This window comes from Bradyrhizobium sp. 160 (genome assembly GCF_023073735.1).
Lineage (GTDB): Bacteria > Pseudomonadota > Alphaproteobacteria > Rhizobiales > Xanthobacteraceae > Bradyrhizobium.
This window is the reverse complement of the sequence record NZ_JADPKD010000008.1, coordinates 55,712-168,424: the sequence shown is the minus strand read 5'-3', so window position 1 is coordinate 168,424 and position 112,713 is coordinate 55,712. Positions and strand designations below refer to the sequence as shown.

Sequence of the window (112,713 nt, the reverse complement as noted above, 5' to 3'; positions counted from 1 at the left end):
TGATACTAACGCGATCCAGGCCGAGTTCAGTCTCAATTTGCAGGCAAAAGCTCACCGCGACCGCTTTGCTGCAGCAAACAAGCGCCAAATAAAAAAGGCCCGCAGAGCGCGGGCCTTGGGTGAAAACGGGATGGACCTATTTCTGGTCCTCGTTGCTGGTCCCGGTGCCTGGACTGCCGATCGGCAACCCATTGGTCGCATGACCGACACCCATGTTCCGCTCGGCTTGTGCTGCTGACGGCGTCTTACTATTTGCGGTTGGGGCCTGAACGTTGGGGTTGACCGGGCCGGTATTGGTGTTGACGTTGGCCCCCGTGGTGGTGCCATGCGTCCCCATCCCTGAGGGAGCCGATGGCCCGGAGTTGGCGCTGTTGGGTGACGTGCCTACCCCTGCACCTGAGCTGGCCCCCGATCCGGCGCTGGCGCCACCGGCGCCGCCCGCCGCACCACCGCCCGCTTGGGCAAAGGCAGCCGTCGAAAGTGCAACGCAAGCGATCGGTACGAAGATGGATCTGCGGATCATGGATCGTCTCCCTGGTTTGACTGACAATCCAGGTCAGCAGGAGTTGTTCCTCTCCCGTCGCAGCGACGAAGACGCTCAATTATTGCTGCGGTTCGCGCTGCGAAAGCTCTTGATCTCCGACACGCTGCCGTCGCGGTAGGTCAGCTCAACCGAGACGGACTGCGTTGCCGGGGCGAGCTTCATGTAGAGCGGCATGCCGGCGCTGATCGCGCTGGGATCGCGCATGTCGCAAGGAGGCATCTTCAGCACCTGGTTCGGCACGGCGGTGTCGATACCGATGCGCACCTCGCGAATGGCGCAGCGGTAGGACACGAGATGCGTGTAGTAGACCAGCAGTCCATTGAACTCGCGGAATGACAGCCAGCTTGTCGCGGTCATGTCGAGGATCTTGCGCTGGTCGCGGATCAGCGCGGCCTCGGGATCGAATCTGATCGGGAACGGCCCCTGCATCTCGCCGGACTGATCGACATAGCGGACCTCGATGGTGCCGGCTTGCGCATCCGGCGGCAATTCGACCGACGGGTTCGGCATCCGCTTGCGCGTGCGCGGATCGAGCGTGTCGATGAAGCCGGTTTCGCGGAAATCGCCCTTGCCGGCCATGCGCCAGGAGACGCCGAGCGTCGGATCGGCGAAGGAGAACACCACGCTCCAGCCGCCATTGTGCCGCGAGAAGCTCGCGATCGGCGCGTTGGTGGTCTCCTCCTTCGGCAGGTGCGGCGCCGATACCGGCGGCAGCGCGGCGAGCTTCTGCGGCGGCGGATCGTCCGCGCGCGCGGCGGCATCCTTGGCGAGGCCGCTAAGGAAGACGTCGTCGACCATCTGATCGAAATAGACCGGCACCTGCTTGTGCTTCACGGTATCGGCCATCTCACTGACGGCACGGCGGGTGCGCTGCGCCACCTGCACGAGGTTCTCGCCGGGCTTGAGCAGCTCCCTGGCGAAGGTGCGCGTGAACACTGAATTGGGGTTGGCGTCGTCGTTGGAGAGGCGATCGAGCGCGGTCTGGCGGGGACCTGCCGAAAACACCGAAAACACGCCTTCCGGCAGTTGCATCATCGGCGCGAGCCCGCCGCCACCGGCGACGGCGCGGGTTCCTTTGCGCTCGAACGGATTGTTGCGGCAGGCGTCGAACACCAAGATGGAGGTCCGCGCCCTCTTGTTCTGAAGGCGCTCGACGATGCGGTCGGCCAGGATGGAGGCGTCGCGCACGAGTTCTTCCTGCCCTTGCGTTGCCGCCGGAACGTCGGTCGGCAGCAAATAGTTCTGGCCCGCGATCTCGAAACCGTGGCCGGCATAGAAGAAGAACGCGGTATCGCCGGGCTCGATCGCCTTGTCAAAGGCGAGCAACGTCTCGGAGAATTGCTGCCGGTTCTGATTCTCGGCGACCATCACCGAGAAGCCGAGTTGCTTCAGCGTATCGCCCATGGTGCGTGCGTCGTTGACGGCCTTGAGCAGCTTCGGCACGTTCCTGTAGTCGTTGTTGCCAATGACGAGCGCGACGCGCTTCTCGGCATGCGCGGGAAGCGCGAATCCGCTGAGGCCCGCCGCGAGGCCGAGTGCCGCCAGAATTCTGAAGAGCCGACGCGTCATTGAAATATTCCCGTTGCAGGACGGCCCTCCGCCGGCCTTCCTCGAAAGATCGTCCATGGGAAGCCAAGCCGTTGATGGGATAGTCGGTCCAGCCATCTCGAGGGTTCAAGGGCCTCGGCCCCAATTCCATCATCGGTCCTATGGCAGATCCCGCTGGAATCTGCTCTTCCTTTGCAGTGTTCCTGGGTAATCCCATTGGAAGCGAGGGGCTATCGTGTATCGCTGGTGCACTGACGAGGTCGAGCCGCATGACCGCTTCGACTATTGGCGCGAGGTGCGCGCCAAGGGTCTGTTCGGCGTCACCGCCGAGCTCGAGCGCGAACGCCGCGCCGATTTCTTAGGCGAATTCTCGCTGCGCCAGCTTGGCGGCGCCAGCCTCGTCGAGCTGAAGGCGTCCGCCTACACGGTCGAGCGTAGCGCATCCGACATCGCCTCCGCACCGGGCGACGCCATCTGCGTCTACCAGCAGCTCGGCAGCGGCGGCTGGTTCGGCGGCATGCGCGGCAGCGACTTTGCGTCGCAAACGGCAGCTTTGCCACCAGCCATACCGACCTGCCTTATCGTACCGCGCCGCTCGGCGCAGGCGGCTTCCATTTGCGGATCCTGAAGATCCCGGTGAGCAACATTCCGGCGCAGGACAAACGCATGCGCGAGCTTGCACCGCGAACGTTTGACGATCCCACCCTGGCGCTCCTGCTCGGCACCTGCTTTGCCGATCTCGACGATGTCGCCGGCAATGACGGCTGCTTCGACGCCGCCCCCCTGATGCAGGCCTCCCTTGTTCAGGCTCTGGCCCACTTGGCGCTGATCGAGCGCGGCATCGTGCGGCCCGGCAGCCGCCGCGGGCAGGCCGCGCTGCGGACCGCCCGTCTGTCGCAGGCCCGGCGCCTGATCGCGCGTCACCTGCAAGACCCCAATCTCGCGCCGACGATGGTGGCCGACTGGCTCGGCATTTCCGTGCGACACCTGCACATGCTGTTCGCGACGGCGGAGAAGAGCTTCTCGCAGACGATGACCGAAGAGCGGCTGAAAGAGAGCCGCCGCCTGATCCGCGAGGCTCCGGAGCGGCTGATTGCCGACATCGCGGCCGCCTGCGGCTTCGAGAGCTTGGCGACCTACTACCGAGTCTTTAACGCTGCCTATGGCATGGCCCCAGGCGACTTCCGGACCCAGGTTCGGGCGGGGCATTAGCCGCCGTTTGCCGGCTCTGGTCGGTCCGCCGCTTGGCCGGAAAACCGCAGCCGCGCCCGCTATTTGGGCAAAAACCTCAGGTTTTTTAGGGTCTTCCCGCGCCCGCTCCATTGACTTTGGCGGATTCCTGCCTATGTTCCGGGGCGACGCGGCTCAAATCGAAGATCGATTCTCGAGCCTGGCGCTTTGTTCGCGTGAGTCAGCACCCCCAGCTTCTTTGAGAGCGCGCCGTTTCGGGGTGGAACGCGACAGCCTTTTTACCCTCGATTCCGAACGGCGGTTTCGACCAGAGGCTCAATGTCCTTCACCAATCTCGGACTATCCGAAAAAGTCCTCGCCGCAGTGGCGGCCACCGGTTACACCACCCCCACTCCCATCCAGGAACAGGCGATCCCCCACGTCCTCGCACGCAAGGACGTGCTCGGCATCGCCCAGACCGGCACCGGCAAGACCGCGGCCTTCGTGCTGCCGATGCTCACCATCCTCGAAAAGGGTCGAGCCCGGGCGCGCATGCCGCGCACGCTGATCCTCGAGCCGACCCGCGAACTGGCGGCGCAAGTGAAGGAAAACTTCGACCGTTACGGCGCGGGCCAGAAACTCAACGTCGCGCTTCTGATCGGCGGCGTCTCGTTCGGCGACCAGGATGCCAAGCTGACGCGCGGCGTCGACGTGCTGATCGCAACGCCGGGCCGCCTGCTCGACCATACCGAGCGCGGTGGCCTCCTGCTCACCGGCGTCGAGCTGCTCGTCATCGACGAGGCCGACCGCATGCTGGACATGGGCTTCATCCCCGACATCGAGCGCATCTGCAAGCTCGTCCCGTTTACGCGGCAGACCCTGTTCTTCACCGCGACCATGCCGCCGGAGATCCGGCGCATCACCGAGGCCTTCCTGCATAATCCGCAGAAGGTCGAGGTCTCCAAACCCGCCACGACGGCCGTGACGGTCACGCAGGCCCAGGTGCCCGCCGGGCGCGAGGCGCACGAGAAGCGCGAGCTGCTCCGCCGCCTGCTGCGCGAGGCCAAGGATCTCAAGAACGCGATCATCTTCTGCAATCGCAAGCGCGAGGTCGCCGTCGTTCACAAATCGCTTCAGAAGCACGGCTTCAGCGTCGGCGCCCTGCACGGCGACATGGACCAATCGGCCCGCACGGCCGCGCTCGAACAGTTCCGCAAGGGTGAGTTGCCGCTCTTGGTCGCCTCCGACGTCGCCGCTCGCGGCCTTGACATTCCCGAGGTCAGCCATGTCTTCAATTTCGACGTCCCCCACCACGCTGACGACTACGTCCATCGCATCGGCCGTACCGGCCGCGCCGGCCGCACCGGCACGGCGATTTCGATCGTGACACCGCTCGACCAGAAGTCGATGGCGGCGATCGAGAAGCTGATCGGCCAGAGCATTCCGCGCGCCGAGGGCGACTTCGAGGTGCACGGGAGCACGACCGAACACAGCGAGCGCCCGCGCGAGTCTCGTGGACGGGACCGCGAGCGCTCCCGTGGCGGGCGGGGCAAGCCGCGTCGCGGCCACGAGCCGCGTGGCGACGCGCCGCAGCCCTCCGAGGGAAGGCCTTCGGTCGATGCAAGCCCCGCGGCCGAAGCCCGGCCCGCTCGCGAGCCAAGGCCTGCACGCCAAGCGCGGCCTCCCCGCGAAGCACGGCCGTCATCTGAGCCGCGTCACGGCGCGCGCCAGCAGGCCAATCCGTCGCATGTGCCCTCGATCGGCCGTCCCGAACCGCGCCGGCAGCGGGAGGCCGACGCCGAGCCGGGCGATCACTCGCATCTGCCGGCATTTCTGCTGCGGCCGGTTCGCTCCCCCGCCGGAGCCTGAAGCACGACGCGCGCTTTTGGTTTCGGTTGAGGAAAAACGCCCACACCTTTTTCGGATGCATTGGCGAACGTATATTTACGGGGCGTTCACGATCGTCCGTTAGCCTACGAACATAATTTAAGCATTGCTGCGGTCGAGAGCGCACCGACCGCTGCGGGGTATGTTCCGTGGTCAAGGTTCTCGACGAACACGAACGCACGATGGCGTTCGCCGAAGTGGCGCTCGGCCAGATTCGATCGCTTCGGCAGACGGCAATTCCGCGCAATTACGAGATCTGGTACGTCTACGCCACCGGCTACAACGCACCGCTCAATAAGATCATCAACGAGACGCTGGCGCGCAACGGCAAGCTGACCGAAGCCGATCTCGAGCAGATCTACGAGACCTATCTATCCCATATCAAGACCACCGACCGCATCGATAAGGTGGGCGCGCGCGTCATCGGCGAGATTGACGACGTGATGAAGGTTCTCGGCGATGCGCTCGGAATGAGCGGCGCCTACGACGCCAGCCTGTCGGGTGCGACCGAGAAACTGTCGTCGGCCAAGGGCCGCGACCAGATCAAGGCGATCGTCGAGACGCTGCTGCGTTCGACCAGCGAGATGCGCGAGGCCAACAAGGCGCTGGAAGGCCGCTGACGCTGTCGAGGAACGAGATCAGCAATCTCCAGCAGAGCTTGGAGGCGATCCGCGCCGAGAGCCTCACCGATCCGCTCACCGGCCTCGGCAACCGCAAATATTTCGATCGCATGATCGGCATGGCGGTGCAGAGCGCGCTCGCCTCCGGGGAGCCGCTGTCGCTGCTGCTGTTCGATATCGATCATTTCAAGTCGTTCAACGATTCCTATGGCCACCTCACCGGCGACCAGGTGCTGCGCCTTGTCGGCTTGTCGCTGAAGCAGACCATCAAGGGCCAGGACATCACCGCGCGCTATGGCGGCGAAGAATTCGCGGTCGTGCTGCCCAACACGGCGCTGCGCCAGGCGCTCACGGTGGCCGATCACATCCGCCGCGCGGTGATGGCGAAGGAACTGAAGAAGAAATCGACCGGCGAGATTCTCGGCCGCGTCACGATCTCCGTGGGCGTCTCCATGCTGAGGGAGGGCGACGACACCGAGGCCCTGATCGAGCGTGCAGATGCCTGCCTCTACGCCGCCAAGCGCAACGGCCGCAATCGCGTGATCTGCGAGGCCGATCCGGAATACGCGCAGGAGACGCACAGCCGGGTGGCGTAGGTCTAACGCCTCTGTCATTCCGGAGCGCATCTCTTGGACGCGCCCCCCCGAGAGTTACGCGTTCCGCTTGGCACGCTTGCGCATCGCAACCTTCTTGAGCGATCTTTTCGACGAAGTTTTCTGGCCGGGCTTTCCGGCGGGCGCCTTGGCAGCTTTGCTGACCTTCTTTGCGTTCGGCCGCTTCTTGACCTTGGCGCGCTGGGCGGCAGCCAGCGCTGCCCTCGCCCATTCTGCCAGCTCCTCGGAATCGTCGAACAAGCGCGCGGGCAACTGCCAGTAGGAGTTCACTGTGACTGTCTTGGCGCGGGTCGAGTATTGGAACGGCTTTGAGCCTTCCGCCTCGAAATTCGGGATCGTCATCTCGTCCGCGCGGAAGAACAGCCCGGCGCGCAAGGACAGCGCGAAGTTGATGCCATCGGCGGAGATGCCGTAGCCGGAAAACATTTTGCGGATCGTGACCGGGCCGAAATCGGCGAACAGGTCGATCAGGAATTCGCGGTCCATGCCCAAGCTGCCTCCCCAATGTGGTCAACCACAGGATCGCGTTTGGCGAAGGCTGGCAACTGCCAGCGCGCGCGACAACCACTTCCTCTGGGCATGGGTCCCGGGCTTGGCCGGGAGGACAATAGCGAAAGTCGGGCTTATCCGTCGATCTTCGCCGGCCGCAGCTCGACCGACTCGCCGCAGCCGCAGGCGGAGACCTGGTTGGGGTTGTTGAAGACGAACTGGGCCTGCATTTTGTCGGCCTTGTAGTCCATCTCGGTGCCGAGCAGGAACAGCACGGCCTTGGGGTCGACCAGTATCTTGACGCCCTTGTCCTCGACGACCTCGTCAGTCGGCCGGATCTCGTGGGCGTATTCGACCGTGTAGGACTGGCCGGCGCAGCCGCCGTTCTTCACGCCGACGCGTAGGCCGACGATGTCGGAGTCCGCGCGCTGGGTCAGCTCCGTGATCCGCTGCGCCGCGGCATCCGTCAGCCGCATCACCTGCGGGCGCGGCCGCCGGGGCTTTGGTGTCGAAGCTGGTGTCGAGCCTGACGAGATCTGGGTCATGTTAGCTATGTGGTCCGTTGCGAAGCGAATTCAATGCGAGCTGAGACCGTCACCACATATTGAGCACGAGGCGCGCCTCGTCGCTCATGCGCTCGGGCGACCACGGCGGGTCCCAGACGACCTTGACGTCGACCACGCCGACGCCGGGAACGCTGGCGACCGCGTTCTCGACCATGGTCGGCAGCTCGCCGGCAGCCGGGCAGTTCGGTGTCGTCAGCGTCATCTGCACGTCGACCGAACGGTCGTCCTTGATCTCGACCTTGTAGATCAGGCCGAGCTCGTAAATGTCGGCCGGGATTTCCGGATCAAATACGGTCTTGAGGCCCGCGATGATCTCGGTGGTCAGACGCTCGGTCTCCTCCGGCGGCAGCGCCGAATGGGTCTCCATCGGATTGGCTTTGATTTCGGCCGTGTCACTCATGCGAACAAATCCCGCGCCTTCAGAAGCGCTTGTGCCAGATGATCGACTTCTTCCCGCGTATTATACATGCCGAACGACGCCCGGCAGGTGGCGGTGACGTTGAACCGCTCTAAAAGCGGCATCACGCAAAGGGTGCCGGCGCGCACTGCGATGCCCTGACGGTCGATCACGGTGGCGACGTCGTGGGCATGCGCGCCCTTGAGCTCGAAGGAGATCACCGGCCCCTTGCCGCGCGCAGTACCGATCAGCCGCAGCGAGTTGATCTCGCGGAGCCGGTCCTGGGCGTAGGTGACGAGATTGCGCTCGTGCGCGGCAATGCGCTCCTTGCCGATCGAATTGACGTAATCGATGGCGGCACCGAGGCCGATCGCTTCGACGATGGGCGGGGTGCCAGCTTCGAACTTGTGCGGCGGGTCGCCATAGGTGACCCAGTCCTTCGCAACCTCGCGGATCATCTCGCCGCCACCGTTGAACGGACGCATCGCTACAAGGTGCTCATGCTTGGCATAGAGCGCCCCGATACCGGTCGGGCCATAAATCTTGTGGCCGGTGAACGCGTAGAAATCGCAGTCGAGATCCTGCACGTCGACGGGCAGATGCACCGCGCCCTGCGCACCGTCGACCAGCACGGCAATGCCCCGATCGTGGGCCAGTCGCACGACCTCTTTTATCGGAACGAAGGTTCCGAGGGCGTTCGACATCTGGGTGATGGCGACGAGCTTAGTCTTCGGCGTCAGCAGCTTCTCGAACTCGTCGATCAGGAAATTGCCTTCGTCATCGACGGGCGCCCATTTGATGACCGCGCCATGGCGCTCCCTGAGGAAATGCCAGGGCACGATGTTGGAATGGTGCTCCATGATCGAGAGGACGATTTCGTCGCCCTGCTTGATGTTCGGCTCGCCCCAGGACGACGCCACGAGGTTGATGGCCTCGGTGACGTTGCGGGTGAAGATGATTTCTTCTGTGCGGCGGGCATTGACGAATTGCGCGACTTTTGCCCGCGCGCCCTCATAGGCCTCCGTCGCCGCATTGGCGAGGTAATGCAGGCCGCGATGCACGTTGGCGTATTCGCTCGTATAAGCCTGCGTCATGCGGTCGAGCACGGCGCCGGGCTTCTGCGCCGAGGCGGCGTTGTCGAGATAGACCAGCGGCTTGCCGTAGATCTGCATGGCGAGCGCGGGAAAATCCTGGCGCACGCGCGCAACGTCGTAGGCGCCGTTCTTGACCGCCGGATGCGTGCTCATGACCGGCGCTCCAGCCAGCGCTCGGCAATGCCGATCACGTGCTCGCGCAAGCCGTCGTCGGCGATCTGCTCGATCGCCTCGCCCACGAAGGCCTGGATCAGCAGCGCCTGGGCCTGCTTCTCCGGCAGGCCGCGCGCCTTCAGATAGAACAAGAGGCTGTCGTCCAGCGCGCCGGCAGTGGCGCCGTGGCCGCAGGAGACGTCATCGGCAAAGATTTCCAGTTCGGGCTTGTTGTCGGCTTCCGCCTCGTCCGAGAGCAGCAGCGCGCGGGTCATCATCTTGCCGTCGGTCTTCTGCGCATCGGGACGAACGATGATGCGTCCCTGGAATACCGAATGAGCGCGATCGTCGATCACGGCGCGAAAAGTCTCGCGGCTGACGCAGTTCGGCACGGCGTGGTCGACGACCAGTGTGGTGTCACCATGCTCGGTCTTCTTCAAAAGATTGACGCCGTTGACGGAGAGCTCGCTACCCTCGCCCGCCAGCGTGATGAAGCCCTGCAAGCGGCTGACCGCCGCGCCGCTGGTCATGTTGAAGAAGTTCAACTTCACATTGGCGCCCACCGTCACGAATTGCGAGGTGACGTTCACCGCGTCAGGCGCATCGTCCATCAGGCGAATGTGTGCAACATCGGCGTCGTCGCCAACCGTCACCAGCACGGCATCGTTGACCTGGTAGGCCTTGCTACCTGCCGCAACGAAGCTTTCGACGATGGTGGCGCGAGCGCCCTTCCCGATCGCAACCTGCGAACGGGTGAAGCTCGAGGCGGAAGCCGCGGTTGCGATGTGGATGATCTGGATCGGCGCGGACAGCCGCGCACCGTCAGCGATCGACAGCACGACGCCGTCGGTTGCCAAGGCGGCGTTCAGCGCGATGACGGCATCGGTGGACGCCGTGTTGAGGATACCGACATCGGTCTCCAGCATCTCCCGCAGGGTCTTGAGGCTCGTCTCGGAGCCGAGCGCCTTCACGTCGGACAGATCGGCCGCGAACACGCCGTCAACCAGCACCAGCTTGCGGGCGCCCGCGATGGCATGCGCCTTCACCGCGTCGGCGGCGCGCTTCAGCGCGGCCGCGTCGGGGCTGGCCGCCAGCGGCAGCACCTCGCCGACCAGCGCGCGCAGATCCGTGTATTTCCATTCCTCGAGCCGGCGGTGCGGCAAGCCGAGCCGCTCATAGCTCTCGAAGGCTTCGCGACGCGCCGCGATCACAGCAGGCGGACCCGGCAAGCGGCCTTCGACGCTGGCGAAGAGATCGCTCACCGCGCGGCCCTTTCCGGTCTTTGCCACAGCAACGTTCATTGCAAAATTCCTTACGCGGCGTCCTCGAACTGGGCATAGCCGGACGCTTCCAGCTCCAGTGCCAGCTCCTTGCCGCCGCTCTTCACGACGCGGCCCTTCGACATCACGTGCACGACGTCGGGCACGATGTAGTTCAGCAGCCGCTGATAGTGGGTGATGACGACCATGGCACGCTTCGGCGAGCGCAGCGCGTTGACGCCGTCGGCCGCGATGCGCAGCGCGTCGATGTCGAGGCCGGAATCCATCTCGTCGAGGATGCACAGGCTGGGCTCGAACAGCGCCATCTGGAGCACCTCGTTGCGCTTCTTCTCGCCGCCGGAGAAGCCGACATTGACGCCGCGCTTAAGCATGTCCTGCGGGATGTTCAGCGCCTTCGAGACCTCGCGGACCTTCTTCAAAAAGTCCGGCACCATCAGTTCGCTCTCGCCGCGAGCCTTGCGCTGGGCATTGAGTGCGGTACGGAGGAAATTCATGGTGGTAACACCGGGAATTTCGACCGGATACTGGAACGCCAGGAACACGCCTTTGGCGGCGCGCTCGTCGGGATCCATCTCCAGGAGATCCTCGCCCCTGAACAGGATCTGGCCGTCGGTGACCTCATAGCCGGGCTTGCCGGCGATGACATGGGAGAGCGTCGACTTGCCGGAGCCGTTCGGCCCCATGATCGCGTGCACCTCGCCCTCGTTCACGGTCAGCGTCAGCCCGTGCAGGATCTCACGCTCCTCGACACGAACCTTCAGGTCTTTCACTTCAAGCAAAGGCATTGTTGGTGTCCAGTCTATTCAAATGAGGCATGGAGCGCCTAAGCGCACCGCGAGGGTCGGTGTTAACCGACCGACCCTTCAAGCGAGATCGAGATCAGCTTCTGCGCTTCCACCGCGAACTCCATCGGCAGTTGCTGAAGCACATCCTTGACGAAGCCGTTGACCACGAGGCCAACCGCCTCTTCCTGCGAGAGACCGCGCTGGATGCAGTAGAACAGCACGTCCTCGGAGATCTTCGACGTCGTCGCCTCGTGCTCGAACGTCGCCGAGGAGTTTTTCGCCTCGATATACGGCACGGTGTGCGCGCCGCATTTGTCGCCGATCAGCAGGGAATCGCAGGCGGTAAAGTTGCGCGCGCCGGTGGCTTTGCGGTGCGCGGTGACGAGCCCACGATAGGTGTTCTGCGATTTGCCGGCGGCGATGCCCTTGGAGATGATGCGGCTCGACGTGTTCTTGCCGAGGTGGATCATCTTGGTGCCCGAATCGACCTGCTGGAAGCCGTTCGAGATCGCGATCGAGTAGAACTCGCCCCGCGAATTGTCGCCGCGCAGGATGCAGCTCGGATATTTCCAGGTGATCGCCGACCCCGTTTCGACCTGGGTCCAGGAGATCTTTGAATTGGCACCGCGACAGTCGCCACGCTTGGTGACGAAATTGTAGATGCCGCCCTTGCCTTCCGAATTGCCCGGATACCAGTTCTGCACCGTCGAGTATTTGATCTCGGCGTCGTCGAGCGCGACGAGCTCGACCACGGCCGCGTGCAGCTGGTTCTCGTCGCGCTGCGGCGCAGTGCAGCCCTCGAGATAGGAGACGTAGGAGCCCTTGTCCGCGATGATCAGCGTGCGCTCGAACTGACCCGTGTTGCGCTCGTTGATGCGGAAATAGGTCGACAGCTCCATCGGGCAGCGCACGCCGGGCGGCACGTAGACGAACGAGCCGTCCGAGAACACCGCCGAGTTCAGCGTCGCGTAGAAATTGTCCGAGGTCGGCACCACGGTGCCGAGATACTTCTGCACCAGCTCGGGATGCTCGCGGATCGCCTCCGAGATCGGCATGAAGATCACGCCGGCCTTCTTCAGCTCCGCCTTGAACGTGGTCGCAACCGACACCGAATCGAAGACCGCGTCGACCGCGATCTTGCGGCGGGCCGGATCTTCCTCGCCCGCCTTCGGCTCGACGCCTTCGAGCATGGCGACTTCCCGCAGGGGAATGCCGAGCTTTTCGTAGGTCTTCAGGATCTCCGGATCGATCTCGTCGAGCGAGCTGACCGTCTTCTTCGGCTTCGGCGCCGCGTAGTAATAGAGGTCCTGGAAGTCGATCTTGGGATAGTCGACCCGCGCCCAGCTCGGCTCGGTCATGGTCAGCCAGCGCCGATAGGCTTCCAGCCGCCACTGGAGCATCCAGGCGGGCTCATTCTTTTTCTGCGAGATGAACTCTACGGTCTCTTCCGATAGCCCTTTTGGGGCTTTCTCGGAGTCGATCAGGGTCTCAAACCCATAACGATATTGGTCGACGTCGATACGCTTCACGCGCTCGACCGTCTCTTGTACGGCTGGCATTCCATCCTCCGCTCGCGGTTTCAAGGACCGCGGTGGATCAAACTCGGACGAGTATTACGTTTATTACGATGTTCTTTGGCGGAAAGCACGCGCCTAGAATCGTTCAAGCTGTGTTTCGTCGCCTAGCTCTTAAGTAGGTTATTACCGAGCTTTCGCCAAGCCTCCAACGCCCTATTGATCTCTTCCAGTTCCGTGGACCAGCCAAGACTGAGGCGCACCGCTCCTTGGGCCACGATGGGATCGTACCCCATGGCCGAGAGCACATGGGAAGGCTGGACCCTTCCCGATGAGCAGGCCGAACCGGACGACACGGCGACGCCTGCAAGGTCGAAGCCGATCACAGCAGTCTCGGCCTTCAGCCCTGGCGCGGTGAAAAGTACGGTATTTGGCAACCGCTCCACATCGTCGGCGAAGATTGTCGCCCCGGCCGCGCGAAGCCCATTTTCCAAATGATCTCTGAGGCTTGCTATTCGCTTCAGATCCTCCGGCAGAGTCTGAAGCGCCCGTTTGACCGCCGCGCCAAAGCCGGCGATCCCCGCGACATTCTCGGTGCCCGCCCGGCGGTTGAGCTCCTGCCCGCCCCCCCGCAGGACCGGCGCCAGACCGGCGAGCCCTTCCGCCATGACCAGCGCGCCAACGCCCTTAGGGCCACCGACCTTGTGCGCAGAGAAGGTTGCAAGGTCTGCACCCACAGCCTTGATATCGAACCGAATTTTACCAAGCGCCTGGATCCCATCGACATGCAGGAGACCGCCGGCCTCATGAACGATCCGCGCAGCCTCAGCGACAGGCTGAAGAGCGCCGGTCTCGTTGTTCGCGGCCATGATGGAGACCAGCGTCGGCGGGCCAGCGTCGAGCCGGGCCCGCAGATCGTCGAGATCGACGACACCGGAGCGCGTTACCCGAAGCTGTCGGGTCCTATCGGCCGGGAACCGGCCGCCCGCAAGCACCGAGGCATGCTCGACCGCGGAGACCAGCAGTCGCTCAACGGGTCCGCCCGCCGGCGCCCGCAGGCCGGGCGACAGCGCCAGCGCATTGGCCTCGGTTCCAGCGGATGTGAAGACGACGTTGCGCGGCTGGGCGCCGATCGCCAAGGCCAGCGCGGCACGCGCCTCCTCGATCAGCCGTCGTGCCTCCCGCCCCTCGGCATGAACCGAGGATGGATTGCCGATCAGATCGTATGCAGCCAGCATCGCTGTCCGAGCCTCAGCGCGGAGCGGCGTCGTCGCGTTCCAATCGAGATAGACGCGGGTCGGCATTAAGTAATATATTACCTCACATCGCAGACGGCGTTTGCGCGATCTCGACATGGGCCGCGGGCACGCCCTTGGCAACCAATGATTTCGAATGTGCGGCCACAGTTGACGCGACCATGACGCGCTAACGTCTTGAACCCGTTGGCTGATGTTCAAGATGCTTGCTTTTTGACCCTCAGCCTATGTTAGAACGCGCACCGTCAAGTCACCGCGCGCCGTCAGCGCATCACCGCTACGCGCGCCTCCTCGCCCTTCATTCGCGCTTTCGTCGGCATCTGCCGGTGAGGCCACAATCGGTTGATTGCCGAGGTCGTCTCCAGGAAATCAATCAAGAGATCATCGATGCCCGAAGTCATATTTACCGGCCCCGCTGGCCGTCTCGAAGGCCGCTACCACCCGGCCAAGCAGAAGAACGCGCCGATCGCGATGATCCTGCATCCGCATCCGCAGTTCCACGGCACGATGAACCATCAGATCGTGTACCAGTGCTACTACGCTTTCGCGCATCGCGGCTTCTCCGTGCTGCGCTTCAATTTCCGCGGCGTCGGCCGCAGTCAGGGCTCGTTCGACCATGGCACCGGCGAATTGTCGGATGCGGCGGCAGCGCTCGATTGGGCGCAGACCATCAATCCCGAGGCGCGCGCCTGCTGGGTCGCGGGCTTCTCCTTCGGCGCCTGGATCGGCATGCAGTTGCTGATGCGCCGCCCGGAGGTCGAAGGCTTCATCTCGATCGCGCCGCCGGCCAACCTCTACGACTTCTCATTCCTTGCGCCCTGCCCGTCCTCGGGCCTGATCGTGCACGGCGAAAAGGATGCCGTAGTGCCTCCTAAGGATGTCAACACCCTGGTCGAGAAGCTGAAGACGCAGAAGGGCATCGTGATCGACCAGCAGGTCATTCCCGGCGCCAATCACTTCTTCGATGCCAAGCTCGAGCCGCTGATGGAAACCATCACCGCCTATCTCGACATGCGCCTCGCCAACGTGCGCTGAGGCCTTCCGGCGTAGACGTGTTCGTGGCATGGCTGCGGACCGTCAACGCTGGGGATTTCGAGCGATGAAGGCGTATCTGGTTCTTGATCTATCAGTGAACGACCACGCCGGCTTCAAGACTTACGTCGCTGAAATCCCGGCATTTATTGCCAAGCTTTCAGGGCGGTACATCGTGCGCGGCGTCGAGCCGACCACGATCGAAGGCGACTGGGCGCCCGAGCGCCTCGTCATCATCGAATTTGCTGAGCGCGAGAAGGCGAAAGCGTTCCTCGACGATCCCGACATTCAGGATCTCTTCAGGGTGCGGCACGCAACGACGACAAGCAGGCTGCTGCTTGCCGACGGTTGCACCTGATCACTATGGGCTGACTACGCCAGCTTGAGGGCAACGATCCCCGTCAGCACGAGTGCGATGCCCGCAAGCTTCACCGCGCTCAAGGTCTCGCCGAACAGCACGACGCCCATCAGGAACGTGCCGGCCGCGCCAATGCCGGTCCACACCGAATAGGCAACGCCGACCTCGAGCACCTTCAAGGCACGCCCGAGCAGGAAGACGAAGGCGACGAGCAGCACGAGCGAGGCGATGCTCCAGCCAGCGCGCGTATATCCTTCCGCATATTTCATCGCGATCGCCCAGCCGACATCAAGCGCGCCGGCGATCACGAGCATGAGCCAGGCCGTGGACTGCGACATCGGCGTAGCCTCAGGCCGCGAGCTTCAAGAGATGCGCGTCGTGGCGCACCAGGAAGGCCCGCAGCAATTGCGGATAATCCGCGCCGACCGCAGAGCGCACGCTCGGACGCTTCGCGAGCTCGGCCCGCCACGCGCGGACCTTGGGCAGATCGTTGAAGATTCCGAGCTCAATCAATTCATCGAACACGTCGAAATAGCGGAAGATCGGGGCAAACACTGCATCCACGAGGCTGAACGCGTCGCCCGCGAAATACGGCCCTGCAACAAGCGCGGCTTCCACGCGCGCGAATTTGGCCGCGAGCGCCTGGCGCTTGCTCTCGAATGTCGCCGGATCGGTCGTCGTCTCCAGCCCCCAGAGGTCGCCGAGGATCGCTGAGCCGAACTCCATCCAAGCGCGATGCTCGGCACGTTTCAGCGCATCCGCCGGATGCAGCTTCGCACCGCGTTGCGTGTCTTCGATGTACTCGCAGATCACGTTGCTCTCAAACAACGCAACCTCGCCCTTGTCTGTCGCAACCATCAGCACCGGCACCTTGCCGAGCGGCGACAATTTCAAGAACCAGTCCGGCTTGTCAGCGAGATCGATATCGATCCGCTCGAACGGCACGCCCTTCTCCTTGAGCGCGATCACGGCGCGCTGCACATAGGGGCACAGCTTATGGCTGATCAGTTTGAGCGGAGCGGTCATAATGGCGATCCCGACAGTTAGATGCAACTGCATCTAGATAGATGCACTTGCATGCACATGTCAAGATCAATGCACCTGCGTCAACTCCCTGTGATCTTCAAGGCTGTGCAATCACCCCACCCGTCATCGGCATCGGCACGCCCGTCGTTGCCGGATAGGATAACGGCAGGCCCTTGAGGCCGCGCGCGGCAAGGAAACCGAAGGCCTGCGCCTCGATGGCGTCGGCGGCCCAGCCGAGCGTCTCCGCGGCCTCGACCGTGGCCGAGCCCACCCGCTCGCGGAGCATCCGCAGCATGGTGAGGTTGCGGGCCCCGCCGCCGCAGACAATCCAGCTGCGCGGCCGTCGCGGCAGCAGCGGGATGATGCGGGCGATCGCCGCCGCAGTGAACGCGGTCAGCGTCGCGGCGCCGTCGGCCGGTGGCATGTCGCCGAGCTTCAGCGCGGCAAAGTCGTTGCGGTCGAGCGACTTTGGCGGCGGCGCTGCGAAGAACGGCAGCGCCAGTGCCCGCGCGATCCAGGCCTCATCAGCCTTGCCAAGCGCGGCGAACTTTCCCTCCGCGTCGAACGCCTGGTTCATGGTGCGGTACATGAAGTCGTCGAGCAGCGCATTGCCGGGGCCAGTGTCGCAGGCGATCAGCGTGTCGCTGCCGTCGATATAGGTGATGTTGGAGACGCCGCCGATATTGATCACCGCGATCGGGCCCTCGCGCTCCAGCGAATGGGCGAGCGCCCGATGATAGACCGGCACGAACGGCGCGCCCTGCCCGCCGGCCTCGACGTCGGCGGCGCGGAAATCATACATGACCGGGATGTGAATCGCCTTGGCCAGCGCCGGCCCGTCGCCGATCTGCACCGTCAGCCGCTTTTCGGGCCGGTGCAGCACGGTCTGGCCGTGGAAGCCGACGATGTCGATGTCCTCCGGCCTCATCCGGTTCTGCGCGACGAAAGCGGCGACCGCCTCGGCATGGGCCTGCGTCACTGCGCGCTCAGCCTCGGTCAGGATCCCAGGCCGGGCATCACGTTGCCGTAGGTGCACGGCCTCGGAGAGCGCTTGGCGCAGCAGGTTGCGCTCGGCCGGACCGTAGGGCCGGTAGCCGGTCGGTCCGAACGCCTTGACCTGCTTTCCGTCGGTTTCGATCAGCGCGACATCCACCCCGTCCAGCGAGGTGCCGCTCATCAGACCGAGTGCCGTCAACATCATGGACCAGCGTCCTCAAAGGCCCGCCCCGGCATGCCGATCTTGTGCCAGAGGGACACATCTTATAATGCCACTGCGCCAAGTGGCGGGTGCCAATCGAGTTCCCACGCAAGACTCTTAAATTGCTCCCAAAACAGTAAACCAAGAATTGTCAGGCACGCCGACAAATGACTGCATTCAAATCGGATTTCCTCAATACCCTGCAGGAACGTGGGTTCATCCACCAGTGCTCCGATTTCGAGGGGCTGGACGCGCTCGCCGCCAGGGGCGAGGCGACCGCCTATGTCGGCTACGATTGCACCGCCCCCTCGCTGCATATCGGCAACTATCTGACCATGATGATGCTGCACTGGCTGCAGCAATCCGGCAACAAGCCGATCACGCTGATGGGCGGCGGCACCACCATGGTCGGCGACCCCTCCGGCAAGGACGAGACGCGCGCGATGCGCACGGTCGCCGAGATCGAGGCCAACAAGGCCTCGATCCGCGGCGTGTTCGCCAGGGTGCTGCGTTATGGCGAGGGCAAGAGCGACGCTGTCATGCTCGACAACGCCGAGTGGTTGACCAAGCTGAACTGGATCGAGATGCTGCGCGACGTCGGCCGGCATTTCTCGGTCAACCGCATGCTGACCATGGACTCCGTGCGCCTGCGCCTCGAGCGCGAGCAGGAGATGAGCTTCATCGAGTTCAACTACATGGTCTGCCAGGCCTACGACTTCGTCGAGCTCGCCAAACGCACCGGTTGCCGCCTCCAGATGGGCGGCTCGGACCAGTGGGGCAACATCATCATGGGCGTCGATCTCGGCCGCCGCATGGGCACGCACCAGTTGTTCGCGCTGACGACGCCGCTGCTGACGACCGCGTCCGGCGCCAAGATGGGCAAGACCGCGCAGGGAGCGGTCTGGCTCAACGCCGACCAGTTCTCGCCGTATGATTTCTGGCAGTACTGGCGCAACACCGAGGATGCCGACGTCGGCAAATTCCTGAAACTGTTCACGACGCTGCCGATGAGCGAGATCAAGAAGCTCGAGGCGCTCGGCGGCGCGGAGATCAACGAGGCCAAGAAGGTGCTCGCCACCGAGGCGACCGCGCTGCTGCACGGCCGCGATGCCGCGAACGAGGCGGCAGAGACCGCGCGCCGCACCTTTGAGGAAGGTGCGCTCGCCGAAAGCCTGCCGACGGTGGAAATTCCGCGTGGCGAGCTCGACGATGGTCTCGGCGTGCTCAACGCCTTCGTTCGGGCGGGCTTGGTTGCCTCAAACGGCGAAGCGCGCCGCCAGATCAAAGGGGGCGGACTGCGCATCAACGACGCCCCCGTCACCGACGAGAAGATGGCACTCTCGGTGGCCAACCTGACGCCGGAAGGCGTGATCAAGCTGTCGTTCGGCAAGAAGAAGCACGTCCTCATCAAGCCTGCATAGGCGTATGAGCTTTTCGCTGCTTGTCAGGGCGCGGCGAAGCGCGCTCCTTGAGCGGCAATGGACCAGAACACGCCCAGGCAGGCCGGGGACCGCGCAGCGGCTGCGCCGAGGGGTGCCGTGCGGACCGCGCTCGTCGTGCTCGCGCTGTGTTTCGCGCTGGCTGTCCTTGGCCGCGGCCTCAGCGAGAGCTTCACCGTCTTCCTCAAGCCCATCTCCGAAAGCTTTGGCTGGGATCGCGCGCAGGTCGTCTCGATCTATTCGCTGACCTGGCTCGTCAGCGGACTGACCGCGCCTCTGGTCGGGCGGCTGTTCGACCATTCCGGTCCCCGCGCCGTCTACGCGCTCGGACTGTTCCTGCTCGGCTCGGCCTTCCTGATTGCGGGCCATGCGAAAGCGCTCTGGCAGTTCCAGCTCTCGATCGGACTGTGTGTCGGGATCGGGGTCGCCTTCATCGGCAATGTGCCGAATTCGATTCTGCTCGGCCGCTGGTTCGGGCCGCGGCTGCCGACCGCGATGGCCGTGGTCTATTCGGCAATGGGCGGCGGCGTGCTGGCGCTGCTGCCGGCCTCGCAGCTCCTGATCGATCACATCGGCTGGCGCGAGACCTATCAGCTGTTCGGCTTCGCTGCGCTGGGCCTGCTGGTGCCGCTCATGCTGCTGCCGTGGCCGCTGTTCGCTGCCGGCTCGCCGCAGGTCACCAAGAAGACCGATCCGGATTTCGTTGACAACGGCTGGACGCTTGTTGGCGCCATGCGCCATCACGCCTTCTGGGCGCTGTTCTCGACCTTCTTCTTCACCGCGGTCGGCATGTACGCGATCGCGGCGCAGATCGTGGCTTATCTGATCGATGCCGGCTTCCCGCCACTCCAGGCCGCGACTGCCTGGGGCTTCTCCGGCGTCGTGCTGGTGTTCGGGATGTTGGGGGTCTCCGCGCTCGACGGGCTGATCGGGCGCCGGCCGTCGGTGCTGCTGAGCTACGCGATCTCGATGCTCGGCATCTTCCTGCTCTGGCTCCTGCAGTATTATCCGAACATCATCCTGCTCACCGGTTTCGTCGTCTGCTTCGGCAGCATGATGGGCTCGCGCGGGCCGCTGATCACCGCAACTGCGATGAAAATCTTCCAGGGAAAACGGGTGGGCACCATCTATGGCACCATCTCGATCGGCAGTGGCCTCGGCTCGGCATTCGGCTCCTGGAGCGGCGGCCTGATCCATGACGCGACCCACGGCTACAACGCGCTGCTCGCCTTCGCACTTGCGAGTGTGGTGCTCGGGATGATTCCGTTCCTAGTCGTGCCTGCCTTGCGACGGTAGGTTTCCCAGGGGTAACTTGAGTTCGTTTGCGTCACCGGAAAATTACGGATGGGCACGACGCCAACACCAGAAAAAATGCGGATCGCGCGCGACTGAGAGCGGAGCCTGCGGTGTTTTGTCCGACATGACGAAAATGTCAGCGCGGAATTGATCCTGATGGCTTGCGAGGCGGAATCGAATACGGTCCAAGTCGCGCATTGGATGGAGGGCACAAACCAATGAACTTTCCCTATCTCACTCGCTTTCAACCGGTTCTCCTGAGCCTGTTTCGCTTCATCACCGGCCTCTTGCTGTTCCAGTACGGCGTTGCGAAGATCTTCAAGTTTCCGGTGCTTCCTTACTTCGCCAACATCCCGCCGCTGATCTGGACGGCAGGCGCGATCGAGCTGGTGCTCGGTGCGCTCCTGATGCTCGGCCTGTTCACCCGCCTCTCGGCTTTCATTCTCTCGGGTGAGATGGCCTTCGCCTACTTCATGGGCCACATGTTCAAGGGCGAAACGCCGGTGTTCCTGCCGCTGCTCAACGGCGGCACCGCCGCGATCCTGTTCTGCTTCGCCTGCCTCTACCTCTCGGCAGCCGGCGGCGGCTCGGTCAGCGTCGATGCGGCGATGGGCAAGGAAAGCGATTCGACCGGCGGCGCCTACGCCCGGCGCTGACGCGCTCGCGGATTCGAAGGAAAGACAGGGTACCGGCGCATTTGCCGGTGCCGGCTCAACGCGCGCCCAGCACGTTCCAGATGAGAACGAGAGCCGCCACGAGCAGCACGGACATGATGATGCGGTGAACGAATCGACTCATCGCTGTCCCGACAAGCCTCGGCCACAACCAAAATCCAGCATCAATTCTTCCCGCGATTAGATGCGCCATGCGCAGGCGCGGCACGTTTGCGCATGGCGACTGCGAACGCCGCATGCATGGCAGCGCGTTGCCCGCGTCCGTTCATGATTGGTAAGAACTTCATGCTACCGACGCGAGCAATAACAACCATTCCGTAGAGACCGTGATGCAACTGCTCAGTCATCTGAAGATCCGCACCAAGCTTGCCAGCATGGTCTGCCTCGCGGCGCTCACGGTCACGGCCATCATCGGGGTATCGGCCGTGCTGAGCAAGAGCCGCATGATGGAGGACCGTGTCCAGCAGATGCGGACGGCGGTGGAGCTCCTCCATAATTACGCGCAATCGCTCCAGGACGAGGTGACAGCCGGCAAGCTCACGCAAGCCGAGGCCAAGAGCTTGTTCCACCAACGCGGCCGCCGCATGAGCTTCAACGGCGGCCAGGGCTACCCGGTGGTCTACAATCAGGACACCTCTCTGGTCGTGAACGGCGCCAATCAGCAGCTCGAAGGCAAGATCACTGGCGCCAAGGATTCCAACGGCGTGTTGATTGCCGACGCCATCATCAGGGCCGGCACCGACACCGCGCAGGGTGGCGTGACCTCCTATCTCTATCCCCGCCCCGGCCAGACCGAGCCGGTCCGCAAGACCGTGTTCGCGCGCAGATTCGCGCCCTGGAACGTGACCATCAGCTACGGACTCTACGTCGACGACATCGACGCCGACGTGCGCGCGCTGACGCTGGAGCTCGCCGCCATCGGCATCGGCCTGATGCTGCTGATGGCGATGCTGTCCTGGCTGATCGCCCGCGACGTGCTCGCCGCGCTGGACCGCCAGAAGACCCGCATGCAGCAGATTTCGGAAGGCACTATCGACAAGGCGGTCGAAGAGACCGGCCGCGGCGACGAGATCGGCCGCATGGCCGAGACGCTCGAAGTGCTCCGGCAAACCGCGCTGACCGCACGTAACCTGGAGGCCGAGCAGGTCGCCACCAAGGCCCGTAGCGAGCAGGAGAAACGCGATGCCTTGATCGCGCTTGCCGACCGCTTCGATGCGTCCGTCGGCCAGCTGGTCGGGCTGATGGCTTCGGGCTCCGGCGAACTCGAGGCGACCGCCAAGTCGATGTCCTCCACCGCCGAAGGCACCAACCGCCGCGCCGCTGTGGTCGGCTCGGCCGCCACCGAGGCCAGCCAGCGCGTCCAGACCGTCGCGGCCGCCGCCGAAGAGCTCTCCACTTCCATCACCGAGATCAGCCGTCAGGTCGCGCAGTCCGCCGAAGTCACCGGACGCGCGGTGGACAGTGCGCGCCGCACCGACACGATCGTGCGCGCGCTGTCCGATGGTGCCCAGCAGATCGAGCACGTCGCCGAGCTGATCTCCAGCATCGCGGCACAGACCAATTTGCTCGCGCTTAACGCCACTATCGAGGCTGCACGCGCAGGCGAAGCCGGTCGTGGCTTTGCCGTGGTCGCCTCCGAGGTAAAGTCGCTCGCGAGCCAGACCGCGGAAGCCACCCGCGAGATCGGCGACAAGATCGCCCAGATCCAGGGCGCGACCAAAGAAGCGGTGGACGCAATCGGCGGCATCACCGCCACCATCGAGGAGGTCAGTCGCATTGCGACCTCGATCGGCGCGGCCATCGAGGAGCAAGGTGCCGCCACCGCCGAGATCGCCCGCAGCGTGTCGCAGACCGCAGAAGCGACCCAGGAGGTCACGACCAATATCAGCGCCGTTAGCACGGCTGCGAACGAGACCGGCAACGCTGCCGGCATGGTGCTCGCGGCCGCCTCGAGCCTCTCCAAGCAGGCCGAACAGCTCTCCGGCGAGGTCGGGACGTTCCTGGCTGGCGTGCGCGCGGCGTAAGTTTCCGACCCCCACATGCGTCATGCCCGGGACAGGCGCGGGCGTGGCGGACTCTTGAGTCCCGCTTCTATCGCCGCGCCAGGCTGCAACCGCTCGACAGCTGCCGCGTCGATCCGGTCGACCCGTCGTTCGATTGCGACTGGAATTCCTCGAATGGCGAGTTCTGCTTGCCGGTGTTGAACTCGAAGATCTTGCGGAACAGGCCCGGCGCCATCGCCGAGATCGGATTGACGCGCATCACGGGCGCGGCCGGGGTGCCGACGACCTCGTAAGTCACGCCGATCAGCCCCTCGTTGTTGCCGCCGCCGAGGAAGATGCCGAACAACGGGATCTGGCCGAAGATGTTGTTGACGCCATACATCGGCACGAAGGTGCCGCTCATGCACACCTGGTTGCCGGGATAGTCGATCGAGCCCTCGATGGTGGCGCCGATCATCGGTCCCTTGACGACGCCGTCACGGATCGTGAGCGCGCCATTCTGACGGGTGAACTCGGCGCGGAGCGCGCTGAAGGAGACGCCGTTGCCGGTGCCGTTGGGCGCGCCGGCAGCAACGCGCTCGAGCTGCGCCTCGCCCTTCACGGTGAAGTCGCGCACGTTGATGAGACCCTCGCGCGAGGTGTTCGGCTCGGATGTCGGCGGCTCCATCGCCACCACCATCTGGCCGCCGACCGCCTTGGTATAGGTGTCGGTGAAGCGCAGCAGCGCGCCGGCATCGTTGGTCTGGAGATAGATCACTTCACGGCTGCCCTGCGCGCGGCCACCGCGCAAATCGGCCGCCACCGGCGTATCACGGCCGATCTTGCCACTCAACGTCAAGGCTTTGACGGCGCCGTTGCGTTTCGACATCTTGGCATCGACGCTGCGCATCGCCTCGCCGTTGAAACCGGCGACGGCGCCGAGCTTCACGTCGATGTCGAAATCGATGTTCTTCAGCTTGTTCTTGGCATCGTCTTTGGAATTGCCTGAGATCGCCGACTTCAGGAAACCGCGGCCGTCGAACACGTCGCCGCGCATGGTGCCGCGCACCACGCCGTCCTGGCTGCGCTCCACCTTCAACGAGGCCTTGTCGCCGTCGGAGGGCGAATAGGTCGGGAAGTTCGCGTTCATCAGGTCGCCATTCGCATCGATCTCGAGCGAGCCCTTGATCGAGGCGCCGCCGCCCTCGATGACGATGTCCTCGAAACGCGTCGATTGCGCCGTCGGCACCACTTTGAAGCTGGCCTTGCCGGACTTGCCCGGCAGCTTGACCCAGCCGGGCAGGATGTTGTCGAGCTTGACTGAGGTCAGGTCGGCCTCGACGGCGAGCTTCGTCGTCTGATCCGCGCCGCTCGCGATCTTGCCCGACAGCTTGATCGGCAACGATCCACTCACGGCAGGGCTGAGATCGAACCCCAGGCGCGCGCGGCTGGCATCGTCCAGCGTCGCCTGCAATCTGACGTCCGCATCGCCCTCGGCCGGCTTGCGATAGTCGAGCGAGGCGGCCTGCCCGTTGATCTTGACGTCGCCCTTGACCTGATAGCCCTGGTTGCTCGCGATGATCTTGAGGTTGTTGGCCTCCAGCTTCTGGTTCATCACCAGCTTGTCGGCGGCAAAGCCGTTGAGCTCGGCTGTCACGGCATAGGTCGTGTCGGCCCTGGTCAGCTCGCCCTTGACCGGCATGCCGAGCTGGATGTTCGCCGAGAACGTCCCCTTGCTGGTATTGGGATCGACGACGGTCGAAGACAGATCGCTCAGGCGATCATTGGAGAGCATTTCGGCCGCCGCGGGCACCGGTCCGTCGACGCGAAATCTCGTGCGCGACGGCGACGGCTTGGGCGCCATATCCGGCACCTCGAACGTGAAGTCGGAGATCGTGATCTTGCGGCCGGCGGGCGTGTCGGCAATGCCCTGCCCGATGTTCACGGTCGCAGTGCGGCCGGTCACGCGCGCCTTCAGATCGGCATCGTGCACCACCGGCATGCCGTCCACCGGACGCACCGCGACACCGCTTGCCACGATGTTGACCGACAGGCCGTCGTCGGGGATGGGAGGCCCCTTGCGCGGAAGGTTCTTCACCGGCGAGTTGACGCCGATCTCGATCCGCTGGAGCGTGCCGCGCTCGATCCGCTCGATCACCCATTCACGCAGCTCGGGAACGATCAATGTGGGCCACATCCGCTTCAGCGCGGAGGCCGACATCGGCGTTCCCGCAAAGCCGAGCGTCAGCCGCGGCTCGCCCGAATAGTCGATGGCACCGGTGCCGGCGACACCGATCTCGCCATTGCTGATATCGGCCTGCGTCAGCAAGAGGCGCTTGTGGTCAGTGTCGAAACGGAAACCGATCGCAATACGGTTGAAGACGAGCGGCGGCTCGTTGTCGATGCCACCAAGCAGGATCGAGCCGCCACTGAAGCCGAGCTGCCAGTCATTGGTGGCGCCGTTCGGTGGCTCGAGATGGCCCAGCAGGGTCAGGCGGTTGGCGCCGGAGAGAATTTTGAACGGAGCGACCAGCACCCGCCGGTTCGCGTCCCACTCGACGTTGATCTCGGCCGAGTCGATCGTCATCGGATAATCGGGCGTGTCGGTGTCGATGATGTTGCCCGCGCCGACCGCGATCTTGCCACGGAAGTAGGTCGGCACGCCGTCGCGGCCGAGTTCGCCCTTCAGCTCGCCCGTCAGCGGCAGGTCCGCGGTATAGGTGAGATCCTTGACCCGCAGCGCCAACAGGATGTTGGAGGTCGAGACCTTGTCGGCGCGGATGTCGACCGAGCGCACGCCGTTCTCGGCCGGCCCGATCGTGGCGCGCAGCATCCACGGGCGCGCGCCCTCCTCGCCGAGGCTGAGCGCGACGCCGCCACTGCTCGGCCGGCGCAGGCTGAGCGTGATGTTCTCGAACGACCATTTGCTGCCGCGCTGCTGGTCGTCGACAATCAGATTGCCGTTCTTCAGACCGATCTCGTTGAGGTTCTGGCCGTCGAGGCCGGTCATGCTCAGACTGTCGAGCCAATCGAGGCCCTGAAGAATTCCGCTCTGTGCGGTCGCCTGGGGAGCAGCCTGGGATGTGTCCGGGCTCGCAGGCGCTGTGGCGAATGGCGGCGGCGGGACGCCGTTGCGTGGGAATGTCGGCGGCAAGCCTGCCTCTTTCTTGGAGGCCACGCCGGTTGCCAGCGGCTTTGCGGTGTCGCCGGCCGAGACCGTGACGGTGCCGTCAGGTGCGATGCGGATCGCGAGCTCGGCATCGACGAGATTGAGGCTTTCTGCGCGCAGGTGCCCCATGAGGAGACCCGCACCCGACAGCTTGACCTCGGCTTTCGGCGCACTGGCGACGATGGCGTGATCGCGGTCGCGGACGACGATGTCACGGATGCGGACTGCGATCCGGACCCGCCCCGCCCGCTCGATCTGGGTGCCGCCCACCTCTACGGTGTTGCCGTGGCCGATATTGTCCTCGATGGCGGCTGCCAGCCATGGCGTTGCAATGTCGAGATTGATGGGCCCGGCGCCGAGCCGCCACCACAGCGTGCCGAAACAGCCGACGAAAATGACGACGAGGACGCCAACGACGACGGCCAGCCGCTTCAGCCAGCGGCCGCTGCCCAGCCGGCGACGTAAAGATCCAAACCCGTCACCGAGGCGATGGAAACCCGAATTGGAACGCGATAGCAGCCGGCGCGCGCGATGGCCCGCCGCCTCCTCCTGATCCGGATCCCAATCGGCGTCGTCCCATTCCTGCGGCTGTGATTGACCGCCGCGCCGATCGAAGTCCCGCGTGTAATCCTGGGGCGACTTATTCCTTGCCATTGCCTCTCGATACAGGCGTCCATCGTCGGATTGAGCGCCGCCGGGACCGCAGCCGCCGACGGGGAGCGAAGGCCCCTGCGCCGGCATTGCCGCCGTACTTCGAATATTCCTGCTGTTCGTCATTTCGCCCCGGCAGCGCGTTCAACGAGCAGTGGGGTGGTGCGTGGAATTCCTTGTAACCATACTCCGGCGTCGTCAGACTTGCCCAGCCGAGGGCGCGATTCCGGCACACCGGACGAGAGCTGCAATACCGCTTTGGTTGACCTGTCGAAAGCGACGAAAGGAAGGCGTATGTCCAAGAAATCCCAAAAGAAATCGTCCAAAACGCCCTCCGGCAGTCCGACGGCTAAAAAGAAGACCCTGAAAACGCGGGCAGCGACTCAAACAAGGTCCGCGAAAACACAGCGGACGCCGGCGAGCAAATCAACCAAGACCATAGCAAAAGCAGGATCACATAAGGCCGCCTCGAAACAGTTAAATTCCTCCAAGTCGCCCGCGGCGGCGAAGGTCGCCTTGACCGAGGGCCAGAAGGCTCCCGCCTTCCGTCTGCCCCGCGACGGCGGCGATGTGGTCACGCTGGCGGACTATGCCGGGCAAAGCTCGTGCTGTTCTTCTACCCTCGCGCCGACACGCCCGGTTGTACCAGGGAGGCGATCGACTTCACCCGGCTGGCGGACGCCTTCACGGCTGGCGGCACGGCCGTGCTCGGCATCTCCGCGGATCCGTTAAAGGCCCAGGAAAAGTTCCGCGACAAGCACAAGCTCGCCATTCCGCTCATCTCGGACGAGACGCACGAGATGCTGGAGGCCTACGGCGCCTGGGGCGAAAAGTCCATGTATGGCAAAAGCTTCCTCGGAATTCTTCGCACCACGGTGCTGGTCGGCCGCCATGGCAAAGTGGCCCGGATCTGGCGCAATGTCCGGGTCGACGGCCATGCCGATGAGGTCCTGGAAGCGGCAAGAAGTCTTTAATCAGTCCTTTGAATTCGAATGTTCCCGTTTCCGGAAAATTAACCATGACCGGCCCAGATTGCTGCGGCAATCAGGGCCGTACGGACTCATCCGACCGGCGCGGGAGTGCCGATGTCGAAAAGTTCTGCCCAATACTCGCAGTACCCCCAACATCATGCCCACGACCACGGACGGGCCTTCCATCGCCATCCAGCCGCCCCAGCGGCGGCGGTTGCGGTCCCCCTTCCCGCGACCGACGACGCCTACACCATTGTCCATGCCGGCAAGCAAGTCCGCTTCGGACCCGTGGTGTTCTGGATCGTGGTCGGTACGGTCGTGCTGCTCGGACTGTGGTCGGCCGCCACCGCCACCTACTTCGCCTTCCGCGACGACGTCCTGACCCGGCTGATCGCCCGCCAAGCCGAGATGCAGTACGCCTATGAAGACCGTATCGCCGAGCTGCGGGCCAAGGTCGACCGCACCACCAGCCGGCAGCTGCTCGACCAGGAGCAGTTCGACCAAAAGCTCGACCAGATCATGAAGCGCCAGACGGCGCTGGAATCCCGGGCTACGGCGCTCGGCGCCATGCCCGACGTGACCGGGTCGATCCCGCGCTCGACACCGCAGCGTGGCGACGCCGGCCAGAACGCAACCCAGGGCACGCCGAAGCCGTCGCCGATCAGCGACACCGTAATCTTTGTGGCGCCGCCGGATCGCGAAGCGCGGCTCGAGTCGCGCGCGCCGACTGTCGCGGCGCCGCCGACCAGCCAATTCGCCAAGAACCAGGGCTTCGACAACGTCCTGGTCCGGCTCACGGCTTCGCTTGATCAGGTCGAGCGTCGCCAGATGGCGGCGCTTAACGCCGTCGAGGAAGGCATGGATTCACGCATGCGCCGGATGCGCGGCGTCGTCAGCGATCTCGGCCTCAGCCTCGCCAATCTCGAAGCCGCCGTACCGCGCACCGCAATGGGCGGGCCTTTCGTACCCGTCAAATTGACGCCCAACGCCGGGCCGTTCGAGAAGCAGCTTTATCGCATCAACACCACGCGCGCCGAGTTGGACCGGCTCAATCGCACGCTGGCGCTGGTGCCCTATCGCAAGCCCGTCATCGGCGAGGTCGAGTTCACCTCCGGCTTCGGCGTGCGCAGCGATCCTTTCCTCGGCCGGCCCGCAATGCATACCGGGCTCGACTTCCGCGCCGCCACCGGCGATCCCGTTCGCGTCACCGCCAACGGCAAGGTAGTTTCCGCCGGCTGGTCCGGCGGCTATGGCCGCATGGTCGAGGTCGATCACGGAAACGGGCTTTCGACCCGCTATGGCCATCTCTCCGAGATCAACGTCAGGATCGGCGAGGTCGTCAAGATCGGCCAGGTGATTGGTCTCGTCGGTTCGACCGGCCGTTCCACGGGTCCGCATTTGCACTATGAGACCCGCATCGAGGGCGAGGCGGTCGATCCGCAGAAATTTTTGCGCGCCGGCGTGCGGCTCAGCGCGGGCTAACGCAGATACACGGCGGATTACTGGCTGCGCTCGTGGCCGACCTCACCTGTGATGACGTCACCGAACAGCTCCCAAGCCTGCCCGTTGAAGCGCATCAGCTGCATCTGCTCGATTGGGAAATAATCGTCAGGCGAGGTGTTGACCATGATGCCCGGCAGCATCAGGTCAGTGTGGAAGTCCTTCAGGTTCGCAGCCTGCTTCATCACGTTCTCGCGGGTGAGATGGTCGCCGCACTGCTTCAAGACCTGGACCATCGCTTCGGCCTGGACGTAGCCATAGACATTGTTGGCGTTAGTCTTGTCGCCGTCAGGGTAATACTTGTCCATGAACGCGCGCCATTTCACCACAGCCGGATCCTTGTCCCAGGTCGGATCGGTCGGGTCTTTCAGATAGACCGTCGAGATGATGTCCTTGGAATAGTCCAGCCCGGCCGGCTTGAGCACCGAGGCAACCGAGGTCGCAGTGTTGGCCAGGAAGAACTTTGGCTTCCAGCCGAGCTCGCCCACCTTCCGGATCGCCTGCGCCGATCCTTTTGGCGCGGCCCATGAGAAGAAAATGTCCGCACCGGAATCGTGAAGAGCAACGATCTGCGAGTCGATCGAGGGATCGCTGACTTCATAGGATTTGTCCGCGATGATCATACTGGCCTTGTCGCCAAGCCCGTCCTTCAGTCCCTTGAACTGGTCCTTGCCGGCATCGTCGTTCTGCCAGAACACCGCGATCTTGCTGTCGGGGAAATGATCGCGGATGTACTTTGCATAGATCCGCCCCTCGCTCTGATAGTTGGGCTGGAAGCCCATGGTCCAAGGGAAATTTTTGGGATCGCCGAACTTGGTGCCACCGGAGGCCACGAAGAGCTGCGGCACTTTCTTGGCGTTCATGTATTTCATGATCGCGGAGTTCGAGGGCGTGCCGAGCGACTGGAAGATCAAGAGAACCTCGTCGCTCTCGACGAGCTTGCGCGCCTGTTCGATCGCTTTCGGGGGCGAATAGGCGTCATCATAGCTGATGAAGTTGATCTTTCGCCCGTTGATGCCGCCTTGATCGTTGATCATCCTGAAAAAGGCGGCCTCCGTCTTGCCGATCACGCCATAGGAAGACGCCGGCCCGCTATAGGGCATGATGTTGCCGATCTTGATTTCGGTGTCGCTGGCGCCGGGGTCGTATTTCTTCTGCGCGAAGGCCGGTGTCGTGGCGAGCACTCCGGCAGCAAGCATGGCGAGGGCAGCAAGGTTGGTGCGACGACCCGGCATCGTTCTCTCCCCTGTATTTTTGTAGTCTTGTTATGCAGGGAGTGTCGCAAGGCGCCCTGCCGCTGGCAAGCGCCGGGATTTTCCGCGAGATGAAACGATGGAGCGGGAACTTACGCGCCGCGACGCAGCAGGCCGGGCACGCGTCCGTCGATCACGAGCAATGCGCTGCCGATGACGATGGCGCCGGCGATCTCGCGCATGGAGATCGCCTCACCAAGCACCAGCCATCCCAGAAAGATCGCGGTGACGGGAATGAGCAGCGTCACCAGCATGACATTGCTCGCGCCCGAGCGTCGCGCGATCTGAAAGAACACGATGTAGGCGAGCGCCGTTGAAAGCGCGGCAAGGCCAAGCACGGCGAGGCAGGTCGTCGGGCTCGGTAGCGGTAGCTGCCATGGCCTCTCCACCGCGCCGGCGACGACCGTCATCATCACGGTGGATGCCATCAGTTGAAATGTCGCCGCTCCAAGCGGGTGCGTGTCCTTCAGCAACCGTCGCGCCGCGAGCGCCGCAAGACCATAGCTGAAGGCGCCGGCGAGGCAGAGCAGGATACCGAGCCCCTGCCCCGGCCTCGTCTCGAAACCCCATCCGCGCAGGATGATCACGCCGGCAAGCCCCAGCGCCACCCCGGCGATACGACGCATCTGCAAGGCCTCCTCACCGGCCGCCGCCATCACCACCACAGTGAACAGCGGCGTGGTCGCGTTCAGGATCGACGCCAGCCCGCTCGGAATGAAAGTCTGGCCGATCACAATGAGCGAGAACGGAATCACGTTGTTGAGCAGCTCGATCGCGACGAACGGCCTCCATCCCATCGTGCCCGAGGGGAAGCCGATCCCCTGCATACGGAGCAACGGTAGGAGAATGGCGGCGCCAAGCGCGACGCGCAGGAACACCAGCGTCAGCGGCGGCAATTCCCGTAAGCCCGCGCTGTTGAAGAAGAACGAGCCACCCCAGAGCACCGAGAGCATGGCGAGCAGCGACCAGTCGCGCGCATCGATGCGGTTGTCGTTCCGGGGCATGGCGTCTCAGCTTGGCGGCCCAGCCCATCCCCTAGAACGGTGCGGTGGACAGTGCCACCCGATTTCCGATGAAGCATCGGTTTACAAAACCGGCGCTTGGAATGAATGGAGCGGCCAAGGCGGCCCCATATTGGTGCACTTGGCTAGGAGGATGTCTTCGGCCGCGACACCAGCTCGATCATCCTGCCTTCATCATCGTCGGGCATCGTCGCTTTCGCCTGCGCGTAAGCCTCCACGGCGGCGCGCGCGACCAGCGGCTTGCTGGCCAGCAGGCTCTCCGCCAAGTTGACGGCATAGGCGGCATCCTTGTGCCGCAGCGCCGATGTGAAGGTCGCACCGCTGAAGTCGCGGGCAACCATGCGCTTGGAGTGGCGCTGCACCTGCGGGCTTGCCGCGACGCCCGACAGAATCGACTCCAGCACCAGATTCATGTCGAGCCCGGCCTGCTCGGCGATCGCAAGGCCCTCGGCGAGGCCGGCGATCTGGATCGCGCCCATCAGATTGTTGATGAGCTTGTAGACCGTGCCGGTGCCGACCGCACCGAAATGGCGGATGGTCGTGCCGATTGGGTCGAGATAAGGCCGCGCGCGAGCGAGATCGGCCGGATCGGCGCCAGCCAAGAGCGTCAACTTCCCGGCTGCGGCCGCATCGGGCAATCCGGTCACGGGGCAGTCGATGTAGATGAGACCGCGCGCATTCAGCTCGCGGCCCATCTCGCGGGCATGGTCATAGGAGACGGTCGAGCATTCGATCGCGATGGTGCCTGCCTTCGCGGTCTTGGCAGCGCCCTTGGGCCCAAGCCAGACCGCACGCGAGGCCTCGTCATCGGCAACCATGGTCACGACGGCGTCGGCATCGATCGCGGCGTCCTCAGGGGACGTCGCCCAATGCGCGCCACGCGCGATCAGGTCTTCGGCCTTGGGCTTGCTACGATTCCACAACGTCACTGTGAAGCCGGCATCGAGATAGCGCCCGGCCATGCCATGGCCCATCCGTCCAAGCCCGATGAAGGCGACGCGGGGCATGATCAGTCCACGTCCTCGATCTCGCCGGTGGTGGTGCCGAAGGCGCGCTGTGCCAGGGTCGCCGCCATGAACTCGTCGAGCTCGCCGTTCAGCACGCCCGAGGTGTCGGAGGTCTGCACACCCGTGCGCAGATCCTTCACCATTTGATAGGGCTGCAGCACGTAGGAGCGGATCTGGTGGCCCCAGCCGATATCGGTCTTGGCGGCCTGGTCGGCGGCCGCCTTCTCCTCGCGCTTCTTCAGTTCCATCTCGTAGAGGCGCGCGCGCAGCATGTCCCAGGCCTGTGCCCGGTTCTTGTGCTGGGAGCGACCGGCCTGGCAGACCACCGCAACACCGGTCGGAATATGCGTCAGGCGCACCGCGGATTCGGTCTTGTTGACGTGCTGACCGCCGGCGCCCCCCGAACGCATCGTGTCGGTGCGGACGTCGGATTCCTTGATGTCGATCTTGATGCTGTCGTCGATGACGGGGAACACCTGCACGCTCGAGAACGAGGTGTGCCGCCGCGCGTTGGAATCGAACGGCGAGATGCGCACCAGGCGATGCACGCCGGCCTCGGTCTTCAGCCAGCCATAGGCGTTGTGGCCGGAGACCTGAATGGTTGCGGACTTGATGCCGGCCTCTTCGCCCTCGGACTCTTCCAGCACCTCGACCTTGAAGCCGTGGGTTTCGGCCCAGCGCGTGTACATGCGCAAGAGCATCTGCGCCCAGTCCTGGCTCTCGGTGCCGCCGGCGCCGGCATGGACTTCGAGATAGGAATCGAAACGGTCGGCCTCGCCCGACAGCAGCGCCTCGAGCTCGCGCCGCGCCACTTCCTTCTTCAGGTTCTTCAGCGCGGCTTCGGCCTCGGCGACCACGCCGTCATCGCCCTCGGCCTCGCCGAGCTCGATCATGCCGATATCGTCTTCGAGTTCCTGCTCGACCTTGCCGATGCCCGACAACGCGTCCTCGAGCGAGGTGCGCTCCTGCATCAGCTTCTGGGCTTTCTGGGGATCGTTCCAGAGGTTGGGATCTTCTGCGAGCTTGTTCAGCTCAGCGAGGCGCGCCGTCGATTTCTCGACGTCAAAGATGCCTCCTCAGCAGCCCGACTGACTGCTTGATCTCTTCTACCAACCGCTCGATTTCGGCGCGCATGTCGCTCTCAGATGTCGCGGAATTGTTCCGCTTACGATTGCAACGGGATGTAACGGCGGCGGCACCAAAGCGCAACCGCCCACTCTCTCAAACGTCGGCGTTATCCGCTAATACAGCCCACCGGTGCCCGGCCGCATGAAAAAGCCGGAATCCGGCTGCTGCTGCTGCGACGCCGGCATGCGCCCATCGGCGTCAGCAACGCCGATGACTGCGTAGTTGTCCGGCGGCGCAGTGCCCGGCTTGAAGGCTTCGAGGATGGTTCCGCCGGTCTCACCCGGGCCAGCGCGCATGCCGGTCTTGGCGACGACGCGCACGAGCTTGATCCCGGCCGGCACCTTGAACGGCACAGCGGGCTTATCTGCGAGCGCCAGCTTGAGGAAATCACGCACGATCGGCGCGGCGAGATGGCCGCCAGTCGCCGCATTGCCTCTGCCGAGCGGACGCGGCTTGTCATAGCCCATATAGACCGCGACCGCGATGTCCGGCGAGTAGCCGACGAACCAGGCATCCTTGGCTTCGTTGGTGGTACCGGTCTTGCCCGCGATCGGCTTGCCCACGTCTTTGAGTACCGTTGCCGTACCGGCCTGGACCACGCCTTCCAACAGCTCGGTGATCTGGTAGGCGGTCATGGAGTCCAACACCTGCTCGCGGCGGTCGATCAGCTGCGGCTCGGGCTGGTTCTTCCAGCCGCCCGGCGCGTCGCAACCGCGGCATTCGCGCTGGTCGTGCTTGAAGATGGTGTGGCCGTAGCGGTCCTGGATGCGGTCGATCAAAGTCGGCTTCACCCGGCGGCCGCCATTGGCGAGCATCGAGTACGCTGTGACCATCCGCATCGCCGTGGTCTCGCCGGCGCCCAGGGAGTATGACAAGTAATTAGGCAACTCGTCATAGACGCCGAAACGCCTAGCATACTCGCCAATTAACGGCATGCCGATATCCTGCGCCAGGCGCACCGTCACCGTGTTACGCGACAGCCGCAGTGCATTACGCAGCGTCATCGGTCCGTTATATTTGCCGGCATCAAAATTCTCCGGCCGCCACACGCCGGCGCCCTGGCCTTGGTCGATTTCGATCGGAGCATCGAGCACCACGGTCGACGGCGTATAACCGTTGTCAAGGGCGGCCGAATAGACAATCGGCTTGAACGACGAACCCGGCTGCCGATAGGCCTGCGTGGCGCGATTGAACTGGCTCTGGTCGAACGAGAAGCCGCCGACCATCGCGAGCACGCGGCCGGTCCAGGGGTCCATCACCGCCATCGCGCCCGACACTTCGGGGATCTGACGCAGCCGGTACTGGCCTTCGATGGGCTGGCCGTCCTTGTAGAGCGGATCGGCATAAATGACATCGCCGGGCTGGAGCACCTGCGACACCGCCGTCGGCGTCTTGCCCTTTGTGCCGCCCTGCACGGCCCGCGCCCAGCGCACGCCGTCGAGTGTGACGAGGCCGGTCTCGCGCTGCTTGCTCACGGCGCCGCCGAGTTCACGGCTCGGCTGAAAGCCGATGCGCGCCGACTGGTCGCTGGTCTCCAGCACCACCGCCATACGCCATGGCGAGATGTCGGAGAGCGACTTGATCTCGGCAAGCTTCACGCCCCAGTCGCCCGAAATATCGAGCTTGCTCATGGCGCCGCGATAGCCCTGCTGCTCGTCATAGTTCACGAGGCCGGCGACCATGGTCTTGCGCGCCATGACCTGAATCTTGGGATCGAGCGTGGTGCGGACAGAAAGACCGCCCTCATACAGCTTCTTCTCGCCATAGCGTTCGAAGATATCGCGGCGGACTTCCTCGGCGAAATATTCGCCGGCGAACGTGTGGGCGCCATTGGAACGGCTGGTGACGGCCAGCGGCTCCTTGCGCGCCTTCTCGGCGTCGGCCTGCTTGATCCAGCCGTTCTCCAGCAGACGATCGACCACGTAATTGCGGCGCTCGATGGCACGGTCGCGGTTGCGCACCGGATGCAGGGTCGCGGGCATCTTCGGCAGTGCCGCCAGATAGGAGGCTTCAGCAACCGTGAGCTCGTTCACCGATTTGTCGAAATAGACGAGCGACGCCGCCGCGATGCCGTAGGCGCCAAGGCCGAGATAAATTTCGTTCAGATACAGTTCGAGGATCTTGTCCTTCGAGTAGGTCTTCTCGATGCGCATCGCCAGCAAGGCTTCCTTGATCTTGCGGGCGAAGGAGACCTCATTGGTCAGAAGGAAGTTCTTGGCGACCTGCTGGGTGATGGTGGAGGCGCCCTGCGGACGCCGGTTCGAGCCGTAGTTCTGGATGTAGACCAGACCTGCGCGCGCCATGCCGGTGTAGTCGATACCGCCATGCTCGTAGAAATTCTTGTCCTCGGCCGCCAGGAACGCGTTGATCACGAGCTTGGGCACCGCCTGGATCGGCAGATACAGCCGTCGCTCCTTGGCGTATTCCCCGAGCAGCGAACCGTCGACCGCGTGCACGCGTGTCATCACCGGCGGCTCGTAATCCTGAAGCTGAGAATAGTCCGGCAAGTCCTTGGAGAAATGCCAGATCAGGCCTGCCACGGCCCCTACACCGACAAGGAACACCACTGTTCCCGCGGCGAACAGGAAGCCCATGAACCGCACCAGCAAGCGCATTATGTGTTTATCCGTTCAAATTCTGGATCAGCCCAGTATCAGTGCCCTTGGCACCCCAAACAGGGGCCAACCTTTACGTCGCGCATTCACCGGCTTACGCAATCACATCAGTGCCGGATTTTAGACGCTTGCCGAGCGGGATTCTCTCCGATTCCGGAACCCCCTGCGGCATTTTTATAAAGCGCCCGCTGTGGCCAAACTAGGGCTTTTGCGGCGAGACGGAAAAACCCTTTCAATTCGAAGAGCCGGCCGTGGCCATCCGCTTCGTCAAAAACCCGTCGATCGCCTGCGCCATGGAGCCCACGGCGCGGGACCGCCAACCCTCGGAGACCAGGTGCTCAAGGTCGCCCTTATTGGAGACATACCCGATCTCGACCAGCACCGAGGGCACGTCGGGCGCCTTCAGCACCCGGAAGCCCGCGGATTTCAGGGGATGCTTGTGCATCCGCACCGTCGACTTCATTTCTCCCATCAGGAGACGGGCAAAGCGGTTTGAAAAGGTGCGGGTTTCGCGCTGGGTGAGGTCGATCAATATGTCGGCGACGTCGGTCGGCTCCTCCGCGAGGTTGAAGCCGGCGATCGCGTCGGCCCGGTTCTCGGCGTCCGCCAGCCGCTGGGCCTCGGCGTCAGATGCCTTGTCTGAGAGCGTGTAGATGGTCGCGCCTTGCGCGTCACCCTCGGCACGAGGCAGCGCATCGGCATGAATGGAGACGAACAAGGCGGCCTTGAGATTGCGGGCGATCTTGGTCCGGTCATTGAGGGGAATGAAGGTGTCGTCGTCCCGCGTCATGACCACGCGATATTTGCCGGCCTTTTCCAGCCGGTCGCGTAGTGCAAGGCCGAACGCGAGCACCAGGTTCTTTTCGCTCTCGCCACTCGACTGCGTGCCATTGTCGATGCCGCCATGGCCGGGATCGATCACGACCACCGGACGGCCATCGGCCTTCTGCTGTGCGGCATCTGGAGTTGCCGTAGCGGGAACCGCGGCAGGCGGCGCCTCGGCGATCGCGGGCCGCAGCTCGGGACGGTGTTCGGGCGCGGGTGACGGCACGAAGGCCGCCCGGTCCACTTCCTCCAGTTCGACCACGAGCCGGGCCGGCTGGCCGTTGGCTGCGTCGACCACATAGGAATTGGCGATCTTCGCCGGTCCGGTCAGGTCGAACACGATTCGCGAGCCGCCCGGCATGACGAGCCCATAGCGGAAGGCCTTGACCAGCCCCCGGCCCCCGCTGCCAGTACCGACGGGCAGTTGAAAATTGACTTGCGGCACATCCACCACCACGCGGTAGGGGTCGGCGAGCGTGACGGCACGGAAGGTAACGGTCTGGTCGATGTCAAGGATGAAGCGGGTCTGCTTCCCGTCGCCGGCCAGACGGGCGGCCGAGGCGATTGGAAAATTCGCCACCGCAACAGAGGGTTGCGGCTGGCTTTCCGCTGCGCTCAGGCGGGAGGAATCAGCACATGGCAATGCCGCGGCGCACAGCAGCACGCATCCCAGCAAAACCCTTTGATTTGTGCGGCTCGCCACCGATTCCGTGCCTCCGAGCAGCCCTTTTAACGCAATAGAACCACAGGGTTAAACGATCCTTAATGACGGATGCGCGAAACTCGCTGACTGTGACCGCCGTGCGACGCTCCCTTGCACGGATGGCTCATTCCTCGTATGTACGGACTGCTGACGGCCGATATTTCCGGTTGTGTCGCATTCAGCCTCCCGGTGCAGCGCCGGAACTCTCAACGTTTGGGAATTCCAGCGTTTTCCGTTCCCCTCTAAGACCAGCGCGGTGCGCGGCAACGAGAGGGAGCGGGTCAAGCTCCGGCGGCGGACGGTCCTGGGTTACCACTCACGTCACCCGGGCGGTTCTGACAGCGACGTAACCCATTACCCGAGCCCTTGATCCCAAGGGAGCGGTTCGTGATCCCAAAAGGCGAGCGCGCTCGCGCCATGCCTGGCCAGCAGCAACTGATTGAGGGGCGGCCTCGCCGCCCAATGTTTCATACGGGCCGACGCTTGATGCGCCAGACTGTGCCGACGAACTCTGAAGGACCATTCGCGACGCTGCGGATTGAAAATCCCGCGCGCCGCATTGGTCCCGAAGCTTCCGGTTCGGCAAGGCGAAAGAGACGGCGTTTCGGCCTTCCCCTCACCCCCGAATCAGGTGGACCGTCGCGTCACCCGGCGGCGCGATACGCGCCCACGGTGAATCGCGCCCGCCGCCGCCAAGAGTTAAGACATGCCCAACAAGATGTTGATCGATGCCACCCACCCGGAAGAGACCCGGGTCGTCGTGGTCCGCGGCAATCGCGTCGAAGAGTTTGACTTCGAGACCGCACAACGCAAGCAACTGCGCGGGAATATCTATCTCGCAAAGGTCACCCGGGTCGAACCCTCGCTTCAGGCCGCTTTCGTCGAATATGGCGGCAACCGCCACGGCTTCCTCGCCTTCAGCGAAATCCATCCCGATTACTACCAGATCCCGGTCGCCGACCGGCAGGCGCTGATCGAGGCCGAGGAACAGGCCCATCGCGAGGCCGAGGAAGAGAGCGAGAACCGCTCCCACGGCCGCCGCCGTTCGCGCCACCGTAACGCCCGCCGCCGAGGTCATGGCGAACGCGTCCGCAGCGACATCGTCGAAGGCCTCGATGCCGGCGCCGATCCCGCGGCCCAGCCGGTCGAGGGCGAGCTCCAGCCGGCGCTGAGCGAGGGCGCGTCGCACGAAGGCGAGCACCTGCACACCGATGCGGAGCATCACGAGCACGACGGCCACGATGATCACGAACACGATCATGGCGATCATGATCACGCCGATCATCATGCCCATGATGACGATCACCATCACGCCCACGATCATGACGACCGTGGTGATCACGGTGAGCACGATCACGACCATGATCATGCCGAGGCGACGCCCGCGCCTGTCGCGGCCGTCGGCGCCGAGCCCGTGGTTGCGGCTGAGACCGGTGCCGAGCCGCAGGAGGCCGTCGCCTCCGAGATGCACGCGGAGGCTCTGGCCGAGACCGTGACCTCTGCTGCCGAGCCGGCCGATGCCGTTTACGCCGCCGGCGAAAGCGTCGAGGCCCCGCACGCCGAGGCCCCAGAAGCAGCCGGCGAAGACGACGAGGACGAGGACGAGGACGAAGAAGCCGAAGAGGAAGTCGTCGAATCCGTCGGCGGCGACGACGTGCTGGAGGAAGTGCCGGAGCGCACCTTCCGCCCGCGCCGCCAGTACAAGATCCAGGAAGTCATCAAGCGCCGCCAGGTGATGCTGGTGCAGGTCGTCAAGGAAGAGCGCGGCAACAAGGGTGCGGCGCTGACGACCTATCTGTCGCTCGCCGGCCGCTATGCCGTCTTGATGCCCAACACCGCGCGCGGGGGCGGCATCAGCCGCAAGATCACCAGCGCGCAGGATCGTTCCCGTCTGAAGGAAGTGGTGCAGGATCTCGATGTGCCCGAGGGCATGGGCATCATCCTGCGCACCGCCGGCGCCGCCCGCACCAAGCCCGAGATCAAGCGCGACTTCGAATATCTGATCCGGATGTGGGAGACGGTGCGCGACCTGACGCTGAAGTCGCAGGCCCCGACCCTCGTCTACGAGGAAGGCTCGCTGATCAAGCGCTCGCTGCGCGACCTCTACAACAAGGAGATCGACGAGATCCAGGTGGCCGGTGAGGCCGGCTACCGGGAAGCGCGCGACTTCATGAAGATGTTGATGCCCGCCAATGTCAGCGCGGTGAAGCAGTATCGCGACGGCCAGCCGCTGTTCTCGCGGATGGGCGTCGAAAGCCAGCTGGATGCGATGTTCTCGCCGACCGTGCAGCTTCGCTCCGGCGGCTACATCGTCATCAACCAGACCGAAGCGCTGGTCTCGATCGACGTCAACTCGGGCCGTTCGACCCGCGAGCACCATATCGAGGACACCGCGCTCAAGACCAATCTGGAAGCGGCCGAAGAGGTCGCCCGCCAGCTCCGCCTGCGCGACCTCGCCGGCCTGATCGTCATCGACTTCATCGACATGGACGAGAAGCGCAACAACCGCGCGGTCGAACGCAAGCTGTCCGATTGCCTGCGGCAGGATCGCGCGCGCATCCAGGTCGGCCGCATCTCGCATTTCGGCTTGCTGGAAATGTCGCGCCAGCGCATTCGCGCCAGCGTGCTGGAGAGTTCGACCGATCCCTGCCCGCATTGCGGCGGCACCGGCCATGTCCGCTCGGTCTCGTCGGTGGCGCTCCAGTTGCTGCGCGGCCTCGAAGAGATCCTGATGAAGGGCGCGACCCACAATCTCGTGGTCCGCACCCGCACCGACGTGGCGCTCTACGTGCTGAACCACAAGCGCGGCCACCTGCGCGACCTCGAGACCGCCTTCAAGGTCACGCTGTCGGTCATCGCCGATCCCAGCGTCAGCGGACCTCAGGCTTATGTGATCGACCGCGGCGAGCAGGTGCATACGCTGGAAGCGGCCAAGGCGCTGCTCGCGGCGCAGGCGGCTGCAAGCCCGCCGCCCATGGTGGAAGAGGCCTATGAGGACGAGGAGTTCGATCCGGAGCTGGAATCCGAGATCGAGACCGAGGAGACCGAAGGTCTCAGCGAGGAACAAGCTGCCGGCGAGACAGCCGTCGAGCAGGACGGTCAGCGCCGCAAGCGCCGCCGCCGCCGCCGCGGCCGCGGTGGCCAGCGCGACGGCGATTTGCGCGAGGATAGCGCGCCCACGCATCCTGAGGCCGCCATGGCAGCCGGCGAAGGCGAAGAGGACTCCGAGTCCGAGCAGGACGGCGAGGAAGGCGAGGAACAGGTGGCCCGCGGCGAGCAGCAGGGTAGCGGCGATCGCCGCCGCCGGCGTGGTCGCCGTGGCGGACGCCGTCGTCGCGGTGGCAACGAGGAAGGTCTCGCCGGGTCCATCGGCGACGAGCTCGCAGCCAACGCTCCGCCGGAAGCAACCGACGCCGTCGCCGATTTCGATGGCTTCAGCAACGAGGCCGCGCCTTCGATCGCAGAGCCCGAACACAGGGCCGAACCGCAGGCGGCGGCGCCTGCATCGCGCGCCGACGCGCAGAGCGAGATACCGGCCGAGCCCGCTCCCGCAGCGGCTCCTGCGGCGACGACCACAGCGCCGGTCGAAGAGCCCGCCGATGACAAGGCCGCGCGACGCCGCTCCACCGTCCGGGAAAAGGTCAGCTTCCTGCTGAACAGCCAGCCCGAGCCCGCAACACCGGTTGCGCAGGCGACCGAATCGGGTGCTGCGCCCGCCCCGGCAGCTGAGCCGGCACCGCAAGCCGCAAACGAAACTCGCCCCGCCCCGCGCCGTGCCGGCTGGTGGTCGCGCCGCTTCGGTGGCGGCGAATAAAGCCGAGCATCCAATGCAAAACGCCCGGCACAGCCGGGCGTTTTTGTTTCGATGCTATGCGCGCTGATCACCTGCCCGGCCGTTTCCGATATGCTAGATCGCTTTCATCATTTTGAATGGGACTGGCGTTGTCAAAGCTTTGCGATTCCAGTGCTCGCGGCGATCAGAGCTTCTTCGAAACAGCCGACGTGACCGATCCGGCGCGGCTCGCCGCGGCGCCGCCGCTGTCGGCCGCACCGGGCTTCCTCGCCTGGGACTGACCGGACCTCGCCCACAACCAGCCTGGAGAAATCTGCCAATGCAAAGCGCGATCGTTCTCGGCGGCGGCATGATCGGCGTCAGCGCGGCGCTGCACCTGCGGCAGCGCGGCTGGTCCGTCACGCTGGTCGACCGCAGGGAGCCGGGCCGCGAGACCAGCTACGGCAATGCGGGAATGATCCAGGCGGAAGCGGTCCGCCCCTATCCGATGCCGCGCGACCTCGCCACGCTGCTGAAGATCGCGACCGGCCGCACCAATGACGTGCGTTACAGCCTGTCGTCGCTTCATCTCCATATTGAGCCCCTGCTCCGCTATTGGTGGCATTCGGCGCCGAAGCGGCATCGCGAGGCGATCGAGGCCTGGGCCCGGCTGATCGCCTATGCGACCGCTGAGCACGACATCCTCATTCGCGAAGCCCACGCCGACAATCTCATCCGCCGCGCCGGCTATCGCATGCTGCATCGCGACCCTGCGTCATTCGATCTCGCGATCAAGACCGCAGAGGAAGACCAGCGCGAGTTCGGCGTGAATTTCCGCGTGCTCTCCGGCAGCGAGCTTGCCAAGGCCGAGCCGATCCTGCGCGACGATCTCCCCGGCGCGATCCATTGGCTCGACACCTGGACCGTGTCCGATCCAGGTGCCCTCGTCACGGCCTATGCCGAGCTGTTCGAGCGGCTCGGCGGCACGGTTGTGCTCGGTGACGCCCAGAGCCTGCGGCAGACCGCAACCGGCTGGTCCGTCGATACGGACCAGGGACGTCTTGACGCTGCCCATGCCGTCGTGACGCTCGGGCCGTGGTCACCCGATCTGTTGCACAAGTTCGGCTATCGCATTCCGCTGGTCCGCAAGCGCGGCTACCACATGCACTACAGCGGCGGCGCCTCACTCGACCTGCCCCTCGTCGACAAGGGCGGCGGCTACGCCATGGGTCCGATGGCCAAGGGCATCCGCATCACCACCGGCGCGGAATTGACCGGTATGGACGCGCTGGCAACGCCGGTGCAACTCGCCAGCGCCGAGGCCTCCGCGCGCGAGCTGATCGATCTCGGCAAGCGGGTCGAGCCGGATCCGTGGTTCGGCACGCGCCCCTGCACACCCGACATGCTCCCGGTGCTTGGGCAAGCTCCACGACATCCGGGCCTCTGGATGAATTTCGGCCACGGCCACCAGGGCTTTACGCTGGGGCCGGCGACGGGACGCCTGCTCGCGGAAATCATGAGCGGCGAGACGCCGGCGATCGATCCCGCGCCCTACCGGCCGGAGCGGTTCTAGCTGTCGACAGGCGCCTTACTCGGATGCGCGCCGAAAGAAAAGGGCTGATCGAGGAGTCTCGACCAGCCCTACGACTTCGAAGCCCGACGCGTCGCGCAGATCAGTCCGTCGTGATCGCGGTCTCCATGTCGGTCGGATCGATCTGCTTGGAGAGGTTGGCGTTGAGCTTGTCGCGGTCGAGCTCACCCTCCCACCAGGCGACGATCACGCAGGCGACGCCGTTGCCGCACAGATTGGTCAGCGCGCGGCACTCGCTCATGAACTTGTCGATGCCGAGCACGATCGCCATGCCCGGGACGAGCCGCGGATCGACCACGGCGAGCGTCGCCGCCAGCGTGATGAAGCCCGCGCCGGTGATGCCGGAGGCGCCCTTCGAGGTCAGCATGGCCACGACGAGGATCGTGAGCTGCTGACTGAAGGAGAGATCGTAACCGAGCGCCTGCGCAATGAAGAGCGTTGCCAGCGTCATGTAGATGTTGGTGCCGTCGAGATTGAACGAGTAGCCGGTGGGCACCACGAGGCCGACCACCGACTTGGAGCAGCCGAGCCGCTCCAGCTTCTCCATCAGCGACGGCAGCGCGCTTTCCGACGACGAGGTGCCGAGCACGATCAGCAGTTCGTCCTTGATGTAGGCCAGGAACTTGAAGATCGAGAACCCCGCCATGCGCGCGATGATGCCGAGCACGACGAACACGAACAGCGCCGCGGTGAGGTAGAACGTGGCGATCAGCCCGACCAGGTTGAGGATGGCGCCAGTGCCGAACTTGCCGATCGTATAGGCCATCGCGCCGAACGCGCCGATCGGTGCTGCACGCATGACGATGGAGATGACGCCGAACACGGCATGCGCGGCATCGTCGATGAAGCTGCGCATGGTGTGGCCGCGCTCGCCAAGGCTCATCAAAGCAAAGCCGAACAGCACCGAGAACAGCAGCACCTGGAGGATCTCGCCTTGCGCGAAGGCGCCGACCACGGTGTCGGGAATGATGTGCAGCACGAAGTCGACCGACTTCTGACCGGCGGCCTGCTTGGCGTAATTTGCGACAGCCGCCTCGTTTGCTGCGCCACTGCCGAAGCCCGCGCCGGGCTTCACCAAGTTGCCGATGAGGAGTCCGATCACCAGCGCGAAGGTCGAGACGATTTCGAAATAGACCAGCGCCTTGACGCCGATGCGCCCGACCTTCTTGGCATCCTGGATGTGGGCGATACCCGAGACGACGGTGCAGAAGATGATCGGAGCGATCACCATCTTGATCAGCTTGATGAAGCCATCGCCGAGCGCCTTGATCCACTCATTGGTGGCGAGCGATGGCCACAACCAACCGACGATGGCGCCGAGCACGATCGCGATCAGCACCTGAACGTACAGAACTTTGTACCACGGCTTGGCCGCGGGCGGCGCGACCGGCGCCTCCGCGATCGTTGTCGTCGTCATCGTTTCACTCCCCCTCAGACTATCGGACCAGCCAAGATCAACTTGGCCGGCCCTGTCAATCGGAACTGGTCGTTGCTGCGCGTATTACCCGCGGCGGTCGACGATCCGGCGCGCTGCCGGCATCAACGCCGCGCCGAGCGCGTTCTTCACCAGCGAAGCCGCAATGAACGGCACAATTCCGACCTGCCAGGCCTTCGCGGCACCGAGGCCGAGGCCAAAGGCCAGCCAGCCGAACCCAGCGGCGAGAATGACGATATGGCCGACGGCCATTGCCGCAAACAGCGGCACCACGCTGCGATCCCAGCCACGCTCGGCGAGCCAGCCGGTCACGAAGGCTGCCGCAACGAAACCGAACAGATAGCCCGCGGTCGGTCCGACCAGCGGAGCGATCCCGCCTACCGGGCCGGCAAATACGGGAAGCCCCAGCGCGCCCTCGGCGAGGTAGGCAATCATGGTTGCGCTGCCAAGGCGCCAGCCATAGGCAGCGCCGATCATCAACACCACCAGCGTCTGCAACGTCATGGGCACGTAAGGCAGCGGCAGGCTGACCTTGGCTGATAGCGCCATCAGGGCGGTGCCAAGCGCAATCAGCACGAAGGCGCGCAAAGCGCCGACGGTTTCACCCGGCCGGATCGGCCACATCAATGCGGCGAGAGGAGAATGCGAGGTGGCAGCGGGCGCGGCAGATTGTTCAGACAAGATGAACTCCGGAAGGCGTCAAAACTGGCGGCTATTTAAGCCAGTGGGCGATCCGGTCAACTGCCTCCTGCATCTCTTCGGACGAACGTGCGTAGGAAAAGCGAAGGAACGAGCGTCCGTGAATGGGATCGAAATCGAGGCCGGGCGTCGCCGCAACATGGGCCTGCTCCAGCATCTGCTTGGCAAACTCGAAACTGTCGGCAGTGAAGTCGGAGACGTCGGCATAGAGATAAAAGGCGCCGTCGGCCGGCAGGAATCTCGTCAGTCCAGCCTTCGGCAATCCATCGATCAGGACGCGCCGGTTTTCCTGATAGCCGTGCTTGATCTCCTCCATCTCGGCCGCGCCGTCGAAGGCGGCCTCCGCCGCGATCTGCGACAGCGACGGCACCGAGATCGAGAGGTTCTGCTGGAGCCGCTCGATCGGCCGCGCCAGAATCTCAGGCACGACCATCCAGCCGACGCGCCAGCCCGTCATGCAAAAATACTTCGAGAACGAGTTGATCACGAGCGTGTGCTCCGACAGCGCCGCCGCCGTCACGGCCGGAAACGCATAATCGAGCCCGTGATAGATCTCGTCGGAAATGAAGCGGATACCTGCATCCTGCGCGGCTGCGATCAGGCCAGCGAGCGCCTCGCGGCGCATCATGGTCCCGGTCGGATTGGCGGGACTGCCGACCAGCACGCCCTTCAGCGGCTCCTTGCGATGGGCGGCAAGCAGCGCCTCGCCGGTGAGCGCGTGGCGCGTCTCGTTCGTGGTCTCGATCAGCACCGGCTCGCAGCCGAGCGCGGTGAGGATATGGCGGTAGGGTGGATAGCCCGGCACGGTCACCGCGACGCGATCGCCGGGCTCGAACATCGACAGGAAGGCCAGGATAAATCCGCCGGAGGAGCCGGTGGTCACCACGATCCGCTCGGGGCTGAGGTCACAGCCATGGACATCGCGATAATGCCGCGCGATGCGCTCGCGCAGTGAGGGGATGCCGAGTGCGGAGGTGTAGTCGATCCGTCCCGCTTCGAGCGCGGCATGGGCGGCCGCGATCGCGGTCCTGGGCGCGCCGGCCGCGGGCTGACCGACCTCCATGTGGATGACACGGCCACCTGCGGCCTCGATTCGGGCCGCCGCGGCCATGACGTCCATCACCATGAACGGGGGAACATCGCTGCGGCGGGAGGGCTCGAGCCACTGCCCCAACCGGTTCCTCAATGTCGCATCGTGCATCGATTTCCGCTATTCGCTGGCAGACCGGTCCGTCCGGTCCGGAAAACGGGGCGCTTGCGCCCCAGACTAGCCGCATTGTACGGCTCATAAGGGGTAACGCTCACAAGGGCATATCGCGTATCCGGTCCGCCGCCAATCGCCAAAAACCAATCACGAAACTGCTTGACCAAGACCGTTTGACCCAGACCGCTTGATGTTGCTCCAGATCGCATTGCGCAAGAAGGCTTCCGCCCTCACCGCTCTCATCACGGCCACGGCGATCGCGCTGACGCCGTTCTCGGCTGCGCGTGCGCAGGCCAAGGGGCCGCCGGTCCTACGCGACACCGAAACCGAGCAGCTCCTGCGCGAATATACCCGCCCGATCCTGCGCGTCGCCGGTCTGGAGAAGCACAACATCCAGATGGTGATCATCAACGACGGCTCGTTCAACGCGTTCGTCGCGGACGGCCGCCGCATCTTCGTCAATTGGGGCGCGATCCTGCAGTCGGAGACACCGAACCAGATCATCGGCGTGCTCGCGCACGAGACCGGGCATCTGGCAGGCGGCCATCTGTCCAAGCTCCGCGAGCAGCTCGCCACGGCCCAGACCCAGATGATCATCGCGATGCTGCTCGGCGCCGGCGCGATCGCAGCCGGCAGCACCCGCAGCTCGAGCGCCGGCAACAACGGCCTTGCCAATGCCGGCGCCGCCGCGATCGCCGGCCCGCAGGAGATGATCCGCCGCACGCTGCTGTCCTATCAGCGCCAGCAGGAGGAGAACGCCGACCGTGCCGGCGTGAAATTCCTCACCGCGACGGGGCAGTCGCCGAAGGGCATGTACGAGACCTTCAAGCGCTTCACCAGCGAGAGCCTGTTCGCCGCGCGCGGCGCCGATCCCTATCTGCAGTCGCATCCGATGCCGGCCGAGCGCGTCGCCTCGCTCCAGGAGTTCGCAAGCTCAAGCCCCTATTGGGACAAGAAGGACGATCCCGCGCTCCAGCTCCGGCATGACATGGTGCGCGCCAAGATCTCGGCGTTCATGGAGCGGCCGGAGACGGTGTACCGCCGCTATCCCCAGACCAACGACAGCATGCCGGCGCGCTATGCCCGTGCCATCAGCACCTATCTGCATGGGGACTTGCGCAGCGCGCTCACCCAGATCGACGCGCTGATCCAGGTCCAGCCGAACAATCCGTATTTCTACGAGGTGCGCGGGCAGGCCTTGCTGGAGAGCGGCAAGCCCGCCGAGGCGATCGCTCCCCTGCGCAAGGCGGTGCAGCTTTCGAACAATGCGCCCCTCATCGAGATGTTACTTGGGCAGGCTCTGGTTGGAACCGATAATAAGGCCTACACCGATGACGCCGTTCGGATTCTCCGCGCCGCGGTGGCACGAGAGCCCGAGGCCGCGCTCGGCTATACCCAGCTCGCGATGGCCTATGGACGAAAGGGAGATTATGCCGAGGCGGATCTCGCGTCGGCACAGGCCGCCTACTTGCGCGGTGATAACAAGACCGCCCGCGAGCTCGCCACGCGCGCGAAAACCCGTTTCGCTGTCGGCACACCCGGCTGGGTCAAGGCCGACGACATCCTGGCGGCCAAGCCGCCGCGCAACTGACGCAACGTAATCGACGCCCGACACCACGACGTCACGACATCGAGCTTTAGTCCGCCGCGACGTTTTACCGAAACCTGCCTTGGATAAGAGGATTTGCCCATGCCTTCGCTGCGCCTGCTAGCTCCCGCGTTGTTTGCGCTCGCCATGTTCGGCGCAGCCGCGCCCGCGTCGGCCGACAGCTTCTCCAATGCCCAGCGCACCGACATCGAGGCGATCATCAAAAATTATCTCGTCAGCCATCCCGAGGTGCTCGAAGAGGCCATGGCCGAGCTCGGCAAGCGCCAGGCCGCGGCCGAAACCCAGAAGCACGAGGCCAGCATCGCGCAGAATGCCGACGCGATCTTCAACTCGCCGCGCCAAGTCGTGCTTGGCAACAAGGACGGCGACGTCACCTTCGTCGAATTCTTCGACTACAATTGCGGCTATTGCAAACGCGCCATGGGCGACATGCTCGACCTCATGAAGAGCGATCCGAAGCTGAAGGTCGTGCTGAAGGAATTTCCCGTGCTGAGCCAGGGCTCGGTCGAGGCGGCCCAGGTCGCCGTCGCCGTGCGCATGCAAGATCCCTCCGGCAAGAAATATCTCGACTTCCACCAGAGGCTGCTCAGCGGCCGCGGCGCGGCGGACAAGGCGCGCGCGATTCAGGCCGCCAAGGAGGCTGGTCTCGACACGGCTAGAATCGAGAAGGACATCGCCAGCCCCGAAGTGCGCGCCACCATCGAGGAGAACTTCAAGCTCGCCGAAGCGATGGGCATGAACGGCACGCCGAGCTACGTGATCGGCAAGCAGATCGTGATTGGCGCCGTCGGCGTCGAAAGCCTCAGGGAAAAGATCGGTATTGCCCGCTGCGGCAAGGCGACTTGTTGATAAAGCGACTTGCCAATCGCGCCCTTCACAACTCGCACACGCAAAAAGGCCGGCTGAAAAGCCGGCCTTTTTCGTGCGCCGAACGGTGGCGCCTTCGTGCAAGGTCATTCATCTGGTATTCAAGAAACAAATGCCGCGGAACAGGCGAAGTTCCGGAACAACTCAAATCTCCTTTCGTTGTCGGCGCGGGCAATGACGTAAGGAACACGTGAGGAGAATTTCGATGTTGAACCGCTTTATGATCTCGGTTGCCGCACTCGCACTCGTCGCGGGCACCGGTCTGGCGAACGCACAAAACACCACGGGCCGCGATAGCGGCGCTGGTGGCTCGCAGCAGATGCAGCACTCGCAGTCCTCGGGCGGCGCCGCTGAGCGCGGCTCCATGGGCAAGGAGTCCTCTAGCGCCGAGAAGGGAACTGTCGGCCAGGCCGGCGGCTCCAGCATGAAGTCCGATCGAGGCTCCGAGGACAAGTCCTCCGGCGCGATGAAGGACGAGCACTCCGGCGGCGCGATGAACAAGAATGCGGCCGAGGATAAGTCTGGCGCGACCAAGGGCCAGCGCACCGACGAACGCGCGCAGGGCCAGATGGACAAGTCCCAGCAGGACAAGTCCAAGAGCATGACCCAGGACACGACGAAATCCGGCAGCAAGGACCAGAAGGACATGAAGGCTGAGGGCAGCAAGAGCGGCACCTCGACCAACAATGCCCAGAACCGTCCGGGCACCGGCACGAGCACCAATCAGAATGCCCAGGGTCAGACTGGTACCAGCAGCAGCCAGAACGCGCAGGGCCAGGCCGGCACCAGCTCGACCCAGAACGCGCAGGGCCAGAGCTCGACCTCGACCACCGTCGGCCAGGCAGGCGCCGCTGCGAAGCTCTCGACCGAGCAGCGGACTCAGATCACGTCGGTGATCCGCGAGGAGCGTGTCGCCCCCGTGACGAATGTGAACTTCCAGGTGTCGGTCGGCACCCGCATTCCGCGCGAGGGCATCACGCTGCACCCCCTGCCGTCGCGGGTCGTGACGATCTATCCGGAGTGGCGGACCTATAAGTACGTCCTGGTTCGCGATGAGATCGTGATCATCAATCCGGACACCTACGAGATCGTGGCGGTCCTGAACGCCTAAGTCCGGATGACGGCAACCTCAGGGGCGGGCAGCGATGCCCGCCCCTTTGCGTTCGGCCGGCAGCCATGCTTTGGACTGGTTAACAAGCAATTTCCGCAGCTTCCGCACAGGTTTTTGCGCACTGGATGAGGTCCTTGAAGCTACCCGGGAGGCCTTCAACTCTTCCCTTCGCCCGCTTTGTTACCTATAACCCCGCCACGCCGAAGCACCTCTGCCGGGATTGGAATGGCCGAACCTGCAACCGACACGATCCTCGTCCTGAACGGGCCGAACCTCAACATGCTGGGGACGCGCGAGCCCGAAAAGTATGGCCACGCGACGCTGGCTGACGTCGAGGCGCTGTGCCGAGAGACCGCGGCGAGCTTCGGCCTCAAAGCCGACTGCCGGCAGTCCAACCGCGAAGGCGAGTTGATCGATTTCATCCACGAGGCGCATGCGCGCAAGATGAAGGGCATCATCATCAATGCCGGCGGCTACTCCCACACCTCGATCGCGCTCCATGACGCACTGCTCGCGGTGCAGATTCCCACGGTCGAAGTGCACGTGACCAACATCCACGCCCGCGAGAGCTTCCGTCATCACTCCTACACCGCGCGCGCGGCCTTCGCCTCGCTCTGCGGTTTCGGCATCGAAGGCTACCGCCTCGCCATCCAGGGCCTTGCCGCCAAGCTCGGCATCAAGCCCAAAGCCTGACGCCCCCCTTCCAACAGGACATTCGGATCAAACAACATGGCGCGCCAGCCAGACGACAAAGCAGCCGCAAGGTTTTCCAGCGAGGATTCCGCGCTCATCCGCGAGCTTGCCCTGCTGCTCGATGAGACCAGCCTGACCGAGATCGAGATCGAACGTGCGGGCCTGCGCCTGCGCGTCGCACGCAATGTCAGCGTTGCCGCAACCATGCCGATGCCGGTCACCGCCTCTCCCGCCACCCTGCAGCCGGCCGGCGCCGCGCCCGCAACGGCTGCGACCGACCTGTCGAAACATCCGGGCGCCGTGACCTCGCCGATGGTCGGTACCGCCTATTGGGCGCCGGAGCCCGGCGCCAAGCCGTTCATCGAGGTCGGCACCAAGGTCTCGGTCGGCCAGACGCTGCTGATCATCGAAGCCATGAAGACGATGAACCAGATCCCGTCACCGCGCGCCGGCACGGTGACACAGATCCTGGTCGAGGACGGCCAGCCGGTCGAATACGGCGAGCCGCTGGTGATCATTGAGTGACGCGAATGGGGAATAGCGAATAGCGAATGGCGTCAGCCTTCCCTACTCGCCATTCGCCACTCGCCATTCGCTGCAGGACAACATGTTCGACAAGATCCTCATAGCCAATCGCGGCGAGATCGCTCTTCGCATCCTCAGGGCTTGCAAGGAGCTCGGGATTGCGACCGTGGCGGTGCACTCCACCGCCGACGCCGACGCCATGCATGTGCGCCTGTCGGATGAGAGCGTTTGCATCGGGCCGCCACCCTCGAAGGACAGCTATCTCAACGTGCCCGCACTGCTCGCGGCCTGCGAGATCACTGGCGCGGATGCGGTGCATCCCGGCTACGGTTTCCTGTCCGAGAACGCGCGCTTTGCGGAAATCCTCGCAGAGCACAACCTGCATTTCATCGGTCCAAAGGCCGAGCACATCCGCTTGATGGGCGACAAGATCGAGGCCAAGAAGACCGCCAAGCGCCTCGGCATCCCGGTGGTGCCCGGCTCCGACGGCGCCGTCGGTCCCGATGATGATGCGCTTTCGATCGCGAAGAAGATCGGATTTCCCGTGCTGGTGAAGGCTGCGGCCGGTGGTGGCGGCCGTGGCATGAAGGTCGCCCACAGCGAGACCGACCTCCAGGTGGCGCTGTCGACCGCGGCCAACGAAGCCAAGTCCGCCTTTGGTGACGCCTCCGTCTACCTCGAAAAATACCTCCAGAAGCCGCGTCACATCGAGATCCAGATCCTCGGCGACGGCCGCGGCGGCGCCATTCATCTCGGCGAACGCGACTGCTCGCTGCAACGCCGCCACCAGAAGGTCTGGGAAGAGGGCCCCTCGCCGGTACTTGCCGCGGCCGCGCGCGCCAAGATCGGTGAGACCTGCGCGAAAGCGATGCGCGAGATGAAATATCTCGGCGTCGGGACCATCGAATTCCTGTTCGAGGACGGCGAGTTCTACTTCATCGAGATGAACACCCGCATCCAGGTCGAGCATCCCGTCACCGAGAGCATCACCGACATCGACCTCGTGCTGGAGCAGATTCGTATCGCCGCGGGCGGGGATCTGCCGGCGCGGCAGGACGAGGTCCAGGTCATCGGCCACGCGATCGAGTGCCGCATCAACGCCGAAAATCCGCAAACCTTCCGCCCCTCGCCGGGCCGCATCCTGCAATATCATCCCCCCGGCGGGCTCGGCGTCCGCATCGATTCCGCCGTCTACCAAGGCTATACGATCCCGCCCTATTACGATTCCCTGGTCGGCAAGTTGATCGTGCACGGCAAGACCCGCGCCGAATGCCTGATGCGACTGCGCCGGGCGCTGGACGAGATGGTTGTCGAGGGCATCGAGACCACGCTGCCGTTGTTCCGCGCGCTGGTGCGCGAGGACGACATTATCAACGGCGACTATCACATCCACTGGCTGGAACAGTACCTGGCCGGCAAGGCGGAACCTACCCCCAGATAATCCTCCCTGTTTCTGGAACCGTTTGGCCCTGATTGCGTTCTGGACCGCGGGGACAGTTCCAAGGGGGCGCTTTGAATTCTGCTGAACCTAAGACCGTCGTGAAGGCTTGGGCGCAGCGACGGCGCGCATTTTGGCAGATCCTGCTGTTCTCGGCGGGCCTTTTGGTGCTGACCGTGATCAGCGCCGGCTCCGTCTACCTCGTCAACAAGGCCAGGGATGATAGCAAATGGGTCATCCACACCATCGAGGCCGAGAACCAGATTAACGCCCTCCTGCTGGAAATCCGGCGTGCCGAAAGCTCCGCCCGGGCCTACCTGCTGACGCGAGGGGCGGATTTCAAAGCCGACCATGACAAAGCCGTGGCGGCCATCGTACCTGCCCTCGACAGGCTTACGCACCTGATCGGCGACAATCCGGAACAACGCAAAAGCATCGACAAGCTGAGCTCGGCGATCGAGACGCGGCTCGGCCAATTGGCGCAGGAAATCGATTTCATCCGCCAGGATCAGCCGGAAAAGGCCACAGCGCTGGTTCGCGAGTTCGCCTCTACCGACGCCACGGCCGCGATCGCCGAAATCGCGACCGGAATGCTTCAGGAAGAGGAACGGCTGTTCCGCCTCCGCACGGCCAATTCCGACCGCAGCCAGACCCTCGCCGCATCGATGACCGGCATTGGCTCCGGCCTCGTCGTGCTGCTGGCGATGATCTCAATCTGGCTGGTGCGGCGTTCGGCGCGGGCCCGCGACGAGGCCGAGAACCGCCTGCGCGATGCCTATGCCAACCTCGAGACTGTCGTCGATGAGCGCACCGCGGACCTGCGCGAAGCCAATGACGAGATTCAGCGCTTTGCCTACATCGTCAGCCATGATCTGCGCTCGCCACTCGTCAACATCATGGGCTTTACCAGCGAGCTCGAAGAGCTCGGCGGCGACATTTTCCGCCGTATCGGCGGTCTCACCCATGTCGCCGCCGACGGGCCGCCGCCCGCTTCCGGCGAGATCGTGCTCGAAGGCGCCGACAAGCAGCTTTCGGAGGACTTCTCCGAAGCGCTCGGCTTCATCAAGACGTCGATCGCCAAGATGGATCGGCTGATCTCCGCCATCCTCAACCTCACACGCGAAGGCCGCCGCGAATTCCAGCCGGTGAAAATCGACACGGGCGAGCTGATCGGAGCCATCGTGTCGACGCTGGCGCACCAGGCCGCCGAGGCACAGGCCGAGATTCAGGTTGAACCCCTGCCCAACCTCGTCAGCGACCGCCTCGCGCTCGAGCAGATCTTCTCCAACCTGATCGACAACGCCATCAAATACCTGAAGAGCGGCGTGCCCGGCGAGATCAGAATCCGCGGGCGCACCAAGCTCGGCTACGCGATCTTCGAGATCAGCGACAACGGCCGCGGTATCGATCCGAAGGATCACCAGCGGATATTCGACCTGTTCCGCCGCGCGGGAACCCAGGACAAGCCCGGCCAGGGCATCGGTCTTGCACATGTGCGTGCACTTGTGCGTCGCCTCGGCGGCACCATGTCGGTATCATCGGAACTGAACGCTGGCAGCACGTTCACGATCACGCTGCCGATCGCCTGGAACATGAGCAACCGGAACGCAGATCGATGACTCAGCCAGTTACCATCATCATGATCGAGGACGACGAGGGCCACGCCCGCCTGATCGAGCGCAACATCCGAAGGTCCGGCGTCAACAACGAGATCGTCTCCTTTGCCAACGGCACGGACGCGATGAGGCATCTGTTCGGCGCCGACGGCACCGGGCTCGTGCAGAAGGGCAATGCGCTCCTGATCCTGCTCGACCTCAACCTCCCCGACATGACCGGGATCGACATCCTGAAGCAGATCAAGGAGAATAAATATCTGAAGGCTTCGCCCGTGGTGGTGCTGACCACCACCGATGATACCCAGGAGATCAAGCGCTGCTACGAGCTCGGCTGCAACGTCTACGTCACTAAGCCGGTCAACTACGAGAACTTCGCCAATGCTATCCGGCAGCTCGGCCTGTTCTTCTCGGTCATCCAGGTCCCGCCCGCCGCCACATGAATCAGCACACGCCAACACTGCTCTACATCGACGACGACGACGCGCTGGCGCGCCTGGTCGATCGCGGCCTGACGCGGCGCGGCTACAGGGTCGTTCATGCCGCGAGCGGCGAGGAAGGCCTTGAGCGCATCCGCCGCGCGGGCGCCGAGGGCGGCATCGATGTGGTGGCACTCGATCAGTATATGCCGGGCCTCGACGGGCTGGAGACGCTCGAGCAGATCATGGCGATCCCGGACGCGCCCCCGGTCGTGTTCGTCACGGCGTCGCAGGATTCCAGCATCGCGGTCACCGCGCTGAAGGCCGGGGCGGCCGATTATCTGGTCAAGGACGTCCAGGGCGATTTCATCCCGCTCCTCCACGTCGCCGCCGAAGGCGCGCTGCGCCAGGCCGAATTGCAGAGGGCGCGCGAGGAAGCCGAAGCCGAGATCCACGCCTCGCGCGACCGCTACGCGGCGCTCGCCGCCGAACGCGAGCTGCTGCTGCGCGAGGTCAACCACCGCGTCGGCAACTCCCTCCAGATCATCGCCTCGCTTCTGCATCTTCAGGCGAGCTCCGCCGCGCAGGACGAGGTCAAAGCGGCGCTGACCAATGCCATGGGTCGCGTCGCCGCGGTCGCGCAGGTGCACCGCCGCCTCTACACCTCGCAGGACCTGAAGAGCGTGGTTCTGAACCAGTATCTGGACTCGCTGCTCGAGGATCTCAGGCGCTCAGCCGAAGGCAACCGCATGTCCCGCCTGACGCTGAAGGCCGAGCCGATCGAGATCGATCCGGACCGCGCCGTCGCCGTCGGCATCATCGTCAACGAGCTGGTGATGAATGCGGTGAAATATGCCTATCCCGATGGCGCCGGCCCGATCCATGTCGAGCTGGCCTCGCAAAGCGACGATCTCCTGCTGTCGATTACGGACGATGGTGTCGGTGATAATGGCAAGGCGGATCCGCGCTCCACCGGCATGGGCCAGCGCATCGTCGCGGCCATGGCCGCCAAGCTCGACGCCTCCGTGGAGCGTGATCCCGCCCATTCCGGGACCCGCATCGTGCTCAGGTTCCGCCGCGTGCCCACGGCCCCCGGCAAGACCAACCACGCCGCCGCGGGCTGACGGCGCGAGGCGTTGCGTCACCCATCGCAACCGCATCGCGATCCTGCTATTGTCGCGCGCCATGACGTCTCGCGACTCTGCCTCGTCTGAAATCACGCCGGCCGTGCTGTTGCGTGCCTATGCCTGCGGCATCTTTCCGATGGCGGAAAGCGCCGACGATCCGACCCTGTTCTGGGTCGAGCCGGAACTGCGCGGCGTGATCCCGCTGGAGGGATTTCGCGTCGCCTCGCGCCTCGCGCGTACGGTACGCTCGGATACGTTTCGCGTGACCGTCAACACCGCGTTCAAGGCGACCATCGCCGGCTGCGCGGCGCCGCAGGCCGGGCGCGAGGACACCTGGATCAACAAGCGCATCCGCGATCTCTATGGCGGCCTGTACGAGCTCGGCCATTGCCACAGCGTCGAGGCTTGGCAGGGCGACGACCTTGTCGGCGGGCTCTACGGCGTCAGCTTGGGCCGCGCCTTCTTCGGCGAGAGCATGTTCCACACCGCGCGCGACGCCTCGAAGGTCGCGCTGGTGCATCTGGTCGCGCGGCTCATCCATGGCGGCTTCGAGCTGCTCGACACGCAATATGTCACCGAGCACTTGAAGAGCTTCGGTGCGGTCGAGATTTCGCGGCGGCGCTACACCGCGCTGCTCGACAAGGCGCTCGCCGGCGAGCCCGGCGATTTCCTGAGGCTCTCTGCCGGCGAACCGATCCCGGGCGCACGCGCGCTCGATATCATCGCCTCGCGGCAATGATCACTGAGTTTACCGGCTGAAGCCCGGGAAATTGAACAGGCCAGGCTGCTGCGGCGGCGGTGGCGGTGCGGGCTGCTGTTGCGGAGGTGGCGGCAAGGGCTGCGGCGGACGCTGCTGCACGGCCTGCTTCGGCACAGCCTTCTTCTGCGCAGGCGGTGGCGGGGCCGGCTTGGCCGCGGGGTCCGGCGCGGCGGTCGCAATGGTCTGCTGCGGTTCTTTGCAGTCGGTGAGCCAGATGTCGTAGATCGGGTGCTCGACGCCGTGCAGGCCGGGGCTTGCGGCATACATCCAGCCCGAGAAGATGCGCTTCACCTCGCCTTGCAAGGTGATCTCGTCGACCTCGACGAAAGCGTCGGTGTTGGTGGCCTCCGTTGCCGGCCGCGTATAGCACGCGTCGGTCTTGACCCGCAGCGCGCCGAACTGGACGGTCTCGCCGATCTCCTCGTCGAAATTGATAATGCGTCCGGTGATCTTGTCGAGACCGGAGAAGGTCGCCTTCTTGTTCACGATCTTCTGGGCCGGCGGCTCGGTGACGACCTCGTCGCCCGGCTGGAGGCTCGCCGGCGCCTGCGGGACTGCGCCCTTCTGCTGCGGCTGGCGCTGACCGGGCCCACCCGGGGCGCCTTGCGGACCGGGCGGGGCGATCGCCGCGGATGGCGGCTGGTTCGGCGGAGCCACGGTCGAGCCCGGCGGCGGCGCCAGAGGCTGGGTCTCGACCGGCCCCGGCATCACGTTCCCCTGCCGGCCCGGAGGCGGCGGCATCGGGCGCGACGGGAGCACGCGGCCCTGCGGCGGCAGCTCCGGCACCTCTTCGTCGTCTTCGGGGATCTGCTGCGGCTGCGGCTGGCCGCGCGGAATGTTGCCGGGCGGCCGCAGCGGCGGCGGATCGGAGAAGATCGTGCCGATCTGCGCCTGCGCAGGCGTCGCAACCGTCAACACGGTGGCGGCCAGCAGTGCCGCAAGGCCTGTCAGGGAAAAGGTTTTGAACATCTCGCGCGGCTTCAACAGCGAATCGGGCTCGTTGGACACTTTATAGGGAATACCGCCGCTCGCAGGCCCTCCGGTTAACACGGCGAATACGGCGGGGGAAGGGCGGTATCCCTGCCCCCCCCCGGCGCCGACTGGCCAGACCGGCCTCCCGATGGGATAGTCGGAGGACAGCCCCTTCCCGGGAGGCGGGCATCGCCGTGCGAAACGACATCCAACCAGAACTGGAAACCCAGAAGGCCGCTGCCCATGCCCGTTGTGCTCGATCCCGATGCTGCTGCCGTCTACAAGGCCTTCCAGGAGGCGGGCCGCCCGGCCTACGAGACCCTGACCGCACCGGAGGCGCGCGCCTATTATTCGCAGGCGCGCTTTGCCACCAACCCCGAGCCGCCGGAGCTCGCCCGCGTCGCAGAGCTCGCGATCCCGGCGCCGCATGGGGTGATCCCGGCGCGCCTCTATGTTCCGAACGAGCCGCGCCGGCACGACGGCCTGTCGCCGGCGCTCGTGTTCTTCCATGGCGGCGGCTGGGTCATCGGCGATCTCGACTCCCACGACGTTGTCTGCCGCCAGCTCGCGGTCGAGGGCGCGCTAATCGTGATCTCGGTCGACTACCGCCTTGCGCCTGAGCACAAGTTTCCCGCCGCACCCGAGGACGCTATCGCCGCGACCGGATGGGTCGCCGCCAATGCGCGCGAGCTCGGTATCGACGCCTCGCGCCTCTCGATCGGCGGCGACAGTGCCGGGGGCAATCTCGCCGCGGTCGTCGCGCTCGCCGCGCGCCACGGCAACGGTCCCGCGCTCGCAGGACAGGTGCTGATCTATCCGGCGACCGATTTCGCCATGACGCACGGCTCCCACAGCGAGCCCGAGACCAGCGTGCTGCTGACCCATTCGGTGATCCGCTGGTTCCGCGACCACTATCTCAACGGCGCCGCCGACATCCATGACTGGCGCGCCTCGCCGGCGCGCGCGACGAGCCTTGCCGGCCTGCCGCCGGCCTACGTACTCACCGCCGGTGCCGATCCCCTGCGCGACGAAGGCGCCGAGTACGCCGAGCGCCTCAAGCAGGCCGGCGTGCCCGTCACTTACAAGCATTATCCCGGCCAATTCCATGGCTTCTTCACCATGGGAAAATTGCTGCGAGAGGCCAATGTCGCCGCGCGCGAGATCGGCGCGTGGTTGAAAGCATTGGGCTGAACGCCGTTTGCATGGCCTCTCTTCTTCGATCATTTTTCGCCCTCCCCCTGCGCGGGCTGACATGGCTCGGCGGCCAAGGCACCCGCGCGGTGGCGGCCATCGTGTTCATCGCCGTCGCCGTGCCGCCGCTCGGCGCGCTGCTGCGCCCCTATGTCACCGAGGCGATCTTCCTTCTGCTCTGCATCTCCTTCATGCGCGTCGATCTCGTGGCGCTGTACGGACATCTGCGCCGGCCGGCGCTGGTCGCAGCTGCCACCGCCTGGACCACGATGGGCGTGCCGCTGATCGTCGCCCTCGCCGCTTACGTGACCGGGCTCACCACTAGCTCGCCCGGCCTTGCGCTTGCGCTGATGCTCCAGGGCACGGCCTCGCCGATGATGGCCTCGCCGGCGCTCGCCGCGCTGATGGGCCTTGATGCCACCTTGGTGCTGGTCACGCTGGTGACCTCGACCGCGCTCGTGCCCTTCACGGCGTCCCTGTTCGCGAGCCTCTTTCTCGGCGGCATGCTCAGCATCTCGCCGCTGACGCTCGGCCTCAAGCTGCTCGGCATCCTCGCTGCCTCTCTGCTTGCCGCGACGACCATCCGTCGCCTGTTCGGCACCGACACGATCCAGCGCCACAAGCGGCCGATCGACGGCCTCAACATCATTATCCTGCTGGTGTTCGCCTCTGCGGTGATGGGCGACGTCGCCACCGACCTCGTCGCCGATCCCCTCTTCACGATCGCCGTCGCGCTGCTCGCGTTTATGGTCTACTTCACCCTGCTTGCCGTGACGACGCTGATCTTCCGTCGCGTCGGCACCGAACGCGCCTTCGCGATCGGCCTAATGGTGTCCCAGCGCAATCTGGGCCTGATGCTGGCAGCAACCGCCGGCGCGCTGCCGGCGTCGACCTGGCTCTATTTCGCGCTGACGCAGTTTCCGATTCATCTTGCGCCGTACATGCTGATGCCGATCGCGCGGCGATTGACCGCGCGCGCAGATACTTCCGACGGAGCAACGGCAAGTAGCGCTACCTAAGCAGTGCGCATAATCCAGGATGTCTGCTTCCGCGCGTAATTGGACCGGGGCCCACGCTGCGAATGTCCTCTGTACCCCGAATCAGACTTTCAGTGCAGCATTCGGCTACAACGCCAGTTACGCGGGCCACTGTTTAACTGTTTAAATCCCACATAGCCTGCTTATACCTTTAATTCGCAGGCCGCCGGCGAAGCGTCTGCCACGGCTCCTAACAGTGGGCAGACTGGGGCGGAGGCCAAACTTCGTCCCGCTTTCGTCTCGCTGCTTTCCATTATGCGCGAGTAACCGCACGTCGAAGTCCTGAGTGAGTCCAATGCGGGTTCAATGTTGCGGTGACTGAGCGTCCTCAAACGGCTCTTGATCTGCGGCCCACTTTGGCACGCCGTCTTCGGCCGATTGTTCTCGCTTCTACGTTTCGGAGCCTTCTTCGAAGCGTCTCCACTTCTCTAAGCTCCGCCACGATCGCTTGCAGACGTTCGCGCAGGACAGCGCAAGTATAAACCTGACCAGTGCTGGACATTGCTGCCTCAGAATATGATTTGAACTCAGAAGTCGACGAAAACACCAAGAACACCAAGGAAGTGAATATTCGCGGCCGAAACTCAGTGAGCTAAAGCTGCAGTCGCCAGATGCTCCCAGTACTCTGCCTCGGCGAGCAATTTCCAGCTTCTCTCAGGATAAAGCGCGGCAGTCTGCCGGCAAAGTGACGCCATTGCGCGAAAGCGGCGGGCAGCTTCCATTCCAACCTCCCGTGTTTTCCCCAACATATTTTTTTATTTTGTGGTGGAGTCATCACGATTATCGAACATAACTAAATTTGTTATTTTGTCGCAGTTAATTTGGTTCTGACACCGTGCCGCGCGTGAACTATTTTCGCTTTTGGCTTCACATCAATTTCGAATGCTTCGGTACTAGGTCGTGTTGCGCCCCGATTGCGCATCTCCGCCCGATCGCGCCTCCCCGCGGGAGCGAGCTGGGCGGCAACACAGCTATGCAAGCTCGTGAGCGAGCATCCTAATGTCAGAAACCGAACCGACTGCCACCCGCGAACTCCTCTCTAATTGATCCGTTGCTGAGAACCTGAATCTTATTGGCGATTTAGCCCGGCGCAAATGCCGGGCTTATTCGCCATGCTCATCTCTGCGCCCAGCTCGAAGAACGACCATGTGCGTCGGCACCCGAGCCTTACCAGCGGCCATTCCACCAACGGTCTCGTTCGCAGCTCACTCCTCGAGCAAGCTATCATTTCCCTTGGGCCCCGTGATGGTCTGACCTGGTGCCGGGCGATAGCGCAACTCGCGCTCGCGAGGTGCCGGGCGATCAGACGGGTCGCGGCCGAGCTTGGATTGTAGCTCGACGAGGTCGGTGAAGACGTCGGCCTGGCGGCGCAGCTCGTCGGCGATCATCGGCGGCTGGCTGGCAATGGTGGAGACCACGGTGACCCGCACGCCGCGGCGCTGGACGGCCTCGACCAGGGAGCGGAAGTTGCCGTCACCCGAGAAGAGCACCATCTGGTCGATATGCTCGGCGAGCTCCATGGCGTCCACGGCGAGCTCGATGTCCATGTTGCCCTTGACCTTGCGGCGGCCGGAGGCGTCGATGAATTCCTTGATCGCCTTGGTGACGACAGTGTAGCCGTTGTAGTCGAGCCAGTCGGTCAGGGGACGGATCGAGGAGTATTCCTGATCCTCGATGATGGCGGTGTAATAGAACGCCCGCAGCAACGTTCCCTGGCTCTGAAATTCCTTCAGCAGGCGCTTGTAATCGATGTCGAAGCCGAGCGTCTTGGCCGTGGCATAGAGATTGGCTCCGTCGATGAAGAGCGCAATCCGGTTGGAAGATGACATGATGCCTTGACTTCTGGGACGAGGTGGCATGCCGCGGGCTGAGTGCACATTAACGAAGGCGGCACGTTCAACCCCTTTAAAGGCCCATGCTATACCGGCGATCATTAGCCTTCAAACGATTTGCTGTGAGCCGAAGATTAATTCGCAATATCCAAAGCACGAACAAACGTCTCGGATGAGACAGCGCATCTGCATGGATTGGGCGGCCCGGGTATTCTCGACCTGCCCGCAACTGCTGCAATCAAATCCTTATGCGCTTCCGTGCGCCATTTCCGCAGACCTATTGAGCCCCACCCGCCTGGCGGCAGGAGGGGCTCAACCACATGAGCTGGCCACTGCATTTTGCAAGCGGGAGATGCTGGAGCGGGTTTGGATTCGGCCCAGGATCTCCCAGCGGGTACACAATGAATCCATGGCGCTGCCAAATTTGAGCCGCATCGCGGCCCATCTTGCCGCGAAGGGTCGAGCTGGTAGGGGGGCGCAACACCGGGAGTTTTCGATGTCCGGTTATTTGCGGCTTTGCTTGACGAGTTTGGTTCTTGTTGGAGCTCTTGCAGCGACACCTGCGTTTTCCAACCCTTTTGCCGACCTTTTCGGTAACGCTTCGCGCGAGCCCGCGGCAAGCCCTCCCGTGCAAGCGGAATGCTTGCCGCGGCCCGGCGACTCGACCGGCGCCGGCCAACACTGGGTCTATCGGCGGGACGGCCACCGCAAATGCTGGTTCCTGGCCGAGGGTGTCGCGCGGGTGCAAAAGCCGGCGCATCGTCGCGTCGCCAACCGCGGCGCCAATCCCGACCAGAACGAAGCCGCGCGGCTCAGGCGCAGCCCGGTGGTTGATGCACGTGCGGAGTTGCAACGCTCCGCACCGGCAGAGGGGGTCCAGCCGATGCCGCCTGCACGCGAAGTCAAGGTGGCTGATGCCGCCTTCGTTGTCGGCACGGGCACGACGGCCGTGATGCCAGCCGCACCTTTCACGGATCTTCCCACCGGCCAGTACACGTCCGAGCATTCCGTGCCGTTCCAAATTGACGTGGAGAAGCCCCTCGCGCCGGTACGCGACGCGGCCGCCGCCTCGGTGCCACCGGCTATTCCGGTGGGCATGCCCCCTGCGGAGGCGGGCCATGAAGGAAAGGGTTGGACAGCAACCTGGCTGGGCTTGCTGCTGATGGTCCTGGGAATCGGCTCTGTCTTAAGCTCGAGCCGTGCGCTGCGCGAAGCGGTGCTGTTGCGCAGTTGAGGAACGAAGCGCCCGGGGCCACACCAGGCGGAGGAGGCGGATGCGAAGCTGCCGCGCCGCCTGATCGGTGACTCAATCTCGAGGAGGTCGACGGCAGCGCCGGCGGCGTGACGGCCGCAAACATTCCGCACGTCTTCGAGAACTCGCGCCGACGTCTCAGGCACGGTATCCGCCGCCTTTCAAATGCCAATGCGTTGGACCGCACACGGCGAGGTCCCGCCCTCGCGCGCCCTAACCTGCCCGTGCCGCGCGCCGCAGCGCCTGAGGCGGCTGGCCGAAGGCGCGGATGAAGGCGCGCCGCATTCGCTCGGGGTCGCCGAATCCGGTCACTTCGGCGACGAGCTCGATCGCCTCGCGCGAGGACTGCACGCGCTCGCGTGCCGCTTCGAGCCGCAACCGCTCGATTGCTTTGGATGGCGTCGTGCCGGTCTCGGCGGCAAAGGCGCGGGCGAAATGTCGCGCGCTCATGCCGGCGCGATCGGCAAGGTCCTCCACCGTCAGCGGCGCATCGAGATTTTCGCGCGCCCAGGACAACAGCGCGCCGAAGCGGCCGTTCGGCGCCTTCAGCTCCAGCAGCGAGGAGAATTGCGACTGGCCGCCGCTGCGGCGATGATAGAGCACGAGCTGGCGCGCGGTCTGCTGCGCGATCTCCTCGCCGTGGTCCTCGGTGACCATCGCGAGCGCGAGATCAATGCCCGCGGAGATGCCTGCCGAGGTCCAGACATTGCCGTCGCGGGTGAAGATCTGGTCCGGCTCGAACTTCACCTTGGGATATCGCGCGACGAAATCGCGCGTCCGCCCCCAATGAGTGGTGGCGCGGCGCCCATCGAGCAGGCCGGCTTCGGCCAGCACATAGGCACCCGAGCAGACGCTGGCGACCCGCACGCCACGCCGCGCCAGCCGCTGCACGAAGGCGCGCGTGACCTCACAGCGCGCGGCGTCCGCGACGCCCACGCCGCCGGCCACGACCAGGGTCGTGATCGCATTCGCCGGCTTGAAATCGCGCGCCATCATCTCGACTCCGGACGAGCTGCGCACGAGCCCCGCTTTCGCCGCCAGCACGCGAATGCCGGGGGCCATGCCGGTGCAGCGCGCGGCGACCTCGAATGCCGAGATCGGGCCTGCCGCGTCGAGCAACTGAAAATCCGGGAAGATCAGGATGCCGATCATAGTCATGTCCGAAATTGAGGGAATTATGCCATTTCGGACGGAATGGCACCATGCGATCCTGCCGGCGTCAAGCTCATTCTCGGAGGCTCCCATGTCGTCACCGCTCCAGATCGGACTCCTGGTGTTTCCGCGCGTCACCCAGCTCGATTTCACCGGACCCTTGCAGGTGTTCGCCATGCTTCCGGGCGCGAAGCTGCACTTGATCTGGAAGCGGATCGAGCCCGTGCCGAGCGATTCCGTGCTGACGCTGACGCCGACCACGACCTTTGCCGACTGCCCGCAACTCGACGTCATCTGTGTGCCCGGCGGCGGCGGCACCAACGACCTGCTCAACGACGAGGAGGTGCTCGATTTCCTGCGCTGGCAGGCCGAAGGCGCCAAATACGTCACCTCGGTCTGCACGGGATCGCTGGCGCTCGGCGCCGCCGGCCTATTGAAGGGCTACCGCGCCGCCACCCATTGGAGCGCGATGGAGATGCTCGGCCAGTTCGGCGCAACGCCGACCAGGACACGCGTCTGCATCGACCGCAACCGCATCACCGGCGGCGGCGTCACCGCCGGCATTGATTTCGCGCTGACGCTGGTCTCGATCCTGGTCGACCGCACCACGGCGGAAGCAATCCAGCTCCAGATGGAATACAATCCCGCCCCGCCGTTCAATTCAGGCTCGCCCGACACCGCGCCTGCCGAGGTGCTGGCCCTGCTCCGCGAACGCGGCGCGCAAAACCAGGCGCGGCGGCTCGAGGCGGTGAAGCGCGCAGCGGAGCGGATGGCGTAGCCTGCGCTCTCGCGTCCCGGACGCGCCCAACATGTAGCGCTGCGCTGCGTCTGGGGCACGCGCACTTCGTGCTGGTCCCCCAAAGAAATTCGTGCTGGTCCCCCAAAGAAAAAGGCCGCTCGGTTTCCCAAGCGGCCTTTCCTGTCTTACGGCGGCTGCACATTCCATCGGGCGATTTCGAACTTCCAGACCGGGGGCCTATCTCCGCGATCGAGTCCTGGTCGGCGGCCGCTGCATCTCGGGACAGTCGCGAACTGTTGCCCGAACCGAACGCGATGGTCTCCCATCTCCGTAAGATGGGACCATTGAGCCGCATCGCTGGCGGGAGCGCAACGCCGGCGCAAGCGGCATCCCCGCTGTTCCCGTTGTCCCCAGCGGTACGAGACGGATGCGCGTGCATCCAGTGGCGCGATGAAGATTCGCGTCCGGGCAGACGCTCAGTTGGCGGGGGTCCAGGGCTGATAGTCGCCGGTCGCCTTCGGCCGCCGGCCGCTGGCAAGGGTCGAGCCCGAAGGACGGTAGGCCTTCGGCGTACCGGTGAGATTCGGCTGGTGCGGCTTTTCCCACTCGCGCGGCTGATAGTTGGTCTCGGTCGGCGGCACATCGACGACGTGATGGATCCAGCCGTGCCACGACGGCGGAATGCGGCTCGCTTCGGCATAGCCGTTATAGACGACCCAGCGCCGCTCGAAGCCGAGCGTCGGATCGATCGCCCCGCCGCGGGTGCGATAATAGAGATTGCCCTGCTCGTCCTGGCCGACCAGCTCGCCGTACCGTTTGGTCCAGAGCTGGGTGCCAAACGTCTGGCCATTCCACCAGGTGAAGAACTTGAGAAAGAATTGTTTCATGCGGCAAGGGCCCTGCTTACTCGGGTCCTGATGCCATCCGAACGGCAAAATGTCCAGTTCGGAGGGTCCGTCGGTGCCTCCGCAGATCCGGCTACCGAGCAAGATCTGCCGCAAAGCGGCCGCGATCCATTCATCCCGGGTACAGCGGCAGCGGCTGAAGCTCTCTTTCGCACGCAAACCGGCGTGATCCCAGGAACCCCAACGCTTTCATAGGGTTTGCTTCCGGGAAAGGAGTTTGACCATGAACAGTCTGAAATACCTGAGTGCTGCCGCGGCGATGGCGTTGGTTCTTCCCTTGGCGAGCCCGAGCTTCGCGCAGAGTCGTGCCGCCGTGGTCGGAGCGGGCGGCGCCCATGTCGGCGGTGGCGGCGGTGGCGGCGGTGCTCATTTCGGCGGAGGCGGTGCGCGCATGGGCGGTGGCGGCGCCGCGTTCCAGGGCGGTGGCGGCAATTTCGGGGCCGGCGCAGCGATGCGACCAAGCGGCGGCGGTTTCGCGGCCGGCACCGCGATGCGTCCAAGCGGTGGCAGTTTCGCGGCCGGCACGGTGAGCCGCCCCGCGATGTCGCCGTCCTTCAGCGGCAGCCGCAGTGTCGCAACCGCGGGCAACTGGCAGGGCGGGGGCAACTGGAGCGGTCGCCACTGGCATCATAGGCACGGCGGCTTCTGGCCCGGCTTCGCGGCAGGTGCGGCGATCGGCGGCCTCGGCTCGTACGCCTATTACGGCGGCGGCTATGGCTATTACGACGACCCCTATTACTACGACAGCTATTATGATGAGCCAACAGTGGCCGTGGTGCCGGACGGCGGCGGCGACTCGTCCACTTATTGCGCACAGCGCTACAAGTCGTACGACCCGGCATCGGGTACGTATCTCGGCTATGACGGCCGGCGGCATCCTTGCCCGTAAGCCGATCTGTGGCATTTGAAGCAAAAGGCGTCGCAGCGATGCGGCGCTTTTCTCGTATTGGTCGTGCGCTTCACTTGCTGCGCGCCTATTTCGGACCACGCTTCATTCAAAGGGACCTTTATTCACCGCGCCGTGCATACCCCTTGCCATCCAATCCAAAATTGACCCGACCTACGATTCGCGGATATCACCATCACAGTGGGGACCTCGATTGCTGGGAAGTGTCATGCCGCGTATTCTCGTGGTTGATGACGATCCGATGGTCGGTGCGACCATCGAAGTCCTCCTCCAACGTCAGGGCTTCGACGTCACGCTGACTGACGGCGGAGAAGCGGGATTGGCTGCGCTCGAAACTCAGGCTTTCGACGTGATGCTGGTCGACATCTTCATGCCGCACATGCGCGGCTTCGAGTCCATCCGCATCTTTCACGAGCGCGCGCCGGCTACGCCGCTGATCGCGATGTCCGGCTACGCCTTCGCCTCGTCCGCCTCGCCTTCCCCCGACTTTCTCCGCATGGCGCTGGAGCTCGGCGCGACCCGCTGCCTGCGCAAGCCGTTCACCCCGGACGCGCTGCTGACCACGATCCGGGAATGCCTCGCCGGTGCCGCCGAGAGCGCACAGCCGAAGGACAAGAAAGAAGCCCCTTGATTCCAACGCAGCGCGTCATTCTCGGTGCTGGACTTGCCATCCTCCTGATCATCACCGCAGCCTCGATCGCCCTCGACTTCAAGTCGCGGTCCGATGCGGCTTGGGTCAACCAAGCCGTCCAGGTGCAGAAGAAGATCTCCGACCTGCGCGTGCTGCTGCGCCGTGCCGAGAGCGCCGCGCGCGGCTACGAGCTCTATCGCAGCGCGGGTTTCAGCGATGAGTTCCAGGCAGTCCGCGCCCGGATCGGGCCGGCCCTCGCCGAGCTCAAGCGCGACGTGCGCGACCATCCCGATCAGGTCGCGCTGCTGGAGGGCACGGAGCCGCTGGCACTGCGCCGGATCGAGATCGCCGCCGCGGCGATGCGCCTGCGCACTGAGAACGACCAGTCCGGCATTGCCGCGCTTAACGGCAAGGCCGAGGGCCGCGGCCTCATGGACACGGTGATGCGCAATCTCGACCATCTGAGCGCCGAGGAAGAACGCTTGCTCACCGCGCGCTCCCAGGATTCGCGCCGCACCGGCATCGTGCTGCTCGGCATCGACGTTGCGGGCGCCGTGCTGATCCTGCTCCTTGTCGGGCTGGTGATGCGCGAGAGCCGGCGGACCACGGTCGCGCTCCAGAGCACGCTGACCGAGACCACGGCCGCCAAGGAGGCGCTCGAGGCAGCGGTGGCCGAGCGCACCGAGCATCTGGTCGCAGCCCACGACGAGCTGCGCCTGTCGGTCAACGTGCTCCAGAGCACGTTTCGCAGCATGGCGGAGGCGGTTCTGGTCATCGATGCCGAGGGCACCGTCCTGCTATCCAATCCGGCCGCCGAGCGCATGTTGTTGCATCGCGCCGGCATGAATTTGCGCAATCTGCGCGCGCTGTCGGATGTGTTTCACGGCGACGGCGTCACGCCGCTGAAGGCCGACGAGCTGCCGTCGACGCGCGTGCTGCGCGGCGAGCAGTTCGAAGAGCTGGAGATGATCGTCCGCCCGCACGGCGACAATTCTCCCCGCCATCTCATGATCAGCGGCCGGCCGATGCGGGATGGGCAAGGTAATATCTCCGGCGCTGTACTGGTTTATCACGACGCCACCACCTCGCGCGAGACAGAGCGCCAACTCTATCAGTCGCAGAAGCTGGATGCCATCGGCAAGCTGACCGGCGGCGTCGCGCACGACTTCAACAACATGCTGACCGTGATCTCCGGCAACACGGAGACGCTGGTGGCGAGCCTGAAGGACCAGCCCGAGCTCCAGCGCACGGCGCGGCTGATCGACGATGCCGCCGAGCGCTGCGCCGACCTGATCCAGCATCTACTGGCGTTCGCGCGCAGGCAGCCGCTGCAGCCGCGCAACGTCGAGATCAGCGCCGCGGTCGCGGACATCGCAAAGCTCCTGCGCCCCACTCTCGGCGAGCAGATCCAGATCGAGACCGTGCTGGAACAGGGGCCGATGACGGCGCATATCGATCCGTCCCGGCTCACCAATGCCGTGCTCAACATGGCGATCAACGCTCGTGACGCCATGCCGAACGGCGGCAAGTTGCTGTTCGAGGCCCACCGGGTCGAGCTCGACGAGGCCTATGCGCAGAACAATCCGGACGTCCGGCCCGGCCCTTACGTGATGCTCGCCGTCAGCGACACCGGCACCGGCATGCCGGCCGAGGTCCAGCAGAAGGCGTTCGAGCCGTTCTTCACCACCAAGGAAGTCGGCAAGGGCTCGGGCCTCGGCCTCTCCATGGTCTACGGCTTCGTCAAGCAGTCTGGCGGCCACATCAAAATCTACAGCGAGGAAGGCTACGGCACCACGATCAAGCTCTATCTGCCGCCGGGCGAAGGCACGGTGGACGTGGCCACTCCCGTCGCGCCGCAGGCCCAAGGCGGCGCCGAGACCATCTTCGTGGTCGAGGACGACACCTTGGTGCGCAACTTCGTCACTGCGCAGCTGCAGAGCCTCGGCTACAAGACGGTGGCCGCGGCCGACAGCCGGGCCGCGCTGCAATTGATCGAGGCCGGCCAGCCGTTCGATCTGCTCTTCACCGACGTCGTCATTCCCGGCGGCATGAGCGGCCGCGAGCTCGCCGAGGAGGTGGCCAGGCGCCGGCCCGGCCTGAAGGTGCTCTACACCTCCGGCTATACCGACAACGCCATCGTCCACCACGGCAAGCTCGACGACGGCGTGTTGCTGCTGACGAAACCCTACCGCCGCAACCAGCTCGCCGCGATGATCCGGAAGGCGCTCGGCGGCGGGATGCCGGCAACCTAAATTAACGCGTCGCCAGCACCACGGCAGCCAGCGTGAAGATCAGCGCGGCGATCTGGCCCGCGCCGAGCGGCTCGCCGAGCGCGATCGCCGAGGCGACGACGCCGATGACCGGCACGGCCATGGTGCCGATCGCGGCGACCGAGGCCGGCAGGCGCGCGAGCGCGGCGAACCAGCTGACATAGGCGATGCAGAACTGCACCACGGTCGAATAGACCAAGAGCCACCAGCCGAGCGGCGTCACCCGCGACAGATGCGTGGTCTCGACCAGGAGGCCGATGATCGAGATCGGCAGGCAGCCGATTCCGATCTGCCAGGCCGCCGCCGTGATCGGCGGCAGGCGGATCGGGTACTTTTTCGAGAACACCGTGCCGACGGCAAAGCCGAACGCGCCGCACAGCGCCATGATGATGCCCGGCAGCTTTTCCGCGCTGGCGGCAATGCCGTTGCCGCCCATGATCGAGGCAAGGCCGGCAAAGGCCATGGCCAGCCCCAGCGTGCGCAAGAGGGTCGGCCGCTCCCCCAGCACCGGCCAGGCGATGATCGAGGCCCAGACCGGCATGGTGTAGGCGATCAGCGCCGCCTCGCTCGCCGGCAGCCAGAGCAGCGCCAGGCCCATCAGCACCATCCAGCCGGTGACATTGAGCACCGCGGCGGTCAGTAAGCGCGGCCAGACCGCGCCCTCGACCCGCAGGCTCTGCCGTCGCACGACCGCGAGCAGCGCCAGCAGCACCGCGCCGAGCACGCCGGTGACCCCGCGCAGCGTCAGCGGCGGCAGCTCGGCGAGCAGGAATTTCGTCACCGGCCAGTTGAAGCCCCAACCGATCGAGGTGATCGCGAGGAACATGAGGCCGGCCGGGGCGATGCGCGGCCGCGCATCCCGGCGGGTCGAATCGTGCATGGGGGTTGGTCCGGCAAAATCGAAGGTCAGCTTGGCGCGGATTCGCTGCGCAAACCACCACCTCGGCGGGCATGCCTGCCCTCACCTTCCGTAGGGCTACGTGAGTCCCGCTGACGCAATCCCATCGGCCAAAAATATACCTGCCCTGTGAACAGCGGGATGAAGGGTTGCAAACAGTGCACCATGCAAATTTTTTCGGTTGGGAATCCCTGAGGACTCACTGATACTTGGCTCCACAACAGGCGCGGCCGAAACCCCTGTTATCCCCCACAATCCACCATATTTAGTATTTGATTCAGGAACTCGCACTAGTTCTTGACGGGCGCAACGGAGAGTCCTAGCTTTCGGTCCGTTCGGCGCGAGTGAGTTTGCGTCCCGCCGGCACTCCCCCAAAGGGTCTCGCAAATCGACACTCCGCCCGCCAGCCAAAGGCAGCGGATGAGGGCTTGTCTGCCCTTTGATGGAGGACGTTTCGGACGCCAGAACGGGCCGGCAACAGGCTCGCATGGCGACGGTTGAGGTGACGGTGGGGCGTTGAACGCATGTCGGGCTCATTCCCTTGGGGGCGGATGGGCCTGGACATGCCGGCGGATGTGAGGTGCGCGCACCGAGCAATCCCGTCGGGAGAACAAGGGCCGGGTTCACCGGCTGAACTGCGATGCCCGAGCCCGAACGGCCAAAGGGACTCGCGAAGCGAAATGTCGATCGGAACGCCTGAATGGAGGCGGTTCGGTCAAATATTAAGGACGGGGCAAGACCATGCGGATTGAGCGGCGCCATACCACTTCGGGACAGTCACCTTATGCGGGAATCGATTTCCGGCTGACCACGTCGGAGATTCGCAATCCCGACGGCTCGGTCGTGTTCAAGCTGGAGAACGTCGAGGTGCCGACCGAATGGTCGCAGGTCGCCTCCGACGTCCTCGCCCAGAAATATTTCCGCAAGGCCGGCGTCGCCGCGCGCCTGAAGAAGGTCGAGGAAGAGTCCGTCCCCTCCTTCCTGTGGCGCTCCGTGCCCGACACCGAGGCGCTTTCTGCCCTGCCTGAGAAAGAGCGCTATGTCAGCGAACTCAGCGCAAAACAGGTGTTCGACCGCCTCGCCGGCTGCTGGACCTATTGGGGCTGGAAGGGCAAGTATTTCTCGACTGAGGAAGACGCCCAGGCCTTCTTCGACGAGCTCCGCTACATGCTCGCCATGCAGATGGTCGCGCCGAACTCGCCGCAATGGTTCAACACCGGCCTGCACTGGGCCTATGGCATCGACGGCCCCGGCCAGGGACATTATTACGTCGACCCGTTCACCGGCAAGCTGACCAAGTCCAAGTCGGCCTATGAGCACCCGCAGCCGCACGCCTGCTTCATCCAGGGCGTCGGTGACGACCTCGTCAACGAGGGCGGCATCATGGACCTCTGGGTCCGCGAGGCGCGCCTGTTCAAATACGGCTCCGGCACCGGCTCCAATTTTTCGCGCCTGCGCGGCGAAGGCGAAAAGCTCTCCGGCGGCGGCCGCTCGAGCGGCCTGATGAGCTTCCTCAAGATCGGCGACCGCGCCGCCGGCGCCATCAAGAGCGGCGGCACCACGCGCCGCGCCGCCAAGATGGTCGTGGTCGACGTCGATCACCCCGACATCGAGACCTATATCGACTGGAAGGTGAAGGAGGAGCAGAAGGTCGCCGCCCTCGTCACGGGATCCAAGATCAACCAGAAGCACCTCAAGGCGGTGCTGAAGGCCTGCGTCAATTGCGAAGGCTCGGGCGACGATTGCTTCGACCCCGAGAAGAACCCTGCCCTGCGCCGCGAGATCAAGCTCGCGCGCCGCAGCCTCGTGCCTGACAATTACATCAAGCGCGTCATCCAGTTTGCCAAGCAAGGCTACAAGGACATCCAGTTCGACACCTACGACACCGACTGGGATTCGGAAGCCTACCTCACCGTCTCCGGCCAGAACTCCAACAACTCGGTCTCGCTGAAGGACGATTTTCTGCGCGCCGTGGAAACTGACGGCGACTGGAATCTGACGGCTCGCACCTCCAAGAAGGTGACGAAGACGCTGAAGGCGCGCGACCTCTGGGAGAAGATCGGCCACGCCGCCTGGGCCTCGGCCGACCCGGGCCTGCATTTCAACACCACGATGAACGACTGGCACACCTGCAAGGCGTCCGGCGACATCCGCGCGTCCAATCCGTGCTCGGAATACATGTTCCTGGACGACACGGCGTGCAACCTCGCTTCCGCCAACCTGCTGACGTTCTACAACACCACGACGAAGCATTTCGACGTCGAGGGCTACGAGCATCTCTGCCGGCTCTGGACCCTCGTGCTCGAAATCTCCGTGATGATGGCCCAGTTCCCGTCCAAGGCGATCGCCGAGCTCTCCTATGAATTCCGCACGCTCGGCCTCGGCTACGCCAACATCGGCGGCCTGCTGATGACCATGGGCCTGCCCTATGACAGCAAGGAAGGCCGCGCGCTCTGCGGCGCCCTGACTGCGGTGATGACCGGCATCACCTACAAGACTTCGGCGGAAATCGCCTCCGAGCTCGGCACGTTCCCTGGCTACAAGAAGAACGCCGCGCACATGCTGCGCGTGATCCGCAATCACCGCCGCGCCGCCCATGGCGAGTCCTCCGGCTATGAGGCGCTCAGCGTCAACCCGGTGCCGCTCGACCACGCCTCGTGCCCGCAGCGGGACCTGGTCGCTCATGCCAAGGCGGCCTGGGATGCGGCGCTTGAGCTCGGCGAGCAGCACGGTTATCGCAACGCCCAGACCACGGTGATCGCGCCGACCGGCACGATCGGCCTCGTCATGGATTGCGACACCACCGGCATCGAGCCCGACTTCGCGCTGGTCAAGTTCAAGAAGCTCGCCGGCGGCGGCTACTTCAAGATCATCAACCGCGCGGTCCCCGCAGCGCTGCGCGCGCTCGGCTATCGCGAGAGCGAGATCGCGGAGATCGAAGCCTACGCCGTCGGCCACGGCTCGCTCTCCAACGCGCCGGGCATCAACGCCTCGACCCTGAAGGCCAAGGGCTTCACCGATGAAGCCATCGCCAAGGTCGAAAAAGCCCTGCCGACCGCCTTCGACATCAAGTTCGCCTTCAACAAGTGGACCTTTGGCGAAGACTTCATCCGCGACCAGCTCGGCATCGGCGCTGAAGCCATTGCCGCCCCCGGCTTCGACCTGCTCCAGGCCGTGGGCTTCACCAAGCGCGAGATCGAGGCGGCCAACGTCCACATCTGCGGCGCGATGACGGTGGAAGGTGCCCCGCACCTCAAGGCCGAGCACTATCCGGTGTTCGACTGCGCCAATCCGTGCGGCAAGATCGGCAAGCGCTATCTCTCGGTCGAGAGCCACATCCGCATGATGGCGGCGGCGCAGCCCTTCATCTCGGGTGCGATCTCCAAGACCATCAACATGCCGAACGACGCCACGGTGGAGGACTGCAAATCCGCCTACATGCTGTCGTGGAAGCTCGCGCTGAAGGCCAACGCGCTCTATCGCGACGGCTCCAAGCTCTCCCAGCCGCTCAACTCGCAGCTCATCAGCGACGATGAGGACGAGGACGATGCGATCGAGCAGCTCTACGACAAGCCGATGGCGGCGCGTGCCGCCCAGGTCTCGGAGAAGATCGTCGAGAAGCTGGTCGAGCGCATCATCGTGATGCGCGAGCGCGAGAAGATGCCGGATCGGCGCAAGGGCTACACCCAGAAGGCCGTCGTCGGCGGTCATAAAGTGTACTTGCGCACCGGCGAGTATGACGACGGCCGTCTCGGCGAGATCTTCATCGACATGCACAAGGAAGGCGCCGCGCTCCGCTCCTTCATCAACAACTTCGCCATCGCGGTGTCGCTCGGCCTGCAATACGGCGTGCCGCTGGACGAATATGTGGATGCCTTCACCTTCACCCGCTTCGAGCCGGCGGGCCCCGTGCAGGGCAACGACAGCATCAAGTACGCGACCTCGATTCTCGACTACGTCTTCCGTGAGCTCGCGGTGAGCTATCTGTCCCGCTTCGACCTCGCCCACGTCGACCCCAACGAGACGGGTTTCGACGCGCTCGGCAAGGGCGTCGAGGAAGGTAAGGAGCCGGACGAGGACGGCGGCCACCACGCGACCAAGCTGGTCTCGCGCGGCCTTACCCGCTCGCGCACGGACAAGCTGGTCGTGATGCGCGGCGGCTCGACCGCGGTCTCGCAAGGCAACGACAGCGCGCCTGCCGGCGGCAGCCGCGTCACCTCGCTCGCCTCCCACGGCGCCACCGCCCGGAGCGCCGGCGACGCCCTCGAAGGCGCAGTCGCGCTGAAGCAGGAAGCGAGCCACGATCTCTCCCCCACGGAGAAGCTCGAGCAGCTCCAGTGGAGCAAGGCCGGCAGCGCCGGAACGGTCGCGGTCCCCAGCAAGGCCGAGCGCCGCGCGGAAGCGAAGGCCAAGGGCTACGAGGGCGAGATGTGCTCGGAGTGCGGCAACTTCACGCTGGTGCGGAATGGCACGTGCATGAAGTGTGATACTTGCGGTAGCACGACGGGGTGTTCGTAGCGGTTATAAACCGCCTGGTCTCATGCCGCTGTAAACCACGAGCAGTACCCTGCTCGTGGTTTACAACTATTCAGCAGCATGACTTTATTCTATCAACCAGTACGCTCAGAGCGAATGCGCAGCAACGACACCGTTCTCCGACAAAAAAAGGCTGTCTTTCGGAGGAACCTACGCGAGGATCTGAAGGCGGCGGGTTATCGCGTCAGGCTTTCTGGTAAATCTGATTGGAAAGTAACGGCGCCAAGTCGCAAAGCCCAAGAGCGGGCCATGCGGGGACTAAGGTTTGAACAAATTGAACTGGAGCGGTCGTTCGCCGAGAGGCTGGAAGCCAAGGGGATCCTAAATCTTCTAGGCGACGCTACGATCCAGGTCCAAGACATCAATCCAGAGATTAAGATTTGCCGCAGCGTCGCCGATCACGAACTATTCCGGTACGCCAAGCTGTTTCAACATGTCCCGACAACCAATCGCGTCGGGCGGCAAGTTAGGTGTCTCGTCTACGACGTTGGGCAGGCGCCTAAGCGGCTGATGGGAGTGTTTGAGCTATCGAGCGGACCGTACACGATGGGTGCTCGAGACGCCTATTTGAATTGGTCCGGCGTTGACCGGAAGGGCGTGAAGGATCGCGGATTGCGCCGACTGATGGACTTAGCCACCATTGTGGCGCTGCCGCCCTACAACATCCTACTGGGCGGCAAGCTTATCGCCTCTCTCGCCATGAGCGACGTGGTGGTCAGGGAGGTCCGAAGACGTTATCGGTCAGAGCTGCTGGGCGTTGTGGCGACCTCTGCGACGGGGCTGCACTGTGCAATCCTCAATCGGATCGGCCTAAGACCAGGCGGATTGTTCTCGCGCATCGGCCAGACCAGCGGTTATTCTACCTTGGGATTTAGTCCGAGGACGCTCGGGGCTGCTCGCGCATTCCTGCCAGGCTTTGTCAGTGCGCCAGAGGGCGAATTCTCCAAGTCTGTTCGGCCGATCCATGTGCTGCGTGTCGCAATGCGCAATTGCGGCATTGGCTCCAGCACCATCTTGCAAAGCTCTTACCCTAAGGGTGTTTACCTGGGAGTCCTCCATACGGCTGATCTAGACGCTTTGAGATCCGGCCGCGGACGCAGGGCTCGTGGAGTGGCAATCGAGACTATCCTAGCGTATTGGAAGGCGAAGTATCTGGCCAAGGCAGTCGTGTCGGGAAGTCGTCAGGAAGCCTTGCGCAGTTTCGTCCGTTCAGGGCCGATTCCTGTTAGCCGGAGGAAGCGAACTAGATGTTCTGGGTAATTTTCGACAGCAGCACCAAGCGGGAATATTACCAGGATGTACATAACTTGCTGGCTATGCCCGCAGGTTGCGTCATCCCATACGACTACAGAACGAAGTATTTTTCGCCACGGGCGTTGGCGGAAATGGAAGCGCGGCGCGGCGGCAATCAGGTTTTGCTGGTCTACGCACAATCCAAGAGTTACCAAAAAAACGGCGACCCGCCGGCAGGTACGATACCGTTCGCTGACGGGTTATGGGTTGGAACTCGCCTGGCCACACTTCGCAGCGCCGCGTTCTCCGTCGATCAGTATTACATCGACCTGCAGTTGGAAGGTTACCCGGCGCCGAACGAACATGCGCTATCCGAGATACTGCGTCCGTTGATTGAGGGCAATGAGGCGCCCTTCTCGAAGTGGATCGCGGTATCGGAAGGAGACGAGCACTTCCGCAGTTTGCGGGCCGGTGCCGATGCAGAAAATTGGGCTGCCATCATTAACAAGTTGGGTGTCGCGCCCTCGCAGTTCGCTGGCGATTCTTTTTGGAGGGTCGCGAAGCTCGTATCTGGTGAGGATGCGATCGGGATCAAGCCGCACATCGAGGAGCGCCCCTCGTCAAGCGGTTTGAAGAGGTCGCGGTCCGTCTTTACCGTAAATGGGCTAGATCAGGTTGGCATCGAAGTCGAAAGCCGACAGCCCCAAGCGGAGGAAGATTCGAACGCCCCAGAAGGAGAACCGTGGGCGATCTCGATTTCTTGCGATGCAGAGCCCCTCTCCGCGTTCAAAGGAAAATCGCTACCGCTACGTAGATTTCAGCATGTATCGGTGGAAGGCCAAATCGCCGCGATCGACAGCTTCCGTCCGCAGGATTGCAAGTTGCATCTAACTACAGGCCCTACACCCGAAGGGAAATACCCGATCGGCCCCAACTTCTCCCTGGATCTTCGCGCGACGATGGACCCGTCGAGGATGAAGTTGGGAGTTTTATCAGGGGTCCTGGGGGCGGCCGGTGTAGTGATTGGCGCTGTTCTGGCCAAAGATCACATAGATTGGGGCATAATCTCGGTGGTGGTTGGCGTTCTACTGAGCGTCACGTCCTATTCCACCCTTACGGGCAAGTTTAAGCTTCCAGGCGCAAAGTAACACGGAGAAGTAGATGGCTATCGTGAACAGACAGTTCACCTATAAAAAGCGCATCAAGGTGAGCGTTGAGGATTTTCAGGCCGCTCGCGAGGGCAAGAAAACGGCCACGATCCGTTTAGGCATCGCGGCAGTTGAGGGGGAAAATATAGACCTCACCGACGGAGCGAATTCGCTCAAAGTCAAGGTCATCTCGGTTGCGACTGAACCCTACAAGGCGCTTTCTGATCAGCACGCGCAGTGGGAGGGCTTTCAGAACGTCACCGAGCTTCAGAAGGATCTTGAGAAATATTATCGAAAGATCGATCCAGAGCAGCCGATCACCACAATTAGGTTTGAACTTGCAGGGTAGCTGCGCGGGCCCGGTAGAAGCGGAGTGAAGTCATGCCCAAACGGGAAAGCTTCCCGATCGAGAAGATCTTCGTTCCCACGAAGCAGAAGAAAACCATCAAGCCCGAGGTCGTCGGGGAGATCGCGGAAAGTATTCTGGACATCGGACAGCAGGCTCCCATTTCCGTTTGGCGCGACGGAGACCGCCTCGTTCTAGTCGAGGGACTGCATCGGCTCGAAGCCTGCAAGGCGCTCGGCGAGACGACCATCATCGGTGTCCTGGTCCCGGCCGAGCTTGCTCAGCACAAGCCGCAGCTCGCCGAACGACCCGAAGTGGAGGCAGAGCGCATCAAGATGGCGCGATTGAAACAATTACGCCTCGAGAAGGAAGCCGCAGACGCATCGACTTCTGCCTTGAAGAGCGCTGGCGCAACGCAAGCGCCGCGCACCCGTTCGATGAAAGGCGTCCGCGACAATCCGAAGGCATCGCCGGGCCGGACTGCGGGATCGGCACGGAAAACATTGTCGGACTGGATCACGCAGCAAAAGGGAAGCGGCGGGCGCTATTGATGGCCCGGATTGCAGCGAGATCGAACCAAAAGCCCGATCATAAATCGATCAGCCCGTCGTCGTTCTGGGGCATCGATAGCCGCAAGCCGCGGCTATCTCTCCTTGCATTACCGCGATCCTCTCACGCCGCTTTCGCCTGCTCCGGCGACGCCGTCTCCATCGCGCGCATGTAGAGATCGAGCAGGCTTTCGCGCTCATCGCGCTCGTTCTTGTCTTCCTTGCGCAGCTTGATGATCTCCTTGAGGATTTTCACGTCAAAGCCCTCGCCCTTGGCTTCCGCGAAGACTTCCTTCTTCTGTTCGCTCAACTCCTGCATTTCGCTGTCGAGGTTCTCGATCCGCTCGACGAAGGAACGGATCTTGCCGCCGGGAATGGTGATGTCGGACATGGTGCCTCTTTGCTGACTGAGATCGTGAAAATGCCCGCAAAGAAATGACCAATGTGTTAACCTCGCAGCCCGCGCATTGCCTGCTGACAAGCGCCGAGGGAGCGGTTCCATGCCCGAGCTTCGCTTCGATGACGGCGCCGCCTATGAGCAGGTGATGGGTGTCTGGAGCCGTTCGGTCGGCGAGATCTTTCTCGACTGGCTTAGGCCACCACAAGGGCTGCGCTGGATCGATGTTGGCTGCGGCAATGGCGCCTTCACCGAGCTCATTCTTGCACGCTGCGCGCCCAGCGACGTGCAGGGCATCGATCCCTCTGAGGGACAGCTCGCGTTTGCCCGCAGGCGTCCCGGCGCGCGCGGGGCCGTGTTTCAAACCGGCGATGCCATGGCACTGCCCTTTGAGGTGGAAAGTTTCGATGCCGCGGTGATGGCATTGGTTCTCGTGTTCGTGCGGACCCCCTCGAAGGGTGTCGCGGAATTGGCGCGCATCGTTCGTCCCGGCGGCCTCGTTGCGACCTACATGTGGGACATGCTGGGCGGCGGATTTCCGCTCGATCCGATCCTCGATGAGATGCACGCGATGGGGCTGTCGCCGACGCGTCCGCCGCATATGGAAGTGTCCACTCTTGCGGCGCTTCAGGGCCTTTGGAGCGCGGCCGGGCTGCAGCAGATCGAGACCCGGGAGATCACCGTGCAGCGGACGTTTGCCGATTTCGACGAGTTCTGGAATGTGGAGACGAAGGCCCCCTCCACCGCACCCGTGATCGCGGCCATGCCGGCGGCCGACGTCGCCGCGCTCATGCAGCGCGTGAGGGCGCGCCTGCCCGCCGACACGGACGGCCGCATCACCTGCAGCGCCCGCGCGCACGCGATCAGCGGACGCAAGCCGCGCTGAAGATGTGGGGAGGCAGGAATTCCTATGACAACCCGCAGGAATCACGGTGACAGTGCATTAGATTCGTCCGCCATCCGCCCTGCCGAATCTCGGCTCGATTCACGCTTGGTCGGTGTCAATTAAGTGCACTTGCATCGTAATTCGTGCGCCGGAGGCGTTAGCGGCCTCGCTCCGTCGCGCTCCCGAGCCCGCCACAATTTTTCCTTTGCACACGCGTTGTGTTGGACAGCGGCGAGACCTATCCTTGCAGTGATCGGACCGCCTCCCATTGACGCCCGACCGGATGGAGAGCGCATCGGTGCCTGAAACGAACGACCCCAGCCCTGATACCCACAAGCCTGGTGCCGACAAGCCTGACACCGCCAAGCCGGATGAGGCGCGCGCCGACGGCGGGCTGGCGCGGGCCTATGACCGGATCAAGAGCGCAGAGGAAGACCTTGCGCGGCTGGACCGGCTGGTTTCCGGAATGGAACGCAACAGCGAAGGCCAGCGGGCCTCGCACGCAAGTCTTGGTGCGACGGCAGCCGCAACTTCCGGAAACAAGGCGGCGCCTGATGCCAAGGTTCGCGATCAAGGCATGAAGGGAGACCGGACCCTGGTGCGCGCTTTGGTCGGCCTGGTGCTGGCGATCGGCTTTCTCGGAGCCGCCTTCGCGTCGCAATATCGCGATGAGGCCAAATCGATCGGCACGTCGATCATGGCACGATGGGTTCCGTCGGCCGCGAGCAGGCCCCCGCCCGTGGTGGAAAGTCCGGCGCAGCCGCCGGCAGTGCAACTGGCTGCTGCGGACGAGTCGAGCCCGCTGCCCGCGCCGCCGATAGCTAAGGAAACGGACAGCGCCCCAAAGCCTGACGCCACAGCGCCTGACCCGTCGTCGTCCGATCTTGCGCAATCGCTCAAGGCCATCACGAGCGAACTTGCGAGCATCAACGGCAAGCTCGAGCAGCTGAAGAGCCGCAACGAGCAGAGCCTGCGTGAGCAGGCCGACACCATTCAACAGCTCAAGGCGGCGCAGGAGAAGGATGCGGCGGACAATGCGCGACTCGCCGCGCAGGTCCAGGCGCTGCAGACACAACTCACCGCTTCGTCCGCGTCTGCAGCCGCGAAGCCCGTCGTGCGAAGCGTGACGAACAACGATGCGGCTGCGCATGCCCGGCCGCATGTATCAGCGGCCGAACCCCGACGGCCCAGACCGCCGCGAGGCCCCTGGATGCCTCCGCCGCCCTACATGGTTGAACCTTACGGCTATCCGGATTGGTGAGCCCGCAGGGCAGGCTTTTTTTTCCGAAGGCGCGATTGGATTTAAGGCCCGTAGGATAGGGCCATTCTGCGAGCTACCGGCCGAAACGAACGTGTAGTCGATACCCTGCTCGACCTGCCGCGTCGTGCCGTTCCGATACGTGAAGGTCCAGAACACCTTGTATGACACGCTGTGCCGGCGATCGTCGTCCTCGATCACGATGCCGGAGTACCTGTGCTGCGCTTCATGATCCGGTACCTTCGACCGTGGATGTCAGAGAGGATGCGATTCCGAATCCGTTGACGGGCTCCGCCTTGCTGATGTTGACGCCATGAGCCGCGAGCGAAAAGTGCGCACCGGTTTTCCGCAAAGATCATGCTCAAACAAATAGCCTAGATTGCGTTAACCAAGTCCATCATCTGCGCTGGTCGCACTCCCGAAACGGCATGGCAAAAAAAAGCAAGCGCCTCCTCTCTCGCCTTCGCAAGCTCCGGCGAGGCGCCCGGTGGATGCGCAAGACATTCGTGCGATCACCGCGGATGGTTCGGATCGCGGCCGGCGCGGCAATCCTGCTTGCGGCCATCGCGCTTGTGAACATCGCCTATCAGTTGATCCGCAAGCCGACCGAGCTGTTCGTCCTTCTCGGACATGCCCTCGACAAGGAGCCGGCGGAGACGTGGGCGCATTACGGGCCGCTCTTCCGCACCTATTCCACCGCTGTTATCACGCCCGAATTGCTGGCCGCGCTGGCGCAGGTCGAAAGTTCCGGCAATCCCGTCGCGCGCACCTATTGGCGCTGGCGATGGAGCTTCAATCCGCTCGCGATCTACCGACCGGCCTCCAGCGCCGTCGGTCTCTACCAGATGACCGATACCGCCTTCACTGAAGCGGCCCGGTTCTGTGTCCGCGGCAACGCGGTCACGGAGACGGCTTGCGGGTTCAACAGCTTCTACATCCGCGCGATCCCGAGCCATGCCGTCGAGCTGGCATCGGTGTATCTGGACCGCCAAGTGGCCTTGGTCCTCACCCTCGCGGGCGATATCAAGTCAGGCGCGCAACAGAAGCAGGATCTGGCCGCCTTCATCCATCTCTGCGGCGCAGGTCCCGCCACAGCCTATGCGCGCCGCAAGTTTCAGATGCTGGTCGGCGAGCGCTGCGGCGATCACCTCGTCGCAAGCTACGTCGCCAAGGTCAACGCGATGAAGCGGCAGTTTCAGCGCCTTGCGGCTGGTGACGGCGATTAGATGATGCGTTTCGCAGACCGTAGGATGGGCGGAGCGACTTGTCCGCCGTAGCTCGACGAGCGGAAGCGATACTAACGACGCTGCGCGCGACGACGGGTTTCGCAACAGCTCGACCCATCCTACGAACTAAGCTCTACGCGCGCCTCACCGTATCTCGCTCATCGTCACCTGTCCGGCGATCCCGCTCAACTCGGGCTCTTGTGGCGCAAGCTCCTCATCGGAAGACGGGCCTACCGAGACTTCGGCCATTCTACGCTTGACCTGTTCGCAAGTCTTGCGGACGTCCTCGGTGAACAGCGCGCATTCTTCGATGCGCTTAAAGATCTTCCGTCCCTCTTCACGATAGCCCGCCGCCGTCTCCCGCATGAAAGCGATCGCATCATGGACCTGGGCTGTCAGCGCCTCGCATTTGTGCGCGGCGTCGATCAACTCGGTGCCCATGGCCTCGATCTCTTTTGCAGCGGACTCGTAGTCGCGAATGACCGCCTCTGCACTGAGCGCGCCGACGCGCGACACGCCCGCGGTGTGCTCGACGTAATCAGGCAGAGCAATGGAAGTAATAGAGCTTCCCGAGCGTACCGACGCAATGTCCGCTTCGAGTTGGACCAGATTCACTCCGTCCCGTCTGCGCAATTGTTCAACACTTGCCATGATTGATCCTCCCAATACGCAACCCCGAACCCTTAACAGCATTGGGTTTATTACGGGGATAAATGTCGTTCTACCTCAATGAATCCTTGACAGTCTCAGGTTTGCCATTTTCCTAATCGCTGACGTCGCACGCAGCGATGTTGAACCTGGGCGCGCTCAACCAGTTCTGGTCGCGGGTTGGCGGAGATGGGAGGTGCGCAAGGACTCGAGTTCTCGAGCGAGAAATGAGCGGTCGAGTAAGCGTGGCCCGGGGCGCGCGTGGCGAAATCCGGGTGTTGTGCCCGCGCATTCGGCGCGCGGCCTATCATCGGCCGGCGTTTTGCGCCGACCGCAAGCCGGTCAGTTCAGCGTCCGTCGATGGCCGATCACCACATGCCGCAGAATCTGATGGGTGTTCACCACCAGTACGGCCACCGCCACCCCTCATAGCGGACCCACGACGAAACCAGTGGCGGGCCGTATGGATCGACCCGGTCGTCTTCAGGACGATAGCGATATCGTGGAACGATATAGTAATCCCACGGCGTTGGCCTGAGCACGGGCGCCGTAACGATAAGTCTCTGCTGGGGTTCACGAACGACTTGCGCCTTCCGCGGCCGGGCTTCAGCACCTGACGTTCCAAGGCTGCACAGCACCAGGGCCGTTCCGAGCGCACACGCGGCGGTCATTGTCTTCATGCGTTGGCCTCCTTCCCGCCAGAGTGCTCAAGGAGGCAAAGCAAGGCAAGCCTAATTCGTTTTCGACTTGCTCGAACGCCCCCTGCCGGCTTTGGCGACTCCGGCCGCTCCGCCAGCAGCCGCCTACTCCCGCGCCCGACGCACCGCCTCCTCCAGCTTCATCCTCTGCTTGTCCCACCGGCTCTGCTCCGCCTCCGCACGTTCATCGAGGGCAGCCCGCTCGGCTTCGATCTCTTCGGTGTGAGCCTCGTGCTCGCGCCTCGCCTTGTCCAGCGCGGCTTGCGCGCTCGCGACCGCCTTGTCGCGGCGCGCGCGCTCCTTGGCGCGGGCGGCCTCCTCTTTCCTGCGCTCGGCTTCGCGCTGCCGCTCCTCCTTCTCGAACGCCGCGGCGGCCTCGCGCGCCTGTCGATCGTCAATCTTGTGGGACGATGTCTTTGCCGTCTTGGCCGGACGCTTGCTTGGCTTGGGCTTACGTTTCGGCTTGGCCTCGCCGTCGGCGAGATCGGTCGGCAGTTCGGCGCTTTCGGTGAACGGGCCGTCCGAGCCGACCGGACGCCTGAGCACAACCCCGGGGCTTGCCATGGTCGCGGCGACGATGTCGGGGTCGTCGGTCTCTTTCGCCACGCCTTGATGGAACAGGTTGGAGCTGGCGCCCCACGCCTCCAGCGCTGCCTTCATCGATGGCGCGGCGACCGCCTGGTCGTAGAAGCCGAGCGAAGTCTGGTAGGTCTTCAGTTTTCTTTTGAGTTTTTTTGGCATCTCGCCCCACGGCCTGGCGACGTATCAGCTTCCCGTCGCACCGGGCGCCATCATGCCAGTTTGCCCCTGTTTTGCCCGACAAGTCAAACGCTATTCGGGATCGCCGAAGTCGGCCCGGAGCATTGGCGCCCGGTGCCCTGCTCGCCCGACGGGAAAAATATTCGGACTTGCAGAACTCTGAAATCCCTCATGTTTTCTACTGTGCATGGGGTTGTTTTCACAACTTTGCTTTGACGGGCCCCGCCCCGCGCTCGATCTACGCCCCGAGCAGCGCGTCATATCCGCGCTCGCTGAACGCCAGCAGACAGAAGCCGTGCCCGAACGGATCGGCCAGCATCGCGATCCGCCCATAGGGCGCATCGCTTGCGGCAATCTCGAGGATCGCGCCGGCGCGCAGCGCGCGTTCGACGGCGGCATCGACATCATCGACGACGACGTCGATATGCACGGGCGTCCAGTGCCGCGCGTAGCGGCGGCGATCGCCGCCGGCGCCGATTGTGCCGGCCTGCTTGGTGAGCAGATACACCGGCGCCGGCCAGCCCAAGAGCTCGACGAAGTCGCCGCCGAAGCAACGGCCGAGCGTCAGGCCGAATGCTTCGGTGTAGAAGGTCGTCGCTTGCGCGACGTCGGGGACGTCGATGTTGAGGAGGAAGGCCATGATCAACTCGTTGCGCGGTTGCGCAGCGAGCGTAGCCCGAATGGAGCGTCGCGCAATCCGGGATGGTGCCGCAGGTGCAATCCCGAATTTCGCTTGCGCGCCGGGCGACGGTCTTACGGGATTTCGTACACCGACACCTTGTCCCCGATCCCGCTCAGCGCGACGCTGCGACGTGTCGGGTTGAGGCCGCCGGCCTCCAGCAGCGTCCGCGCCTCGGCGTTGTCGACCACCGCCTCCGTCACTACGATCGCGCGCGAGGCGGCGAGGCTCTGGACGCGGGAGGCGATGTTCACGGTCTGGCCGAAATAATCCTGCTGGCCGTTGAGGGTGACGGCGAGGCACGAGCCCTCGTGAATGCCCATCTTGAGCAGCAGGCCCTGGTGCTGACGCTGGGCGCCGAGCTCGCTCATGGCCTCGCGCATGCGGATCGCGGCCGCAATGGCGCGATCGGGCGTCTCGAAGGTCGCCATCACGGCATCGCCAATGGTCTTGACCACGGCGCCCTGCTCGGAGGCGATGATCTCCTGCAACAGGCGGAAATGCTCGTTGACGAGATCGAAGGCGACGAGGTCGCCGACATGCTCGTAAAGCCCGGTGGAGTCCTTCAGGTCCGAGAACAGGAAGGTCAGGCTGAGGATCTTGAGGCGCTGGCCGATCGCGAGCGTATCGGTGCGGTAGAGATCGCGAAAGGTCTGGTTGGTGAGGAGGCGCTTTGCGGTGAGGCTCGGCTTGCGCCGGGTCAGGAGATCGTCGAGCCGCTGGTTCATCACCCACACCGCCGGCAGCACGCGGCCGTCGGTGCGGTTCTCGAGCGTCAGCCGCAGCGGTCCCGGGCGCAGGCTCACGGCGTCGACCGGGACCTCGGTCCTGTTCAAGATCAACGACAGGGCCTGGCGCTCGGCCGTCTCCTCGCCCTTCACCTCGATGTACTGCGCCGTGTGCGTCACCGGATCGAACACGATCAGCATGCCCGGCTGTACTTGCAGCGAGAGAATGGCGCGCTCGCCCGGCGGCAGGTCGACGGATTCCAGGGTCAGCTCGCGAAGCAGGCCGTCGAGGTCGGGCGGAAGCTCGATCGCCGAGCTCCAGAACACCTGGCGGTAATATTCGGCGAGCGGCAGCTCCTCGGCATTGTGCGCGGCGATCCTGCGCACGCGCGGGCTGACCGCGAAGGTCACCTCGACCAGATTATCGAGCGTCGTCTCATAGCCGGCGGCGCAGAAGGCGCAGTGATATTGCGGGCTGTTGACGGTCTTCAGGCTCTTGTTGGCCGAGAGCACGCCGGCGCAGCTCGGGCACATCACGCTCCAGGTCATCTCGAGGATGCCGAGCCCGACCGCATGCAGCAGCCCCGCGATCACCTGCTCTTCGCCGAGATTGGCCATCCTTGCCAGATGCAGCGCATTGATCTTGCACAGGGCATGGTCCGGCCCCTCCCGCACCATGCGCTCGAGCATGTCGACGACGGGCGCGTCGGCCGACTGGCGCAGGACACCGAACAGGGTTTCGATCTCGCTCATGCCGTGATGTTATATGGAAGGGGGTGACGCGGACATCCGCTTTCCGATTACCTATGCCGGGTAAGGAGGAGCGCAAGCCATAGCCGTCAATTGCTGCGTCACGATGATGGGAGTTTGCGGAGTCCCGGCAAAGGCCGGATTTCTCTTTGTTTCCCCATCCCCGCTGCTATCGCTTTGCGCGCCCACTAAGTGGTCGATGTGACCGAGCGCGATCGCGGTGGCGTTGCCCTTCGGCGCGATCCATTCGGCGGCATCGGTGAACAGCGCCGCGATGCGCGCTGCGTCGCGGCCATCTGGCGCGGCTGTTCGAATGGCATGTCGGCGCCACGCCGCAACAGCTTGCCAAGACGCTGCGCGCGCAACGCGCCAAGCGCTTGCTCGATGCCGGTGATTACACTATGGCTGAGATCGCGTTCCAGGCCGCGTCGTTCATGGTCGCACGAGGGGGCGGATCGCGCGCGCGGCGAGACCCGCCTGCCCTTCATGCGATCTCAACTCAGCGGGCGGCCCCCGTCGTGACGTCCGCGGTCTTGACCTTGCGGGGGCTGAGCACCTTCAATTGATGCGCTGAAGCAACCGTCGTGGGCGCCGCGACCTGCTGCTCGACATGCGTCCCACCGACCACGCGCACCTGCAAGGGCGAAACCGGAAATCCGTTGGCCTCATAGGTCGGCAGCTCAGCGGCGAAAGCCGAAGTCGCGCCCGCGATCGTCAGGAATGTGGCGGCGATCGTCAAAGTCTTCTTCTTGTTCATTGGTAATGCTCCTGATGGAAGATTCGGAGCACATTTAAGCGCGTCGTGCTGCATTGCGACATCCGCTGTTGCATTGCAACAGCGCACGCAGTGCATGGCGATATGCTTAACACGGTACAAAGCCTTGGCCGAATCACGCCGGCGGGGCCATCGCGCGTTGCGGGCGGAGGTCAGCCGCCGAGCACGTTGCCCCAACCATCGAAGAGGTAGGCCTTCCAAGCTACGGTTCCATCCTCACGTGGCCGGCTGCCCTTCCGGTAGTCATCGGCCTGTTCGGCGGTCCAGGTGATGATCGTGTCGGACAGACGATCATGCAGGATGGCGGGCTCGGTGGGATCGAAGTCGTCCATGGGACGAAGCGAGGAATGCGTGCTCATGGGCCGATCAACGCACGGCCGTGCGCAAAGTTGCCGCGAAGCGTCAGGGCGTCTTGTCAAACAGCCAATCGCGAAAGCCCCTCACCGCCTATTTCAGCGCGATCGCGAGCGATTGCAGTTTTGCGACGAGATTGGTGCCGAGCGCATAGATGATCTCGATAATCGCGAGTGCGATGCCGGCCGCGATCAGACAGTACTCGATCGCAGTGGCGCCGGATTCATTGGCGACGAATTCGGCCCATTTGCATTTCAACTTCACTGACGTGCCTTTCTGTCTCTACCAGAAATTGCGAGCGCGAAAAGTGCGTTGTGGCAATCGAAGATTGAGTAAATTCGGATCGCTCAATTTGACGACAAACCGGCTGGTTGCAGGCATTCCGGCGCAGCCGCACATGGGGCCGCCATGGAACCCGCGTTGCAACTTCGCAACACCTCTTCGAAAAGCCCGTTTTCGTTGATTTACGCCATTGCGCCGCCACACCCTCTTCCGAACAATTGACGCGCTGCGTGCCTTTCCGTGCAAGACTGTTTGCATCAAGTCTGTTTGCATCATGACTGTTCGAACAAGACTGGTTCGAACAGAACGTTTGGAGGCAGGGATCATGAATGATCGGCAGTCTCTTCTTGTGGCGGTCTCATGCCCCTCGGCCGTTCTCGCTGCCTGGCTGCTGCTCTCCCTGTCGGCCTACGCGCCAGCCCTTATCGAGAACAGCGGCGCCAATGCGGCTGCCGTCTCGCGCGCGAAGGATCTCGGTCGCCTCGACCTTGCCGACGTCCCACGCGCTGCGACCATCGAGGACGGTGTCGCCTTGACCGCCGACATTGCGGCGGCTGCGGCGAGCCTCGTAACTGTCGAAGCGGCAGCCGCGCCGGAGGCGGAGGTACCTGCCCCCGCCGTCCAGCTCGCGTCGGCCGATCCCGCGTTGATATTGTCGCCGGAGCCGCCCGCGCCTCAGATTTCGCCCGAACCAGCACCGAGCGTCAGCGAGGCTCCGCCTGCGCCAGCGCCAGAGCCCTTCAAACTCGCATCCGCCGATCCCACCGAGATCGTGGCCACGGACGCACTGTCCCCCGCCACGATCGCGAGCGGATCCGCCCCCGTTGCAAGCAAGACGTCGCCACCCGCAGACACCGTCGCCGTGCTCGACGAATGCTTCGTCGTGGACGCCTGCATCGATCGCTATCTCTGGGCGCTCTACCAGCGCACGCCTAAGGAGGATTCAATCAAGGTGCAGGAACGCCGCGCCGTCACCGTCAAGCGCAAGGGCAAGACGGTGACCGTGATGCGCAGCTTCACCAAGCTGGTCGACGAGGATTTCGGCTGGAAGGATCCCAAGGCGGCTGAGCATGCCGGCATGTCGATGATGGACTACGTCATCGGCGGCATGGACAAGAGCTTCAAGCGAAAGCTGTTTCGCACGCTGCTCGCCGCCGAAGCCGCCGGCCTCTCGCCGGGCATCACCAGCGCGTTCCGTGACGATTATCGCCAGTCGATCGCGAGCGGCCTGAAGGCCGCCTCCGACCGCTCCTATCACGGCGGCAGCACGCGTGGCGGTTATGGGCACGGCATGGCCGCCGACATCGTCAGCACCCAGGGTAGCAATCGCGCGCAACGCTGGGTCTCGACTGAAATCCTGTGGAAGTGGGTCGACGCCAACGGCAAGGCATTCGGCATCGGCCGGCCCTATCTCGGCCGCGATCCGCCGCATGTCGGCCCGATCGACGGCCAGGAATACATCTCGCGCCGGGGCACGGCGGAGCGCAAGGAAGCTGCCAACGCCAAGCCGAGAAAGGTGCGCGCTGCGGCCCACGCAAAGCCGCCCAAATCACAGGCCATGCGTGAGCAGAAGAGCCCGGCAAAGTCGCAGAGGGCGGCGCAATCGGCCGGCAAACGCGCGACCTGAAGCTACGGCTTGCGGGCCGGCGTCGGCAGCGGCACGAGACGCATCTCGGCTGTGCCGGCCTCCTGCGTGCGCACCAGCACCGCAAAGATGGTTTCGACCGCCAGCCGCACTGCGACCTCCCTCGCCAAACCCTTGGCGAGATGCGCCGCGATCAGGCCGGTGAGAAGGTCGCCCGTGCCATAGGGCCGGATCGGCAGACGCAGCGTGGCAAAGCGCGACAAATGGCCGTCGGCGCAGAGGATCGTCTCCAACTGTCCTTCGGGCGTGTCCGCGAGCGTGCAGCCGGTAGCGACGACGTCGAGGCGGGCCTGCTCCGCGAGTGCCGCGCAGGCCGCGCGCAGGTCCTGCGCATCGGCAATCGTGATGCCCGCAAGCAGCTCGAGCTCGAACCGGTTTGGCGTGGTCAGGTTCGCGGCCGGCAGCAGCCGGCGCCGGAGCACGTCCAGAATTCCATCGGCGACATAGACGCGACCATCGTCTCCGATCACGGGATCACAGAGATAGACGAGCTTCGAATTGCGCACCAAGGCCCGCTCGACGAACTCGGCAACGACGGCGGCATTACCGGGCGAGCCGAGATAGCCAGTGACGACCACGGCCGCCTCGTCGACGAGATCGCGCTCTTCTACGCCCCTGAGAAGATCGGCCACCAGCTCGGTCTCCAGCACCCGCCCGCGCAGGCTCGGATAGCGTGGATGGTTCGACAGCAGCGTCGTCGGCACCGCCGCGACATTCACACCCTCCGCCTGCACGGCGTAGGCAGCCGCGCTGTTGCCGACGTGGCCGTGGACCACCTGACTTTGAATGGAGATGACGAGCATCAGAGGTCCGTAGGGGCAAATGCTACGCGAGGCAAGTGCAGCAATCATAGCCGAAATAGAGCGCACCTCCATCCTAGCTACAGGATTGCGGCAGCACGTGCGGGCAATGCCTCAGCGCCGCGCCAGCCTTCTAAGATAGGCGCAGAACATGTCGGCCATGGCATCAGCATAGGCTGCGATCTCCGCCTCGCTCCGTGTCTCTTCCGAAAAACTTTTGCCGACCTCGCTGAGCGTCGTCGTGATCAGCTCGCCGGCGAGGGTGCGCGTCGCATCCGAGGCTTTGGGCAGCGCCTCCCGCATGAAGGCGGCGACGATGCCCTCGCCGGCCGCCCGCGCATCCTGCGCCTCCGGCGCGTCGCGATAGAGCGGTGCGGCATCGCTGAGCGCGACGCGAATCGCAGCCTCCTCGCATTCGGAGCGGATGAAGGCATGGACCAATGCGCGCAGCCGCGCCAGCGGGGGCGTCGCCCGGTTCGCCAGGATGCCGCGCAGGAGCTCGCTGGTGCGCCGCCACTCGTCGCTCTGGAGGCGGAACAGGATCGCCGCCTTGTTCGGAAAATATTGGTAGAGCGATCCAACGCTCACCCCGGCCCGGTCCGCCACCCTCGCCGTCGTGAAACGCTGCGCCCCCTCCTTCGCCAAGACCTGAACAGCGGCATCCAGGATGGCCGCCACCAGCCCGGTGGAGCGGGCCTGTTGCGGCTGTTTTCGCGAGGAAATTGAACGGCTTCGACGGTCGGCCATGATGCCTGCGAGCAATGCGAATAGGAAATGCGACGAATTAGTCGTATTTCAGTCTCCGCGCAAGCACGCGCTTCGCTGCGAACCCTGGAGACGCCAAATGACCACCCCAACCATCACATCGCTTACGCCGCTGCTGGATCGACTGTTCGACGAGGCCGAAGCTGCAAGCAGCGCAACGCTGGCCGCTATCGCCGACTTGTCCGATGCCGACCGGGCACGGATGATGCGCAGCAAGACCGCTTACCGCGATCTCTATGGACGCCTGAGGGACGCTCCGCTCGCGGTCTCGCGCGAGACCGGCAGCCTGCTCTACATGCTGGCCCGCAGCTCCCGCGCCAAGGCGATCGTCGAGTTCGGCACCTCGTTCGGCATCTCGACCCTGCATCTTGCTGCAGCTCTGCGTGACAATGGCGGCGGCCGCCTCATCACCAGTGAGTTCGAGCCGTCTAAGGCAGCGCGGGCGCGGACAACCTGTCGGCCGGCGGTGTGATCGACCTCGTGGAAATCCGCGAAGGCGATGCGCTGAAGACCCTCAGTGCCGATCTGCCCGATACGATCGACCTCGTGCTGCTCGATGGTGCCAAGGCGCTCTACTCGGATATTCTGGATCTGCTCGAACGCCATCTCAGGCCGGGCGCGATCATCGTCGCCGATAACGCCGACGACAGCCCCGACTATCTGGCGCGTATGCGCAAGCCGGGAAACGGCTACATGTCCACGGCCTTTGTCGAAGACGTCGAACTGTCGGTGCGGATCAACTGACGCGGTGTCGACGCACCGCGGCATCTCGAGCCGCCACGCGATGGAACGCGCGGCGGCTTCGTTGCCTCGGCGGCGTCACCGTCGTGTCCGCATTCCAATCGGTGTCGCAGGTTCGTCACTCACACGTGTTACCTGCTCACGGCAAAAGCCCGTTCCAGGGGCTCGACGTATACCGCGCAGAATCTTCTTACGCCGAGAGGCTCATGACCTCCGCCTTCAATGCTTACGCGGCGCTCGCACTTGCCATCGTGTTCGAAGTCACGGCGTCCGCCTTCCTGCAGCAATCCGCTCAGTTCACGCGGCCCTGGCCGACCTTGGCGATGGTGCTGTTCTATGTCGCCTCGTTCTATGCGCTGTCGGCGGCAATCCGCATCATCCCCCTGAGCATCGCCTATGCGATCTGGGGCGGCGTCGGCATCATCCTGACCGCCACGGTCTCCTTCGTGCTATTCCGCCAGATGCTCGACGGCGCCGCCTTCGTCGGCATCGCCTTGATCGTGTCCGGGGTCGTGGTGATCAACCTGTTCTCGGAGACGACGGTGCATTGACGCGGCAGTCCCGGTGCGCGCTACTGGCCCCGCACCGGTTTGGGCGGACGCTGCGCGGATCGCGGCGGTTTTGCGCCAGGCTTGGCCGCACTACGGGGTGGCGGCCCATCGACCGACTCCAGATAGGCGGCGAGCGCCTTGGCGGAATCGGAACTGGTTGCGTAGTGGTCTTTCAAGAACCAGGACAGCGTCAGGCTGAAGCGTCCCTTGGCAAGGCCCCGTGGGGTGCGGTGACAACTGGCGCAACCGTCGGCAAAGAGCCTTGCGGGCGACTTGCCGGCGTCAAGGTTCTGCGCGGCTGCAACCGTCGCCGTCAGGACGGCGCCCGCGGCAAGAGTAATCAAGGGCGCGATCAAGCCGCGCCCCGGTCGAAACAGCGAAATCAACATTGTCCCTTGGACCGCCTTGCGGTCACGCCGCCGACAGCTGATCGAATTCGGGCGGCGCATAGGCCTTGCCGTCCTGATCGGTGATGACGACCTGCCACCCCTCGCTGGCCCACACCCTGGCCTTGGCCACGATGAGCAGCCGGCTCTCGCGGGCGAAGCTATACTTCTCGTTGTCGCGTTCTGCGACCATTTTGTAGGCCAATGCATATCCCCTGGCGTTGCCCCGCACCCCGCCCCTCTCGTGGCAGCGGGCTTTGGCGGCAATTCGCCAGGAGCGTGGCAATTTGGTGCCATCCGCGGGCAGTACGGCGCCGGCGCGCTCACAGCCCGGTAACCGGATGAGCGCGCGCCGCATCAGGGACGCGCCTCTGCTGTGCGGGTTTGCTTGCCGCCAAGCGTGCAGCGCCGCAGGCGCGTCGTCACATGGTGCCGAATCGGCCCCCGGCGCCGTCACGACTGCTACGGAACCGATAGCGCCTGCGCGAGCGTCGCTAGTGCACCCTGATGATGTGCGGCCGGCCGAGATTGATCAGCCCCTGCACCGCCGACAGGCGATCGTCGAGGGCTGCGATCGTGAGCTGCAGATTGTTGCGGCGCTCGTCGAGCATGCCCATCTCGGCGCCGGTGAGCTTTGCGCTCGCCCGTTCCTTGTGGATCGCTTCGAGGGATTTGCGCAGTCCGGCAATCAGGCTGGACAGCTGCTTGGCCTCCTTGGTCATCGACCGCTTCGCGACATTTTGGCGGCGCGTCTCCGCCTGACTCTGTCTCATCGTCATCCTCCCGTGCCCCGCTGCCCCGAGTGGATGCTTACAGCTTTGAGTACACATATTACGATCGATGAAATCTGCTCGCGAAAAACTTCCTTAAATTGTATGCGCAGAGAACCTGGGTCCGACAAGCAGAAAGCCCGGCGCAAGGGCCGGGCTTTCCTAAGCAACGTCAGTGCTTCTGATGGCCGCCACCGGGGCCGCCCGCTTGGGGGCCACCACGCGGCGCCGCATTGATGTGCGGAGCGCCGCCGCCGGGGTGCGGCATCGCGGGTGCCGCCGCGCGCGGCGCCGGCATCTGCGCTCGGGCATTCATCGGCGTGCCATGGCCGACGTTCGGCTGGGCGACGTGCGGCATCGCCGGCCGGGCTGCAGGCGCGGCCGACACGCGCGGCACTTCATGGGCGCGCGTCATCGGCTGCGCGCGCACGGCAGCACGGCTCGCAGCATGGTCGTGCATCATGCGCGCCTGCGCGTCGCGCGGACTGCGGCCCTGCACGGCGGTTCGCTCATTCGCGATGCGCTCATTCCGCGCGGCGCGGGTTCGGTCGATCGTAACCGCGGCGTCGCGCTTGGCGAGCGCATTGGGCCGCCCGACCACGGCATCCCGTGCGGTGGCCGCGACATTGCCCCTGGCGTGCACGCCGCTGCGCTCGAGTGCGACCGCCGCATCGCGCGTTGCCGCGCGGCCGATACGAGCCGCACGTGGATCAAGCGTCATCCGCGTCGCGAAACGCTGATGCGAAGTCCAGTAATTATTCCAATAGGCGTGGCGGCGATACCAGGGACGTCCCGCATAGTAGTTCGACCAATACGAGGTCAACACGAAGGGGACGACGGGCACGTCGATCTCCTCGACATAATCGGGGAGATAGACGTAGTGGTTGCGATAGAGGTATTCGAGATATTGCGACGATACCCAGCCGCGATCGTCGGAGAAGCTCACGTCGCACCAGGCATTGCCGCGCAGGCAGCCATGGATGTTGACGCGGGCACCACCGGGGATGCGGTCGACCAGGGGAAAGCCCGTGCCCGGTCCGGCACGCAGGCCGGTCGAGACGGTGACGATGCCCGGCGCGGCCAGCGCGGCCGTCGGGGCAAGCAGCAATGCGGCAAGCAAAACGCTTTTGAGTCTCATGGCGTGTTCCTCCTCTGCCAGTCGGAACGCGCAAGCGGAACGGGCGTTCCGCGTACGGTGGTCGCACGCGTCGAAAGATCGAAATGCACACCGCGCGCGGTTCAATATTCACTCGCCGTTCATCGCCAAAGCACCCGGGCGCGCAGCCGGACCGTCAATTCGCTGGCAACATGACGGCGTCGAAGTACGACGCGAGCGCAGCAAAGCCGTCGAGCGGCAGCACATTCGCGACGTACTGGTCCGGCCGCACCACGACCATGCAGCCGGCTTTCCGGTCGATGCCGCGCATGGCGAAGACGTCGTTGCCGCTCTTGAGGTCGGGACAGAACATCTTCTCGTAGTCGATCAAGCCGTAGCGGCCTTTGCGCGGGAGCAACAGCGGCGGCATCGCCTCGACGGCAAGCTCGCGATGACCTTGCTGGAAGATAGCGCGCAGGTCGATCACGCTGTCGATGTCGGCGCCGACCCGCGTGTATCGCCTGATCGGCGACTCCCTTGCTTCGGCGAGGAACTTGCACAGGGCGCGAATGGCCGATCCCGCTGCGGCGGGATCTTCCGCAGGCGAAAACGCGTAGATGCGGAAGCGGCCGTCGGCCCGCGCCGCATGACCGAGATGCACCGGCTTGGCGTCCGCCAGCCGGATCACCGGCGCGGAGTGGAAGCGCTTGCCGATCACGAGACCTGCCGCGAGATGCTGATGTGCTGCCGTGCCGGTGAGAAGCGAGGGACGGTAATGCGTCGCGGTCCCGGCCGTGTAACGGCCGTGCCGGACGAAATAGTCCTGCGTCCTCGCCGCATCGGCACCGCCGGCCTTCGCGGCGGAGGCGAGAATCCCTGCCCATTCACGATCGAAGTCGATCAGCTCCTTGGCAACCGCCTGGCGCTCGGCCGAATAGGAATGCAGCAGGCCTGGGGCGCACTGCCCGCGCAGGACGGCGGCGAGCTTCCAGCCGAGATTGAAGGCGTCCTGCATCGAGACGTTCATGCCCTGCCCCGCTTTCGGGCTGTGGGTATGGCAGGCATCGCCGGCGATGAAGATACGCGGCTGGCGGGTTTCGATCTCGGCGTCCGGCACGTCATCGAACTTGTCGGTGAGGCGCTGGCCGATCTCGTAGACCGACCACCAGGCGATCTCCTTCACCTCGAGCGTATGCGGCCTCAAGATCCGCTGCGCCTTGGCGATGACGTCGTCGGCACTGATGTTGCGATTGGCGACGCGCTCGCCGATCTCGAGCTTGGCGAGCTCGACATAGAGGCGGACCATGTAACCGCCTTCACGCGGGATGATCAGCAAGCTGCCGTCCTTCGCCGACTGGATCAGCGACTTGAAACGGATATCCGGGAAATCTGTCACCGCCAGCACGTCCATCACGCCCCAAGCGTGATTGGCGGAATCGCCGTGCAGCTCCCGGCCGATCGACTTTCGTACCGTGCTGCGCGCGCCATCGCAGCCGACGACATAGCGCGCCTTGATCGTTTCGATCTTGCCCTCGCTTCCGGCATCGACGCGGGCGAGCCGCACCGTCACGGCATGATCGGCGGCAGCAGCGGTCGGATCGACATCGAGATCGAGCACGCGCCGGCTGTAATACGGCTCGAGCTTGGCCGGCGATTTCCGCATGACGTCGAGAAAGCCATCATGGATGCGGGCCTGGTTGAGGATGACGTGCGGGAATTCCGACAGCCCGTCCTCGACGTCCTGGACCCGACCGCTGCGGACGATCGTCTTGGGCTGCCGCTCGTCTGGCTTCCAGAACGTCGTCTCGTTGACCCAATAGGCCTCCTTCAGCACGCGCGCGCTGAAACCAAAGGCGTGAAACATCTCCATGGTGCGACAGGCGATGCCGTCGGCCTGGCCGACCAGCAGGCGGCCTGCTTTCTGCTCGACGATGCAGGTCTTGATATCAGGGAATTGCGCGAGCTGGGCGGCGAGCGTGAGGCCGGCGGGTCCGCAGCCGACGATGAGGACATCGACCTCTTCAGGCACCGCGCCCGCTGCACCCGAGGCTTGAACGCGGTCGGCGGGATCGGCAATCTCGGGATCGCCCGGCTGAAATCCATTCAGATGGAATTGCATGAGCACCTCTCCCGCCAACTTCTTTGGATATTGCTCAGTATGCTGACTATCAGTATACTTGTCAACGACCGGCCCGTCCCTGCCCAAACGGAGAATCCAGTGAAAGACAACAACGACATGCCCGGGCATCTGGCGCGCCGGTTCCAGCAGATCGCGGTCGCGGTATTCCTGGCTGAAGTCGCAGATGCCGGTTTCGATCTCACGCCGGTGCAATATGCCGCGCTCGCGACCATCAAGGCCAATCCGGGGCTCGATCAGGTGACGCTCGCGGGATTGATCGCCTATGACCGCACCACCATCACCGGCGTAATCGATCGCCTGGTGCAGAAGGGCCTTGCCGAGCGCCGCCCCTCCAGCCGCGACCGCCGCGCGCGCGAGCTCGAGATCACCGACGAAGGCCGGCGCACGCTGCGCAAGATCACGCCCGCCGTCGAGTCTGCGCAGCGCATCATGCTGCGCGGCCTCAGCGCGAAGGAAGGCGAGGAGCTGATGCGGCTCTTGCGCAAGGCGATTGCCGCCGGCAACGAGCTCAGTCGCGCGCCGCTGCGCGAAGTGCCGGCATAGGCCCGTCGTTTTGTACGCATTGTCGCAGCGCCGCGAAACCTGGAACTAACGTTCGGCTGCTACGGTCGGCCCGTTCGGCGTTTAACGCGCGGTTAACTTTGCGGCTCGGGGGTTTCGGATGTTCAGGTTCGTTGTTGCGGCCGCGGCGATCGCGCTCTCGGCAGGTCATGCGCTCGCAAACGGCCATGGCGGCGGCGAATCTCCGCCTCCGCCGAAACCTGAGGCGACGATCGCGCCGGCGAAGGTGGTCCTGACCAAGCAGGGTCCCAAGCTGGTCGATCTCAAAGGCATGACGCTCTACTATTACGAGCGCGACACCACCGGAAAGACATCGAACTGCAACGGCAAGTGCACCGAGAGCTGGGTCCCGCTCGCCGCGACCGCCGACGCCAAGGCTGTCGGCGATTTCACCGTGATCAACCGCAACGACGGCAGCAAGATGTGGGCCTACCGTTATCGCCCGCTCTACACCTCGCCCGCCGACAAGGCGCCGGGCGATGCCAACGGCAATGCCACGACGCTGCAATGGCGGATCGCCAGGCCGGAATAAGACGGCGCGGGACGACCCATGTCGCCGATTGCTGGCAATGATCAATGATCATGAGCGACAGAAGCGGCCGATCGCTCAGCCCTCAGCTGCGCCAGCGCGTGCCCGTCTCGGCCTGCGCGTTCTGCCCCGGCGGCAGCACCACGACCGTCGAATTGAGCTTCACCCGGTCATAGAGATCGATGACGTCCTCGTTGCGCATCCGGATGCAACCTGAAGAGATCGCCTGCCCGATATATTCGGGCTGATTGGTACCGTGGATGCGGTAGAGCGTGTCCTTGTTGCCGACATAGAGGTAGATTCCCCGGGCCCCCAGCGGATTGGCCGGGCCACCGGGAACGCGCGCCGGATATGGCCCGAGCCGGGCCTGGATGTCCGCCGTCGGAACCCAGTCCGGCCATTCTGCCAGGCGGCCGACGCGGGCGACGCCTGAGAACGCCATGGCTTCCTCGCCGACCGCGACGCCGTAGCGGATCGCCTTGCCCTCGGGCAGCACGAAATACAAATAGCGCGCATCGGTATCGACCAGGATGGTCCCTGGTTGCTCCTTGCGATGGTAATCGACGATGTGGCGCAAATATTGCTCGGGCACGTTCGCCCTCGCGTAAGGCGCATGCGCGAGCAGCTGCCGGTCGCGCGGTGTCATGCTCGCGTCGGTCGACGGAGAGAGAGTCGTCTGCATGCAACCGCCGAGCGGCAGCAGAGCAGCAACGAATAGAATGATTAAAGATCTTGGCACCGCCGGCCCCCGATAGCGGATAGCACCCCCAGCGCCACTACATGCTGTCAAAATCGTGCAAAAAACAAGGCAAGCGCGGAACAATTACACGTGTTCGACAAGGCGGGTTCCATCACCACAAACGGCAGGAGAGCGTCGCATCATCTCCATCTCCTTGCCTTGCTTTGGTCAAACCCGGCTGGACTCGTGCTCCCCGGGACTTGGGATGGGCCCACCACAACAGATGATCGGCTCGCGCCAATGCGGACGACCAAGGCTTTAAACATCTGGGCTTCAAAGGAGCTGCGATGCTGGCGACGCTGAACAGCAAGCAAATCGTCGATGAGATCGTGAAGGACACGGTCAAGGACAACGATCCGCACGACTCGGTTCAGATTTCTCCCGAGATCGTGCTGGCCTCGCGCCCGGGGAGCGCGGCACCGGCGCTGGCGCCGGAGACCGCGCCCCGTCCGGAGCCGAAGTTCGCTCCGAGTCCGGCGCGTGCGCCGGAGCCCACCATCAACGTCGTCTACGGAAAACCCGCCGCGGCACCTTCGGTCGACACGGCGGTTCGCGTGACGGCCAGCGATGGTGCCGGCCATCGGAAGCGATCCGCGGTTGGCAAGTGGCTGCGCGGTGCGTTCGTCACGTTCCTGTTCGCCGGCGGCAGCGCGGCTGCCGCGATTGGCTGGGAGAAGCATGGCGACACAGCAAAGCAAATGTTCGCCGAATGGACGCCGGTATTGGCGTCGCTGATGCCTTCGACGTCGCTGATGTCTTCGACGTCGCAGACGACGCCCGTCGCCGCGGCGCAAGCCGCCCCGCCCGCAGCACCAGCGGCAGCCGAACAAACGGCGGAGCAATCTGCAACGCCGCCTGCAACCCAGCTTGCCGCCGCGCCCGCGACAGCGCAGCCCGATACCGCGCAATCGATGCAGTCGATGACGAACGATCTCGCCGCGATGGCGCAGCAGATCGAGCAGCTCAAGGCCAACATCGCCCAGCTGAAGGCCGGACAGGAGCAGATGGCGCGCGAGATGGCGAAGCCGCCTGCGCCCAGGCCGGTGGCTGTTGAGACCAAGCCGGCCGATCCGCGCGCGCGCACCTCTGCGCTGCCGCCGCGGCCTGCGATGCCGCCAGTTCGCAAGCCCAAGCCGGCCGTAAGCCAGACCTACATGCCGGCCTATACGCCAGCACCGCTTGCACCTCCGCCGCCATCGCAGGCTGCGGCGGTCCCGCCGCCGGTTGCGACGTCGCAAGCCGTAGCCGATGACGATGGACCTGTCGTGCGTCCGCCAATGCCGCTGCGCTAGCGCGACACCAGCGTCGCAACGTCGCCTACGCTGTCCGAGTCGATGTAATGCGTTGAGTCCGGACGATTACGGGAAGCGATGCTTTGCGTGTCTTCCGAAGAGAAAAGGCCGTCGGGATCTATGCCGGCGGCCTTCTCTTGCAACTGCCGGTTCCCGGAGCCCGGTTCTGTTGCAATTCCATGCTTTATGATCACGCCGCATATTTAATAAATTCTTAACGGGCCCGCTTGCTGCACATCATTTCTGCGCCATAAGCACAGAGATTGCGCGGCCGGTTCATTCGAAACGATCGACTCAGTGGTACCATGCTGGGTCTGTCGAGACTTTCCGTTGAAGACTCGTTTTTCAAACTTGGGTCGTCACACCGGGGAATTCGGATGCCTTACTACTCCTTCGATCTTGTGGTTGGTGAAGAGTTCAAGAACCAGGGTGGAATCATCCTCGAAGACATCGAGGTCGCCTCCGATCGGGCCGATCAATTGGCGACCGAGCTGTCCCAGGTGAAGCCGGAGCTCCAGCAGAAGGGTTGCTCGGTGCGCGTCACGGACCGCGATCACAACGAGGTCTATCGCACGCCGCTCGATCCCGTCCCTGCGTGGCAGCGCTAGCTATACGTCAACCACTGGCGCTTCGAACCAGTTCGTCAGCGACAATCCGCCGTCGACGACGAAGGCTGCGCCAGTGACGTAACCGGACAGCTTGTTCGACAAGACGGTCAGCGCCATCGGGGCGAGGTCATCGGCCTCGCCGAGGCGCCCGAGCGGAATGTGCCGCGCCAGCGCGGCATCCGCGACGAATCCGCCGGCTGCGATCGCGCCGGGCACCAGTGCGTTGACACGGATGTCGTGGCGGCCAAACGTCTTGGCGAGCTCCTTCACCAGCATCGCCATTGCCGCCTTCGCCGTCGAATAGTGCGGCAGGTTGCGCGGCGTGCCGGCATGCAGCGAGGTGAGAAACAGGAACGAGCCCGGCCGCTTCGCCGCGATCAGCCGTGTCGCGATCTCGCGCGCCAGATGGAAGCCGGCATCGAGATTGACGGCATGCATCTGCTGCCAGGTTTGGCGATCGACCGCGAGCGCATGGTCCGCCTCTCGCCGGGGCGGAGACGCGCTGTGGACGAAATGCGTGATGTCCCCGAGCGCTGTCTGCGCGGCGGCCAGCAGCTCATCGCATGCCTCGAGCCTGGCGAGATCGCCGATCCAGGGCACCGCCAGTTCGGGTCTCTTGCTCGCGCTGATCGCGACCCTCACCCGCTCGGCATTGATATCGGCAAACACGGTCCGGACGCCCTCGCCGACCAGAGCCTGCGCGATCGCGCGGCCGATGCCGTTGCCGGCGCCGGTGACGAGCGCGGTGTCGCGTGCGGGGTCGAATGGCGTGCTGAACAGGCTCATGTTGCGTTCCGGGGCCGGCGGACACAATCTAGCGCGCCGCGCCGAGGAACGACAATGGCCTCCCGGCACCATTGCGGAGCAGCGCGGCGGACGCTAGCCTCTCAAAAAAACGGAGGAGAGACCAAGGATGCGCACCGGTTTTCTGATGACGGGCTTGTTGCTGCTGGCCGCGCCGGCGCAGGCGGCCGACGCGCCGCCGCGGTCGACCTATGTGACGATGGTGTTGCAGGCCTTCGCCGCCAAGGTCGAGTGCCCCAACACGGATCTCGTTTATCAGGACCTCGTGCAGAAGGCGCAGCAGATGCACCTGCCTGACGGCACCACCGAGAAGGTGCGCAAGGCGATCGCCTGGATGCACACCGGCGGCAAGATGGGCGAGAAGCAGGACGACGATTTGATGGCGGAGGTCGCAGTCGCCACCCAGGCGACCGACATGGACCAGCGCCGCCTCGGCATGCCCGGCTGGTGCGAGGCCCAGAAGACCAACCTCGCCGGATTGATCCGCAGCAAGGGCGGCTAACGAGGCGGCTGTTGCAGCGTTAAGCACGCTGCCAACAGCCGACGCTCCCGACCAAAAATCGTCACAATTCTCCACAGCATGCGGCCTCTTCGAATTCGAACCGGAGAGCCCTGATGCGGAATATCCATTTCGTTTTCGCCGGCGCGATTGCGGCCGCCACGGTGCTGACTGCGCCCGTGCTGGCGAAGAATTCCGACGCCCAGAGAAGCGAGGAAAAATCCACTTCGTCGCCCTGTACTGCCTATCAGCAGGCGCCGGACGGCTCGTGGGAACCCCTTCCCTGCAAAGCCACAGGCGAGCGGGCGCAGCCCCAGACGCAGAATCGACGTTCGACGCAAGCCACCGATCGCGGCGAGCGTTGAGTACGCCCGCGCTTAAGTCGTCAGCTCTGGTGCGGACCGCGCATGATCTTCATGGCATCGGCGATGTGACGCCATTCTTTGGCCTCTTCGGCCTCGCCGCGGCCCTCGCAGGCCTGCGCCTGCTCGGCGGCCTTCGCAATCGCAGCGAATCCATGCTGTTCCAGCATCTGCCGCGCGACGGTGTGGACCTGGAGCTCGGACATCATGGGCGCTCTCCGTTTGAAGGAAACCGCGGCGCCCGGCTCGGCGGCGCTCCGCGGGTCTCCCACAACGATCTCGCCATGCGACCCGTTCCGCTTACCTCGCGACAAAGGCGGCCCGCCATGCCCGGCGGACCGCCTTCTCACCCACCCCAATGAAAGTCGCTTGCCGCGTCCCCTACGCGACCGCCACGCGCTTGCGCTCGAAATCGTTGGGCACCTCGATATCGACCTCTAGGGTCGACACATCGTCGCCGCGCTCGAGCCGGACGATGACCTTGGTCGGGTCCAGCTTGACGTGCTTGGACACGACGGCGAGTATTTCCTCACGCAGCACCCCGAGCAGATCGGGCTGGCCACGCATCCCTCGTTCATGCGCGAGCAGGATCTGCAACCGTTCGCGAGCGACGGGAGCAGACGAGGCCTTGTTGCCGCGCAGAAGCCGGAGCAGACCCATGCTCATGCAGCCCTCCGTCGCAGCAGACGATCCATGAAGCCCTTGCGCTCGGTCGGAACCTGCATCGGCACGGTATCGCCGCACAGCCGCCGCGCCGCGTCGCTATAGGCCCGCGCCGGTGCGCCGTCCGCGTTCGACAGCGTCACGGGGGTACCGACGTTCGAGGCGCGCAACACGTCCTGGCTCTCGGGGATGATGCCGAGCAAAGGCGTGGCGAGGATCTCGAGAATGTCGTCGATGGTCAGCATCTCGCCGCGCGCGGCGCGGGAGGGATCGTAGCGGGTGATGAGAACGTGCTTCTCGACGCGCTCGCCCTTCTCGGCCCGCACCGTCTTGGAATCGAGCATGCCGATGATGCGATCGGAATCGCGTACCGAGGAGACTTCCGGATTGGTGACGATCACGGCCTCGTCGGCAAAGCGCATGGCCATCGAGGCGCCGCGCTCGATGCCGGCCGGGCTATCGCAGATCACCCAGTCGAACCGGCTGCGCAGATCGGCGATGACCTTGCCCACGCCCTCCTCCGTCAGCGCATCCTTGTCGCGGGTTTGCGAGGCCGGCAGCAGCCAGAGATTCTCCAGCCGCTTGTCTTTGATTAGCGCCTGGGGCAGCTTGGCTACGCCCTGCACTACGTTGATGAGGTCGAACACCACGCGGCGTTCGGCGCCCATTACGAGGTCGAGATTGCGCAGGCCGACGTCGAAATCGACGACGACGACCTTGTCGCCGCGCTGCGCGAGCGCGGCCCCCAGTGCGGCAGTGGTCGTGGTCTTGCCGACCCCGCCCTTGCCTGATGTCACGACCAGTACCTTAGCCATTTCAAAAATCTCCTCTGGTCAGTTCAGCGCGGTAATTCGCATGGTGTTGCCTTGCAGAAAGGCTTGGGCAGGCTGGCCGCGCAGGGCGGCGTCGATGTCGTCGGCAGTCTGATAAAACCCATCGATTGCAAGCAGTTCGGCTTCGATCTTCTGGCAGTAGATGCGCGCGCTGGTGTGACCGTTGACCCCGGCCATGGCGCGGCCGCGCAACGCGCCGTAAATGTGAATGGAGCCGCCGGCGACGACCTCGGCGCCGGAGCCGACGGAGCCGAGAATGGTGATGTCGCCTTCGGGGAAGATCACGGTCTGGCCCGAGCGCACGGGAGCCTCGAGCAGCAGCGAGGTCGGCTTGGTCTCGGCCTTCGTCTCGGTCTTCTTGGGCGCGTTCGGCTCGACCACACAGCTGCGTCCGCCCGAGAGCAGCGGTGGCATCGTCGGGGTCAGCCTTGCCTCTTCCACGCCTTCAATGCCGAGCACGCGGATGTTGCGGTCCTGCAGGCTGGTCAAGAGATGGCCGATGCCGGCTTGGCTCAGATCGACCGAGGACAGGTCGATCACCACGGGCCGGCCGGCAAAGAAGCCCGGCGAGCGGGCGATCGTCGCATCGATCTCCTGGAGCCAGTCCAGGATCGGAACGGTCGGCACGAACACGAAGGCCACATAGGAGCGCCCCCGCAGGCGCACCATTTGGCGTTGAGTTTTTACTGCAGCCTCCATATCGGCCGACTCGTTCCCAATTATTGAATGGTTAACGATGCGGCGGATATGGTTAATGGCCGGTTAATTTCCCCGCGGGGTCACGTGGAATCCGTTGGGCTAGCGGCCGCGCGTCGCGCGGGCGCTCTCGTCCAGCACACCGCTGTCATCACCCGCGACGGCAGGTGATCCAGTACTTGAGATGGTTGTGGATGCTGGATAGGCCGCGGCGTATTGGATGCCCCGCCTTCACGGGGGCATGCCCGCGGCATGTCGGGAGAGCCCTTACTTCTTCACCTTGCTGGCATCCATCTTGATGGAGGGATCGAGCATCTTGGTCGTGAACGCCGTCGACACGTCGAACGGCTTCTCCATACCGAGATAGGTTTGGACCAGCTCGTAGTCCTTCTTCATCCGCTCGCCGTCGATCCAGCCGAGCGACTTCGTCGTCGTGAATTCGTCGGTCATCAGGGACTTGATGCGTTCCCACTGGCGCTCCTGGTTCTCCCTGTCGAGACCGGAGACCTGATCGAGCAGCGCCTTCAGGCATGGCGTGACGTCGGCGACGCAAGCCGCAAAGGCCTTCTGCGTGACGCGCACGAACTCCTCGACCACCTTGGGATTCTTCTGCAGATAAGCGCCGTTGACGATCAGCGAATTGCCATAGGGATTGAGCCCGATGTCCTTCCAGTTGATGTAGCCGAGATCGGGTCCGAACTCGATCACTTTCAGATCGTGCTCGTTGTAGAAGTCGCTGATGATGTCGACGGTGTGGCTCTTCAGCGCCGCGATCTTCGCGGTCGGCCCGACATTGACGAAGCCGACAGAATCGGGCGCCAGACCTGCGGCCTTGGCGAAGGCCGGCCACATCACGCGCGAGGCATCCCCAGGCGGGTTGCCGATCTTGTGCCCGGCAAAGTCCTTCACACCGTTCACGCCGTAGCTCTTCAGCCAGTAGAAGGTCTGGCCGGTATTGGCATAGACGCTCATCACCGCAACCGTGTCGGCGCCCTTGCTCTTGGCCACCAGCATGGTGGCGAGATCGGCGACGCCGAAAGGCGAGCCGCCGGAGCCGACCTTGGCGGCGGAGACGCCGGAGCCTTTGCCGGTCTCGATCGTCAGGTCGATGCCCGCCTTCTCGTACCAGCCTTGAGCCTTGGCGTAATAATACGGCGAGTGATCGGCCGTCGGCGTCCAGTTCAGGATCAGATTGACCGCCTCGCCCGCGCGCGCAGGCATCGCCGACACACCGAGCGTCAGCGCCAATACCAGGGCAGAGCCCGCCGCCTGCAAATGCTTCATCGCACCTCTCCTCATTGCCGCGACCCGGCTTGTCGCTCTCGCCATGTGAGGATACCAATGCAACAAGCCCGCCCTCAACTTGTCAACTGTTTGGTTGGAAATGCCTGCAAAACGATCTGGCGACACCGTGCCGCAGCGCCGTGATCCCGTCGCCACCCGCAACAAGCTGCTCACCGCGGCGCGGCTGGAATTCGCCCGGCACGGCTTTGCGGGGGCCCGCGTCGACGAGATCGCCGAGCGTGCCGGCGTAAACAAGCAGCTCGTCTATCACTATTTCGGCGACAAGGACGCGCTCTACCTCGCCGTGCTCGAATGGGTCTATGAGGACATCCGCGAGCAGGAGCGCAAGCTCAAGCTCGAAGGCCTGCCGCCGGAAAAGGCCATCCGCAGGCTGATCGAAGCCTCATTCGACCATCTGGCGGCAAACCCCGATTTCATCGTGCTTCTGAACGACGAGAACCGCGGCGGCGCTCGCCACGTCCGCGGCTCGACGCGGCTGGAGGCGATGCATTCCCCGCTGGTGAGAAGCGTCTCCCACATCCTCAACGAGGGGGTACGCGCCGGCGTGTTCCGCAAGGGGATCGATCCCGTTCAGCTCTATATCTCGATTGCGGGCCTCAGCTATTTCTTCTTCTCCAACACGCCGACGCTGTCGGCGATCTTCGGTAAGGACCTGTCGAGCCGCACCCAGCGCCGCGCCCGCCGCAGGCACGTCGCCGATTTGGTGCTGCAGTCGCTGCGACCCTAATCAACCAACTGGTTGAAACTTCGCTCAAAGCCGATTAGGCTCGTCGTAGCGGCAAGTGACCGTCGCAACAGGGAGCAATCGGTGACAGGAGACGCGGCCCGCACCTCGCGCAGCTTTGCGATCATCCTGATCGTGCATCTTGCTGTGCTCGTGCTCTGGCAGGTCGCGGTCGATGCTTTCCACGTGCCGAAATTCATCCTGCCCTCGCCGCTCGCCACCGTGCAGACGCTGGCAACCACAGGCTATGCCTGGGGTGCCAACACGCTGGTGACGGCGATCGAGATCCTCGGCGGCTTCGCGCTTGGCGCCTTCGTCGGCGTTGCGCTGGCCGTGATCTTCAGCTGGGCGCCGCTGCTCAGCCTCGCGCTGCTGCCGCTGTTCGTGACGCTGAACATGATTCCGAAGGTCGCGCTCGGCCCGCTCTTCATCGTCTGGTTCTCCTACGGCATCGTGCCGAACATTTTGATCGCCTTCAGCATCTGCTTCTTTCCGATCCTGCTCACCACCGCGCGGGGCCTGCGCGAGGTCGAGCCCGATCTGCTCGATCTCGTCAAATCGCTGCGCGGCTCGCGCTGGACGCTTTTCCGAAAGATCCAGCTACCGGGATCGCTGCCTTACATCTTCTCCGGCATGAAGGTCGGCGCCATCCTCGCGGTGGCCGGTGCCATCGTCGGCGAGTTCATCGCCTCCGAGCGCGGGCTGGGCTACCTCATGATCCAGGTGCAGTCGTCGCTCGACACGCCCGCGATGGTGATGGCCGTCGTGCTGCTAACGCTGCTGGGGGTCGCCCTCTACGGCCTGGTGCTCGCCCTCGAACGCATGTTCGTGGTTGGCGACGCGAGACAGACCTGACAACGGCAGAACTAAGGACCAAATCCATGTTGCTCACCCGCCAGACCCTGCCCAAGACCATCCCTGACGTCGCTGCGCTCGACGAGCTCCTGTGCCGGCCGACGCAGGCACTGATCGATGACCTCAGGAACGTCGAGGGCGACATCATGATCCTTGGCGTCGCCGGCAAGATGGGCCCGACGCTGGCGGGGCTCGCAAAAGCTGCCGCGCCGGACCGCCGCGTCATCGGTGTCGCGCGCTTCAGCGACGCCAGTGTCAAGGACTGGCTGCACGCGCGCGCCATCGAGACGATCAATTGCGATTTGATGGACGAAAGCGCCATTCACGCGCTGCCGAAGGCGCCCAACATCATCTTCATGGCCGGCCGCAAGTTCGGCGCGGAGGGCGATCTGTCGCTGACCTGGGCGATGAACGCGCATGTGCCGGCCCTGGTCGCGCAGGCCTTCCCCGCGTCCCGGATCGTGGCGTTCTCGACCGGCTGCATCTATCCCTTTGTCCCCGTCGACGGTAAGGGCTCGACCGAGGACATGGCGCCGAACCCGCCCGGCGAGTATGCCCAGTCCTGCGTCGGACGCGAGCGGATGTTCGAATATTTTTCGCGCAAATTCGGAACACCGGGCCGCCTGTTCCGCCTCAACTACGCGATCGACATGCGCTATGGCGTGTTGCACGACATCGCCACGAAAGTGCTGACGGGCACGCCAATCGACGTCAGCCTCGGTCACGTCAACTTCATCTGGCAGGGCGATGCGTCCGCCCAGGCGCTGCGCTGCCTCGCCCATTGCACGACACCGACCTCCCCGATCAATGTCAGCGGCCACGAGATCCTCGCGGTGCGCGATCTCGCGCAGAAGTTCGGTGCGAGGTTCGGCCGCGCACCGGTGCTGACAGGCAAGGAAGAGCCGACGGCATGGCTGACCGACACGTCGAAAGCGGTCGAACTGTTCGGTTTGCCGGTCGTCGACACCGAGCAGTTGATCGCCTGGACCGCGGACTGGGTCTCCCGCGCCATGCCGACGCTTGGCAAGCCCACCAAATACGAGGTGCGCGATGGACGCTACTGACGGTCCGCCCGTCATCAAGCTCGGCGTCGCCGATGCGAACGCCGGGCTGGCGCTGTCGACGGAAGCGCGCTGGAACCAGACCGAACAGGATTGGCGCGTTTTCCTGCGCGATGGTGTCGTGTTCGGCATCCGCGAGGGCGCGCGACTGGTGGCGACCGCAGCACTGCTGCCGTATTCCGGCAACAACGCCTGGATCAGCATGGTGCTGGTGTCGGCAAGGCATCGCCGCCGTGGTCTGGCGACACGCCTCGTCGATGCCTGCCTGGAAGCGGCGCGCAAGAACGGTCTCACGAGCTGGCTCGATGCGACGCCCGACGGCGCCGCCGTCTACGGGCGCCTCGGCTTCACACCGACTCTGCAATTGCGGCGGCTGAAGCTGATGAAACCTACGCCGGCATCTGCGGCGGCGCCGTCGGCCGCAACGCTCGAGGCGCTTTGTGCCCGCGACCAGCGCGCCACAGGTTTCGAACGGACCGCTCTGCTGACCGCCCTCGCACAGCGCGCCGGGTCGCGTATCGTCGCAGCCAATAGCAGCATTACGCTCGTCCGGGATGGCAGAACCGCGCGCCATATCGGCCCCTTGTTCGCGGATCATGCCGTCGAAGCGCTGGCTCTGGTTCGCGTGATTGCGGGATCCGAGAATGGCCCGCTCCTGCTCGACGCTGTCGCCTCGCAACCCGCGTTCCTCGACGGATTGACCGCCTCGGGCTGGACCATCGAGCGGCCGTTTCAGCGCATGCGGTTCGGCCCTCCAACCGCCGCGGCCGAAGAAACGCCATTCGCCGTCGCCGGCCCCGAATTCGGATAGGACATCATGCACCACAGCCAGATCAACAGCGACATCCGCAAGCTGATCGCCGAGGGCACCGTGCTGCCGGCGCATCCCCTCGCCCTCACCGCCGAGCGCCAGCTCGACAAGACGCATCAGCGCGCGCTGACGCGCTATTACGTCGATGCCGGCGCAGGCGGCCTTGCCGTCGGCGTGCACACGACGCAGTTCGCGATTCGCGACGTCGGCCTCTACCGTCCCGTGCTCGAGCTCGCCGCCGAGACAGCCGCGAGCTGGACCAAGCGTCCATTGGCGATGGTCGCAGGCCTTGCCGGCCCAACCAGCCAGGCAATCGCTGAGGCCCGCACCGCACGCGACGTCGGCTATCACGCCGGCCTGCTCAGCCTCGCCGCGATGAAGAGCGCCTCCGAGGATGAGATCATCGCGCATTGCACGGCGGTGGCCGCGGAGATCCCGCTGGTCGGCTTCTACCTCCAGCCGGCCGTGGGCGGCGTCATCCTCTCCAGCCAGTTCTGGCAGCGCTTCGCCTCGATCGACAATGTCATCGCGATCAAGATCGCGCCGTTTAACCGCTACAGGACTCTCGACGTGCTCCGCGGTGTTGCCGCCGCAGCCGCACTCGACCGCGTCGCGCTCTACACCGGCAATGACGACCACATCCTGCTCGACCTCACCCTGCCGTTCGACCTGCGCGACAAGGGCATCACCACGCGAACCTACTTCAAGGGCGGCCTGCTCGGCCATTGGTCGGTGTGGACCGCAAGCGCCATACAACTCTTCGAGCGCTGCAAGGCCGCGCGGCACAAGGACAGCGTTCCGGCCGACCTGCTCGCGCTCGACGCCCGCGTCACCGACTGCAACAGCGCGTTCTTCGACGTCGCCAACAACTTTCACGGCTGCATCGCCGGCTGCCACGAGGTGCTGCGGCGTCAGGGCCTGATGCAGGGCCTGTGGTGCCTCGATCCGAACGAGGGCCTCAGCCCCGGCCAGAAGCAGGAGATCGACCGCGTCTGTCGCGAGCACGCCGATCTCAGCGACGATGCCTTCGTCGCCGCCCATCTGAACAAATGGCTGGCATGAGCTCCGAGCCCTTCATCAGCCTGCGCGGCGTCCGGAAAGTCTACCGCAGCGGCGGCGCCGAATTCCTGGCAGTCTCCGACGTCACCATGGACGTGCAGGAAGGTGAGCTGGTCTCGCTGGTCGGCCCCTCCGGCTGCGGCAAGACCACGGTAATGAAGATCCTGGCTGGGCTGCACGGCGCTGACGGCGGCACAGTGACAATCGGCAATGCCAAGAGCCCGTTCGATCCGACCCGCGACATCGGCATGGTGTTCCAGCAGGCACTGCTCTTGAAGTGGCGCACCATTCTGGACAACGTGCTGCTGCCGGCCGAGATCGTCGGCCTGCCGATGAAGGCCGCGCGTGCGCGGGCGCACGATCTGCTCAATCTGGTCGGGCTTGCCGGTTACGAGCACAAATATCCGCAGCAGCTCTCCGGCGGTATGCAGCAGCGCACCGCGATCGCGCGCGCATTCATTCACGATCCAAAGCTGATCCTGATGGACGAGCCGTTCGGTGCGCTGGATGCGCTGACGCGCGAGCAGATGAATCTCGAGATGCTGCGGATCTGGCGTGAGAGCGGCAAGACAATCATCTTCGTCACGCACTCGATCCAGGAAGCCGTCTTCCTGTCCTCGCACTGCGCCGTGCTGACGGCGGGTCCGGCGAAGATGGCCGATTATTTCCCGATCGACCTGCCCTTCCCGCGCGACCTTCCGCTGAAGACCACGGATGCGTTCGGCGTCTATGCGCGAAGGATCTATGCGAAGCTGGGACTAGGCGCGACGTAGCTCGCCGTACGAAAATTCTCGTAGCAACCATTAAGATGGTTGCTACGAGAGCTGCGCGCTCAGCTCTTGTTGCGTGTCTTGCTGAGCAGATAATTGTCGTAGAAGTTCTCCGCGATCTGCGTGTAGAACAGCAGCTCCTTCATATAGGCGTCGTGGCTGTCCTTCGTCCGCCTGAACAGATCGCTCTTGGCGGCGAGCTCGTTCAGATGATCCTGGGTCGCGTTGTAGCAGGCCTCCAGCACCGGCTGCGGGAAGGCCCTCAGCTCCGCGCCATTGGCGATCAGCCGTTTCAGCGCCGCCGGATTCACGCTGTCGTATTTCTCGAGCATCCAGGCGCCGGCCGCAGATCCCGCCTGGTTGACGATCGCCTGATATTGCTTGGGCAGCGAGGCCCATTTCTCATCGTTGACGATCATGTGCAGCATGGCGCCGCCTTCCCACCAGCCCGGGAAATAATAGTATTTGGCGACCTTCTGGAAACCGAGCTTCTCGTCGTCATAGGGACCGACGAATTCGGCGGCATCGATCGTGCCCTTCTCGAGGGCCGGATAGACATCGCCGCCGGCGATCTGTTGCGGGACGACGCCGAGCCGCGCCAGCACATGGCCACCCATGCCCGCGATGCGGAATTTGAGTCCTTTGAGGTCGTCGACCGTCTTGATCTCCTTGCGGAACCAGCCGCCCATCTGGGTGCCGGAATTGCCGCAGAGGATGGCGTGGGCCTTGAAGGGTTTGAGCGCTTCGTTGGTGAGATCGGCGCCGCCGCCGAAGTGCCACCATGATTCCTGGTGGCGATGGTTCATGCCGAACGGCGCGCCGGTGGCATAGGCCAGCGCCGGCTCCTTGCCGATGTAGAAATAGAGCGGCGTCTGCGCCATCTCCACCGAGGCGGTGCTGACGGCATCGAGCGCCTGCAGGCCGGGCACGAGCTCGCCGGCGGCGAAGGTCTGGATCTGGAATTTGTTGTCGGTCGCTTCCGCGACGTATTTCGCGAACGTCTGCGCCGTACCGTAGATGGTGTCGAGCGACTTCGGGAAGCTCGAGGTTAGGCGCCATTTGATCTCGGGCGCGCCTTGCGCGAGCGCAGGGGCCGCAACCAGCGTCGTCGCGCCGGCGACCGCGCCGCCCTTGAGAAATGTACGGCGTTTCATTGGGGTCTCTCCCTAATAGTAAATCTCAAGCATATCGGCGTTCGGCCACGATGTCCGTCCTCGAATTGCGCTGGGGTCCATCGGGCCTGCGGGACTGTGAGCCCGTCAGAGCAGCTTCGCACTGACGAACAGCGCGCGCACGGCGTTGGTTGCCTGCACTGCCAACATGGCGTTACCGGCAGCGCCCTCCAGCGCCTCGACAGCATCCTCATGCAGGGAGCGGAATTCCATCCATTCCACAGACTTGAAATTGGTCAGGAACTGATAGGCCTGGCCGACGGTCGCAATCGCCAGCGTGTCACCGTTCAGCTTGATCTTGAACGTCGTCCGCAGCGGGGTCTCGGAGTTTGATGGATCACTCATGGGCTGCTTCTGGACGAGGACGACTTAACGAAGGGGAAACGGCAGCCCCGCCGCGGCAGGCAAGTCTCAGGAATCAGTGCTCGCGCGCTGCGAAGCGGTCGCAGAGCCGCGCAGGCTCGGCACCACGACCAGACGGTTGAACTCGCCATTGTCGTAGGCCTTGATGAAACGGTCATAGTCCTTGATCGAGACGCAACCGTTGGAATCGCCGCGCGGTCCGAGCATGTAATTGTGGGTGAGCAGGCCGACGCGCCCGAGCGCGTTGGTGCCTTCGACCGGCGTCATGCGCAGCGCGCGGACGCCATGGAACGGCTTTTCGCGCGGCTTCAGCTCGTAGGTCGCCGGCGGCGTCGCGCCGACCATGCGCCGATCGACATGGTCGGGGTTGTCCATCAGCGGGCCTAAGCCGGAATGGGCCTCGAGCGCCACGCCGCTTGGCAGGTAAACCGCCTTGGCCGAGATGTC

105 protein-coding genes and 4 pseudogenes (2 of these 109 only partly in view) are annotated in these 112,713 nt (G+C 64.3%); 56 read left to right on the top strand and 53 right to left on the bottom strand.

Features of this window, described 5'->3' with window-relative positions; all coding sequences use genetic code 11:
- On the top strand, positions 1–238 hold the 3' portion of the coding sequence (locus IVA98_RS03515; RefSeq protein ID WP_247334743.1) for a hypothetical protein. 47 nt of this gene lie to the left of the window's left edge; 238 of the gene's 285 nt are visible here — the last part of the coding sequence; its start codon lies off the left edge, out of view; it ends in the stop codon at positions 236–238.
- A gap of 360 nt (positions 239–598) precedes the next feature.
- Here the strand turns inward: IVA98_RS03515 and IVA98_RS03510 are convergent, their stop codons facing one another.
- Positions 599–2,113, bottom strand: a complete 1,515-nt coding sequence (locus IVA98_RS03510) for a caspase family protein (RefSeq protein ID WP_247334742.1) — start codon at positions 2,111–2,113, stop codon at positions 599–601.
- A gap of 214 nt (positions 2,114–2,327) precedes the next feature.
- On the opposite strand from IVA98_RS03510, the pseudogene IVA98_RS03505 reads away from it, so the two are divergent.
- The 3 genes and pseudogenes from IVA98_RS03505 (at position 2,328) to IVA98_RS03495 (ending at position 6,365) form a co-directional block, all read left to right on the top strand.
- Positions 2,328–3,304 (top strand): annotated as a pseudogene (locus IVA98_RS03505) (helix-turn-helix transcriptional regulator).
- Between the two features lie 297 nt (positions 3,305–3,601).
- On the top strand, positions 3,602–5,131 hold the full coding sequence (locus tag IVA98_RS03500) for a DEAD/DEAH box helicase (protein WP_247334741.1): 1,530 nt from the start codon (positions 3,602–3,604) through the stop codon (positions 5,129–5,131).
- A 167-nt stretch (positions 5,132–5,298) separates the two neighbouring features.
- Positions 5,299–6,365, top strand: a pseudogene (locus IVA98_RS03495) (GGDEF domain-containing protein).
- Positions 6,366–6,419: 54 nt separating this feature from the next.
- Here the strand turns inward: IVA98_RS03495 and IVA98_RS03490 are convergent.
- The 8 genes from IVA98_RS03490 to IVA98_RS03455 form a co-directional block, all read right to left on the bottom strand.
- A complete protein-coding gene (locus IVA98_RS03490; protein WP_247334740.1) occupies positions 6,420–6,869 on the bottom strand; it encodes a TfoX/Sxy family protein in 450 nt (149 codons plus the stop codon).
- Between the two features lie 137 nt (positions 6,870–7,006).
- The gene (locus IVA98_RS03485; RefSeq protein WP_247334737.1) at positions 7,007–7,417 is read right to left on the bottom strand and encodes a HesB/IscA family protein; all 411 of its coding nucleotides are present in this window, start codon (positions 7,415–7,417) and stop codon (positions 7,007–7,009) included.
- 49 nt (positions 7,418–7,466) lie between these two features.
- Positions 7,467–7,838, bottom strand: a complete 372-nt coding sequence (locus IVA98_RS03480; protein ID WP_247334735.1) for an SUF system Fe-S cluster assembly protein — start codon at positions 7,836–7,838, stop codon at positions 7,467–7,469.
- Positions 7,835–9,082: a cysteine desulfurase gene (locus tag IVA98_RS03475; protein WP_247354275.1), complete on the bottom strand. Its 1,248-nt coding sequence runs from the start codon at positions 9,080–9,082 to the stop codon at positions 7,835–7,837. The genes IVA98_RS03480 and IVA98_RS03475 overlap by 4 nt, the downstream gene beginning before the upstream one ends.
- Positions 9,079–10,383: a Fe-S cluster assembly protein SufD gene (gene sufD, locus IVA98_RS03470; RefSeq protein ID WP_247297039.1), complete on the bottom strand. Its 1,305-nt coding sequence runs from the start codon at positions 10,381–10,383 to the stop codon at positions 9,079–9,081. The genes IVA98_RS03475 and sufD overlap by 4 nt, the downstream gene beginning before the upstream one ends.
- Before the next feature lie 11 nt (positions 10,384–10,394).
- On the bottom strand, positions 10,395–11,147 hold the full coding sequence (sufC, locus tag IVA98_RS03465; protein WP_247297040.1) for a Fe-S cluster assembly ATPase SufC: 753 nt from the start codon (positions 11,145–11,147) through the stop codon (positions 10,395–10,397).
- A 62-nt stretch (positions 11,148–11,209) separates the two neighbouring features.
- On the bottom strand, positions 11,210–12,706 hold the full coding sequence (sufB, locus tag IVA98_RS03460) for a Fe-S cluster assembly protein SufB (RefSeq protein WP_247297042.1): 1,497 nt from the start codon (positions 12,704–12,706) through the stop codon (positions 11,210–11,212).
- Positions 12,707–12,828: 122 nt separating this feature from the next.
- A complete protein-coding gene (locus IVA98_RS03455) occupies positions 12,829–13,965 on the bottom strand; it encodes a cysteine desulfurase family protein (RefSeq protein ID WP_247297044.1) in 1,137 nt (378 codons plus the stop codon).
- Positions 13,966–14,304: 339 nt separating this feature from the next.
- On the opposite strand from IVA98_RS03455, the gene IVA98_RS03450 reads away from it, so the two are divergent.
- Positions 14,305–14,952: an alpha/beta hydrolase gene (locus IVA98_RS03450; protein ID WP_014495555.1), complete on the top strand. Its 648-nt coding sequence runs from the start codon at positions 14,305–14,307 to the stop codon at positions 14,950–14,952.
- Positions 14,953–15,016: 64 nt separating this feature from the next.
- Entirely contained in the window at positions 15,017–15,307 is a 291-nt protein-coding gene (locus IVA98_RS03445; RefSeq protein WP_247297046.1) for a DUF1330 domain-containing protein, read from the top strand.
- Between the two features lie 14 nt (positions 15,308–15,321).
- Here IVA98_RS03445 and IVA98_RS03440 read toward each other — a convergent pair whose 3' ends face one another.
- From IVA98_RS03440 to IVA98_RS03430, 3 genes are all read right to left on the bottom strand, one after another.
- On the bottom strand, positions 15,322–15,645 hold the full coding sequence (locus tag IVA98_RS03440; protein ID WP_247334733.1) for a DMT family transporter: 324 nt from the start codon (positions 15,643–15,645) through the stop codon (positions 15,322–15,324).
- A 10-nt stretch (positions 15,646–15,655) separates the two neighbouring features.
- Positions 15,656–16,333 (bottom strand): glutathione S-transferase family protein, encoded by a 678-nt coding sequence (locus IVA98_RS03435; RefSeq protein ID WP_247297050.1) that lies wholly within the window; start codon positions 16,331–16,333, stop codon positions 15,656–15,658.
- Between the two features lie 97 nt (positions 16,334–16,430).
- Positions 16,431–17,534 (bottom strand): anhydro-N-acetylmuramic acid kinase, encoded by a 1,104-nt coding sequence (locus IVA98_RS03430; RefSeq protein WP_247297057.1) that lies wholly within the window; start codon positions 17,532–17,534, stop codon positions 16,431–16,433.
- 164 nt (positions 17,535–17,698) lie between these two features.
- Between IVA98_RS03430 and tyrS the strand changes: the two genes are divergently transcribed.
- The 4 genes from tyrS (at position 17,699) to IVA98_RS03410 (ending at position 22,964) form a co-directional block, all read left to right on the top strand.
- Positions 17,699–18,952, top strand: a complete 1,254-nt coding sequence (tyrS, locus tag IVA98_RS03425; protein ID WP_247297059.1) for a tyrosine--tRNA ligase — start codon at positions 17,699–17,701, stop codon at positions 18,950–18,952.
- 57 nt (positions 18,953–19,009) lie between these two features.
- On the top strand, positions 19,010–20,266 hold the full coding sequence (locus IVA98_RS03420; RefSeq protein ID WP_247334732.1) for an MFS transporter: 1,257 nt from the start codon (positions 19,010–19,012) through the stop codon (positions 20,264–20,266).
- Between the two features lie 218 nt (positions 20,267–20,484).
- A complete protein-coding gene (locus IVA98_RS03415; RefSeq protein WP_247297072.1) occupies positions 20,485–20,922 on the top strand; it encodes a DoxX family protein in 438 nt (145 codons plus the stop codon).
- 347 nt (positions 20,923–21,269) lie between these two features.
- The gene (locus tag IVA98_RS03410; protein ID WP_247297074.1) at positions 21,270–22,964 is read left to right on the top strand and encodes a methyl-accepting chemotaxis protein; all 1,695 of its coding nucleotides are present in this window, start codon (positions 21,270–21,272) and stop codon (positions 22,962–22,964) included.
- Positions 22,965–23,031: 67 nt separating this feature from the next.
- On the opposite strand, the gene IVA98_RS03405 is transcribed toward IVA98_RS03410, so the two are convergent.
- Positions 23,032–26,832, bottom strand: a complete 3,801-nt coding sequence (locus IVA98_RS03405; RefSeq protein WP_247297076.1) for a YhdP family protein — start codon at positions 26,830–26,832, stop codon at positions 23,032–23,034.
- A 204-nt stretch (positions 26,833–27,036) separates the two neighbouring features.
- Here IVA98_RS03405 and IVA98_RS03400 point away from each other — a divergent pair.
- Together IVA98_RS03400 and IVA98_RS03395 are read left to right on the top strand one after the other, a co-directional pair.
- A pseudogene (locus IVA98_RS03400) lies at positions 27,037–27,716 on the top strand (peroxiredoxin).
- A 111-nt stretch (positions 27,717–27,827) separates the two neighbouring features.
- The gene (locus IVA98_RS03395) at positions 27,828–29,195 is read left to right on the top strand and encodes a M23 family metallopeptidase (protein WP_247297080.1); all 1,368 of its coding nucleotides are present in this window, start codon (positions 27,828–27,830) and stop codon (positions 29,193–29,195) included.
- 17 nt (positions 29,196–29,212) lie between these two features.
- Here the strand turns inward: IVA98_RS03395 and IVA98_RS03390 are convergent, their stop codons facing one another.
- The 6 genes from IVA98_RS03390 to IVA98_RS03365 form a co-directional block, all read right to left on the bottom strand.
- Positions 29,213–30,448, bottom strand: a complete 1,236-nt coding sequence (locus tag IVA98_RS03390) for an ABC transporter substrate-binding protein (protein WP_247297082.1) — start codon at positions 30,446–30,448, stop codon at positions 29,213–29,215.
- 110 nt (positions 30,449–30,558) lie between these two features.
- Entirely contained in the window at positions 30,559–31,470 is a 912-nt protein-coding gene (locus IVA98_RS03385; RefSeq protein WP_247354274.1) for a DMT family transporter, read from the bottom strand.
- A gap of 143 nt (positions 31,471–31,613) precedes the next feature.
- Positions 31,614–32,495 carry an NAD(P)-dependent oxidoreductase gene (locus tag IVA98_RS03380; RefSeq protein ID WP_247297086.1) on the bottom strand — a complete coding sequence of 294 codons (882 nt, stop codon included), beginning with the start codon at positions 32,493–32,495 and terminating at the stop codon, positions 31,614–31,616.
- Positions 32,496–32,497: 2 nt separating this feature from the next.
- A protein-coding gene (prfB, locus tag IVA98_RS03375) for a peptide chain release factor 2 (protein WP_247297088.1) occupies positions 32,498–33,629 on the bottom strand; the annotation gives its coding sequence in 2 pieces (ribosomal slippage) (positions 32,498–33,559 and positions 33,561–33,629; 1,131 coding nt in all).
- Between the two features lie 107 nt (positions 33,630–33,736).
- Entirely contained in the window at positions 33,737–36,238 is a 2,502-nt protein-coding gene (locus IVA98_RS03370; RefSeq protein WP_247297098.1) for a penicillin-binding protein 1A, read from the bottom strand.
- A 232-nt stretch (positions 36,239–36,470) separates the two neighbouring features.
- Positions 36,471–37,766, bottom strand: coding sequence for an N-acetylmuramoyl-L-alanine amidase (locus tag IVA98_RS03365; protein WP_247297101.1), 1,296 nt, complete (start codon positions 37,764–37,766; stop codon positions 36,471–36,473).
- Between the two features lie 706 nt (positions 37,767–38,472).
- On the opposite strand from IVA98_RS03365, the gene IVA98_RS03360 reads away from it, so the two are divergent.
- From IVA98_RS03360 to IVA98_RS03355, 3 genes are all read left to right on the top strand, one after another.
- Positions 38,473–41,580 carry an Rne/Rng family ribonuclease gene (locus tag IVA98_RS03360; RefSeq protein ID WP_247297103.1) on the top strand — a complete coding sequence of 1,036 codons (3,108 nt, stop codon included), beginning with the start codon at positions 38,473–38,475 and terminating at the stop codon, positions 41,578–41,580.
- A 128-nt stretch (positions 41,581–41,708) separates the two neighbouring features.
- Positions 41,709–41,840, top strand: a complete 132-nt coding sequence (locus tag IVA98_RS36885) for a hypothetical protein (RefSeq protein WP_256466493.1) — start codon at positions 41,709–41,711, stop codon at positions 41,838–41,840.
- Between the two features lie 38 nt (positions 41,841–41,878).
- Positions 41,879–43,111: an NAD(P)/FAD-dependent oxidoreductase gene (locus tag IVA98_RS03355; protein WP_247297105.1), complete on the top strand. Its 1,233-nt coding sequence runs from the start codon at positions 41,879–41,881 to the stop codon at positions 43,109–43,111.
- Positions 43,112–43,211: 100 nt separating this feature from the next.
- Here the strand turns inward: IVA98_RS03355 and IVA98_RS03350 are convergent, their stop codons facing one another.
- The 3 genes from IVA98_RS03350 to IVA98_RS03340 form a co-directional block, all read right to left on the bottom strand.
- Entirely contained in the window at positions 43,212–44,546 is a 1,335-nt protein-coding gene (locus IVA98_RS03350) for a dicarboxylate/amino acid:cation symporter (protein WP_247297111.1), read from the bottom strand.
- Positions 44,547–44,630: 84 nt separating this feature from the next.
- A complete protein-coding gene (locus tag IVA98_RS03345) occupies positions 44,631–45,188 on the bottom strand; it encodes a biotin transporter BioY (RefSeq protein ID WP_247297295.1) in 558 nt (185 codons plus the stop codon).
- An 88-nt stretch (positions 45,189–45,276) separates the two neighbouring features.
- Entirely contained in the window at positions 45,277–46,464 is a 1,188-nt protein-coding gene (locus tag IVA98_RS03340) for a pyridoxal phosphate-dependent aminotransferase (RefSeq protein WP_247334724.1), read from the bottom strand.
- Positions 46,465–46,657: 193 nt separating this feature from the next.
- Between IVA98_RS03340 and IVA98_RS03335 the strand changes: the two genes are divergently transcribed.
- The 10 genes from IVA98_RS03335 (at position 46,658) to aat (ending at position 56,608) form a co-directional block, all read left to right on the top strand.
- Entirely contained in the window at positions 46,658–48,058 is a 1,401-nt protein-coding gene (locus tag IVA98_RS03335; RefSeq protein ID WP_247297121.1) for a M48 family metalloprotease, read from the top strand.
- Between the two features lie 99 nt (positions 48,059–48,157).
- Positions 48,158–48,925 (top strand): DsbA family protein, encoded by a 768-nt coding sequence (locus IVA98_RS03330; protein ID WP_247297123.1) that lies wholly within the window; start codon positions 48,158–48,160, stop codon positions 48,923–48,925.
- A 223-nt stretch (positions 48,926–49,148) separates the two neighbouring features.
- Complete coding sequence (locus IVA98_RS03325) at positions 49,149–50,054, top strand: DUF1236 domain-containing protein (RefSeq protein ID WP_247297124.1); 906 nt, start codon at positions 49,149–49,151, stop codon at positions 50,052–50,054.
- 225 nt (positions 50,055–50,279) lie between these two features.
- Positions 50,280–50,747, top strand: a complete 468-nt coding sequence (gene aroQ / locus IVA98_RS03320) for a type II 3-dehydroquinate dehydratase (protein ID WP_232956704.1) — start codon at positions 50,280–50,282, stop codon at positions 50,745–50,747.
- 36 nt (positions 50,748–50,783) lie between these two features.
- A complete protein-coding gene (gene accB, locus IVA98_RS03315) occupies positions 50,784–51,272 on the top strand; it encodes an acetyl-CoA carboxylase biotin carboxyl carrier protein (RefSeq protein WP_247297126.1) in 489 nt (162 codons plus the stop codon).
- Positions 51,273–51,354: 82 nt separating this feature from the next.
- Positions 51,355–52,713, top strand: a complete 1,359-nt coding sequence (gene accC, locus IVA98_RS03310; RefSeq protein WP_247277244.1) for an acetyl-CoA carboxylase biotin carboxylase subunit — start codon at positions 51,355–51,357, stop codon at positions 52,711–52,713.
- Positions 52,714–52,811: 98 nt separating this feature from the next.
- Positions 52,812–54,329, top strand: a complete 1,518-nt coding sequence (locus tag IVA98_RS03305; protein WP_247334872.1) for a sensor histidine kinase — start codon at positions 52,812–52,814, stop codon at positions 54,327–54,329.
- A complete protein-coding gene (locus IVA98_RS03300; RefSeq protein ID WP_247297127.1) occupies positions 54,326–54,766 on the top strand; it encodes a response regulator in 441 nt (146 codons plus the stop codon). Before IVA98_RS03305 ends, IVA98_RS03300 begins: the two co-directional genes overlap by 4 nt.
- Positions 54,763–55,866: a sensor histidine kinase gene (locus IVA98_RS03295; RefSeq protein ID WP_247297130.1), complete on the top strand. Its 1,104-nt coding sequence runs from the start codon at positions 54,763–54,765 to the stop codon at positions 55,864–55,866. The genes IVA98_RS03300 and IVA98_RS03295 overlap by 4 nt, the downstream gene beginning before the upstream one ends.
- Before the next feature lie 61 nt (positions 55,867–55,927).
- Entirely contained in the window at positions 55,928–56,608 is a 681-nt protein-coding gene (gene aat / locus IVA98_RS03290) for a leucyl/phenylalanyl-tRNA--protein transferase (RefSeq protein ID WP_247277247.1), read from the top strand.
- 9 nt (positions 56,609–56,617) lie between these two features.
- Here the strand turns inward: aat and IVA98_RS03285 are convergent, their stop codons facing one another.
- Positions 56,618–57,637 (bottom strand): DUF2155 domain-containing protein, encoded by a 1,020-nt coding sequence (locus IVA98_RS03285; RefSeq protein ID WP_247297132.1) that lies wholly within the window; start codon positions 57,635–57,637, stop codon positions 56,618–56,620.
- 207 nt (positions 57,638–57,844) lie between these two features.
- On the opposite strand from IVA98_RS03285, the gene lipP1 reads away from it, so the two are divergent.
- On the top strand, positions 57,845–58,792 hold the full coding sequence (lipP1, locus tag IVA98_RS03280; RefSeq protein WP_247297134.1) for a LipP1 family hormone-sensitive lipase: 948 nt from the start codon (positions 57,845–57,847) through the stop codon (positions 58,790–58,792).
- Positions 58,793–58,803: 11 nt separating this feature from the next.
- Positions 58,804–59,811, top strand: coding sequence for a bile acid:sodium symporter family protein (locus IVA98_RS03275; protein WP_247297136.1), 1,008 nt, complete (start codon positions 58,804–58,806; stop codon positions 59,809–59,811).
- A gap of 602 nt (positions 59,812–60,413) precedes the next feature.
- On the opposite strand, the gene IVA98_RS03270 is transcribed toward IVA98_RS03275, so the two are convergent.
- Together IVA98_RS03270 and IVA98_RS03265 are read right to left on the bottom strand one after the other, a co-directional pair.
- Entirely contained in the window at positions 60,414–60,551 is a 138-nt protein-coding gene (locus IVA98_RS03270) for a hypothetical protein (RefSeq protein ID WP_247297138.1), read from the bottom strand.
- A 483-nt stretch (positions 60,552–61,034) separates the two neighbouring features.
- Entirely contained in the window at positions 61,035–61,658 is a 624-nt protein-coding gene (locus IVA98_RS03265) for a LabA-like NYN domain-containing protein (RefSeq protein ID WP_247297139.1), read from the bottom strand.
- Positions 61,659–62,157: 499 nt separating this feature from the next.
- Here IVA98_RS03265 and IVA98_RS03260 point away from each other — a divergent pair, with 499 nt between their 5' ends.
- Complete coding sequence (locus IVA98_RS03260) at positions 62,158–62,895, top strand: hypothetical protein (RefSeq protein WP_247297141.1); 738 nt, start codon at positions 62,158–62,160, stop codon at positions 62,893–62,895.
- A gap of 231 nt (positions 62,896–63,126) precedes the next feature.
- Here IVA98_RS03260 and IVA98_RS03255 read toward each other — a convergent pair whose 3' ends face one another.
- Positions 63,127–64,065: a GlxA family transcriptional regulator gene (locus tag IVA98_RS03255; protein WP_247297297.1), complete on the bottom strand. Its 939-nt coding sequence runs from the start codon at positions 64,063–64,065 to the stop codon at positions 63,127–63,129.
- Positions 64,066–64,156: 91 nt separating this feature from the next.
- On the opposite strand from IVA98_RS03255, the gene IVA98_RS03250 reads away from it, so the two are divergent.
- Positions 64,157–64,843, top strand: a complete 687-nt coding sequence (locus IVA98_RS03250) for a DJ-1/PfpI family protein (protein ID WP_247297142.1) — start codon at positions 64,157–64,159, stop codon at positions 64,841–64,843.
- Positions 64,844–65,280: 437 nt separating this feature from the next.
- Here IVA98_RS03250 and IVA98_RS03245 read toward each other — a convergent pair whose 3' ends face one another.
- Positions 65,281–65,691 (bottom strand): NADH:ubiquinone oxidoreductase subunit NDUFA12, encoded by a 411-nt coding sequence (locus IVA98_RS03245; RefSeq protein ID WP_247277255.1) that lies wholly within the window; start codon positions 65,689–65,691, stop codon positions 65,281–65,283.
- A gap of 241 nt (positions 65,692–65,932) precedes the next feature.
- Between IVA98_RS03245 and IVA98_RS03240 the strand changes: the two genes are divergently transcribed.
- From IVA98_RS03240 to IVA98_RS03230, 3 genes are all read left to right on the top strand, one after another.
- The gene (locus IVA98_RS03240) at positions 65,933–66,598 is read left to right on the top strand and encodes a BA14K family protein (RefSeq protein WP_247297149.1); all 666 of its coding nucleotides are present in this window, start codon (positions 65,933–65,935) and stop codon (positions 66,596–66,598) included.
- Positions 66,599–66,824: 226 nt separating this feature from the next.
- Positions 66,825–67,247 (top strand): response regulator, encoded by a 423-nt coding sequence (locus tag IVA98_RS03235; RefSeq protein WP_247297150.1) that lies wholly within the window; start codon positions 66,825–66,827, stop codon positions 67,245–67,247.
- On the top strand, positions 67,244–69,499 hold the full coding sequence (locus IVA98_RS03230) for a CHASE3 domain-containing protein (protein WP_247334718.1): 2,256 nt from the start codon (positions 67,244–67,246) through the stop codon (positions 69,497–69,499). Before IVA98_RS03235 ends, IVA98_RS03230 begins: the two co-directional genes overlap by 4 nt.
- 1 nt (position 69,500) lies before the next feature.
- On the opposite strand, the gene IVA98_RS03225 is transcribed toward IVA98_RS03230, so the two are convergent.
- On the bottom strand, positions 69,501–70,397 hold the full coding sequence (locus tag IVA98_RS03225) for a DMT family transporter (RefSeq protein WP_247297152.1): 897 nt from the start codon (positions 70,395–70,397) through the stop codon (positions 69,501–69,503).
- A gap of 759 nt (positions 70,398–71,156) precedes the next feature.
- On the opposite strand from IVA98_RS03225, the gene IVA98_RS03220 reads away from it, so the two are divergent.
- The 5 genes from IVA98_RS03220 (at position 71,157) to IVA98_RS03200 (ending at position 78,229) form a co-directional block, all read left to right on the top strand.
- A complete protein-coding gene (locus tag IVA98_RS03220; RefSeq protein ID WP_247297153.1) occupies positions 71,157–74,933 on the top strand; it encodes a vitamin B12-dependent ribonucleotide reductase in 3,777 nt (1,258 codons plus the stop codon).
- A gap of 114 nt (positions 74,934–75,047) precedes the next feature.
- On the top strand, positions 75,048–76,211 hold the full coding sequence (locus IVA98_RS03215) for a Druantia anti-phage system protein DruA (protein ID WP_247334711.1): 1,164 nt from the start codon (positions 75,048–75,050) through the stop codon (positions 76,209–76,211).
- On the top strand, positions 76,199–77,332 hold the full coding sequence (locus IVA98_RS03210; RefSeq protein ID WP_247354273.1) for a hypothetical protein: 1,134 nt from the start codon (positions 76,199–76,201) through the stop codon (positions 77,330–77,332). Before IVA98_RS03215 ends, IVA98_RS03210 begins: the two co-directional genes overlap by 13 nt.
- 13 nt (positions 77,333–77,345) lie before the next feature.
- A complete protein-coding gene (locus IVA98_RS03205) occupies positions 77,346–77,681 on the top strand; it encodes an ASCH domain-containing protein (protein WP_247297158.1) in 336 nt (111 codons plus the stop codon).
- A gap of 32 nt (positions 77,682–77,713) precedes the next feature.
- Positions 77,714–78,229 (top strand): ParB N-terminal domain-containing protein, encoded by a 516-nt coding sequence (locus IVA98_RS03200; protein WP_247354272.1) that lies wholly within the window; start codon positions 77,714–77,716, stop codon positions 78,227–78,229.
- Positions 78,230–78,350: 121 nt separating this feature from the next.
- On the opposite strand, the gene IVA98_RS03195 is transcribed toward IVA98_RS03200, so the two are convergent.
- Positions 78,351–78,617, bottom strand: coding sequence for a DUF2312 domain-containing protein (locus tag IVA98_RS03195; protein WP_025575662.1), 267 nt, complete (start codon positions 78,615–78,617; stop codon positions 78,351–78,353).
- A gap of 109 nt (positions 78,618–78,726) precedes the next feature.
- Here IVA98_RS03195 and IVA98_RS03190 point away from each other — a divergent pair, with 109 nt between their 5' ends.
- From IVA98_RS03190 to IVA98_RS03180, 3 genes are all read left to right on the top strand, one after another.
- Positions 78,727–79,509, top strand: a complete 783-nt coding sequence (locus IVA98_RS03190) for a class I SAM-dependent methyltransferase (protein WP_247297171.1) — start codon at positions 78,727–78,729, stop codon at positions 79,507–79,509.
- 283 nt (positions 79,510–79,792) lie between these two features.
- Positions 79,793–80,770, top strand: coding sequence for a hypothetical protein (locus IVA98_RS03185; protein ID WP_247297298.1), 978 nt, complete (start codon positions 79,793–79,795; stop codon positions 80,768–80,770).
- A gap of 425 nt (positions 80,771–81,195) precedes the next feature.
- Positions 81,196–81,993 carry a transglycosylase SLT domain-containing protein gene (locus tag IVA98_RS03180; protein WP_247354271.1) on the top strand — a complete coding sequence of 266 codons (798 nt, stop codon included), beginning with the start codon at positions 81,196–81,198 and terminating at the stop codon, positions 81,991–81,993.
- 144 nt (positions 81,994–82,137) lie between these two features.
- Here IVA98_RS03180 and IVA98_RS03175 read toward each other — a convergent pair whose 3' ends face one another.
- The 4 genes from IVA98_RS03175 to IVA98_RS03160 form a co-directional block, all read right to left on the bottom strand.
- Positions 82,138–82,644 carry a hypothetical protein gene (locus tag IVA98_RS03175; protein ID WP_247297175.1) on the bottom strand — a complete coding sequence of 169 codons (507 nt, stop codon included), beginning with the start codon at positions 82,642–82,644 and terminating at the stop codon, positions 82,138–82,140.
- Positions 82,645–83,444: 800 nt separating this feature from the next.
- A complete protein-coding gene (locus IVA98_RS03170; protein WP_247297177.1) occupies positions 83,445–84,080 on the bottom strand; it encodes a cell envelope biogenesis protein TolA in 636 nt (211 codons plus the stop codon).
- 256 nt (positions 84,081–84,336) lie between these two features.
- Complete coding sequence (locus IVA98_RS03165) at positions 84,337–84,738, bottom strand: VOC family protein (RefSeq protein WP_247297178.1); 402 nt, start codon at positions 84,736–84,738, stop codon at positions 84,337–84,339.
- 113 nt (positions 84,739–84,851) lie between these two features.
- The gene (locus IVA98_RS03160; protein ID WP_247354270.1) at positions 84,852–86,258 is read right to left on the bottom strand and encodes an adenylate/guanylate cyclase domain-containing protein; all 1,407 of its coding nucleotides are present in this window, start codon (positions 86,256–86,258) and stop codon (positions 84,852–84,854) included.
- A 278-nt stretch (positions 86,259–86,536) separates the two neighbouring features.
- Here IVA98_RS03160 and IVA98_RS03155 point away from each other — a divergent pair, with 278 nt between their 5' ends.
- Positions 86,537–86,821, top strand: coding sequence for a helix-turn-helix domain-containing protein (locus tag IVA98_RS03155; RefSeq protein WP_346657684.1), 285 nt, complete (start codon positions 86,537–86,539; stop codon positions 86,819–86,821).
- On the opposite strand, the gene IVA98_RS03150 is transcribed toward IVA98_RS03155, so the two are convergent.
- The 3 genes from IVA98_RS03150 to IVA98_RS03140 all read right to left on the bottom strand — a co-directional run bounded on the left by IVA98_RS03150 (position 86,755) and on the right by IVA98_RS03140 (position 87,648).
- Positions 86,755–87,012, bottom strand: a complete 258-nt coding sequence (locus tag IVA98_RS03150; RefSeq protein WP_247297182.1) for a hypothetical protein — start codon at positions 87,010–87,012, stop codon at positions 86,755–86,757. The two genes, IVA98_RS03155 and IVA98_RS03150, sit on opposite strands and share 67 nt — an antisense overlap.
- A 170-nt stretch (positions 87,013–87,182) precedes the next feature.
- Positions 87,183–87,389 (bottom strand): hypothetical protein, encoded by a 207-nt coding sequence (locus IVA98_RS03145; protein ID WP_247354269.1) that lies wholly within the window; start codon positions 87,387–87,389, stop codon positions 87,183–87,185.
- An 88-nt stretch (positions 87,390–87,477) separates the two neighbouring features.
- A complete protein-coding gene (locus tag IVA98_RS03140; RefSeq protein ID WP_247297184.1) occupies positions 87,478–87,648 on the bottom strand; it encodes a Flp family type IVb pilin in 171 nt (56 codons plus the stop codon).
- 343 nt (positions 87,649–87,991) lie between these two features.
- Between IVA98_RS03140 and IVA98_RS03135 the strand changes: the two genes are divergently transcribed.
- The gene (locus IVA98_RS03135; protein ID WP_247297185.1) at positions 87,992–89,293 is read left to right on the top strand and encodes a M15 family metallopeptidase domain-containing protein; all 1,302 of its coding nucleotides are present in this window, start codon (positions 87,992–87,994) and stop codon (positions 89,291–89,293) included.
- Between the two features lie 2 nt (positions 89,294–89,295).
- Here the strand turns inward: IVA98_RS03135 and pdxY are convergent, their stop codons facing one another.
- Complete coding sequence (gene pdxY, locus IVA98_RS03130) at positions 89,296–90,114, bottom strand: pyridoxal kinase (RefSeq protein WP_247354268.1); 819 nt, start codon at positions 90,112–90,114, stop codon at positions 89,296–89,298.
- 111 nt (positions 90,115–90,225) lie between these two features.
- Positions 90,226–90,858, bottom strand: a complete 633-nt coding sequence (locus tag IVA98_RS03125; protein WP_247297191.1) for a TetR/AcrR family transcriptional regulator — start codon at positions 90,856–90,858, stop codon at positions 90,226–90,228.
- Positions 90,859–90,955: 97 nt separating this feature from the next.
- On the opposite strand from IVA98_RS03125, the pseudogene IVA98_RS03120 reads away from it, so the two are divergent.
- Both IVA98_RS03120 and IVA98_RS03115 read left to right on the top strand, forming a co-directional pair.
- A pseudogene (locus IVA98_RS03120) lies at positions 90,956–91,620 on the top strand (O-methyltransferase).
- A gap of 203 nt (positions 91,621–91,823) precedes the next feature.
- Positions 91,824–92,168 (top strand): DMT family transporter, encoded by a 345-nt coding sequence (locus IVA98_RS03115; RefSeq protein WP_247297195.1) that lies wholly within the window; start codon positions 91,824–91,826, stop codon positions 92,166–92,168.
- A gap of 20 nt (positions 92,169–92,188) precedes the next feature.
- Here the strand turns inward: IVA98_RS03115 and IVA98_RS03110 are convergent, their stop codons facing one another.
- From IVA98_RS03110 to IVA98_RS03090, 5 genes are all read right to left on the bottom strand, one after another.
- On the bottom strand, positions 92,189–92,557 hold the full coding sequence (locus tag IVA98_RS03110; protein WP_247297198.1) for a hypothetical protein: 369 nt from the start codon (positions 92,555–92,557) through the stop codon (positions 92,189–92,191).
- Between the two features lie 22 nt (positions 92,558–92,579).
- On the bottom strand, positions 92,580–92,786 hold the full coding sequence (locus IVA98_RS03105; RefSeq protein WP_346657683.1) for a hypothetical protein: 207 nt from the start codon (positions 92,784–92,786) through the stop codon (positions 92,580–92,582).
- A 262-nt stretch (positions 92,787–93,048) separates the two neighbouring features.
- Positions 93,049–93,327 carry a hypothetical protein gene (locus IVA98_RS03100; protein ID WP_247277277.1) on the bottom strand — a complete coding sequence of 93 codons (279 nt, stop codon included), beginning with the start codon at positions 93,325–93,327 and terminating at the stop codon, positions 93,049–93,051.
- Between the two features lie 169 nt (positions 93,328–93,496).
- On the bottom strand, positions 93,497–94,462 hold the full coding sequence (locus IVA98_RS03095) for an SH3 domain-containing protein (protein WP_247354267.1): 966 nt from the start codon (positions 94,460–94,462) through the stop codon (positions 93,497–93,499).
- Between the two features lie 154 nt (positions 94,463–94,616).
- On the bottom strand, positions 94,617–96,539 hold the full coding sequence (locus IVA98_RS03090) for an FAD-binding monooxygenase (protein ID WP_247334696.1): 1,923 nt from the start codon (positions 96,537–96,539) through the stop codon (positions 94,617–94,619).
- Between the two features lie 99 nt (positions 96,540–96,638).
- Between IVA98_RS03090 and IVA98_RS03085 the strand changes: the two genes are divergently transcribed.
- Together IVA98_RS03085 and IVA98_RS03080 are read left to right on the top strand one after the other, a co-directional pair.
- Positions 96,639–97,103: a MarR family winged helix-turn-helix transcriptional regulator gene (locus tag IVA98_RS03085; RefSeq protein ID WP_247297207.1), complete on the top strand. Its 465-nt coding sequence runs from the start codon at positions 96,639–96,641 to the stop codon at positions 97,101–97,103.
- 118 nt (positions 97,104–97,221) lie between these two features.
- Positions 97,222–97,653 carry a COG4315 family predicted lipoprotein gene (locus tag IVA98_RS03080; RefSeq protein WP_247297209.1) on the top strand — a complete coding sequence of 144 codons (432 nt, stop codon included), beginning with the start codon at positions 97,222–97,224 and terminating at the stop codon, positions 97,651–97,653.
- An 82-nt stretch (positions 97,654–97,735) separates the two neighbouring features.
- Here IVA98_RS03080 and IVA98_RS03075 read toward each other — a convergent pair whose 3' ends face one another.
- Positions 97,736–98,332, bottom strand: coding sequence for a L,D-transpeptidase (locus IVA98_RS03075; protein ID WP_249816776.1), 597 nt, complete (start codon positions 98,330–98,332; stop codon positions 97,736–97,738).
- 344 nt (positions 98,333–98,676) lie between these two features.
- On the opposite strand from IVA98_RS03075, the gene IVA98_RS03070 reads away from it, so the two are divergent.
- Positions 98,677–99,681, top strand: coding sequence for a hypothetical protein (locus IVA98_RS03070; RefSeq protein WP_247354266.1), 1,005 nt, complete (start codon positions 98,677–98,679; stop codon positions 99,679–99,681).
- 377 nt (positions 99,682–100,058) lie between these two features.
- Positions 100,059–100,289: a DUF6894 family protein gene (locus IVA98_RS03065; RefSeq protein ID WP_247277284.1), complete on the top strand. Its 231-nt coding sequence runs from the start codon at positions 100,059–100,061 to the stop codon at positions 100,287–100,289.
- Here the strand turns inward: IVA98_RS03065 and IVA98_RS03060 are convergent, their stop codons facing one another.
- Positions 100,290–101,075 carry an SDR family NAD(P)-dependent oxidoreductase gene (locus tag IVA98_RS03060; RefSeq protein ID WP_247297216.1) on the bottom strand — a complete coding sequence of 262 codons (786 nt, stop codon included), beginning with the start codon at positions 101,073–101,075 and terminating at the stop codon, positions 100,290–100,292.
- A 127-nt stretch (positions 101,076–101,202) separates the two neighbouring features.
- On the opposite strand from IVA98_RS03060, the gene IVA98_RS03055 reads away from it, so the two are divergent.
- Both IVA98_RS03055 and IVA98_RS03050 read left to right on the top strand, forming a co-directional pair.
- A complete protein-coding gene (locus tag IVA98_RS03055) occupies positions 101,203–101,595 on the top strand; it encodes a hypothetical protein (RefSeq protein ID WP_247297217.1) in 393 nt (130 codons plus the stop codon).
- Between the two features lie 113 nt (positions 101,596–101,708).
- Positions 101,709–101,957, top strand: coding sequence for a hypothetical protein (locus IVA98_RS03050; RefSeq protein ID WP_247297219.1), 249 nt, complete (start codon positions 101,709–101,711; stop codon positions 101,955–101,957).
- 20 nt (positions 101,958–101,977) lie between these two features.
- Here IVA98_RS03050 and IVA98_RS03045 read toward each other — a convergent pair whose 3' ends face one another.
- From IVA98_RS03045 to IVA98_RS03025, 5 genes are all read right to left on the bottom strand, one after another.
- Complete coding sequence (locus IVA98_RS03045) at positions 101,978–102,163, bottom strand: hypothetical protein (RefSeq protein WP_247277288.1); 186 nt, start codon at positions 102,161–102,163, stop codon at positions 101,978–101,980.
- Positions 102,164–102,335: 172 nt separating this feature from the next.
- A complete protein-coding gene (minE, locus tag IVA98_RS03040; protein ID WP_247297221.1) occupies positions 102,336–102,620 on the bottom strand; it encodes a cell division topological specificity factor MinE in 285 nt (94 codons plus the stop codon).
- Positions 102,617–103,432 carry a septum site-determining protein MinD gene (gene minD / locus IVA98_RS03035; RefSeq protein WP_247297223.1) on the bottom strand — a complete coding sequence of 272 codons (816 nt, stop codon included), beginning with the start codon at positions 103,430–103,432 and terminating at the stop codon, positions 102,617–102,619. Before minD ends, minE begins: the two co-directional genes overlap by 4 nt.
- An 18-nt stretch (positions 103,433–103,450) precedes the next feature.
- On the bottom strand, positions 103,451–104,149 hold the full coding sequence (gene minC / locus IVA98_RS03030) for a septum site-determining protein MinC (protein WP_247277291.1): 699 nt from the start codon (positions 104,147–104,149) through the stop codon (positions 103,451–103,453).
- 264 nt (positions 104,150–104,413) lie between these two features.
- Complete coding sequence (locus tag IVA98_RS03025; RefSeq protein ID WP_247297234.1) at positions 104,414–105,430, bottom strand: ABC transporter substrate-binding protein; 1,017 nt, start codon at positions 105,428–105,430, stop codon at positions 104,414–104,416.
- Positions 105,431–105,530: 100 nt separating this feature from the next.
- Between IVA98_RS03025 and IVA98_RS03020 the strand changes: the two genes are divergently transcribed.
- The 6 genes from IVA98_RS03020 (at position 105,531) to IVA98_RS02995 (ending at position 110,734) form a co-directional block, all read left to right on the top strand.
- Positions 105,531–106,178: a TetR/AcrR family transcriptional regulator gene (locus IVA98_RS03020; protein ID WP_249797067.1), complete on the top strand. Its 648-nt coding sequence runs from the start codon at positions 105,531–105,533 to the stop codon at positions 106,176–106,178.
- 81 nt (positions 106,179–106,259) lie between these two features.
- Positions 106,260–107,030: an ABC transporter permease gene (locus IVA98_RS03015; RefSeq protein ID WP_247297245.1), complete on the top strand. Its 771-nt coding sequence runs from the start codon at positions 106,260–106,262 to the stop codon at positions 107,028–107,030.
- Positions 107,031–107,056: 26 nt separating this feature from the next.
- Positions 107,057–108,094: an NAD-dependent epimerase/dehydratase family protein gene (locus tag IVA98_RS03010; RefSeq protein WP_247297247.1), complete on the top strand. Its 1,038-nt coding sequence runs from the start codon at positions 107,057–107,059 to the stop codon at positions 108,092–108,094.
- Positions 108,081–108,902, top strand: a complete 822-nt coding sequence (locus IVA98_RS03005) for a GNAT family N-acetyltransferase (RefSeq protein ID WP_247334687.1) — start codon at positions 108,081–108,083, stop codon at positions 108,900–108,902. The genes IVA98_RS03010 and IVA98_RS03005 overlap by 14 nt, the downstream gene beginning before the upstream one ends.
- Before the next feature lie 6 nt (positions 108,903–108,908).
- Positions 108,909–109,964 carry a dihydrodipicolinate synthase family protein gene (locus tag IVA98_RS03000; RefSeq protein WP_247297251.1) on the top strand — a complete coding sequence of 352 codons (1,056 nt, stop codon included), beginning with the start codon at positions 108,909–108,911 and terminating at the stop codon, positions 109,962–109,964.
- Complete coding sequence (locus tag IVA98_RS02995; RefSeq protein WP_247297253.1) at positions 109,952–110,734, top strand: ABC transporter ATP-binding protein; 783 nt, start codon at positions 109,952–109,954, stop codon at positions 110,732–110,734. Before IVA98_RS03000 ends, IVA98_RS02995 begins: the two co-directional genes overlap by 13 nt.
- A gap of 59 nt (positions 110,735–110,793) precedes the next feature.
- Here IVA98_RS02995 and IVA98_RS02990 read toward each other — a convergent pair whose 3' ends face one another.
- The 3 genes from IVA98_RS02990 to IVA98_RS02980 all read right to left on the bottom strand — a co-directional run.
- Positions 110,794–111,885 (bottom strand): TRAP transporter substrate-binding protein, encoded by a 1,092-nt coding sequence (locus tag IVA98_RS02990; RefSeq protein ID WP_247297256.1) that lies wholly within the window; start codon positions 111,883–111,885, stop codon positions 110,794–110,796.
- A 105-nt stretch (positions 111,886–111,990) separates the two neighbouring features.
- Positions 111,991–112,248 (bottom strand): hypothetical protein, encoded by a 258-nt coding sequence (locus tag IVA98_RS02985; protein ID WP_247277300.1) that lies wholly within the window; start codon positions 112,246–112,248, stop codon positions 111,991–111,993.
- Between the two features lie 66 nt (positions 112,249–112,314).
- Positions 112,315–112,713, bottom strand: the final stretch of a protein-coding gene (locus IVA98_RS02980; protein WP_247297300.1) for a DUF2778 domain-containing protein. It continues 555 nt past the right edge of the window; only the last 399 of its 954 coding nucleotides appear in the window; the start codon falls outside the window, past its right edge — the gene reads right to left on this strand; the stop codon is at positions 112,315–112,317.

Excerpts from the sequence above, each read along its gene's own strand:
- IVA98_RS03220 (WP_247297153.1), top strand. The coding sequence starts at position 71,157 with ATGCGGATTGAGCGGCGCCATACCACTTCGGGACAGTCACCTTATGCG.
- IVA98_RS03110 (WP_247297198.1), bottom strand. The coding sequence starts at position 92,557 with ATGTTGATTTCGCTGTTTCGACCGGGGCGCGGCTTGATCGCGCCCTTG.
- IVA98_RS03450 (WP_014495555.1), top strand. The coding sequence starts at position 14,305 with ATGCCCGAAGTCATATTTACCGGCCCCGCTGGCCGTCTCGAAGGCCGC.
- IVA98_RS03360 (WP_247297103.1), top strand. The coding sequence starts at position 38,473 with ATGCCCAACAAGATGTTGATCGATGCCACCCACCCGGAAGAGACCCGG.
- IVA98_RS03330 (WP_247297123.1), top strand. The coding sequence starts at position 48,158 with ATGCCTTCGCTGCGCCTGCTAGCTCCCGCGTTGTTTGCGCTCGCCATG.
- IVA98_RS03210 (WP_247354273.1), top strand. The coding sequence starts at position 76,199 with ATGTTCTGGGTAATTTTCGACAGCAGCACCAAGCGGGAATATTACCAG.
- IVA98_RS03510 (WP_247334742.1), bottom strand. The coding sequence starts at position 2,113 with ATGACGCGTCGGCTCTTCAGAATTCTGGCGGCACTCGGCCTCGCGGCG.
- IVA98_RS03295 (WP_247297130.1), top strand. The coding sequence starts at position 54,763 with ATGAATCAGCACACGCCAACACTGCTCTACATCGACGACGACGACGCG.
- aat (WP_247277247.1), top strand. The coding sequence starts at position 55,928 with ATGACGTCTCGCGACTCTGCCTCGTCTGAAATCACGCCGGCCGTGCTG.
- IVA98_RS03340 (WP_247334724.1), bottom strand. The coding sequence starts at position 46,464 with ATGCACGATGCGACATTGAGGAACCGGTTGGGGCAGTGGCTCGAGCCC.
- IVA98_RS03260 (WP_247297141.1), top strand. The coding sequence starts at position 62,158 with ATGTCCGGTTATTTGCGGCTTTGCTTGACGAGTTTGGTTCTTGTTGGA.
- IVA98_RS03395 (WP_247297080.1), top strand. The coding sequence starts at position 27,828 with ATGTCGAAAAGTTCTGCCCAATACTCGCAGTACCCCCAACATCATGCC.
- minD (WP_247297223.1), bottom strand. The coding sequence starts at position 103,432 with ATGGCTAAGGTACTGGTCGTGACATCAGGCAAGGGCGGGGTCGGCAAG.
- IVA98_RS03025 (WP_247297234.1), bottom strand. The coding sequence starts at position 105,430 with ATGAAGCATTTGCAGGCGGCGGGCTCTGCCCTGGTATTGGCGCTGACG.
- IVA98_RS03500 (WP_247334741.1), top strand. The coding sequence starts at position 3,602 with ATGTCCTTCACCAATCTCGGACTATCCGAAAAAGTCCTCGCCGCAGTG.
- IVA98_RS03250 (WP_247297142.1), top strand. The coding sequence starts at position 64,157 with ATGTCGTCACCGCTCCAGATCGGACTCCTGGTGTTTCCGCGCGTCACC.
- IVA98_RS03090 (WP_247334696.1), bottom strand. The coding sequence starts at position 96,539 with ATGCAATTCCATCTGAATGGATTTCAGCCGGGCGATCCCGAGATTGCC.
- IVA98_RS03185 (WP_247297298.1), top strand. The coding sequence starts at position 79,793 with ATGGAGAGCGCATCGGTGCCTGAAACGAACGACCCCAGCCCTGATACC.
- IVA98_RS03245 (WP_247277255.1), bottom strand. The coding sequence starts at position 65,691 with ATGAAACAATTCTTTCTCAAGTTCTTCACCTGGTGGAATGGCCAGACG.
- IVA98_RS03165 (WP_247297178.1), bottom strand. The coding sequence starts at position 84,738 with ATGGCCTTCCTCCTCAACATCGACGTCCCCGACGTCGCGCAAGCGACG.
- IVA98_RS03355 (WP_247297105.1), top strand. The coding sequence starts at position 41,879 with ATGCAAAGCGCGATCGTTCTCGGCGGCGGCATGATCGGCGTCAGCGCG.
- IVA98_RS03055 (WP_247297217.1), top strand. The coding sequence starts at position 101,203 with ATGCGCACCGGTTTTCTGATGACGGGCTTGTTGCTGCTGGCCGCGCCG.
- IVA98_RS03195 (WP_025575662.1), bottom strand. The coding sequence starts at position 78,617 with ATGTCCGACATCACCATTCCCGGCGGCAAGATCCGTTCCTTCGTCGAG.
- IVA98_RS03270 (WP_247297138.1), bottom strand. The coding sequence starts at position 60,551 with ATGGAAGCTGCCCGCCGCTTTCGCGCAATGGCGTCACTTTGCCGGCAG.
- IVA98_RS03485 (WP_247334737.1), bottom strand. The coding sequence starts at position 7,417 with ATGACCCAGATCTCGTCAGGCTCGACACCAGCTTCGACACCAAAGCCC.
- IVA98_RS03335 (WP_247297121.1), top strand. The coding sequence starts at position 46,658 with ATGTTGCTCCAGATCGCATTGCGCAAGAAGGCTTCCGCCCTCACCGCT.
- IVA98_RS03420 (WP_247334732.1), top strand. The coding sequence starts at position 19,010 with ATGGACCAGAACACGCCCAGGCAGGCCGGGGACCGCGCAGCGGCTGCG.
- tyrS (WP_247297059.1), top strand. The coding sequence starts at position 17,699 with ATGACTGCATTCAAATCGGATTTCCTCAATACCCTGCAGGAACGTGGG.
- IVA98_RS02990 (WP_247297256.1), bottom strand. The coding sequence starts at position 111,885 with ATGAAACGCCGTACATTTCTCAAGGGCGGCGCGGTCGCCGGCGCGACG.
- IVA98_RS03190 (WP_247297171.1), top strand. The coding sequence starts at position 78,727 with ATGCCCGAGCTTCGCTTCGATGACGGCGCCGCCTATGAGCAGGTGATG.
- IVA98_RS03060 (WP_247297216.1), bottom strand. The coding sequence starts at position 101,075 with ATGAGCCTGTTCAGCACGCCATTCGACCCCGCACGCGACACCGCGCTC.
- IVA98_RS03145 (WP_247354269.1), bottom strand. The coding sequence starts at position 87,389 with ATGAGCACGCATTCCTCGCTTCGTCCCATGGACGACTTCGATCCCACC.
- IVA98_RS03435 (WP_247297050.1), bottom strand. The coding sequence starts at position 16,333 with ATGACCGCTCCGCTCAAACTGATCAGCCATAAGCTGTGCCCCTATGTG.
- IVA98_RS03045 (WP_247277288.1), bottom strand. The coding sequence starts at position 102,163 with ATGATGTCCGAGCTCCAGGTCCACACCGTCGCGCGGCAGATGCTGGAA.
- aroQ (WP_232956704.1), top strand. The coding sequence starts at position 50,280 with ATGGCCGAACCTGCAACCGACACGATCCTCGTCCTGAACGGGCCGAAC.
- IVA98_RS03390 (WP_247297082.1), bottom strand. The coding sequence starts at position 30,448 with ATGCCGGGTCGTCGCACCAACCTTGCTGCCCTCGCCATGCTTGCTGCC.
- lipP1 (WP_247297134.1), top strand. The coding sequence starts at position 57,845 with ATGCCCGTTGTGCTCGATCCCGATGCTGCTGCCGTCTACAAGGCCTTC.
- IVA98_RS03475 (WP_247354275.1), bottom strand. The coding sequence starts at position 9,082 with ATGAGCACGCATCCGGCGGTCAAGAACGGCGCCTACGACGTTGCGCGC.
- sufC (WP_247297040.1), bottom strand. The coding sequence starts at position 11,147 with ATGCCTTTGCTTGAAGTGAAAGACCTGAAGGTTCGTGTCGAGGAGCGT.
- IVA98_RS03255 (WP_247297297.1), bottom strand. The coding sequence starts at position 64,065 with ATGATCGGCATCCTGATCTTCCCGGATTTTCAGTTGCTCGACGCGGCA.
- IVA98_RS03150 (WP_247297182.1), bottom strand. The coding sequence starts at position 87,012 with ATGAACAAGAAGAAGACTTTGACGATCGCCGCCACATTCCTGACGATC.
- IVA98_RS03235 (WP_247297150.1), top strand. The coding sequence starts at position 66,825 with ATGCCGCGTATTCTCGTGGTTGATGACGATCCGATGGTCGGTGCGACC.
- IVA98_RS02995 (WP_247297253.1), top strand. The coding sequence starts at position 109,952 with ATGGCTGGCATGAGCTCCGAGCCCTTCATCAGCCTGCGCGGCGTCCGG.
- IVA98_RS03300 (WP_247297127.1), top strand. The coding sequence starts at position 54,326 with ATGACTCAGCCAGTTACCATCATCATGATCGAGGACGACGAGGGCCAC.
- IVA98_RS03370 (WP_247297098.1), bottom strand. The coding sequence starts at position 36,238 with ATGCGCTTGCTGGTGCGGTTCATGGGCTTCCTGTTCGCCGCGGGAACA.
- IVA98_RS03115 (WP_247297195.1), top strand. The coding sequence starts at position 91,824 with ATGACCTCCGCCTTCAATGCTTACGCGGCGCTCGCACTTGCCATCGTG.
- IVA98_RS03430 (WP_247297057.1), bottom strand. The coding sequence starts at position 17,534 with ATGATGTTGACGGCACTCGGTCTGATGAGCGGCACCTCGCTGGACGGG.
- IVA98_RS03240 (WP_247297149.1), top strand. The coding sequence starts at position 65,933 with ATGAACAGTCTGAAATACCTGAGTGCTGCCGCGGCGATGGCGTTGGTT.
- IVA98_RS03135 (WP_247297185.1), top strand. The coding sequence starts at position 87,992 with ATGAATGATCGGCAGTCTCTTCTTGTGGCGGTCTCATGCCCCTCGGCC.
- IVA98_RS03265 (WP_247297139.1), bottom strand. The coding sequence starts at position 61,658 with ATGTCATCTTCCAACCGGATTGCGCTCTTCATCGACGGAGCCAATCTC.
- IVA98_RS03445 (WP_247297046.1), top strand. The coding sequence starts at position 15,017 with ATGAAGGCGTATCTGGTTCTTGATCTATCAGTGAACGACCACGCCGGC.
- IVA98_RS03170 (WP_247297177.1), bottom strand. The coding sequence starts at position 84,080 with ATGCCAAAAAAACTCAAAAGAAAACTGAAGACCTACCAGACTTCGCTC.
- IVA98_RS03410 (WP_247297074.1), top strand. The coding sequence starts at position 21,270 with ATGCAACTGCTCAGTCATCTGAAGATCCGCACCAAGCTTGCCAGCATG.
- IVA98_RS03385 (WP_247354274.1), bottom strand. The coding sequence starts at position 31,470 with ATGCCCCGGAACGACAACCGCATCGATGCGCGCGACTGGTCGCTGCTC.
- IVA98_RS03380 (WP_247297086.1), bottom strand. The coding sequence starts at position 32,495 with ATGCCCCGCGTCGCCTTCATCGGGCTTGGACGGATGGGCCATGGCATG.
- minC (WP_247277291.1), bottom strand. The coding sequence starts at position 104,149 with ATGGAGGCTGCAGTAAAAACTCAACGCCAAATGGTGCGCCTGCGGGGG.
- pdxY (WP_247354268.1), bottom strand. The coding sequence starts at position 90,114 with ATGCTCGTCATCTCCATTCAAAGTCAGGTGGTCCACGGCCACGTCGGC.
- IVA98_RS03275 (WP_247297136.1), top strand. The coding sequence starts at position 58,804 with ATGGCCTCTCTTCTTCGATCATTTTTCGCCCTCCCCCTGCGCGGGCTG.
- sufD (WP_247297039.1), bottom strand. The coding sequence starts at position 10,383 with ATGAACGTTGCTGTGGCAAAGACCGGAAAGGGCCGCGCGGTGAGCGAT.
- IVA98_RS03480 (WP_247334735.1), bottom strand. The coding sequence starts at position 7,838 with ATGAGTGACACGGCCGAAATCAAAGCCAATCCGATGGAGACCCATTCG.
- IVA98_RS03070 (WP_247354266.1), top strand. The coding sequence starts at position 98,677 with ATGCTGGCGACGCTGAACAGCAAGCAAATCGTCGATGAGATCGTGAAG.
- IVA98_RS03075 (WP_249816776.1), bottom strand. The coding sequence starts at position 98,332 with ATGCAGACGACTCTCTCTCCGTCGACCGACGCGAGCATGACACCGCGC.
- accC (WP_247277244.1), top strand. The coding sequence starts at position 51,355 with ATGTTCGACAAGATCCTCATAGCCAATCGCGGCGAGATCGCTCTTCGC.
- IVA98_RS03415 (WP_247297072.1), top strand. The coding sequence starts at position 20,485 with ATGAACTTTCCCTATCTCACTCGCTTTCAACCGGTTCTCCTGAGCCTG.
- IVA98_RS03200 (WP_247354272.1), top strand. The coding sequence starts at position 77,714 with ATGCCCAAACGGGAAAGCTTCCCGATCGAGAAGATCTTCGTTCCCACG.
- accB (WP_247297126.1), top strand. The coding sequence starts at position 50,784 with ATGGCGCGCCAGCCAGACGACAAAGCAGCCGCAAGGTTTTCCAGCGAG.
- IVA98_RS03325 (WP_247297124.1), top strand. The coding sequence starts at position 49,149 with ATGTTGAACCGCTTTATGATCTCGGTTGCCGCACTCGCACTCGTCGCG.
- IVA98_RS03405 (WP_247297076.1), bottom strand. The coding sequence starts at position 26,832 with ATGCCGGCGCAGGGGCCTTCGCTCCCCGTCGGCGGCTGCGGTCCCGGC.
- IVA98_RS03180 (WP_247354271.1), top strand. The coding sequence starts at position 81,196 with ATGGCAAAAAAAAGCAAGCGCCTCCTCTCTCGCCTTCGCAAGCTCCGG.
- IVA98_RS03350 (WP_247297111.1), bottom strand. The coding sequence starts at position 44,546 with ATGACGACGACAACGATCGCGGAGGCGCCGGTCGCGCCGCCCGCGGCC.
- IVA98_RS03215 (WP_247334711.1), top strand. The coding sequence starts at position 75,048 with ATGCGCAGCAACGACACCGTTCTCCGACAAAAAAAGGCTGTCTTTCGG.
- IVA98_RS03345 (WP_247297295.1), bottom strand. The coding sequence starts at position 45,188 with ATGTGGCCGATCCGGCCGGGTGAAACCGTCGGCGCTTTGCGCGCCTTC.
- sufB (WP_247297042.1), bottom strand. The coding sequence starts at position 12,706 with ATGCCAGCCGTACAAGAGACGGTCGAGCGCGTGAAGCGTATCGACGTC.
- IVA98_RS03455 (WP_247297044.1), bottom strand. The coding sequence starts at position 13,965 with ATGCCGACCCGCGTCTATCTCGATTGGAACGCGACGACGCCGCTCCGC.
- IVA98_RS03100 (WP_247277277.1), bottom strand. The coding sequence starts at position 93,327 with ATGAGACAGAGTCAGGCGGAGACGCGCCGCCAAAATGTCGCGAAGCGG.
- IVA98_RS03095 (WP_247354267.1), bottom strand. The coding sequence starts at position 94,462 with ATGAGACTCAAAAGCGTTTTGCTTGCCGCATTGCTGCTTGCCCCGACG.
- IVA98_RS03000 (WP_247297251.1), top strand. The coding sequence starts at position 108,909 with ATGCACCACAGCCAGATCAACAGCGACATCCGCAAGCTGATCGCCGAG.
- IVA98_RS02985 (WP_247277300.1), bottom strand. The coding sequence starts at position 112,248 with ATGAGTGATCCATCAAACTCCGAGACCCCGCTGCGGACGACGTTCAAG.
- IVA98_RS03050 (WP_247297219.1), top strand. The coding sequence starts at position 101,709 with ATGCGGAATATCCATTTCGTTTTCGCCGGCGCGATTGCGGCCGCCACG.
- IVA98_RS03065 (WP_247277284.1), top strand. The coding sequence starts at position 100,059 with ATGCCTTACTACTCCTTCGATCTTGTGGTTGGTGAAGAGTTCAAGAAC.
- IVA98_RS03080 (WP_247297209.1), top strand. The coding sequence starts at position 97,222 with ATGTTCAGGTTCGTTGTTGCGGCCGCGGCGATCGCGCTCTCGGCAGGT.
- IVA98_RS03010 (WP_247297247.1), top strand. The coding sequence starts at position 107,057 with ATGTTGCTCACCCGCCAGACCCTGCCCAAGACCATCCCTGACGTCGCT.
- IVA98_RS03005 (WP_247334687.1), top strand. The coding sequence starts at position 108,081 with ATGGACGCTACTGACGGTCCGCCCGTCATCAAGCTCGGCGTCGCCGAT.
- IVA98_RS03160 (WP_247354270.1), bottom strand. The coding sequence starts at position 86,258 with ATGAGCGAGATCGAAACCCTGTTCGGTGTCCTGCGCCAGTCGGCCGAC.
- IVA98_RS03205 (WP_247297158.1), top strand. The coding sequence starts at position 77,346 with ATGGCTATCGTGAACAGACAGTTCACCTATAAAAAGCGCATCAAGGTG.
- IVA98_RS03125 (WP_247297191.1), bottom strand. The coding sequence starts at position 90,858 with ATGGCCGACCGTCGAAGCCGTTCAATTTCCTCGCGAAAACAGCCGCAA.
- IVA98_RS03020 (WP_249797067.1), top strand. The coding sequence starts at position 105,531 with ATGCCTGCAAAACGATCTGGCGACACCGTGCCGCAGCGCCGTGATCCC.
- IVA98_RS03225 (WP_247297152.1), bottom strand. The coding sequence starts at position 70,397 with ATGCACGATTCGACCCGCCGGGATGCGCGGCCGCGCATCGCCCCGGCC.
- IVA98_RS03175 (WP_247297175.1), bottom strand. The coding sequence starts at position 82,644 with ATGGCAAGTGTTGAACAATTGCGCAGACGGGACGGAGTGAATCTGGTC.
- minE (WP_247297221.1), bottom strand. The coding sequence starts at position 102,620 with ATGAGCATGGGTCTGCTCCGGCTTCTGCGCGGCAACAAGGCCTCGTCT.
- IVA98_RS03490 (WP_247334740.1), bottom strand. The coding sequence starts at position 6,869 with ATGGACCGCGAATTCCTGATCGACCTGTTCGCCGATTTCGGCCCGGTC.
- IVA98_RS03440 (WP_247334733.1), bottom strand. The coding sequence starts at position 15,645 with ATGTCGCAGTCCACGGCCTGGCTCATGCTCGTGATCGCCGGCGCGCTT.